Origin of the sequence: Streptomyces sp. NRRL S-37, assembly GCF_000721605.1 — a bacterium.
Lineage (GTDB): Bacteria > Actinomycetota > Actinomycetes > Streptomycetales > Streptomycetaceae > Streptomyces.
In genome coordinates this window covers 1-115,343 of the sequence record NZ_JOIZ01000017.1, presented here as the reverse complement: position 1 = coordinate 115,343, position 115,343 = coordinate 1, and the positions used below count along the sequence as shown (strand labels likewise).

The following is a 115,343-nucleotide window of genomic DNA, read 5'->3' as shown; positions in this document are numbered from 1 at the left end:
GACGCCGAGTTCGACGCCGAGGTGGTCATCGAGGCCGCCGAACTGTCGCCGTTCGTCACCTGGGGCACCAACCCCGGCCAGGGCGCCCCGCTTTCGGCCTCCGTCCCCGACCCGGCTTCGTACGAAGACGCCTCGGAGCGGCTCGCCGCTGAAAAGGCCCTGGAATACATGGGGTTGGAGGCCGGCCAGACGCTGCGCTCCATCAACGTGGACACCGTCTTCGTAGGTTCCTGCACCAACGGCCGCATCGAGGACCTGCGCGCCGCCGCGGACGTCATCAAGGGCCGCAAAGTCGCCGACGGCGTGCGGATGCTGGTCGTCCCGGGCTCCGCGCGGGTGGGCCTGCAGGCCGTCTCCGAGGGCCTGGACGTGGTCTTCAAGGAGGCCGGCGCCGAATGGCGGCACGCGGGCTGTTCCATGTGCCTGGGCATGAACCCCGACCAGCTCGCCCCCGGTGAGCGCTCCGCCTCCACCTCCAACCGCAACTTCGAGGGCCGGCAGGGCAAGGGCGGCCGCACCCACCTGGTGTCCCCGCAGGTCGCCGCCGCCACCGCGGTCCTCGGCCACCTGGCCTCCCCGGCCGACCTCGCCGCCGCCGACGCCCGTACGCCCGCTGGAGTCTGATCAGTCATGGAAGCATTCACCACCCACACCGGCCGGGCCGTCCCGCTGCGCCGCAGCAACGTCGACACCGACCAGATCATCCCCGCCCACTGGCTCAAGAAGGTGACCCGGGACGGGTTCGAGGACGGGCTGTTCGAGGCCTGGCGCAAGGACGCGTCCTTCATCCTCAACCAGCCCGAGCGCGAGGGCGCGACCGTGCTGGTCGCCGGCCCCGACTTCGGCACCGGCTCCTCCCGTGAGCACGCCGTCTGGGCGCTGCAGAACTACGGCTTCAAGGCCGTGATCTCCTCCCGCTTCGCCGACATCTTCCGCGGCAACTCGCTGAAGAACGGTCTGCTGACGGTGGTCCTCGACCAGAAGATCGTCGACGCGCTGTGGGAGCTCACCGAAGCCGACCCCACCGCCGAGATCACCGTCGACCTCCAGGCCCGCGAGGTGCGCGCCGGGGACATCACCGCCTCCTTCGAGCTCGACGAGAACTCCCGCTGGCGGCTGCTGAACGGGCTCGACGACATCTCCATCACGCTGCGGAACGAGGCGGACATCGCCGCGTACGAGGCGAAGCGCCCGTCGTTCAAGCCGAGGACGCTCACGGCCTGACCCGCGCCACGGCCGAAGTCCTCGCCAGAGGGCGACTTTCGGCCACCGGACCACCCCTCCCGTACCCCCGATCGCCCCGATCGGGGGTACGGGCATGTCTGCACCCGTTCGGCCCCGCGTGCCACCTCGACATCCCTCAACTTGCCACGTTAGGAAGCTGGTTGCCGGGGTACACGTGTCACGTGCCGGTGATCTTCGCGTGTGTCCGGACGGCCGTCCGAGGCGGCAGTTGCCCCCTGCGCAGGCGACAACTCGCCCCAGATGGCACAATCTGTGCATGGAACACGACGGCCAACTCCAGCTCCATGCGGCGGTCGCGGTCCGGCTCAAGGAAGCGCACGCGAAGGTGCGCGCACTGCAAGTCCCGGAGGGCGTACGGATGGCGCTGACCCGGAAGCTGCTGGTCATTACGGCCGCGGCCAAACATGATCTCGCCGGTGCGGCAAGGCGTCTGGAGCGGTTCACCGAGGACCTCGATGAGGGTCGATTCCCCGAAGAGGAACGCTGAACCAGTCGAGACAACCGAGTTCGTTGCGGCACAAGGGTGATTAGCCCGTTTCGTGTTTGATTTGCGGTATATATCTGCCTAACGTGCGAAAAAGCTTGAACACATTCGTTCTGGCGATGTCTCCGAAGGGGAAGACGTGAACAAGGCGCAGCTCGTAGAAGCGATTGCCGACAAGGTGGGCGGCCGCCAGCAGGCCGCCGAGGCTGTCGACCACGTACTGGACGCCATCGTCCGCGCGGTCGTCGCCGGGGAGCGGGTCTCGGTCACCGGCTTCGGTTCGTTCGAGAAGGTCGACCGTCCGGCCCGCTACGCCCGTAACCCCCAGACGGGCGAGCGGGTTCGGGTCAAGAAGACCTCCGTTCCGCGCTTCCGCGCGGGCCAGGGCTTCAAGGACCTGGTGAGCGGCTCGAAGAAGCTGCCGCGCGGGGGTGAGGTCTCGGTCAAGAAGGCACCCAAGGGCAGCCTGACCGGCGGCGCTTCGGCCACGGTCAAGAAGGCCGCCGCGAAGAAGACGACGGCGAAGAAGGCCGCCACCGCGAAGAAGACGGCGGCCAAGAAGGCTCCGGCGAAGAAGGCCGCCACCAAGACGGCGGCGGCCACGAAGACCACGGCCAAGAAGGCGCCCGCCAAGACCGCGGCGACGGCGAAGACCACCGCCGCGAAGAAGACGGCCGCGAAGAAGGCCCCGGCGAAGAAGGCGACGGCCACGAAGGCGCCCGCCAAGAAATCCACCGCGCGCAAGACCACCGCCAAGAAGACCACCGCCCGCAAGAAGTAGCGGGCAGGGTCCCGTCCCCTCGGACAAGCGGCACTCACGCGCCGGGCCGGACTCCCTCGGGAGCCCGGCCCGCGGTGTGTGCGGGAGCGACCCGGATGGTCAGAACGTCTGGAGCGTCACCAGCGTGATCCGCCGGTCCCCGCCCTCGCCCTCGGTCTCGATGCGCACCCGCTGCCCGGGACGCAGCAGCAGCAGACCCCCCGCGTCGAACGCCGGGGCGTCGAAGGGCACCGGCGTGCCGTCGTCCAGGAGCACCTGGCCGCTGCGGCTGTCGGGGTCGTAGGTGTACGCGGTGGCCTGCATGCCGGCAGCCTACTGCCCGGTGAGGAGCGACCGCGCGGCGACCGCGGCCGTGCGGGGGCCCACCCCCAGTGCCAGCGCCGCCCGCAGATCGTCGCCGGTGTCCACGTCCTGCCGTACCGAGTCCACACCGTCGAGACCCAGTTCCACGGCCCCGGATTCCCGGTGCCGGGCCCGGGAATCCGGGCCGAAGAACGGGCGCAGTTCCCGGCCCCGGCTCGCGGCCAGCAAGGTCGTGCCGACCCCGGCGGAATCGGCGAGGAACGCGCGCGGGAATGCGGCGGCCGTATCGAGGACACGGGCCAGTTCCGCCGGGCGGAGCGCCGGAAGATCGGCGTTGAGGGCCGCGACGCACGCCGCGCGGCGAACGGCACCCGCCACCGCCGCGCCATGGGCGAGGGCCGCGTTCAGACCGCCGCGCGGCTCGTCCGGGACGATTCCGGCACCCAGCGCGGCCAGCTCCCGGGAGGCGAGGGCGTCGTCCGTGACGACCACCACATCCCGTACCGCCGGGCACTCCAGCGCGGCGGCCACCGTGTCCTGGGCGAAGGCGAGCGCGAGACCCGGGCGCAAGGCGTCGTCCGCGGTGTCCGAGAGCCTGCTCTTGGCCCGGTCCAGCGGCTTCAGGGGTACCACCAAGGTCCACTGCACGAGTGTCGCGTCCCTCTCTTGTCGCGGTCATTGTCACCCGGCACACCGGGGAGCCGGGGGGCCGGGGCGTACGGTGTTCTCGACAGACCGGTGGCCCGGGGCGACACTTGTGCGGCCCGCCTGGCCTCCGGGGCCGGGCCCCGGGCCTGACATTCGGAACAGGAAGGTGTACTCGTGCCGCGCCGCAGAATCGGCTTCTGGTACCGCTTCGCCGCGGTTCTCTGCAAACCGCCGCTGGTGGTTCTGCTCAAGCGGGACTGGCGCGGAATGGAGAACATTCCGGCCGAGGGTGGATTTATCACCGCGGTGAACCACAATTCGCACATCGATCCCTTCGCCTACGCGCACTTTCAGTACAACACCGGGCGCGTTCCGCGATTCCTGGCGAAGAGCGGGCTTTTCAACAAGGGATTCATCGGCGCCGCGATGCGCGGCACCGGGCAGATCCCCGTCTACCGCGAGAGCACGGACGCGCTCAGCGCCTTCCGCGCGGCGATCGACGCCGTGGAGCGCGGTGAATGCGTCGCCTTCTACCCCGAGGGCACCCTCACCCGCGACCCCGACGGCTGGCCCATGACCGGCAAGACCGGCGCCGCGCGCGTCGCCCTGCAGACCAAGTGCCCCGTGATCCCGGTCGCCCAGTGGGGCGCCAACGAACTGCTGCCGCCGTACGCCAAGAAGCCCAGCCTGCTGCCGCGCAAGACGCACCGCGTGCTGGCCGGGCCGCCGGTGGACCTCGACCGCTTCTACGAGCGGGAGATGACCCCGGAACTGCTCAAGGAGGCGACGGAGGTCATCATGGCGGCCGTCACGCGCCAGCTGGAGCAGATCCGCGGTGAGAAGGCCCCCGGGACGCCGTACGACCCGCGCCGTGAGCGGATCGAGCAGCGCCGCAGGACGCACACGCAGAAGCGGGAGGAGCGGGCACGGAGCACCAGGCCCACCGCGCGGGAAGAGGGGCTGGGCACGTGAGCGAGCCGGTCAAGGCGGCCGTCTTCGGCACCGGATCGTGGGGGACGGCCTTCGGCATGGTCCTCGCCGACGCGGGCTGCGACGTCGTGCTGTGGGGACGGCGCCCCGAACTCGCCGAGGCGGTCAACTCCACCCGCACCAACCCCGACTACCTGCCCGGGATCGAACTCCCGAAGAACCTGCGGGCCACCGCGGACGCCGCCGAGGCCGCCCGCGACGCCGACTTCACCGTCCTCGCCGTCCCCTCCCAGACCCTGCGCGGCAACCTCGCCGAGTGGGCGCCGCTGCTCGCGCCCGGCACGGTCCTGGTGTCGCTGATGAAGGGCGTCGAACTCGGCTCCGCGATGCGGATGAGCGAGGTGATCGACGACGTCGCCAAGGTCGGCGCCGACCGCATCGCCGTGGTCACCGGCCCCAACCTGGCCCGGGAGATCGCCGCCCGGATGCCGGCCGCCGCCGTGGTCGCCTGCACCGACGAAGGCGTCGCCCGGCGGCTCCAGACCGCCTGCCACACCCCGTACTTCCGGCCGTACACCAACACCGACGTCATCGGCTGCGAACTGGGCGGCGCCGTGAAGAACGTCATCGGTCTCGCCGTCGGCATCGCGGACGGCATGGGGCTCGGCGACAACGCCAAGGGCTCGCTCATCACCCGCGGCCTCGCCGAGACCACCCGGCTCGGCGTCGCCCTCGGCGCCGACCCGCTGACCTTCTCCGGCCTCGCGGGCCTGGGCGACCTGGTGGCCACCTGCTCCTCGCCGCTGTCGCGCAACCACACCTTCGGCACCAACCTCGGCAAGGGCCTGACCCTCCAGGAGACCATCGCGGTCACCCAGCAGACCGCGGAGGGCGTCAAGTCCTGCGAGTCGGTGCTGGACCTGGCCCGCCGGCACGGCGTCGACATGCCGCTCACCGAGACGGTCGTCTCCATCGTGCACGAGGGCAAGCCCCCGGTGGTCGCCGTCAAGGAGCTGATGTCGCGCAGCGCGAAGCCCGAACGACGCTGAGCGACGGCCCCCTCCGTTCGGCCCACGCGCGGCGTTGCGGGCGCTGTGTCCCGGCCCTACGGGCGGGTACGCTCATCGCGATATGAGCACCGAGAACCTCTCCCAGAGCCCCGAGCAGCCGTCCCGCAAGCCGCGTGTGGCCGTCGTGTTCGGCGGGCGCAGCTCCGAACACGGGATCTCCGTGGTCACCGCCGGCGCCGTCCTCAAGGCCATCGACCGGACCACGTACGACGTCCTGCCGATCGGCATCACCACGGACGGCCGCTGGGCGCTCACCGCCGACGAGCCGGAACGCATGGCGATCAGCGACCGCCGTACGCCCACCGTCGACCAGCTCGCCGAGTCGACGGAGGGTGCCGTGGTGCTCCCCGTGGACCCCGCCAGCCGTGAAGTCGTCTACAGCGAGCCGGGTTCGGTGCCCAAGGCGCTCGGCGAGGTCGACGTGGTCTTCCCGGTGCTGCACGGCCCTTACGGCGAGGACGGCACCCTCCAGGGTCTCCTGGAGCTCTCCGGTGTCCCCTACGTCGGCTCCGGTGTGCTCGCCTCGGCCGTCGGCCAGGACAAGGAGTACATGAAGCGGGTGTTCACCTCCTTCGGGCTGAAGGTCGGCCCGTACGTGGTGATCCGGCCGCGCGAGTGGGAGCGGGACGAGTCCGCCGCCCGCAAGAAGATCGTCGACTTCGCCGGCGAACACGGCTGGCCGCTGTTCGTGAAGCCCGCCCGCGCGGGCTCGTCGATCGGCATCACCAAGGTCGACGACCTCTCCGGCCTGGACGAGGCGATCGCCGAGGCCCGGCGCCACGACCCGAAGATCCTCGTCGAGGCGGCGCTGCGCGGCCGTGAGATCGAGTGCGGTGTGCTGGAGTTCGAGGACGGCCCGCGCGCCTCGCTGCCGGCCGAGATCCCGCCGCCCGACGCGCACGCGTACTACGACTTCGAGGCCAAGTACATCGACTCCACGCCCGGCATCGTGCCCGCGCCGCTGACCGACGAGGAGACGGCCGAGGTGCGGCGGCTCGCGGTGGAGGCGTTCGACGCCGCCTCCTGCGAGGGGCTGGTGCGCGCGGACTTCTTCCTCACCGAGGACGGCGAGTTCGTGATCAACGAGATCAACACCATGCCCGGCTTCACGCCCATCTCGATGTACCCGCAGATGTGGCAGGCCACCGGGATCGGCTACCCGGAGCTGGTCGACCTGCTGGTGCGGGCGGCGCTGCGCCGGCCGACCGGGCTGCGCTGAGCCGCCCGACCGCACGCTTCACACACGCTCTCAGAAGGCGATCCCCTCGGGGATCGCCTTCTTCAGGGCCGGGGCCAGATCGATCAGGACGCCCGTGCTGTCCCGTCCGTCGGCCACCTCGACCTCGACGTACGCCTCGCGGTTGGCGGTGGTGAAGCGCTGCACGCCGTCGTCCCGCGTCTCCATGAGCCAGTCGACGCCGTTCACCCCGCCCGGCACCGCGTCGGCGTCGTTGCCGTTGGCCACCTTGGGATCGGCCATCTTCGGGGGTCGCTCGACACCGCACCGCAGTATGATCGCCACGCCGCCCCAGCCCGCGGTCAGTTCGGACGTGGGTTCGGGATCGTCGCGGCTCTCACCGTCCACCTTCGCCGGCAGGGCCTTGTCCAGGTTCTGGCACAGCTTGGTGACCTTCGCGTCCGGGCTGGGAACCGCCGCGGACGCGCTGTCGTCTGCCGAGGAGCAGCCCGCGGCGGCGGTGATCAGCACCGCGAACGCGGACAGGACGGTGCACCGGTGGCGGAAGGAGTTCACCGGCACAGGGTAGACGGGGGCTACAGATGGACGACCGGGCAGGTCAGGGTGCGGGTGATGCCGTCCACTTGCTGGATCTTGGCGACCACCATGCGGCCCAGGTCGTCGACGGTGTCGGCCTGGGCGCGCACGATCACGTCGTACGGTCCGGTCACGTCCTCGGCCTGGATGACTCCGGGGATCTTGCCGATCAGCTCGGCGACGGTCGACGCCTTGCCGACCTCGGTCTGGATCAGGATGTACGCCTGTACCACGGAACCTCCAGGGCGGCCACGAGGATCATGTGGGGAAAAGGAACGCCACGGTATCGCGTCGCCGCTCCTCGCGGGGAGACCCGCGGGAACCGGGCCTTGCGCGCCGGGGTACAGACACGAGAGAAGTTGACGGTCACTTCGACCGTAGCGAGGACTCGAACACCTCGCGACCGGGCACGGACAGGGATAGAAGGGTCGAAAGGGAAATGAAGGGCACTGTTGGTGAGCTCGGCGAGTTCGGGCTCATCAGGGAGCTCACCTCCCGCCTCACCACCACCCCGGCGGTCCGGGTCGGCCCCGGCGACGACGCCGCGGTGGTCTCCGCGCCCGACCGCAGGGTCGTGGCCAGCACCGACATCCTGCTGGAGGGCCGGCACTTCCGCCGCGACTGGTCCACGGCCTACGACGTCGGCCGCAAGGCCGCCGCGCAGAACCTCGCCGACATCGCCGCCATGGGTGCCGTGCCGACCGCGCTGCTGCTCGGCCTCGTCGTCCCCGCGGAACTGCCGGTGACCTGGCCCAGCGAGCTGATGGACGGACTGCGCGACGAGTGCCAGGTGGCCGGTGCCGCGGTCGTCGGCGGCGATGTCGTACGCGGCGACACGATCATGGTGTCGATCACCGCGCTCGGTGACCTGCGCAACCAGGAGCCCGTCACCCGGGGCGGCGCGCAGCCCGGCGACCTCGTCGCGGTGACCGGCTGGCTGGGCTGGTCCGCGGCCGGGCACGCGGTGCTCTCCCGCGGGTTCCGTTCGCCGCGCGCCTTCGTCGAGGCACACCGGCGCCCCGAGCCGCCGTACCACGCGGGGCCGGCCGCCGCCGGGCTCGGCGCCACCGCGATGTGCGACGTGAGCGACGGGCTGATCGCCGACCTCGGGCACATCGCCGAGGCCAGCAAGGTCCGTATCGACATCCGCTCCGGCGCGATCGACATCCCCTCGCAGATGAACGACATCGGCCAGGCCGTCGGCGTCGACCCCATGCAGTGGGTGCTGACCGGGGGAGAGGACCACGCGATCGTGGCGACCTTCCCGCCGGACGTGAAGCTGCCCGCCCGCTGGAAGGTGATCGGCGAGGTGCTCAACCCGTCGGCGCTGCCCCAGGTGACGGTCGACGGGGCGCCCTGGACGACCCAGGGCGGCTGGGACCACTTCGGGGACATCGAGTCATGAGCGCGCCGCCCGGGGTCCTCACCGTGGCCGGCTCCGACTCCGGCGGCGGCGCCGGCATCCAGGCCGATCTGAAGACGATGCTCGCGCTCGGCGTGCACGGCATGAGCGTGCTGACCGCGGTGACCGCGCAGAACTCCCTCGGTGTGCAGGGCGCCTGGGAACTGCCCGTGGAGGCGGTGCGGGCCCAGTACCGCAGCGTCGTCGACGACATCGGGGTGCGGGCGGTCAAGACCGGCATGCTGTCCTCCGCCGAACTCGTCGAGGCGGTGGCCGACTTGATCGCCGGCACGGACGCGCCGGCGGTCGTCGACCCGGTGGGGGTCTCCAAGCACGGGGACCCGCTGCTCGCGGCCTCCGCGCTGGACTCCGTACGGACGAGGCTGCTGCCGGTGGCGACGGTCGCCACCCCGAACCTGGACGAGGTGGCGCAGCTCACCGGTGTACGGGCCGAGACGGAGGGCGATCTGCGCCGGGCGGCCCGGGCGGTGCTGGAGTTCGGGCCGCGGTGGGTGGTGATCAAGGGCGGCCATCTGTCCGGCGACGCCGTGGACCTGCTCACCGACGGCTCCGAGGAGCACTGGCTGCGCGCCCCGAGACACGACAACCGCCACACCCACGGTACGGGCTGCACCCTCGCCTCGGCGATCGCGTCGGAACTGGCGAAGGGCCACCCGGTACCGGAGGCGGTGAGGACGGCCAAGTCCTACGTCACCGGAGCGATAGCGTCGGGCTTCGCCCTGGGCGCGGGCATAGGCCCGGTCAACCACGCCTGGAACCTGACCCCACCCCACTGACACGACCAGCCACCCGCCGTTCCCGCGGGCACCCGCGTCAGTCGCGGGCAGTCGTGCCGCAGGGCGGCACGGGTGGGCGCGACGGCACCCCGTAAGCGCCGGGCTGCGCAGCCCACCCCCGGCCCACACTCATGCCGAGGCACCTCACAAACGCGCCGCCCCACAGCAAGAAGCCGGCCCACCCCAAGGTGGACCGGCTCAGTGCGGCGAAACCGACGATGGCCGCGCGCTCAGCGAAAGCGTCAGCGCGAGACCTTGCCGGCCTTGATGCACGAGGTGCAGGCGTTCACGCGCTTCGGCGTCCCCCCGACCACGGTACGCACACGCTGGATGTTCGGGTTCCAGCGACGGGGCGTACGGCGGTGCGAGTGGGAGATGTTGTTGCCGAAGCCCGGCCCCTTGCCGCAGACGTCGCAGTTGGCAGCCACGGGTCACTCCAAAGACTTCAGATGCACTTACGGATGATCCCGGCATGCCGGGATCGAATTCCGGGCTCCAGGAGCCCTGTGGAATCTGAGTGGCGTTACCGGGGAGAGGCCCGATCGGATCGGGCAACCGGAGCAGCATACAACGGCTGCACCCGTAGAACGAAACTACCACGGGGGCTCAGAGGCCCGCCTCCGGCCCTCTTCCGGCGGGCGGCCTCCCACGGTCTACGCTGCCTGCCACGGCCGGCAGCTCAAGGAGGCGCAGGTGGCGCAGGTGCCGCAGACATTCTTCGATGCTCTCGCGGTGCGCTCCTGGTGCGGTCTCGCGCTCGAGGCGCTGGGACGGGCCCGTGAGGAGATCGACGCGATCAACGTCTACCCGGTGGCGGACGGGGACACCGGGACGAACCTCTATCTGACCGTCGAGTCGGCGGCCGCGGCGGTGGAGGCGGTGTTCGAGGGGCACGAGGCCGGCGGGGACCGGCGGCCGGCGCTCGCCGACGCCGTACGGGCGATGGCGCACGGTGCGCTGATCGGCGCCCGCGGCAACTCCGGGACGATCCTGGCGCAGCTGCTGCGCGGCATGGCCCAGGTGCTGGCCGGCGACGGGGCCCCGGCGCACGCCGACGGACAGGGACTGCGGACCGCGCTGCGGCACGCGGCCGACTCCGCGCGTCAGGCCGTCGCCCACCCCGTCGAGGGCACGGTCCTCACCGTCGCCTCGGCCGCCGCCGACGCGGCCGGCCGGGCGGAGGGCGACTGCGGGGCGGTGGCGCGGGCGGCCCACGAGGGAGCCCGCGCGGCACTCGCCGAGACCCCGGCCCGGCTGGCCGTCCTCCGGCGGGCCGGAGTGGTCGACGCGGGCGGCAGGGGCCTGGTGGCGGTGCTCGCGGCACTGGTGGAGACGTTCACGGGGGAGGCGCCGCGGGCGATGCCGGCGGTGGGGGGCCCGTGGAGCGGCTCCGTACGCGTCACCGGTCCCGGGCCGCACGCGCGCGTGCGGCATGTGGCCGGGCCGCCCGCCGGGGACGGGGCGGACCCGGGGGACGGGGCGCGGCGCCCGGCGCGCGCGGACGCGCGTGGAGATCTCCCCCAGGGAGCCGCCGAGCCCGCCGGACCCGGTGAGTGCACCGACGCCGGGGCCGTACCGGGGGCCGGCGGTCCGGCCTTCGAGGTGATCTACCTGCTGGAGGCCGGGGACGCGGCCGTCGCGCGGCTGCGCGACCGGCTCGACGCGCTGGGCGACTCGCTCGTGATGGTCGGCGGGGACGGACTGTGGAACGTCCACGTGCACGTCGACGACGCGGGCGCCGCCGTGGAGGCCGGGGTCGAGGCCGGACGGCCGTACCGCATCCGGATCACCCACTTCGGCGCGGGGGACGTCCACACCACCGGCGCGGAGCCGACGGTGCCCGGGGAACGCGCGCAGCGGGCCGTCGTGGCCGTGGTGCCCGGAGAGGGCCTGGCGGGGCTGTACGCCGAGGCGGGCGCGACGACCGTGCTCGCCCGTCCCGGGGAGCCGCCCGCCAGCGGCGAACTCGTCGAGGCCGTACGGCGCGCGCACGCGCGGGAGGTGGTGCTGCTGCCCAACGACGCCGACCTGCGCCACACCGCCGCCGCGGCGGCCGAGCAGGTCAGGGCGGAGGGGGTCAGGGTGGCCCTCATCCCGACCCGCTCCGCGGTCCAGGGCATCGCGGCGCTCGCGGTGCACGAACCGGAGCGCCGCTTCGACGAGGACGTGGTGTCGATGACGTCGGCGGCGGGCGCGACCCGCTACGCCGAGGTCACCGTCGCCGAGCGCCAGTCCTGGACCATGGCGGGCATCTGCCAGGCCGGGGACGTCCTCGGCCTGGTCGACGGGGACGTGGCCGTGATCGGGCAGGACCTCACGGCCACCGCGGAGGCCGTCCTGGACCGCATGCTCGCGGCCGGCGGCGAACTGGTCACCCTGGTCCTCGGCGACGACGCCCCCGCATCCGTCGCCGCCCGCCTGGAGACCCGCGTCCGCGAGGGCTACCTCGCCGTCGACACGGTGGTGTACCACGGCGGCAGACAGGGCGCCCTGCTGCTCATCGGGGTGGAGTGACCTCCGTTGTCAGTGGTGTGGTGTCCAATGGATGCCGTGCCCGCACTGGAAGAACCACTGAAGAAAGTGCTCGGCCCCGCCACCGCGAAGGTGATGGCCGAGCACCTCGGCCTGCACACCGTGGGCGACCTCCTGCACCACTACCCGCGCAGATACGAGGAACGCGGCCAGCTCACCCACCTCGCCGACCTCCCCATGGACGAGCACGTCACGGTGGTCGCCCAGGTCGCCGACGCCCGCCTGCACACCTTCGCCTCCGCCAAGGCCCCGCGCGGCAAGGGCCAGCGCCTGGAGGTGACCATCACGGACGGCAGCGGCCGGCTGCAACTGGTCTTCTTCGGCGCCGGAGTCCACAAACCGCACAAGGAACTCCTGCCGGGCACCCGCGCGATGTTCGCCGGCAAGGTCTCCGTCTTCAACCGCCGCCTCCAACTCGCCCATCCCGCGTACGAATTGCTGCACGGTGACGCCGAGGAGACGGTCGAGACCTGGGCCGGCGCCCTCATCCCGATCTACCCCGCCACCACCAAGCTGGAGTCCTGGAAGATCGGCAAGGCGCTCCAGACGGTCCTGCCCAGCGCCCAGGAGGCCGTCGACCCGCTCCCGGAGTCCCTCCGCGCGGGCCGCGGACTGGCCACCCTCCCCGAGGCCCTGCTGAAGATCCACCGCCCGCACACCAAGGCGGACATCGAGGACGCCCGCGCCCGCCTCAAATGGGACGAGGCCTTCGTCCTCCAGGTCGCCCTCGCCCGCCGCCGCCACGCCGACGCGCAACTCCCCGCCGTGGCCCGCCGCCCCAAGCCGGACGGCCTCCTCGCCGCCTTCGACGACCGCCTCCCCTTCACCCTCACCGAGGGACAGCAGAAGGTCTCCGCCGAGATCTTCACCGACCTCGCCACCGAACACCCCATGCACCGCCTGCTCCAGGGCGAGGTGGGATCGGGCAAGACGATGGTCGCCCTGCGCGCCATGCTCGCCGTCGTCGACGCGGGCGGGCAGGCGGCGATGCTCGCGCCCACCGAGGTGCTCGCCCAGCAGCACCACCGGTCGGTCACCGAGATGATGGGGGAGCTGGCCGAGGGAGGGATGCTCGGGGGAGCGGAGACCGCCACCAAGGTGGTGCTGCTCACCGGATCCATGGGGGCGGCGGCACGGCGCCACGCGCTGCTCGACCTGGCCACCGGAGAGGCCGGCATCGTCATCGGCACGCACGCGCTGATCGAGGACAAGGTGAAGTTCCACGACCTGGGCCTGGTCGTGGTCGACGAACAGCACCGCTTCGGCGTGGAGCAGCGCGACGCCCTGCGCGGCAAGGGCAAACAGCCCCCGCACCTGCTCGTCATGACCGCCACCCCCATCCCGCGCACGGTCGCGATGACGGTCTTCGGCGACCTGGAGACCTCCGTCCTCGACCAGCTCCCGGCCGGCCGCTCGCCCATCGCCAGCCATGTCGTACCGGCCGCCGACAAGCCGCACTTCCTCGCCCGCGCCTGGGAACGGGTCCGCGAGGAGGTCGCGAACGGCCACCAGGCGTACGTGGTCTGCCCGCGCATCGGTGACGAGGAGGACGACCCGAAGAAGGCCGGCAGGAAGAAGCCCCCCGAGGGCGAGGCGGAGAAGCGGCCCCCGCTCGCCGTCCTCGACATCGCGGAGCAGCTCGCGAGCGGGCCGCTGCGAGGGCTCCGGGTCGAGGTCCTGCACGGGCGTATGCAGCCCGACGACAAGGACGCCGTCATGCGCCGCTTCGCCGCCGGGGAGGCCGACGTCCTGGTCGCCACCACCGTCATCGAGGTCGGTGTCAACGTCCCCAACGCCACCGCGATGGTGATCATGGACGCCGACCGCTTCGGCGTCTCCCAGCTCCACCAGCTGCGCGGCCGGGTCGGCCGCGGCTCGGCCCCGGGCCTGTGTCTGCTGGTCACCGAGATGCCCGAGGCGAGCGCGGCCCGGCAGCGGCTGAACGCCGTCGCCGCCACCCTCGACGGTTTCGAACTCTCCCGCATCGACCTGGAGCAGCGCCGCGAGGGCGACGTCCTGGGCCAGGCCCAGTCCGGCACCCGTTCCAGCCTGCGCATGCTCGCCGTCATCGACGACGAGGAGATCATCGCCGAGGCGAGGGAGGAAGCGGCGGCGGTGGTCTCCGCCGACCCGGACCTGGCGCGTCTGCCCGCCCTGCGCACGGCCCTGGACGCACTGCTGGACGAGGAGCGGGAGCAGTACCTGGAAAAGGGCTGACAGACTGGGACGGTCACCGACCAGCACCCACCGACAAGGACCAGAGGACATGACTCGCGTGATCGCCGGCGCGGCCGGCGGACGCCGCCTGGCCGTTCCGCCGGGACAGGGCACCCGCCCCACCTCCGACCGCGCACGCGAAGGCCTCCTCTCCACCTGGCAGTCCCTGCTCGGCGGCCCGTTGGACGGCGAACGCGTCCTCGACCTGTACGCCGGCTCCGGCGCCGTCGGCCTGGAGGCCCTGTCCCGAGGCGCCGGACACGTCCTGCTCGTGGAGGCCGACGCCCGCGCCGTCCGCACGGTCCGGGAGAACGTGAAGTCGCTCGGACTCCCCGGTGCCGAGGTCGGATCCGGCAAAGCGGAACAGATCATCCGCACCGCGCCCCCGCACGGGCCGTACGACATCGTCTTCCTCGACCCGCCCTACGCCGTCCCGGACGACGATCTCCGCGAGATTCTGCTCACACTCCGCTCGGGGGGCTGGCTCGCCGAAGAAGCCCTCGTCACCGTGGAGCGCAGCACCCGAGGCGGGGAATTCACCTGGCCGCCCGGCTTCGAGGGGATCCGGGCCCGCCGCTACGGCGAGGGAACGTTTTGGTACGGTCGCGCCGCCTCTACGTGCGAAGACGCACGATGACCGGACCGGAGAGCGAGGGATCACAAGTGCGCCGCGCCGTATGCCCCGGGTCGTTCGACCCGATCACCAACGGACACCTCGACATCATCGCCCGGGCCTCCCGGCTGTACGACGAGGTCTACGTCGCGGTGATGATCAACCAGTCCAAGAAGGGCCTGTTCGAGATCGAGGAGCGGATCGACCTGATCCGCCGGGTCACCGCCGAGTACGGCAACGTCCGTGTGGAGGCCTTCCACGGCCTGCTCGTCGACTTCTGCAAGCAGCGCGAGATCCCCGCCATCGTCAAGGGCCTGCGCGCGGTCAGCGACTTCGACTACGAACTGCAGATGGCCCAGATGAACAACGGCCTCTCGGGCGTGGAGACCCTCTTCGTCCCCACCAACCCCACCTACAGCTTCCTGTCCTCCTCGCTCGTCAAGGAGGTCGCGGCCTGGGGCGGCGACGTCTCCCACCTGGTGCCGCCGGAGGTCCTGACGGCCCTCACCGAACGCCTGCGCCAGGACTGACCGGCCGCCCGGTGTCCACCGGACGCCCCAGCGCCGTACAGTCGTCCCGTCCGTCTCCAACACAGCTGTAGAGAGTGGCGAGCACACGGTGGACGTGCAGAAGAAGCTCGATGAGATCGTCGCCGCGGTCTCCAGCGCCCGGTCGATGCCCATGTCGGCCTCGTGCGTGATCAACCGCGCCGAACTGCTCTCGATGCTCGAAGAGGTGCGCGCGGCGCTGCCCGACTCCCTCGCGCAGGCCGAGGAACTGATCGGCGGCCGGGAGCAGATGGTCGAGCAGGCCCGCCAGGAGGCCGAGCGGATCATCGAGGGCGCGCACGCGCAGCGCGGCTCCCTGATCTCCGACACGGAGATCGCCCGCCGCTCCCAGGCCGAGGCCGACCGGATCCTCGAGGAGGCCCGCAAGGAGGCCGAGGAGGTCCGCGCGGAGGCCGACGACTACGTCGACTCCAAGCTGGCCAACTTCGAGGTCGTCCTCACCAAGACGCTCGGCTCGGTCGGCCGCGGCCGCGAGAAGCTGCTCGGCACCGGACCCGGCCTCGACGAGCAGGGCTACGAGGACGAGGACGCCCCCGAGCGCAGCCACGACCCGGAGACCCTGCGCCGCAGCGCCGACGAATACGTCGACGTCAAGCTCGGCGCCTTCGAGGCGGTCCTCGCCAAGACCCTGGAGGCGGTCGGGAAGGGCCGGCAGAAGCTGCACGGCCGGATCGCCAGCGACGACCTCGGCGCCCTCGCCGACGACACGACGACCGTCCAGCACTCCAGCGACGCCGACTACCTCGCCGACCTCGCGTCCCTCGCCGAGCAGGACGCCGCCCCGGCCAGGCAGGCCGAGCCGCAGCAGCAGGCCTACGCCCAGCCGGAGCCCGCCTACGGCTACCAGCAGCAGTACGACGGCGGGCAGGACGCCTACGGGTACCAGCAGGACGCCTACGGCTACCAGCAGGCCGACCCGTACGCCGCCGCGTACCAGGGCTACGACGCGCAGGGGCAGGCGTACGACCCGAACCAGGGGCAGCAGGCCGGGCACGACCAGCAGGCGCAGCAGGGCTACACCCTGGACGAGACCAGCCTCTTCGACACCAGCATGATCACGCCCGAGCAGTTGCGGGCCTACGAGCGCGAGCGGGGTCTGTAGGGGCGGATTGGGCCGAGAGCGAAAGGTCCAGTATCCTGGCTCTTCGGTCGCGCTTACGTCCGCGATCCACGCTGCCCGGGAACATCGCGGGGCAGTGATATCTCTGAGCTCGAAGACCGAAAGCAGGAATGGCCCTGAACGCCCGCCTCGACCACCGCAACCCCCTCGTGTTCGACACACACGAGCTGGGGCGGCGGCCCGGTGCGCTGCAGCGCCTGACCCGCACGGTCGACGCTCCCCAGGACTTCGGGATCAAGGACGTCATCGGAGTGCCGGAAGGCGCCCCGGTGGAGCTGGAGCTCCGGCTCGAGTCGGTCATGGAGGGTGTGCTCGTCACAGGCACCGCCCGTGCCAAGGCCGAGGGGGAGTGCGTAAGGTGTCTGGAGCCGCTGGAGCGGGAGCTCGAAGCGGACTTCCAGGAGATGTTCTCGTACCCTGACGCCGACGACCGGGGCCGCGTGATCGCGGAACCGGGCGACGACGCCGAGGACGACGAGGACAGGCTCTTTCTCGAGGACGGCCTGTTCGACCTCGAGCCTGTGCTGCGTGATGCGGTGGTGCTCGCACTGCCGATGCAGCCGGTGTGCCGGGAAGACTGCCCGGGTCTGTGCTCCGAGTGCGGAGCACGGCTCGCCGACGACCCGGACCACCACCACGATGCCGTCGACATCCGTTGGGCGGCTTTGCAGGGACTCGCCGGTTCACTCGGAGACGGCGAGAAGGACGAGATGAGCGGCGCCGAACCGGGCGTCGACGAGAAGCAGGAGAAGTAGCCGTGGCTGTTCCGAAGCGGAAGATGTCGCGCAGCAACACGCGCCACCGCCGGTCGCAGTGGAAGGCTGCGGTCCCCACCCTGGTTGCGTGCGAGCGCTGCCACGAGCCCAAGCTGCAGCACATCGCGTGCCCGTCTTGCGGCACTTACAACAAGCGCCAGGTCCTCGAGGTCTGAGCGGCTGGTGAGAGGCACTGTGTCGACGCCGAAGAAGAACTCAGCGGACCACCAGGCCTCGTCCCACACGCTTCTGGAAGGGCGGCTCGGCTACAAGCTCGAGTCCGCCCTTCTGGTGCGTGCGCTGACCCACCGTTCCTACGCGTACGAGAACGGCGGTCTGCCGACGAACGAGCGGCTGGAGTTCCTCGGGGACTCCGTGCTCGGCCTCGTCGTCACGGACACGCTGTACAACATCCACCCCGACCTGCCCGAAGGCCAGCTGGCCAAGCTGCGGGCCGCGGTGGTCAACTCGCGTGCGCTGGCGGAGGTGGGCCGCGGGCTCGACCTGGGCTCCTTCATCCGGCTCGGCCGCGGTGAAGAGGGCACGGGCGGCCGGGACAAGGCGTCCATCCTCGCCGACACCCTGGAAGCGGTGATCGGCGCCGTCTATCTCGACCAGGGCCTGGACGCGGCCTCCGAACTGGTGCACCGCCTGTTCGACCCGCTGATCGAGAAGTCCTCGAACCTCGGAGCCGGCCTGGACTGGAAGACCAGTCTCCAGGAGCTCACCGCGACCGAGGGACTCGGCGTGCCCGAGTACCTGGTCACGGAGACCGGCCCCGACCACGAGAAGACCTTCACTGCTGCCGCCCGCGTCGGAGGCGTCTCGTACGGCACCGGCACCGGCCGCAGCAAGAAGGAGGCGGAGCAGCAGGCCGCCGAGTCCGCGTGGCGGTCCATCCGGGCCGCGGCGGACGAGCGCGCCAAGGCGGCGGCGGAGGCCGAGGAGGTCGTCCGGACCGCCGAAGCCGATGCCTCCGGCAAGAGCGCCGACGCCCCGTCGGCCTCCGCCTGAAAGAACAGCGCGACCCGAGCGCCCGCCCCCCGGACCGGAGGCGGGCGCTCGTGGCGCCAGAGCCTGTCCGGCCGTCCGGGCCGGAGCCGTCCGGGGAGCACCTCGACGCGACGGGGCCCCGCGCACGGGGAGAGACCGGGCGCGGCAAGCGGCCGACCGCCGACGCCCTCCGGACGGCTCTCAGTACACCGGTCCTTGGAGGGGACACCATGCCCGAGCTGCCCGAGGTCGAGGTCGTACGGCGCGGACTCGAGCGGTGGGTCGCCCACCGGACCGTCGCCGACGCCGAGGTGCTGCACCCGCGCGCGGTACGCCGTCACACAGCCGGCGCCGACGACTTCGCGCACCGGCTCGAGGGGCACCGCATCGGCGTCCCCAGCCGCCGCGGCAAGTACCTGTGGCTGCCCCTGGAGGACACCGGCCAGTCGGTCCTGGCCCACCTCGGCATGAGCGGCCAGCTGCTGGTCCAGCCGCACACGGCACCGGACGAGAAGCACCTGCGCGTCCGCGTCCGCTTCACCGACGCCCTGGACACCGAACTCCGCTTCGTCGACCAGCGCACCTTCGGCGGCCTGTCGCTGCACGACACCACCCCTGACGGACTGCCCGACGTCATCGCGCACATCGCCCGGGACCCCCTCGACCCGCTCTTCGACGAGGAGGCGTTCCACCAGGCGCTGCGCCGCAGGCGGACCACCATCAAGCGGGCCCTGCTCGACCAGTCACTGATCAGCGGCGTCGGCAACATCTACGCCGACGAGGCGCTGTGGCGGGCCCGCATCCACTACGAGCGCCCCACGGCCGGCTTCACCCGCCCCCGCACCCTGCTCCTGCTGGGCCACGTCCGGGACGTCATGAACGCCGCGCTCGCGGTGGGCGGCACCAGCTTCGACAGTCTCTACGTCAACGTCAACGGGGAGTCCGGCTACTTCGACCGGTCCCTGGACGCGTACGGCCGTGAGGGTCTGCCCTGCCGCCGCTGCGGTACGCCGATACGCCGACGGGCGTGGATGAACCGCTCCAGCTACTTCTGCCCGAGGTGTCAGCGGGCGCCGCGCGTCTCGTCGTAGCGCTCGCGCGCCTCGAGTACGGCGTCCATGCTGCCCTCCACGCACTGGATGAGGGCCAGCAGACGCCGGGCGACCTCGTGGCCGAGCGGAGTCAGTTCGTAGTCCACGCGGGGTGGGTTGGTCGGCTGGGCCTCGCGATGCACCAGCCCGTCGCGCTCCAGCGCGTGCAGCGTCTGGGAGAGCATCTTCTCGCTCACCCCCTCGACCCGGCGGCGCAGCTCGTTGAACCGGAGCGAGCCCTCATGGAGCGCGCCGAGGGTCAGCGCGCCCCAGCGCCCGGTCACATGCTCCAGCGTGCCGCGGGACGGGCACGCCCTGGCGAACACGTTGAAGGGGAGCTCCTGCTCCTCCGGGCGCTGCGTGGTCGTCATGGGTCAAGCCTACTTCAGAGCAGCGCTAACCAACAGGTTGCACTAACCAGAAGTTAGTGCTTTCCTTTTCGCAGCGCTGGCGAGCCGCTGCTTCGCCTGTTCTCTCGCTTCCCCAAGAGTCCTTCCAAGGAGCGTCCACCGTGACCACCCCTGTCGTTTCCATCGCCCATCACTCCGGCTTCGGCCACACCGCCGTCCTCGCCGAAGCCGTGCGCACGGGTGCCGCCGACGCCGGTGCCGAGGTGCATCTGATCGACGTCGGGACGATCACCGAGGAGCAGTGGGCGATCCTGGACCGCTCGGACGCCATCGTGTTCGGCTCCCCGACCTACATGGGCACCGCCTCCGCCGCCTTCCACGCCTTCGCCGAGGCCACCTCGAAGCGCTGGGGGGACCAGGTGTGGCGGGACAAGCTCGCCGCGGGATTCACCAACTCGGGCTCGAAGAGCGGCGACAAGCTGCACACCCTGCAGTTCTTCCAGATCCTCGCCGCGCAGCTCGGCATGCACTGGATCAACCTCGGCCTGCTGCCGGGCTGGAACAACAGCACGGCTTCGGAGAACGACCTCAACCGCCTCGGCGTGTTCGCCGGCGCGGCAGCCCAGACCAATGTCGACGAGGGCCCGGACGCCGTCCACAAGGCCGACATCGCCACGGCGGAGCACCTGGGCCGAAGGGTGGCCCGGACCGCCGAGATCTTCCTGCGGGGCCGGGCGGCCGTCGCCGCGTGACACGAAGGCGCGTGACACGAAGGACGGCGGGCCGGGGAGATCCCGGCCCGCCGTCCTCCGTACTCGTCGCGTACCGCTAGTACCCGAAGTTCTGGGTCCACCACGGGCCGCCCGACCCCATGTGGACGCCCACGCCCAGCGTCTTGAAGTCGCAGTTCAGTATGTTCGCCTTGTGGCCGGGGCTGTCCATCCAGGCCTGCATCACGGCCGCGGCGTCGGCCTGGCCCCGGGCGATGTTCTCGCCGCCCAGGTTGCTTATGCCGGCCGTCTTGGCCCTGTCCCACGGGGTGTCGCCGTCGGGGTCGGTGTGGTCGAAGAAGCCGCGGTCGGCCATGTCGGCGCTGAACGCCGTGGCCAGATCGGTCAGCTCGCCGCTCGCGGTGACCGGGCTGCACCCCACCTTGGCCCGCTCCACGTTGACCAGCCGGAGCACCTCGGCGCCGGCGACGGCCTCCGCGGACGAGGGGGCCGGGTCGCTCGTCCTCTCCTCCGGCTCCGGCTCCGGCGTCGCCTCGCGGGGCGGCGTCTTCTCCGCGGTCTTCTCGGGGGCCGCCGCGGGCTCCTTCTTCTCCGGGGCCTTCTTCTCCGGAGTCTTCGTCGGCGCGGCCGGCGTCGAGGCCGACGCGGAAGGTTCGGGCGAGACGGAGCGCTCGGCGTCACGGCTCGCCGGGGTGCCGGCGTCGCGGCTCGGGCTCTCCAGGCTGCCGGACGTGCCGCCCTGCTCACTGGGCGAGTTGGTCGGCGCGCCCCCGGCCTGCACGCTGTCACCGGAGGTGCTGTCGCCGCCGAGCCGGTAGCTCTCCAGACCGGGCACCGCGCCCGTGGCCACCGCCACCGTGCCGAGGGCCACCGCGGCGGAGACACCGAGCAGGCCGGTACGGACCGGGGTCGCGGCCTTCTTCTTCCGGCGCCGGTGTCCGTCGGGGTGGGGCGCGTCGTCGCCGGGCGCGGGACCGTCACCGGGGAAGGCGTGGCCGATCCGGTCCGTGGCGGGGCCGATCAGGTCCGGGCCGGTCGAGAAGTCGGCGCCCGGGAAGCCGCCGCGGGTGAGGTCGCCGCCCCCGGCGGGGGTTCCGGCGCCGTCCATCGCGTAGAGGTAGGACTCGCTCCTGGCGTACGTCTCGGCGTACGCCTGCGGGTTCAGATACGGCGCGGTGCCCATCGTGGGCGGGCCGTCCCCCCGGTCGCCCCCCGGAAGCGGGCCGCCGTAGCGGGGATCGTCGTGGGTGACCCCGGTGGCGCGGCCCGTGGCGGCGCGGCCGGCGGCGGAGCGTCGGTGGCGTCCCATGTCCTGGCCTTCCTCGTCCTTGCGGTCGACTCGTGCTGGCGACCAACCCGAAACCCGATGATCACGAAACTCACACCAACGAGTGAGTTTCATATGAGATTCATGGCTGGGGACGCTACCGCATGGCGCATGGGCCAGGTGTGCCCCAAGTGACTTTGTCCGGTTAGGTTGCAGCCATGAGCGAGGATGTGCGCATGGTCGCCTGGGTGCGCGGGCGTGTCCAAGGTGTGGGTTTCCGCTGGTTCACCCGGGCCAAGGCGCTGGAGATCGGCGGCCTGAGTGGTTTTGCTCTCAATCTGGGCGACGGCAGGGTCCAAGTGGTCGCCGAGGGCGCCCGCGAACGCTGCGAGGGACTGCTCGACTGGCTCCAGACCGGCGACACGCCCGGACGCGTGGACGGAGTCACCGAGATCTGGGACACACCGCGCGGCGGCTACGAGGGCTTCGCCATCCGCTGATCCCGCGCGCTCCGGCGGCCCCGGGCGCCATGGGCGGTCCGCACGACGAGCCCTCCCCGACGAAAAAGTCCTGGTGATTGCCGAGAAGGGCTTGCCGTGGGCGGCGCCGGCCGTCAAGATGATCGCCACGTCCCGAGGACCCGTGAGACTCGCGCCGCCGCCGTCAGCCGGCCGTGCGCGCCCGGTTGTCCGCCAATACGGGGCGTGATCGTGTTGACCCTCAAACTTTTTGGTGAGACGCTGAAAGCCCCGCGCACCTTAGCTGTTTGGCATGGCTGAACGGCAGTACAACTCCAGGCAGGCCAAGCACCGCGGGTGCGAATCCCTCACGACCCACACCGCATCGGTCGGTCACTCATTGTGGAGGACCATCCATCATGGCAAAGGCGCTTCTCGGTTACGTCGGCGGCTCCGACCCGCGACTCCTCGCCGAGATGCGACGGCTCCAGCAGCGCGTCCAGGACCTGGAATCCGAGCTCGTACGGATCCAGGCGGAGAAGGACGCGCTGGCGGCTGCCGCTTCTCACGACAGGATCATGGAGAGCGTTGACGCACACCAGGCGGAGCCTGCGCTCACCTGATCACTGCACGGCTGATCACTTCACCGCCGCACGAAACCGCTGTACAAACAGCACAGCAGTGGTCGGGCCCGCCCGTCACCACCGCCGAGCAGTCAGAATTGCAAGGGACGCCCCGGCGTCCCTTCTTTCTTTCCCGCCTCCGTGATCCCGCTCCGGTGCCCGCACCCCCGCGCACGACGCTCGTTGTCCCGCGCATCCTTTCACCCTCTTCAACGTCTGGTCTGCCCTGCGCGTTCACCCGCGAAACCGCGCGTTCATGGAGTGGGGTCCGCCCGGCGGGTAAAGTCCGGCGGCGTGCACCTCAAGGCCCTGACCCTCCGCGGCTTCAAGTCGTTCGCTTCCGCGACCACGCTCCGGTTCGAGCCGGGGATCACGTGCGTCGTGGGTCCGAACGGCTCGGGCAAGTCCAATGTCGTGGACGCGCTCAGCTGGGTCATGGGCGAGCAGGGCGCCAAGTCGCTGCGCGGCGGCAAGATGGAGGACGTCATCTTCGCCGGCACCACCGGCCGCCCCCCGCTGGGCCGTGCCGAGGTGTCCCTGACCATCGACAACTCCGACGGCGCCCTCCCCATCGAATACGCCGAGGTCACCATCACGCGGATCATGTTCCGCAACGGCGGCAGCGAGTACCAGATCAACGGCGACACCTGCCGGCTCCTCGACATCCAGGAACTGCTCTCCGACTCCGGCATCGGCCGGGAGATGCACGTCATCGTCGGCCAGGGCCGGCTCGACTCCGTCCTGCACGCCGACCCCATGGGCCGCCGCGCCTTCATCGAGGAGGCCGCCGGCGTCCTCAAGCACCGCAAGCGCAAGGAGAAGGCGCTGCGGAAGCTGGACGCGATGGGCGCCAACCTCGCACGGGTGCAGGACCTCACCGACGAGCTGCGGCGCCGGCTCAAGCCGCTCGGCCGCCAGGCCGCCGTCGCGCGGCGGGCCGCCGTCATCCAGGCCGACCTGCGCGACGCGCGGCTGCGCCTCCTCGCCGACGATCTCGTACGGCTGCGCGAGGCACTGCGGGCCGAGATCGCCGACGAGGCCGCCCTCAAGGAGCGCAAGGAGGCGGCCGAGGCCGAGCTGGGGAAGGCCCTCCGGCACGAGGCCCACCTGGAGGACGAGGTACGCCGGCTCGCCCCGCGGCTGCACAGCGCCCAGCAGACCTGGTACGAGCTCTCCCAGCTCGCCGAACGGGTGCGCGGCACGATCTCGCTGGCCGACGCGCGCGTGCAGAGCGCGACCTCCGCGCCCCCCGAGGAGCGGCGCGGCCGGGACCCGGAGGACATGGAGCGCGAGGCCGCCCGCGTCCGAGAACAGGAGGCCGAACTGGAGGCCGCCCTGGAGGCGGCCGAACGCGCCCTGGAGGACACCGTCGCCCACCGCGCGGAGCTGGAACGCGAACTCGCCCAGGAGGAACGGCGGCTGAAGGACGCCGCGCGGGCCATCGCCGACCGGCGCGAGGGGCTCGCCCGGCTCACGGGACAAGTGGGCGCGGCCCGTTCGCGTGCCGCCGCCGCCCAGGCGGAGATCGAACGGCTGGCCGTCGCCCGGGACGAGGCCCGGGAGCGGGCCGTCGCCGCGCAGGAGGAGTACGAGGCCCTCCAGGCCGAGGTCGACGGCCTCGACGCGGACGACGCGGAACTCGCCGAGCTGCACGATGCCGCCAAACGGCGGCTCGCGGACGCGGAGGCCGCCCTCACCGCCGCCCGTGAGGCGGCCACCGCCGCCGAACGCGGCCGCGCGGCGACCCGGGCCCGCCACGAGGCCCTCGCCCTCGGCCTGCGCCGCAAGGACGGCACCGGTGCGCTGCTGAGCGCGAAGGACCGCCTCACGGGGTTGCTGGGTCCGGCCGCGGAACTGCTGACGGTGACGCCCGGCTACGAGGTACCGCTCGCGGCCGCGTTCGGCGCGGTGGCGGACGCCCTCGCGGTCACCTCACCGTCCGCCGCGGCCGAGGCGATCCGTCTCCTGCGCAAACAGGACGCGGGCCGGGTGACCCTCCTCCTGGCGGAAGCAGCCGAAGCAGCGCCCCCGAGGGGCGCGGGGAACCGCGCGACCGACCACAGCGAACCCGCGGCCGCCGACGAACCCGCGGCCGCCGGCACACCCGCGGCCGCCCTCCCCGCCGAACACCTAGTCAGCGGACCCCCCGAGCTCATGCCGGCCGTGCGACGGCTGCTGCACCGCGTCGTCGTCGTCGGCACCCTGGAGGACGCGGAGGAAGTCGTCGGCGCCCACCCCGGCCTCACCGCCGTCACCGCCGAGGGCGACCTGCTCGGCGCCCACTTCGCGCAGGGCGGTTCCGCGGGCGCCCCCAGCCTGCTGGAAATACAGGCGTCCGTGGACGAGGCCGCCGCCGAGCTGGCGGAGCTGGCCATACGCTGCGCGGAGCTGGCCGAGGCGCAGGAGGCGGCCACCGGCCGGCGCCGGGAGTGCGCGGCCCTCGTCGAGGAACTCGGGGAGCGGCGCCGGGCCGCGGACCGGGAGAAGTCCTCCGTCGCCCAGCGGCTCGGCCGGCTCGCCGGCCAGGCACGCGGTGCCGCCGGGGAGGCCGAGCGGGCCGAAGCCGCCGCGGCCCGGGCGCAGGAAGCCCTCGACAAGGCGCTCGTCGACGTCGAGGAACTCGCCGAGCGGCTCGCCGTCGCCGAGGAGGCGCCGTTCGAGGAGGAGCCCGACACCTCCGTACGCGACCGGCTCGCCGCCGACGGGGCCAACGCCCGCCAGACCGAGATGGAGGCCCGCCTCCAGGCCCGTACGCACGAGGAACGGGTCAAGGGGCTCGCCGGACGGGCCGACTCCCTCGAACGGGCCGCCCGCGCGGAACGCGAGGCACGCGCGCGTGCCGAACAGCGCCGGGCCCGGCTGCGCCACGAGGCGGAAGTCGCCGGGGCCGTCGCCGCCGGCGCCCGCACCCTCCTCGCGCACGTCGAGGTCTCCCTCGCCCGCGCCGACCAGGAGCGCACCGCCGCCGACACCGCCAAGGCCCGCCGCGAGCGGGAACTCGCCCGCGCCCGCGCCGAGGGGCGCGATCTCAAGGCGGAACTCGACAAGTTGACGGATTCAGTTCACCGGGGCGAGGTACTCGGCGCCGAGAAACGGCTGCGGATGGAGCAGCTGGAGACCAAGGCGCTGGAGGAACTGGGTGTGGAACCGGCCGGGCTGGTGTCGGAGTACGGACCGCACCAGCCGGTGCCGCCCTCGCCCCCCGCCGAGGGCGAGGAGCTGCCGGAGGACCCCGAGCACCCGCGCAACAGGCCCCGGCCCTTCGTACGGGCCGAGCAGGAGAAGCGCCTGAAGGCCGCCGAGCGCGCCTACCAGCAGCTCGGCAAGGTGAACCCGCTCGCCCTGGAGGAGTTCGCGGCACTGGAGGAACGCCACCGGTTCCTCAGCGAGCAGCTGGCGGACCTGAAGAAGACCCGCGCGGATCTGCTCCAGGTCGTCAAGGAGGTCGACGAGCGCGTCGAGCAGGTCTTCACCGAGGCCTACCGGGACACCGCGCGCGAGTTCGAGGGCGTCTTCTCCCGGCTGTTCCCGGGCGGTGAGGGACGGCTGGTGCTGACCGACCCCGACAACATGCTCACCACGGGCGTGGACGTCGAGGCGCGTCCGCCCGGCAAGAAGGTCAAGCGGCTCTCCCTGCTCTCGGGCGGCGAGCGGTCGCTGACCGCCGTGGCGATGCTCGTGGCGATCTTCAAGGCCCGGCCCAGTCCGTTCTACGTCATGGACGAGGTCGAGGCCGCCCTCGACGACACCAACCTCCAGCGGCTGATCCGGATCATGCAGGAGCTGCAGGAGGTCTCGCAGCTGATCGTGATCACGCACCAGAAGCGCACCATGGAGGTCGCCGACGCGCTCTACGGCGTCTCCATGCAGGGCGACGGTGTGTCCAAGGTCATCAGCCAGCGGCTCCGCTAGACCGGCACACAATCTTCAAGTCCTGAACGATCTTTACTTCCTCACGTCTTAAAACTCACAGCACACGGCCTATTGACTTCAAAAGTTGAAGGCATAGTCTCTGCAATGTTGTTTTTACCTTCAGGTACCTTCAGCTGGACCTCGAAGGGCTGACCCCCATCCGGCGATGTTGCCGGTGGCCCGAGGAGTACACGTGACCAGCACAGCGCAGGCACAGAAGTCAGGAGCCAGGACGGCTCACCCCGAACATCTCGGGCACGTCATCTTCATCGCGGCGGCGGCCGCCATGGGCGGTTTCCTCTTCGGCTACGACAGCTCCGTGATCAACGGCGCCGTCGAGGCCATCCGCGACCGCTACGACATCGGCTCCGCCGCGCTCGCCCAGGTCATCGCCGTCGCCCTGATCGGCTGCGCCATCGGCGCCGCGACCGCCGGCCGCATAGCCGACCGCATCGGCCGCATCCGGTGCATGCAGATCGCCGCGGTCCTGTTCACCATCAGCGCCGTCGGCTCCGCGCTGCCCTTCGCCCTGTGGGACCTCGCCTTCTGGCGGATCGTCGGCGGCTTCGCCATCGGCATGGCCTCCGTCATCGGCCCGGCCTACATCGCCGAGGTCGCCCCGCCCGCCTACCGCGGCCGGCTCGGCTCCTTCCAGCAGGCCGCGATCGTCGTCGGCATCGCCGTCTCGCAGCTGGTCAACTGGGGCATCCTCAACGCCGCCGACGGCGACCAGCGCGGTGAGCTGATGGGCCTGGAGGCCTGGCAGGTCATGCTCGGCGTCATGGTGATCCCGGCCGTCCTCTACGGCCTGCTCTCCTTCGCCATCCCCGAGTCCCCGCGCTACCTGATCTCGGTGGGCAAGCACGAGCGCGCCCGGCAGATCCTCGAAGAGGTCGAGGGCAAGGACATCGACCTGACCGCCCGCGTCACCGAGATCGAGTCGGCGATGCACCGCGAGGAGAAGTCCAGCTTCAAGGACCTGCTCGGCGGCAGCTTCTTCTTCAAGCCGATCGTCTGGATCGGCATCGGCCTGTCGGTGTTCCAGCAGTTCGTCGGCATCAACGTCGCGTTCTACTACTCCTCGACGCTGTGGCAGTCGGTCGGCGTCGACCCGACGGACTCCTTCCTCTACTCCTTCACCACGTCGATCATCAACATCGTCGGCACCGTCATCGCGATGATCTTCGTCGACCGCATCGGCCGCAAGCCGCTCGCGGTCATCGGCTCCGTCGGCATGGTGATCGGCCTGGCGCTGGAGGCCTGGGCCTTCTCCGCCGACCTCGTCGACGGCCAGTTGCCCGCCACCCAGGGCTGGGTCGCCCTGATCGCCGCGCACGTCTTCGTCCTCTTCTTCGCCCTGTCCTGGGGCGTGGTCGTCTGGGTCATGCTCGGCGAGATGTTCCCCAACCGGATCCGCGCCGCCGCCCTCGGTGTCGCCGCCGCCGCGCAGTGGGTCGCCAACTGGGCCATCACCGCGAGCTTCCCCTCGCTGGCCGACTGGAACCTGTCGGTCACCTACGTGATCTACACGGTCTTCGCCGCGCTCTCCATCCCGTTCGTCCTGAAGTTCGTGAAGGAGACGAAGGGAAAGAGGCTGGAGGAGATGGGCTGAGCCGACGGCCCTCCCGAGTCCGGGGAGAAGGACCCAAGTCCCCGCTGTCCCTCTCCTCGTCCCCTCACCGCCGCCCTCGCCCGGGTCACCCGGGCGAGGGCGGCGGCGTGTTCTCCCCGGGGACCGGGTGCCGGGCGTGCCTCCGCGGGTCCCGCGCGTAGAACGAACGGCCTCGTGGGAGGTCACGCCATACTGGGGCTGTTATGGACATCGTCATCCTTGCTGTAGTCATCGCCGTGGTCGTGCTCGGCGCGCTCGGCGGGCTCATCGTCGGCAGCCGGCGCAAGAAGCCGCTGCCCCCGCCGCCGCCCGCCGCGCCCGACATCACCGCCCCTCCGGCCGAACCGCACGTCGGCGAAGAGGCCGAGACGCCGCGGGAGGAACCGCGGCGCACCATAGAGGAGGTTGATCTTCCGGCGGGCGCGGGTCCCGTCGTCATCGAGGAACCGCCCGCCGCCGAGGCTCCCGAGATCGAGATCCCGGAGCCCACCGCCGGCCGTCTGGTCCGGCTGCGGGCCCGTCTCTCCCGTTCGCAGAACGCCCTGGGCAAGGGCCTGCTCGTCCTGCTGTCCCGCGAACACCTCGACGAGGACACCTGGGAGGAGATCGAGGACACCCTGCTCACCGCCGACGTCGGTGTGCAGCCCACCCAGGAGCTGGTCGAGCGGCTGCGCGAGCGCGTGAAGGTGCTCGGCACCCGCACCCCCGAGGAGCTGCGCGGACTGCTCCGCGAGGAGCTGATCACGCTGGTCGGTCCCCGGATGGACCGCACCGTGCACACCGAGAACGCGGCCGGCGGCCCCGGCATCGTGATGGTCGTCGGCGTCAACGGCACCGGCAAGACCACCACCACCGGCAAGCTCGCCCGCGTCCTGGTCGCCGACGGCAACACCGTCGTGCTCGGCGCCGCCGACACCTTCCGTGCCGCCGCCGCCGACCAGCTGCAGACCTGGGGCGAGCGGGTCGGCGCCCACACCGTGCGCGGCCCGGAGGGCGGTGACCCCGCCTCCGTCGCGTTCGACGCGGTCAAGGAGGGCAAGGAGATGGCCGCCGACGCCGTGCTCATCGACACCGCGGGGCGGCTGCACACCAAGACCGGCCTCATGGACGAGCTCGGCAAGGTCAAGCGGGTCGTGGAGAAGCAGGCCCCGCTGGACGAGGTGCTGCTCGTGCTCGACGCCACCACCGGGCAGAACGGTCTGGTCCAGGCGCGGGTGTTCGCCGAGGTCGTCGACATCACCGGCATCGTGCTCACCAAGCTGGACGGTACGGCCAAGGGCGGCATCGTGATCGCCGTGCAGCGTGAGCTGGGTGTGCCGGTCAAGCTGATCGGGCTCGGTGAGGGGGCGGACGATCTGGCGCCGTTCGAGCCGGAGGCGTTCGTGGATGCCCTGATCGGGGAGTGAGGCCCTGACTCCGGCTCCGTCGGACGGATTCGGCAGACGCGAAGAAGCGCCCGCCCTCTCGGGGGACGGGCGCTTCGCCCTGTCCGGGGGTGCCCCGGCGTAGGGGCGGGCCGGGGGTGGTTCGCGCTGCCCGGCGCTTGCGGGGTGCCTCCCCCACTCCCGGCTTCGCCCGGGCGGGGACCCCCATCGCCCTGGGGGTACCTCTCAGGTCCTTGAAGCACTGAGGGGACCGCCCGCGGGAAAGGGCGGGGGCGGCGGTTACGTCCCCGACCGGTGCGCCACGTACGCCAGCGTGCCCAGCAGCAGGCGGGCCTCCGGCGGGCGGGTCGCCGAGTCCAGGGCGGGGGAGCGGAGCCAGCGGACCGGGCCCAGGCCGCCTCGGTCGGACGGGGGTGCCGTGATGTGCGTGCCGGGTCCGAGGCCGCGCAGGTCCAGGGCGGCCGGGACGTCCCAGCCCATGCGGTAGAGCAGGTCGGGGAGCGCGGCGGCGGCGCCGGGGGCGACGAGGAAGTGGGCGCGGCCGTCCGGGGTGGCGGTGACCGGGCCGACCGGCAGGCCCATGCGCTCCAGCCGGGCCAGGGCGTGGCGTCCGGCGGCCTCCGCGACCTCGATCACGTCGAACGCCCGCCCGACCGGCAGCATCAGCGAGGCCCCCGGGAACTCCGACCAGACCGCGGTCACCTCGTCCAGCGGAGCCCCGGCGCGGATCACCGGCGCGTGGTCCAGCGGATGCGCGCCCGGTGCCCGGCAGTCGGCGCGGCCGCAGGAGCAGGTGCCCGCGGCGGCCCGGACGCCCGGCACCACGTCCCAGCCCCACAGCCCGGTGTACTCCGCCACGACGGTGCCGTCCGAGGAGCGGCTCCGGCGACGCGAACCGGACCGGATGTCGCGGATGCCCCGACTGATGCCGATCGTGAAGCCCATGCCCCCTCCAACGGGTCCGACGTACCGGTGGTCACGTAGCGAACGCGGAAAGTGACTCTCTGTTTCCAGCTTCCCGGCGTCGTTCCGCTCAACCGGCGCTTCGAAGCGCCCAGGGTGGTGCGTCCGGCGATGTGCGCCCCTCGGTGCATCGCTGCATCCACTCTTGGCTGTCCGGTGTCAAGTGAATCGCGGGACGGCAACGGTGAGTTCATTCGAAGGGGTGGCGAATGGTGGCGATTGCGGTTCCGCCATGGTGGGACGGGTGATCGTAGGGTTACTTTGTGTGCACGGCTTCTTGGGGCACATGCACTCGTGGGTATGCCGGAGGCAACTCGGCTTTCCGTTCGAAGGGTGACAATCGTCGGACGGGCGGCCCCGATGACCGGCATTCTGATAGGGCTTGGCGCAATCGGCGACAAGTGGTCTTCAGGGATGGGGGCGTTCCAGTGAGCGGCAACGGCGGTGGCGGGACGAACGCGACGAGTGCGGAGAAACGCCCGAACGAGCTGCTCGCCTCGTGGTTCGTCCGCAGCGGCTGGTCCAAGGGCGAGCTCGCCCGCCAGGTCAACCGCAGGGCCCGCCAGCTGGGCGCCAACCACATCTCCACCGACACCTCGCGCGTACGCCGCTGGCTGGACGGCGAGAACCCGCGCGAGCCGATCCCCAGAATCCTGTCCGAACTGTTCTCCGAACGCTTCGGCGTCGTCGTCTCCGTCGAGGACCTGGGCCTGCGCACCACCCGCCCGGCACCCTCCGCGACCGGCGTCGACCTCCCCTGGACGGGCCCGCAGACCGTGGCCCTGCTCAGCGAGTTCTCGCGCAGCGACCTGATGCTGGCGCGGCGCGGCTTCCTCGGGAGCTCGCTGGCCCTCTCCGCGGGCCCGTCCCTCATCGAGCCCATGCAGCGCTGGCTCGTCCCCTCCCCGTCCGCCACACCGGCCCGGCCCGAGGCCGACCCGGTGTCCTCCGCCGCGCGGGCCCGCGGCCGGCTGTCCAAGCCGGAGCTGGACCTGCTGGAGACCACCACCGTGATGTTCCGGCAGTGGGACGCCCAGTGCGGCGGCGGCCTGCGCCGCAAGGCGGTCGTCGGACAGCTGCACGAGGTGACCGACCTGCTCCAGGAGCCCCAGCCCGAGTCCACCACCCGGCGCCTGTTCAAGGTCGCCGCCGAACTCGCCGAACTGGCCGGCTGGATGTCGTACGACGTGGGGCTCCAGCCCACCGCGCAGAAGTACTTCGTGCTCGCCCTGCACGCCGCCAAGGAGGCCGGCGACCGGCCGCTCGGCTCGTACGTGCTGTCCAGCATGAGCCGGCAGATGATCCACCTCGGCCGGCCCGAGGACGCCCTGGAGCTGATCCACCTCGCGCAGTACGGCAGCCGGGACTGCGCCAGCCCGCGCACCCAGTCCATGCTGTATGCGATGGAGGCCCGCGCCTACGCCAACATGGGCCAGCCCGGCCGCTGCAAGCGGGCGGTGCGGATGGCCGAGGACACCTTCGCCGAGGCCGACGAGTGGGACGAGCCCGACGCCGACTGGATCGGCTTCTTCTCCGAGGCCGAGCTCTACGCGGAGAACGCCCACTCCTACCGCGACCTCGCCTACGTCGCCGGCCGCAGCCCCACCTACGCCTCGCTCGCCGAGCCGCTGATGCGGCGGGCCGTGGAGCTGTTCGGCAAGGAGGGCGGCGAACACCAGCGCTCCTACGCCCTCAACCTGATCGGCATGGCCACCGTCCACCTGCTGCAGAGCGAGCCCGAGCAGAGCGCGGCCCTCGCCACCGACGCCATCAAGGCGGCCAAGAAGGTCCGTTCCGAGCGCGTCAACACCCGTATCCGAAAGACGGTCGACACCGCCGTACGCGACTTCGGGGACCTCGCCGAAGTCGTCGAACTCGGCGAGCGGCTCGCGGTCGAGCTGCCCGAGTCCGCGGAGGCGGTCTGACACCCCCGAGGTACCGCTAGGCCCCGGCCGCGGCCGGCCCTCCCGAACCGCCCGACTCGGCTCCCCCATGCCAGGTCATTCGGAGGCCGCCGCGGCCGGTCGTGTGTCTCCCCGGCCACGGCTCACCGCCGTACACCGAAGGTTGCGCCACGATAACGATCGGCGCGCCCCGGATCCGGCAGTTCATCGACCCGTAACACGCCGGGTGCCTTCGTCACGGCGGCGAAACAACGAGGGGCTTCCACCGAAACGGCGCTGCGCCAATCTCATGGCGCATAACCGGCCCACCCCTCAATCCGCTCAAGGCTTCGCCCGCACGGGGCCGTACCAACGACGAGGAGACGCCGATGGCACCAGCCATCACCCTGGCCGCAGACGCGCCCACGCTGTCCGCCGCCAACACAGGGTTCATGCTCATCTGTTCCGCCCTGGTGATGCTCATGACCCCGGGTCTCGCCTTCTTCTACGGAGGCATGGTCCGCGTCAAGAGCACGCTGAACATGCTGATGATGAGCTTCATCAGCCTCGGCATCGTCACCGTCCTGTGGGTGCTGTACGGCTTCTCCATGGCGTTCGGCACCGACGCCGGGAGCGTCATCGGCTGGAACTCCGACTGGGTCGGACTGAGCGACATCGGCCTGACGGAACTGTGGGACGGCTACACCATCCCCGTCTTCGTCTTCCTGGTCTTCCAGCTGATGTTCGCCGTCCTCACCCCCGCGCTGATCAGCGGTGCCCTCGCGGACCGCGTGAAGTTCACCGCGTGGGCGCTGTTCATCGCCCTGTGGGCCACGATCGTCTACTTCCCGGTCGCGCACTGGGTCTGGGGCGCCGGCGGCTGGGCCTTCGAGCTGGGCGTCATCGACTTCGCCGGCGGTACGGCCGTCCACATCAACGCCGGTGCCGCCGCGCTCGGTGTGATCCTGGTGATCGGCAAGCGCGTCGGCTTCAAGAAGGACCCGATGCGCCCGCACAGCCTCCCGCTGGTCATGCTCGGCGCCGGTCTGCTGTGGTTCGGCTGGTTCGGCTTCAACGCCGGCTCCTGGCTCGGCAACGACGACGGCGTCGGCGCGCTGATGTTCGTCAACACCCAGGTCGCCACCGGTGCCGCCGTCCTCGGCTGGCTCGCCTACGAGAAGATCCGCCACGGCGCCTTCACCACGCTGGGCGCCGCCTCCGGCGCGGTCGCCGGTCTGGTCGCCATCACCCCGGCCGGCGGCGCGGTCTCCCCGCTCGGCGCGATCGCCGTCGGTGTCATCGCCGGTGTGCTGTGCGCCATGGCCGTCGGCCTGAAGTACAAGTTCGGCTACGACGACTCCCTCGACGTCGTCGGCGTCCACCTCGTCGGCGGCATCCTCGGCTCCCTGCTCATCGGCTTCTTCGCCACCGGCAAGGGACAGTCCGACGTCGCGGGCCTCTTCTACGGCGGCGGCCTGGACCAGTTCTGGAAGCAGTGCGCCGGTGTCTTCGGCGTCCTCGCCTACTCCCTGGTCGTCTCCGCGGTCCTGGCCTTCCTCCTCGACAAGACCATCGGTATGCGAGTCTCCGAGGACGACGAGGTGGCCGGCATCGACCAGGCCGAGCACGCCGAGACCGCATACGACTTCAGCGGCGCCGGCGGCGGCGCGGCCCGCACCGCCGCCACCGCCCCCGTCGCCCCGGCCGAGAGCAAGAAGGTGGACGCATGAAGCTCATCACCGCCGTCGTGAAGCCGCACCGGCTCGACGAGATCAAGGAGGCCCTGCAGGCCTTCGGAGTACACGGACTGACCGTCACCGAGGCCAGCGGCTACGGGCGCCAGCGCGGCCACACCGAGGTCTACCGCGGTGCCGAGTACACCGTCGACCTGGTGCCCAAGATCCGCATCGAGGTGCTGGTCGAGGACGACGACGCCGAGCAGCTCATCGACGTCGTGGTCAAGGCGGCCCGCACCGGAAAGATCGGTGACGGCAAGGTCTGGTCGATCCCGGTCGAGACGGCCGTACGGGTGCGGACCGGCGAGCGCGGTCCGGACGCCCTCTGACACACGAGAACGGGAGCCGCCGGGTGACGAGTACGGACGTGACGAAAGAAGCAGAGGACTCGGGACCCGGCGGCTACGCGGCGGCCCGGCTGCGCCTCCTCACCGAGGAGGCGCGGTCCGGGCCGCCGCGCCGCAGTGCCCTCGCGGACCTCACCGACGACTGGCTCGGCGGACTGTTCGCGGCGGGCGCGCAGGAGGCGCGCGGAGTCTCCCTGGTCGCCGTGGGCGGCTACGGACGCGCGGAACTCTCCCCGCGCAGCGACCTCGACCTGCTCCTGCTGCACGACGGCACCGCCCCCGACGCGGTCGCCGCCCTCGCGGACCGCCTCTGGTACCCCGTCTGGGACCTGGGCCTCGCCCTCGACCACTCCGTCCGCACCCCGGCCGAGGCCCGCAGGACCGCGGGCGAGGACCTCAAGGTGCAGCTCGGACTCCTCGACGCCCGGCACATCGCCGGCGACCTCGGTCTCACCACCGCCCTGCGCACGGCGGTCCTCGCCGACTGGCGCAACCAGGCGCCGAAACGCCTCCCCGCCCTGCGGGAGCTGTGCGAGGAACGTGCCGAACGCCAGGGCGAACTGCAGTACCTCCTGGAACCCGACCTCAAGGAGGCCCGCGGCGGACTGCGCGACGCCACCGCCCTGCGTGCCGTGGCCGCCTCCTGGCTCGCCGACGCCCCGCGCGAGGGCCTCGCCGACGCCCGCCGCCGGCTCCTCGACGTACGGGACGCCCTGCACCTGACGACCGGGCGGGCCACCGACCGGCTCGCGCTCCAGGAACAGGACCAGGTCGCGGCCGAACTGGGCGTGCTCGACGCGGACGTGCTGCTGCGGCAGGTCTACGAGGCCGCGCGGGTCATCGCCTACGCCGGTGACGTCACCTGGCGCGAAGTCGGCCGCGTCCTGCGCTCCCGCGCGGTGCGGCCCCGGCTGCGCGCCATGTGGGGCGGCGGGAAGCCGGCGCCCGAGCGCTCCCCGCTGGCCGAAGGGGTCGTGGAACAGGACGGCGAGGTGGTGCTCGCCCGCGCGGCGCGCCCCGAACGCGACCCCGTGCTCCCCCTGCGCGCCGCGGCCGCCGCCGCCCAGGCCGGACTCCCGCTCTCCCTGCACGCCGCACGGCGCATGGCCACCGGCGCACGCCCCCTGCCCACGCCCTGGCCCGCCGAGGCACGGGAACAGCTCGTGACCCTGCTGGGCTCCGGCCGCCCCACCGTCGAGGTCTGGGAGGCGCTGGAGGCGGAGGGCCTGGTCAGCCTGCTGCTGCCGGACTGGGACCGGGTGCGCTGCCGTCCGCAGCGCAACGCCGTGCATCTGTGGACCGTCGACCGGCACCTCATCGAGACCGCCGTACGCGCCTCCGCGTTCACCCGCCGCGTCAGCCGCCCCGACCTGCTGCTGGTCGCCGCGCTGCTGCACGACATCGGCAAGGGCTGGCCCGGCGACCACTCGGTGGCCGGCGAGGTCATCGCCAAGGACGTGGCCGCCCGCATCGGCTTCGACCAGCACGACGTCACCGTGATCGCCACCCTCGTACGCCACCACCTCCTGCTGGTCGAGACCGCCACCCGGCGCGACCTGGAGGACCCCGCCACGGTGCGCGCGGTCGCCGACGCCGTCGGCGCCCAGGGCACCCTCGAACTGCTGCACGCCCTCACCGAGGCGGACGCCCTCGCCACCGGGCCCGCCGCCTGGTCGTCCTGGCGCGCCTCGCTCGTCACCGACCTGGTCGAACGGGTCTCCGCCGTGCTCTCCGGAGACGCCCCGGACGGGTCCGAGGAGGCCGCGCCCACCGCGGAACAGGAGCGCCTCGCGATCGAGGCCGTCGCCACGGGTGCGCCCGTGCTGTCCCTGCGGGCCCAGACCGAGCCGCCCGCCGAGCCCTCCGGCGGCCCCGAACCCCTGGGCGTGGAACTGCGCATCGCCGTACCCGACCAGGCGGGTGTGCTGCCCGCCGTGGCCGGGGTGCTCGCCCTGCACCGGCTGACCGTGCGGACCGCGGAGCTGCGGGCGGTGGACCTCCCGGACGGCGTGGACGGCTCCGTGCTGCTGCTGGACTGGCGGGTCGCCGCCGAGTACGGCTCGCTGCCCCAGGCGGCCCGGCTCCGCGCGGACCTCGTACGCGCCCTCGACGGCAGCCTGGACATCGCCGCCCGCCTCGCCGAACGGGACGCCGCCTACCCGCGCCGCCGGGGCATGATCGCCCCGCCGCCGCGCGTGACGGTCGCCCCCGCCGCCTCCCGGCACGCCACGGTGCTGGAGGTCCGCGCGCAGGACGCGCCGGGCCTGCTGTTCCGGATCGGGCGGGCGCTGGAGGACGCGGCGGTACGGGTGCGGAGCGCGCATGTGAGCACGTTGGGGGCGAACGCGGTGGACGCTTTTTATGTGACCTTGCCGGACGGCTCGCCTCTTCTCGCCGAGGAGGCGGTGTCGATGGCCCGGAAACTGGAGGAGATGCTGCGGGCGTGACCTCATGGACGTGTTACGCGTTGAGAGGGAGTATCCCCGCGTATGCGGGGGTGGTTCCCCCGCTCAGCACGTTCTGAAGACGGTCAAGGACCTTGTCCCCGCCTGCGCGGGGTTTCCCCGTCCCTGCCCGCTCTCCGCAGCGGGCAGGGACGGTTTACTTGCCGGGCCGGATACCCTGGAGGGCGACCCACACCACCGCCGACGCGAGGACCTAAGCCGCCGTGTTCGATACTCTCTCCGATCGCTTGTCAGCCACCTTCAAATCCCTCCGGGGCAAGGGCAGGCTGTCCGAAGCGGACATCGACGCCACGGCACGCGAGATCCGCATCGCGCTCCTCGAGGCCGACGTCGCGCTGCCTGTCGTCCGCACGTTCATCAAGAACGTCAAGGAACGCGCGCTCGGGGCCGAGGTCTCGAAGGCGCTCAATCCCGCGCAACAGATCATCAAAATCGTCAACGACGAGCTGATCACCATCCTCGGCGGCGAGACCCGCCGCCTGCGCTTCGCCAAGCAGCCGCCGACCGTGATCATGCTGGCCGGTCTGCAGGGTGCCGGTAAGACCACCCTCGCGGGCAAGCTCGGCCGCTGGCTGAAGGAGCAGGGCCACTCGCCGGTGCTGGTCGCCGCCGACCTCCAGCGCCCCAACGCCGTCAACCAGCTCAGCGTCGTCGCCGAGCGCGCGGGCGTCGCCGTCTACGCGCCCGAGCCGGGCAACGGTGTGGGCGACCCGGTGAAGGTCGCCAAGGACTCGATCGAGTTCGCGAAGACCAAGGTCCACGACATCGTGATCGTGGACACCGCCGGCCGCCTGGGCATCGACCAGGAGATGATGCAGCAGGCCGCGGACATCCGTGACGCCGTCTCCCCGGACGAGATCCTGTTCGTCGTCGACGCCATGATCGGTCAGGACGCCGTCAACACCGCCGAGGCCTTCCGCGACGGCGTCGGCTTCGACGGCGTGGTGCTCTCCAAGCTCGACGGTGACGCGCGCGGTGGTGCGGCGCTGTCGATCCGGCAGGTCACCGGCAAGCCGATCATGTTCGCCTCCAACGGCGAGAAGCTCGACGACTTCGACGCCTTCCACCCGGACCGGATGGCCTCCCGCATCCTCGACATGGGTGACCTGCTCACCCTGATCGAGCAGGCGGAGAAGACGTTCAGCCAGGAAGAGGCCGAGAAGATGGCCTCCAAGCTGGCGTCGAAGAAGGGCCAGGACTTCACCCTGGACGACTTCCTGGCCCAGATGGAGCAGGTCAGGAAGATGGGCTCCATCTCGAAGCTGCTCGGCATGCTCCCCGGCATGGGCCAGATCAAGGACCAGATCAACAACCTGGACGAGCGGGACGTCGACCGCACCGCCGCGATCATCAAGTCGATGACCCCGGCCGAGCGCCAGGAGCCGACGATCATCAACGGCTCGCGCCGCGCCCGTATCGCCAAGGGCTCCGGTGTCGAGGTCAGTGCCGTGAAGGGCCTGGTCGAGCGGTTCTTCGAGGCCCGCAAGATGATGTCCCGCATGGCCCAGGGCGGCGGCATGCCCGGGATGCCCGGGATGCCGGGCATGGGCGGCGGTCCGGGCCGGCAGAAGAAGAAGCAGAAGCAGGCCAAGGGCAAGCAGCGCTCCGGCAACCCGATGAAGCGCAAGCAGCAGGAGCAGGAGGAGGCCGCGCGCCGCGCCGCCGCCGCGGAGGGCGCGGGCGCCTTCGGGCTGCCGCAGCAGGGCGGCAAGGACTTCGAGCTGCCCGACGAGTTCAAGAAGTTCATGGGCTGAGACCCACGCCGGTACGTCACCGGGGGCGCCCCTCGCGCGAGGGGCGCCCCCGGTGACGTGTCTCAGGGCGTGCGCGCGACGAGGTACCGGAACACGTTCGGCATCCACACGGTCCCGTCCTGCCGCTGGTACGGATGCAGGGCCTCCGCCAGTTCCTTGTCGACCTGCGCCTGGTCCGTGGCCGTGACCGCCGGGTCGAACAGCCCGGTCGACTTCAGCCCCCGTACCGCGCTGTCCGCGTCGGCGTAGCCGAACGGGCAGGCCACCCGCCCGGAGCCGTCCGGCCGCAGCCCCGCCCGCGCGGCGACCCGCTCCAGGTCGTCGCGGTCCGTGGGGCGCCAGGTGCCCGCGCCGCGCAGCGGCTCCGCCAGCTTGGTGGCGACCCGGAGCACGGACGCCGTGGCACACCGCTCCGGCGGGCCCCAGCCGGCCAGCACCACGGCCGCTCCGCGCCCGGCGAGCGGCACCGCCTCGGCGAGCAGACCGGCCAGCCCCTCCGCGTCGCCCGCGAGGCAGCCGATCGGCTCGAAGGCGGTCACCACGGTGTACGCGTCCGTACGAGCGGCCTGGGCGGGTGAGCCGTGCACGATCCGGTGGCCGGCCCGCGCGTGTGGCTCCCGCTGCTCGTCGGGCAGCAACCGCTCCCGCGCGAGGGCCAGCCGGTCGGCACAGGTGTCGACACCGGTGACCGCGGCACCGCGCGAGGCCGCCATCAGCAGGGCCAGCCCGGAGCCGCAGCCGAGGCCGAGCAGCCGGGTCGCGGATCCCACGTCCAGTCGCTCGTAGACGGCCTCGTAGAGCGGTACGAGCATCCGCTCCTGGATCTCGGACCAGTCACGCGCGCGTGCACGCAGGTCCACACGGGGGAGGGCCTCCGTGCGAGGCGGGTGCTGCCGCACGAGCGTAGGTGTCATAGGTAAGCGCCCCAATCAGCCGAGAGTTGCCGCGGTTCCCCGTTCCCTGGCCCCCGTGCAGTGCGCCCGCACACCCCCCGTATGCCAGGAAACTCCGCCCTCGTCGTGTCGTCCAGTGGAATGCGGCCGCGGCCGGCAGTCGGCTTGTGCCAGTGGCAAGAATTCACATTCCGGTAATCCCGGACCGTCCGGTCCGCCACGGCGAAGCCACCCGTACGCCGGTTCCGGCCAAGGTCCACGGAACCGGGAACGGCTTGTGGCGGGGCGGTGCGCGGTCGCGGGGGCGGACCCGGTAACGTCGCGCCCGTGGCGTGCCCGCCGAGCCGGGCGCCGGGTCCCCGCGAGAGCGACCGAAACGCCTCTTGCGTACCCCGAGGGCCTCACGCGCGCCGCCGCGCGGAGACCGCTTACACGTGGGGGCGTACGTCAGCCTACGTACCACCTTGAGGCGAGCTGCGAGGCTTCTCCGCAGATCAGCGCACCCGTACTCGTCAGGACGCATCAGCGGCAACTGACGGGTACGTGCAAATTATTTGGGATGCCCCGGAATCGGAACACAGAGGCACCCAGGCTCGTTGTCATTACGTGAGCACGACACAGACACCACCTGTTCTCGCCGCAGAACTGGCGCAGGCGTGGGCCGACATTCAGCGGTACCACCCCGAGCTGCCCGATCTTGCCGCGCCCGAGTCCCTGATCGGGGAGTCGTCGTCCGCGTGCGGTCACGAACTCTCCTTCGAACGACTGCTGCACGAGGCAGTCCACGGCGTCGCCGCCGCGCGCGGTGTACGCGACACATCCCGCGCCGGCCGCTACCACAACCGCAGATTCCTCGCGATCGCCGAGGAGCTGGGCCTGGACCACCCCGAGGAACCGCATCCCAGCAGCGGCTTCTCCCTGGTCACGCTCACCCCCGAGGCGAAGCGCCGCTACCGCCCGACGACGGAGCGCCTCCAGCGCGCCCTGAAGGCCCACTCCGCGGCGACCGCGGGCGACACGGCCCGCAGCTTCCGCGGACCGGCCGCGCGGCACGGCTCCTCCGGGGGCGGCGTCCGCGTCAAGGCCGTCTGCGACTGCGGCCGCAACGTCCGCGTCGTCCCCTCGGTCCTCGCCCAGGCCCCCATCGTCTGCGGAGGCTGCGGCAAACCCTTCCGGATCCCGGAAGTGGTGGCAGCGGCGAGCTGACCGTCTCAGGCATCTCGTGGGTGCCGGAGACGCGGAGTGGCCATCGCTCGTGCCGCCCTCGCGCCCACCCGTGCCTCCCCCAGTGCCTTAAGGGCCTGGGGGAGGGTGGGCTGGGGGTACCACCCCTGGGGGAGGCACCCCGTAAGCGCCGGGCCGCGCGGACATCCCCCGGCCCACATCGGCGCGGGGTATCCCGTACCGCGCCGCGCGACCCGCACCGGCGCCGGGCGCCCGTCGACCGCGCCCACCCCTCGGTCACCCCCGCCCCACAGGGTGTGGCAGAATGGCTAGCTGTACTCGACAGCCGAACAGGACCCCTCTCTCCTCCGGCTGACGCGTCCATCGGGCACTCGGGTACCGCAACCCCACGCGGCACATCCCGTCGTGCCCAACCACGTCAAAATCAGGAGAGTCCACTCCCGTGGCAGTCAAGATCAAGCTGAAGCGTCTGGGCAAGATCCGTTCGCCTCACTACCGCATCGTCGTCGCCGACTCCCGTACCCGCCGTGACGGCCGGGCCATCGAGGAGATCGGCAAGTACCACCCGACGTACAACCCGTCGGTGATGGAGGTCGACGCCGAGCGCGTGGCGTACTGGCTCGGTGTCGGCGCCCAGCCGACCGAGCCCGTGCTCGCCATCCTGAAGAAGACCGGCGACTGGCAGAAGTTCAAGGGCGAGCCCGCCCCGGCCCCGCTGCTTCAGGCGGCCGAGAAGCCCGCCCGCCCGTCCTTCGAGGCGCTCGGTGGCGAGGACGAGGGCAAGGGTGAGGCCATCACCCAGAAGAAGAAGGCTGAGAAGAAGGACGAGGCCGCCGCCGAGTCCGCGTCGACCGAGGCCTGAGCATGCTCGAGGAGGCTCTCGAGCACCTCGTGAAGGGCATCGTCGACAACCCTGACGATGTGCAGGTCGCCTCGCGCAACCTGCGTCGCGGGCGCGTGCTCGAGGTCCGGGTCCACCCGGACGACCTCGGCAAGGTGATCGGCCGCAACGGCCGCACCGCACGCGCTCTGCGCACCGTCGTGGGCGCCATCGGCGGCCGCGGTGTCCGTGTCGACCTCGTCGACGTGGACCACGTCCGCTGACGCCGAACGCAGCACCGGCTCGGGCCGGGGAGGGCCACTGGGCCGTCCCCGGCCCGCAGTCGTATGAGCCGTGAACGGCTCGTCGCAGTCCGACAGGAGAACAAGCACAGTGCAGCTGGTAGTCGCTCGCATCGGCCGCGCCCACGGCATCAAGGGCGAGGTCACCGTGGAGGTCCGTACCGACGAACCGGAGCTGAGGCTCGGGCCCGGTGCCGTCCTGACCACCGACCCCCCCTCCGTCGGGCCACTCACCATCGAGACCGGCCGCGTCCACAGCGGCCGCCTCCTGCTGCGCTTCGAGGGCGTCCGCGACCGCAACGCCGCCGAGGCCCTGCGCAACACCCTCCTCATCGCCGACGTCGACCCGGACGAGCGGCCCGAGGACGAGGACGAGTACTACGACCACCAGCTGATCGACCTCGACGTCGTCACGAAGGACGGCGAGCAGGTCGGCCGGATCACCGAGATCTCGCACCTGCCCACCCAGGACCTCTTCGTGGTCGAGCGCCCCGACGGCACCGAGGTGTACGTGCCGTTCGTCGAGGAGATCGTCACCGAGATCGACCTGGAGGAGCAGCGGGCCGTCATCGACCCACCGCCGGGACTGATCGACGACCGCGTAGAGGTCGCCTCGTCCCGGGACTCCGGAGACGAGGCGTGATGCGGCTCGACGTCGTCACGATCTTCCCCGAGTACCTCGAACCGCTGAACGTCTCCCTCGTGGGCAAGGCACGCGCACGCGGTCAGCTCGACGTCCACGTGCACGATCTGCGCGACTGGACGTACGACCGGCACAACACCGTCGACGACACCCCGTACGGCGGTGGCCCCGGCATGGTCATGAAGACCGAGCCGTGGGGAGACGCGCTGGACTCGGTCCTGGCGGACGGCTACGAGGCGGGCTCCCGCGAGCCGGCCCTGATCGTCCCCACCCCCAGCGGCCGTCCCTTCACCCAGGAACTCGCCGTCCGGCTCTCCGAGCGCCCCTGGCTGGTCTTCACCCCGGCCCGCTACGAGGGCATCGACCGCCGTGTCATCGACGAGTACGCCACCCGGATGCCCGTGTACGAGGTGTCCATCGGTGACTATGTGCTGGCCGGCGGGGAGGCCGCGGTCCTCGTCGTCACGGAGGCCGTCGCACGGCTGCTCCCCGGCGTCCTCGGCAACGCCGAGTCGCACCGCGACGACTCCTTCGCGCCCGGGGCCATGGCGAGCCTCCTGGAGGGCCCCGTCCACACCAAGCCGCCGCGGTGGCGCGGGCGCGGCATCCCGGACGTGCTGCTCAGCGGCCACCACGGGAAGATCGCCCGCTGGCGGCGCGACGAGGCGCTGCGCCGGACCACCGCCAACCGGCCCGACCTTATCGAGCGCTGCGAGCCCGGGGCGTTCGACAAGAAGGACCGCGAGATGCTGTCCATCCTGGGCTGGGAACCGGATCCCGCCGGAGAGCCGTACGGCCGATTTTGGCGCAGGACCGGCGGCGTGGAAGAATAGGCCGCTGCTGTGCGTCGTCCGGCGTGCGCCCCTGCCGCAGGGGGACACGACGCCCGTCCCGAACCGCACGGCATCGACCCCAGCCTCTAGTTGCCGTTGATGACCTGCGGCATCAGCGAAGAAAGCAGACGAAATGTCTCACCTGCTCGACTCCGTCGACTCCGCGTCGCTGCGCAGCGACGTCCCCGCCTTCCGTCCCGGCGACACCGTGAACGTCCACGTGCGCGTCATCGAGGGCAACCGCTCCCGTGTGCAGCAGTTCAAGGGCGTGGTCATCCGCCGTCAGGGCGCCGGCGTGCGCGAGACCTTCACGGTCCGCAAGGTCTCCTTCTCCGTCGGCGTCGAGCGCACCTTCCCGGTGCACACCCCGATCGTGGAGAAGATCGAGCTCGTCACCCGCGGTGACGTCCGCCGCGCCAAGCTGTACTACCTGCGCGAGCTGCGCGGCAAGGCGGCGAAGATCAAGGAGAAGCGCGACAGCTGAGCGCTTTACCGGCGTCATATCGCGGCCGGATAGCATCTGGCCCCGATGGACACCGAAGCACAGCCGACGGAGCGCGACCGCTCCCTCCCCCCGGCCGGACCCGAGAACACCTCGGGGACGGCGGGGCCGGAGGGGCGGTCGCGTTCCGCGTTGGTGTCGCGCTTCACGCCATGGCTGCCCGGTGGGCGGATTACCCTGACCCTGCTGCTCTGCCTGCTGTTCCTGCTGGCGGTGAACACGTTCGTGGCGCGGCCGTTCCAGATCCCCAGCGGATCGATGGAACACGGATTGAGGGTCGGGGACCGCGTGCTCGTAAACAAGTTGGCATACCGCTTCGGCGCCGGGCCGCGGCGCGGTGACGTGATCGTGTTCGACGGCACCGGGTATTTCGGTGACGCCGACTACGTCAAACGGGTCGTCGGGGTGGGCGGGGACCATGTGGTCTGCTGCGACGCAGAGGGGAGGATCCGGGTGAACGGCCGGTCGGTCGACGAGTCGGGCTTCCTGTTCCCCGGCGACAGCCCCTCCACGGTGTCCTTCGACGTCGTCGTGCCCGACGGGCGCCTGTTCGTCCTGGGCGACCACCGCAGCGACTCCAGCGACTCCCGCGACCACCTCGGCTCGCCCGGCGGCGGCATGATCCCGGTCGACGGCGTGATCGGCCGCGCCGACGGGATCGTATGGCCCTTCGACCACGCCACCCGGCTGCACCGGCCCGACGCCTACGCGCGCGTGCCCGCCCCGGAGACGGACGCGGCGGAGGACGCCCATGGGTAACCGCGGCAAACCCCGCGGCGTCCCGGACAGCGCCGCGGAGAACCTGCTGCCCACCGGCTCCCGCCGCGCGGCCGGTCCGAGCCCCGGACGCAGCCGGGCCGAGCGGCGCAAGCTCCAGCGCAAGGTCAAGCGGCGCCGCAGGCGCAGCGCCGTCAAGGAGATCCCCCTCCTCGTGGGCGTCGCCGTGGTGATAGCGCTGGTGCTGAAGACGTTCCTCGTCCAGGCCTTCGTCATCCCGTCCGGCTCCATGGAGCAGACGATCCGGATCGGCGACCGGGTGCTGGTCGACAAGCTCACCCCGTGGTTCGGATCCAAGCCGCAGCGCGGGGACGTCGTCGTGTTCAAGGACCCCGGCGGCTGGCTCCAGGACGAGCAGACCACGCCGAAGAAGGACGACCCCGTCGGGATCAAGCAGATCAAGGACGGTCTCACCTTCATCGGACTGCTGCCGTCCGAGAACGAGAAGGACCTCATCAAGCGGGTCGTCGGCGTCGGCGGCGACCGCGTCCAGTGCTGCGACAAGCAGGGCCGGGTCACCGTCAACGGCGTCCCCCTGGACGAGGACTACCTGTACCCCGGCAACGCCCCGTCCACGACCCCGTTCGACGTCACCGTCCCCGAGGGGCGGCTGTGGGTGATGGGCGACCACCGGGCGAACTCCGCCGACTCCCGTTCCCACCAGGACACCGATTACGGCGGCACCGTCTCCGAGGAGGAGGTGGTGGGCCGGGCCATGGTCATCGCCTGGCCGCTCGGCCACTGGAGCACCCTGGAGGAGCCTGCGGCCTACGCGTCCGTGTCGGACTCGGCGCCGGGGTCGACCGCGGCCGCCCCGCTGTCGCATAGGGTTGCCCCGGACGGTCCCGATGGAATGGTCCAGCTCCCGAGCCCTGCGGAACTCCCGCTCGTTATGGGAGTGGTGGGCCTGCGCCGGGCATGGCGCGGGCGGCGGCAGAGAGTGAGGAGTTGGCGTGGGGGATGCGGCGGTTGGCGCACGGTCCGGGCGCGGGGGCGAGGAACACCGCGGACGTCCCGTGGGAGCGGCGGGTCCGGGGGCTGACGACTTCGTGACCTCCGGGAACGGCTCCCCGGCGGGTGACGGTGACGGTGACGGACCCGGGGACGGACACCCCTCCACGGCGCAGGGCGGTTCGGGTGACGGCAGCCCTCAGGTGCAGCGGCCCCGCTCCTTCTGGAAGGAGCTGCCGATCCTGATCGGTATCGCGCTGGTGCTGGCGCTGCTGATCAAGACGTTCCTGGTGCAGGCGTTCTCCATCCCCTCCGACTCGATGCAGAACACCCTCCAGCAGGGCGACCGGGTGCTCGTCGACAAGCTCACCCCCTGGTTCGGCTCCGAGCCCGAGCGCGGTGAGGTCGTGGTCTTCCACGACCCCGACAACTGGCTGGCCGGCGAGCCGACGCCCGATCCGAACCTCCTGCAGAAGGCCCTCAGCTGGATCGGTCTGATGCCGTCCGCGGAGGAGAAGGACCTGATCAAGCGGGTCGTCGGGGTCGGCGGTGACACGATCGAGTGCAAGGGCACCGGCCCGCTGAAGGTCAACGGCACGGCGCTGGACGAGCCGTACGTGTACCCCGGCAACACCCCGTGCAGCCAGGACGACCAGGGCGGCCAGTTCAAGGTGAAGGTCCCCGAGGGCCACATCTGGGTCATGGGCGACCACCGGCAGAACTCCCGGGACTCGCGCTACAACCAGGGCGACAAGAACAACGGCATGGTCCCCGTGGACAAGGTCGTCGGCCGCGCCGTCGTCATCGCCTGGCCGGTCAACCGCTGGACCAACCTGCCCGTCCCGGACACCTTCGACCAGCCCGGCCTGGCCGCCGGACCGTCGCCCGCCGCGGTCCTGACGGCCGCGCCCCAGGGACTCGCGCTCGCGGGCGCGGTGCCGCTGGTGCTCTGGCGGCGCCGGCGGCACGGCGTCGCAGAGGGCCGCCGGGAGGGCTGACCCTGTCCGGTACCGCCGGGTAGGGTGCCGCCCATGAGTGGTCAGAGCACGACGCGTACGGTCCCTGGCACCAGGCGCCCGGGCAGCGGGACCGGGCAGCGTCTGTCCGGGCTGGCCGTGGCCCTGGGCCTGGTGATGTTCCTCGGCGGATTCGTCTGGGGAGCGGTGCTGTACCGGCCGTACACCGTGCCCACCCCGTCGATGGAGCCGACGATCGGTGCCGGTGACCGGGTGCTGGCCGAGCGCATCGACGGCGCCGACGTCCGCCGTGGTGACGTGGTCGTCTTCACGGACACGACGTGGTCGGACCTGCCCCTGGTGAAGCGGGTGGTCGCCGTCGGCGGTGACACGGTCTCCTGCTGCCGGGACGGCAAGCTGGAGGTCAACGGCGAGGAGATCGACGAGCCGTATCTCTCCGAGGGCACGGCGGCCGAGTCCGGCGCCATCCCCGAGGTGACCGTGCCGAAGGGGCGCCTGTTCCTGCTCGGTGACGAGCGCTCCGGGTCGCTGGACTCCACGGCCCATCTGACCGACGCCGCCGACGGCACCGTCTCCCGCGACGCGGTCCAGGCCAGGGTCGACGCCGTGGTCTGGCCGGTGAACGGCATGCTCGAGGCGCCCACCGGCTTCGAACGGCTCGGCGCGCTCTCCTCGCCGGGCCCGCTCAGGACCGTCGTCGCGCTGGTGATCGCCGGTGCGGTGCTCATTCTCGGCGGGGCCGCGTACGGTCCCTTCGCCAAGCGGGCGGACGCGTCCCGGACCCGGGCCGAGGCGGGGACCGCCGGTGCCCGCTGAGCCCGTCCCGGCGGCCGGGGAGTCGTACACGGGCGGACTGCGCAGGGTCGCCCGGGTCGTCCTGCTCGACCCGCGGGACCGCATCCTGCTGCTGCACGGCCATGAACCGGACGACCCGGCCGACGACTGGTGGTTCACGCCCGGCGGTGGTGTGGAGGGCGACGAGACCCGTGAACAGGCCGCCCTGCGGGAACTCGCCGAGGAGACCGGCATCACCGAGGTCGAACTCGGACCCGTGCTGTGGCGGCGGAGGTGCTCCTTCCCGTTCGCCGGCCGCCGCTGGGACCAGGACGAGTGGTACTACCTCGCCCGCACCACCCGGACCGAGACCGCGGCCACGGCGCTGACCGAGCTGGAGCGGCGCAGTGTCACCGGATCCCGCTGGTGGACGTACCCGGAACTCGCCCGGGCGCATGAGACGGTGTATCCGACCAGACTCGCCGGGCTGCTGCGCACGCTGCTCGACGAAGGCCCCCCGGCCGGACCCGTGACCCTGGACACCGAAATCGTCCAGTGACGCCCGGGACTGGCGCACAATGGTGGGATCGCACGGCTGAAGGGGAACATGCCATGAGCGCCGAGGACCTCGAGAAGTACGAGACCGAGATGGAGCTCAAGCTCTACCGGGAGTACCGCGATGTCGTCGGTCTGTTCAAATACGTGATCGAGACCGAACGGCGTTTCTACCTCACCAACGACTACGAGATGCAGGTGCACTCGGTCCAGGGCGAGGTGTTCTTCGAGGTGTCGATGGCGGACGCCTGGGTCTGGGACATGTACCGGCCGGCCCGGTTCGTGAAGCAGGTGCGCGTACTGACGTTCAAGGACGTGAACATCGAGGAGCTCAACAAGAGCGACCTGGAGCTGCCGGGCGGGTGACCGCCGTACTCGTGCGGGTGACGGAGTTGTCCACAGTCGCCGAGTTCCGCACCAAGATCCACTCCGTCGGGCGGGATGCGTGACCGTTGGCGCCGGAGGTGGTGCCGACATGAACGCACAGAACCCGCGGAACACGAACGCACAGAACACGCGGAGCACACAGAACACGCGGAGCACACGGAGTGCGCGGGACTCGCACCGGGCACGCAGCGCACTCGGCAGGTACGGCGAGACACTGGCCGCACGGCGGCTGACCCAGGCCGGGATGACGGTCCTGCAGCGCAACTGGCGGTGCGGCAGGACCGGCGAGATCGACATCGTGGCCCGCGACGGGGACGCCCTGGTCGTCTGCGAGGTGAAGACCCGCAGGGCAGGACCCTTCCAGCACCCCATGGAGGCGGTCACGGCGGCCAAGGCCGACCGTCTGCGGGGCCTCGCCGAACGCTGGCTCCAGGAACACGGGGGAGCACCGCCCGGCGGTGTCCGCATCGACCTGGTCGGCGTGCTGCTGCCGGCCCGCGGCGCACCCGTGGTCGAGCACGTCCGGGGGGTGGCCTGACATGGGGTTCGCGCGTACGTGCTCGGTGACGCTGGTGGGCGTCGAGGGCGTGGTCGTGGAGGTCCAGGCCGACCTGGAGCCCGGGGTCGCGGCCTTCACCCTGGTGGGGCTGCCGGACAAGAGCCTGACGGAGAGCAGGGACCGGGTCAGGGCGGCCGTGGTCAATTCCGGCGGCGAGTGGCCGCAGAAGAAACTCACCGTGGGACTCAGCCCCGCGTCGGTCCCGAAGGCCGGCAGCGGCTTCGACCTGGCGGTCGCCTGCGCCGTGCTCGGCGCCGCCGAACGGATCGATCCGCGGGTGCTCGGCGACATCGTCATGATCGGCGAGCTGGGTCTCGACGGCCGGGTGCGGCCGGTGCGCGGCATCCTGCCCGCCGTACTGGCCGCGGCCGACGCCGGATACGAGCAGGTGGTGGTGCCCGAGTGCGCCGCCGCAGAGGCCTCACTGGTGCCGGGCGTGTCCGTCCTGGGCGTCCGCAGCCTGCGCCAGCTGATCGCGGTGCTCACCGACGAGCCCGTGCCGGAGGAGGACGCCGGGGACCGGACGCGCCCCGACCCGCTGCTGGCGGGGCTGCGCGCCCCGGGCACCGGGACGGACACCGGGATGCACGGCGTCGGCCCGGCATCGCACGACCAGGGCCCTGACTTCGCGGACGTCGTGGGCCAGCTCGCGGCACGGACGGCCGCGGAGGTGGCCGCGGCGGGCGGACACCATCTTTTTCTCGAGGGACCGCCGGGCGCCGGCAAGACGATGCTCGCGGAGCGGCTGCCGTCGATCCTGCCGCCGCTGGACCGGCAGGCCTCGCTCGAGGTGACGGCCGTGCACTCGGTGGCGGGACTGCTCCCCGTGGACAAACCCCTGATCGACACGGCCCCCTACTGCGCCCCGCACCACTCGGCCACCATGCAGGCACTCGTCGGCGGCGGCGGCGCCACGGTCCGGCCGGGAGCGGTGTCCCTCTCGCACCGGGGCGTCCTCTTCCTGGACGAGACCCCGGAGTTCAGCGGCAAGGCCCTGGACGCCCTGCGGCAGCCGCTGGAGTCCGGACACGTGGTCATCGCGCGCAGCGCCGGTGTCGTGCGCTTCCCGGCGCGCTTCCTGATGGTGCTCGCTGCCAACCCGTGCCCCTGCGGGCGCTTCTCGCGGACGAACGAGCAGTGCGAGTGCCCGCCCTCGGCGATCCGCCGCTACCAGGCCAGGCTGTCCGGGCCGCTGCTCGACCGGGTCGACCTGCGGGTCGAGGTCGACCGCGTCACCCGTGACGAACTGACGGCGGGCGGCACCCGGGGCGACACCACCGCCACGGTCGCCGACCGGGTGCGCGCGGCCCGGGACCGTGCCGCGGCACGGCTCGCCGGCACCCCGTGGCGCACCAACAGCGAGGTCCCCGGACGGGAGCTGCGCAGCCGCTGGCACGCCGCCCCCGGCGCCATGGACGACGCCGAGCGGAGCCTGGAACGGGGCATGCTCACCGCCCGGGGACTCGACCGGGTCCTGCGGGTCGCCTGGACCGTCGCCGACCTGGCCGGCCACGAGCGGCCCGGCGCCGTGGACGTCGCCCTCGCCCTGCAACTGCGCACCGGCGTCCCGCGCGGGGTGCCCATGGCCATCGGGGCGGGGGTGTGAGCGCCGTGGAGGGACCCGGCGAAGAACCGCTCGGCCGGGTCTTCCTCACCCGGGTCGTCGAACCCGGTGACGAGACCGGCGGCCGCTGGGTGCGGGAGCTCGGCGTGGACGCCGTGGTGCGACGGCTGCGGGAACGGGGAGACCCGCTGCCGGGGGTGAGCGGCAAACGGTGGGCCGGGCTGCTGGCCCGGGCCGAGCGGGCCGACCCGCACAGGGACCTCGCCGTCGCACGGGACGCCGGAGTGCGCTTCGTGGGCCCCGGCACCCCGCAATGGCCCGGACAGCTCGACGACCTGGGCGACGCCCGGCCGCTCGGGCTGTGGGTGCGCGGGGGAGCGGACCTGCGGATGTGGGCGCTGCGCTCGGTCGCCGTCGTCGGCGCCCGCGCCTGTACCGAGTACGGCGCGCACATGGCCGCCACCCTCTCCGCCGGCCTCGTCGAACGCGGCTGGATCGTGGTTTCCGGCGGCGCCTACGGGATCGACGGCGCCGCTCACCGCGGTGCCCTCGGCTCGGGCGGCGCCACCATCGCCGTACTCGCCTGCGGAGTCGACCGGTCCTACCCGCGCGGCCACACCGGGCTGATCGGCAGAATCGCCGAACAGGGACTGGTCGTCGGCGAGTTGCCGCCAGGTGAGCACCCGACACCGAGCAGGTTCATCCTCCGCAACAGGGTGATCGCCGCGCTCACCCGGGGCACCGTCGTCGTCGAGGCCGCCCACCGCAGCGGCTCCCTGGTGACCGCCCGGGCGGCCCGCCGGCTGGGACGCCACACGATGGGAGTGCCGGGGCCGGCCACCAGCGGGCTCTCCGCCGGGGTGCACGAACTGCTGCGGCAGGACGCGGTGCTGGTCACCGATGCCGCCGAGGTCGTGGAACTGGTCGGTGACATGGGTGAACTCGCGCCGGAACGCCGGGGGCCGGTGCTGCCCCGGGACCTGCTCGACCCGGCCGGCCGGCAGGTCCTCGCCGCGCTGCCGGGGCGCGGAACGGCCCGGCCGGAGGAGATCGCGCTCGCCGCGCAGACCACCCCGGACGACGCGATCGCCAGACTGTACGAACTGCGAGCACTTGGTTACGTCGAACGACACGGCGACGGCTGGAAGTTGACGCGCCAGGCGATGATCCCGGTCCGGGACGGTCCCGGGCCTCGCTGACACAGCGTGTTCGGCCGTCCGGGGGAACCCCGACACCCCTTGGAATTTACGTCAGTTGGGCTACCCCGTCGATCACTCAGAGCGATGGGTGTGACCCGGTGGAACGGCACCCGGAACGAATCTGCGCACGGTCCCACCTCGCTTCTTCGCACACCGCGACGCCGTAGTCACGCTACGCTCACGAGGATCCGACACGGACAGGCAAGGACAGGCACCCAGACATCGGACAGACAGCGCATCCAGGCAGCACCAGTCCACGGCAGAACGGCACAAGGCGACGAATGCCCCAGCACACCTCCGGGTCCGACCGGGCGGCGATCCCCCCAGCCGCCCGCGACGGTGGCAGCGTGCGGCCGCCCGCTCCCTCGACGCTCGACGAGCTGTGGCGGTCGTACAAGGCGACGGGGGACGAAAGACTGCGTGAGCAGCTGATCCTGCACTACTCGCCGCTGGTGAAGTACGTCGCCGGCCGGGTCAGTGTGGGGCTGCCGCCCAATGTCGAGCAGGCGGATTTCGTCTCCTCCGGGGTCTTCGGGCTGATCGACGCGATCGAGAAGTTCGACGTCGACCGGGAGATCAAGTTCGAGACCTATGCGATCACCCGCATCCGGGGCGCGATGATCGACGAGCTGCGGGCGCTGGACTGGATCCCGCGCTCGGTGCGGCAGAAGGCGCGCAACGTGGAGCGCGCCTACGCCACGCTGGAGGCGCGGCTGCGCCGCACGCCCTCGGAAAGCGAGGTCGCCGGTGAGATGGGCATCACGGTGGCCGATCTGCACACGGTTTTCAGCCAGCTGTCGCTGGCGAACGTCGTCGCCCTGGAGGAGCTGCTGCACGCCGGGGGCGACGGCGGCGATCAGCTCAGCTTCATGGACACCCTGGAGGACACCGCCGCCGACAACCCGGTGGAGGTGGCCGAGGACCGGGAGCTGAGGAGGTTCCTCGCGCGGGCCATCAACACGCTGCCGGAGCGGGAGAAGACCGTGGTCACGCTGTACTACTACGAGGGACTCACCCTCGCCGAGATCGGCAATGTGCTGGGTGTGACCGAGAGCCGGGTCAGCCAGATCCACACCAAGTCCGTGCTGCAGCTGCGCGCGAAACTGGCGGGTTTCGGCCGCTGAGCCCCTCCGGCCCGGAGCGGACCGGTCCTCTGGCCGTCACGGGCGGGGCGTCCGTACAGTGGACGACGTGCCAAGGATTCGAGCGGCCTCCGTGGCCGAGCACCGGTCGATGCAGCGAGCCGCCCTGCTGGACGCGGCACGCTCCCTGCTGTCCGAGGGCGGTACGGAGGCGCTGACCTTCCCGGCCCTCGCCGAGCGCACCGGCCTCGCGCGTTCGTCCGTGTACGAGTACTTCCGCTCGCGGGCCGCCGTGGTCGAGGAGCTGTGTGAGGTCGACTTCCCGGTCTGGGCGGCGGAGGTCGAGGCGGCGATGGCGGCCGTCGGCGGCGCCGAGGCCAAGATCGAGGCGTACGTCCGCAAGCAACTGGAACTGGTCGGGGACCGGCGGCACCGCGCCGTGGTCGCGATCTCCGCGAGCGAACTCGACGCCGGCGCCCGGGAGAAGATCCGCGCGGCCCACGGCGGCCTCATCGCGATGATCGTCGAGGCCCTGGCCGACCTGGACCACGCCGAGCCCCGCCTCGCGGCGATGCTCCTCCAGGGTGTGGTCGACGCGGCCGTACGCCGTATCGAGCTGGGCGCGGCGGAACATCCCGAAGCGATCACGGAGGCGGCCGTCTCGATGGTCCTCGGAGGCGTACGCGGCTGACGCCCCGCCACGGCGGCGTCTCCCCTGGCCCCTCCTCCGGCTCTGCCGCCGGGCCCCTTCCTCCGGCTGCCGCCGAGCACTCTTCCCCGGCTTCCGCCACCCCGGACCGCCATGGACCACGCCTGATCCGGCCCCACGGCCCCGGCGTGACCGCGCCCGTCGGTGGTCGCTCCTCCGGGGCCGTCCGGGGGCGTGATCCGGTTCCTGTGGTCCTGTACCGGCGTGGGTGTCTTCGGTCCGGCCGTGCGGGGGCCGGCCGGTGCCGGCCGGGTCCGGCCCCACGGCTCCGGTGCGGCCGCGCCCGTCGGCAGCCGTTTCTTCGGGGCCGTCCGGCTCCCGCGGCCCCGTACCGGTGCGGGACGCGCCCGGTCCGGTCCTGGCCCGGGTGTGCGCTTCTCAGGCAGGCATCGGCACCCCGAGCACCGGCAGCAGTCTCGACGGACCCCTGCGCAGGAGCCATGGAGGGAGCAGGGTGAGCGGATCCAGGTAGGTGTCGTTCCTCAGCAGGCCCCAGTGGACGCAGGGGGCCGTGCAGTGGGAGCCCGTGGGTTCCACCGCGCCGATCACCTCGCCCGCCGTCACCTCGTCGTCCTCGGCCACCGACGCGCGGACCGGTTCGTAGGTGGTGCGCAACGGGGGATCGCCCGTGCCGGACAGCTCCACCGAGACGACGCCCTTTCCGGCCACCCGGCCCGCGAAGGAGACCCGGCCCGCCGCCACCGCCCGTACCGGTGTCCCCGGTGGAGCCGCCAGGTCCACGCCCCGGTGCCCGCGCCCGTACACCGTCGCCGGCGGCTCCCAGCCGCGCAGCACCCGTGGCCGTACCCCCACCGGCCACGCCCGTCCGACGGCCGGCGTCCCGGCGTCCCCGCCCGCCGGCGCCACCCCTCCCGCCCCCGTCGCCGACAGTCCCGGCGGAGGCGGGGCCAGCAGCGCCGCCAGGGTCAGGACCACCAGAAGGACCAGTCGCGCACACGCCCTCGTGAATGCACTCTTTCGCATGCGGAGGAGCCTTCCGGACATCCGTGATCACCGCCCGGACCCGTGGACCACCGGCCGTTTGTGGACAACGGCGTCACCCGGCACCTCGCGGGTCCCGTACACTTCTGGTGGCGACCCGGGCCACCGGGTCGACTTCGCACGCCCCGACATCAGGACCGGTCACGGCCGGACCCCGGATGTCAGCGCCCCTCGGTCCTTCGTGGCAACGGCGCGTCGCGGGCGTCAGGCGCGGAAGCCGTCCGGCATCCGCGGCACAACCGAGAAATTCAAGGAGATACGGCCATGGCCGTCGTCACGATGCGGGAGCTGCTGGAGAGCGGCGTCCACTTCGGTCACCAGACCCGTCGTTGGAACCCGAAGATGAAGCGCTTCATCTTCACGGAGCGCAACGGCATCTACATCATCGACCTGCTCCAGTCGCTGTCGTACATCGACCGCGCCTACGAGTTCGTCAAGGAGACCGTCGCCCACGGCGGCACGGTCATGTTCGTCGGCACGAAGAAGCAGGCGCAGGAGGCCATCGCCGAGCAGGCCTCCCGCGTCGGCATGCCCTACGTCAACCAGCGCTGGCTGGGCGGCATGCTCACCAACTTCTCGACCGTCTACAAGCGTCTGCAGCGCCTCAAGGAGCTCGAGCAGATCGACTTCGAGGACGTGGCCGCCTCCGGCCTCACCAAGAAGGAGCTGCTGGTCCTCTCCCGCGAGAAGGCCAAGCTGGAGAAGACCCTCGGCGGTATCCGCGAGATGCAGAAGGTGCCCAGCGCCGTCTGGATCGTGGACACCAAGAAGGAGCACATCGCGGTCGGCGAGGCCCGGAAGCTCAACATCCCGGTCGTCGCCATCCTCGACACCAACTGCGACCCCGACGAGGTCGACTACAAGATCCCGGGCAACGACGACGCGATCCGCTCCGTCACCCTGCTCACCCGCGTGATCGCCGACGCCGTCGCCGAGGGCCTGATGTCCCGCTCCGGTGTCGCCGAGGCCGGCAAGGGCGAGAAGGCCGCCGGTGAGCCGCTGGCCGAGTGGGAGCGCGACCTGCTCGCGGGCGAGAAGAAGGCCGAGGAGGCCGCTCCGGCCGCCGCCGAGGCCGAGCAGCCGGCTGAGGCCCCCGCCGCCGAGGCCGCCCCGGCCGCCGAGGCCGAGCAGGCCTGACCGCCCCGTCAGAGCCGATGACGGCGGGAGCGGTGACAAGTGATCCGCTCCCGCCGTTCACCCGTGGATCGGCGGCGCGTCACGTACCTGCCCTCAAGTAGGTCCTGATCCCGCGGATCTCCGAACCTCCAGACTTCGAGAAAGACTCACAGACTCATGGCGAACTACACCGCCGCCGACGTCAAGAAGCTCCGGGAGCTCACCGGCGCCGGCATGATGGACTGCAAGAAGGCGCTGGACGAGGCCGAGGGCAACGTCGAGAAGGCCGTCGAGGCGCTCCGCATCAAGGGCCAGAAGGGCGTCGCCAAGCGCGAGGGCCGCTCCGCCGAGAACGGCGCCGTGGTCTCGATCATCGCCGACGACAACTCCTCCGGTGTCCTCGTCGAGCTGAAGTGCGAGACGGACTTCGTCGCCAAGGGCGAGAAGTTCCAGGCCGTGGCCAACGCCATCGCCGAGCACGTCGCCAAGACCTCCCCGGCCGACATCGACGCCCTGCTCGCCTCCGAGATCGAGGCCGGCAAGACCGTCCAGGCGTTCGTGGACGAGGCCAACGCCAACCTCGGCGAGAAGATCGTCCTGGACCGCTTCGCGCAGTTCGGCGACGGCTACGTGACGGCGTACATGCACCGCACGATGCCCGACCTGCCCCCGCAGATCGGTGTCCTCGTCGAGCTCGACAAGCCGAACGCCGAGATCGCCAAGGGCGTCGCCCAGCACATCGCCGCCTTCGCGCCGAAGTACCTCTCCAAGGAGGACGTGCCGGCCGAGGTCGTCGAGTCCGAGCGCCGCGTCGCCGAGGAGACCACCCGCGCCGAGGGCAAGCCCGAGGCCGCCCTGCCGAAGATCGTCGAGGGTCGCCTCAACGGCTTCTTCAAGGACGCCACGCTGCTCGGCCAGCCCTACGCGCTGGACAACAAGAAGTCCGTCCAGAAGGTCCTGGACGAGGCCGGTGTCACCCTGAAGCGCTTCACGCGCATCAAGGTCGGCATCTGAGTCCGCACCGCGACGGGCGCGCGACCCCGATAGGGTCGACAGCAGTCGTTCGGACACGCGTCCACGCGACGGCGCGTGCCGGACGACAGCAGATCTGACGAGGAGGCCATTGCCGCATGGGATGAGAACCACACCCCACCGGCAATGGCCTTCTTCGTATGTGCAACACGTGAAAGAGGCGGGAACCGACGATGACCACCAAGGCTGAGAAGAGCGACGACGGCAAAGTGAGCGGCCGGTTTCTGCTGAAGCTGTCCGGAGAGGCCTTCTCCGGTGGCGGGGGGCTGGGCGTCGACCCCGACGTGGTGCACGCCATCGCGCGTGAGATCGCGGCCGTCGTGCGGGACGGCGCACAGATCGCGATCGTCATCGGCGGCGGCAACTTCTTCCGCGGCGCCGAACTCCAGGTGCGCGGCATGGACCGCGCCCGCTCCGACTACATGGGCATGCTCGGCACCGTGATGAACTGCCTCGCCCTCCAGGACTTCCTGGAGAAGGAGGGCGTCGACTGCCGCGTGCAGACCGCCATCACCATGGGGCAGGTCGCCGAGCCCTACATTCCGCTGCGCGCCGTACGGCACCTGGAGAAGGGCCGTGTGGTCATCTTCGGCGCCGGAATGGGCATGCCGTACTTCTCCACCGACACCACCGCCGCCCAGCGCGCCCTGGAGATCGACGCCGAGGCGCTGCTCATGGGCAAGAACGGTGTGGACGGCGTCTACGACTCCGACCCGAAGACCAACCCGGACGCCGTGAAGTTCGACGCGCTCGGCTACGGCGAGGTCATCACCCGGGACCTGAAGGTCGCCGACGCCACGGCCGTCACGCTCTGCCGTGACAACAGCCTCCCGATCGTCGTCTTCGAACTCCTGAAGGAGGGCAATATCGCCCGCGCCGTCAAGGGTGAGAAGATCGGCACGCTGGTGGGCGACCAAGCCGGCCGCAACTGACCGGGGGATGGACAATGTCCTGCCGGTCGGGAACCGTGCAGGAAGAAGACGCGACGCAGCCGGCCGCAACCCCTGACCAGGAACCGCGGCCGGGCCTACTCAAGACACGCAGGAGCAAGTGGTGATCGAAGAGACCCTCCTCGAGGCCGAGGAGAAGATGGAGAAGGCCGTCGTGGTCGCCAAGGAGGACTTCGCCGCGATCCGCACCGGCCGTGCGCACCCGGCGATGTTCAACAAGATCGTGGCCGACTACTACGGCGCGCTGACGCCGATCAACCAGCTGGCCTCGTTCTCCGTGCCCGAGCCGCGCATGGCCGTGGTGACCCCGTTCGACAAGAGCGCCCTGCGCAACATCGAGCAGGCGATCCGCGACTCCGACCTGGGCGTCAACCCGAGCAACGACGGCAACATCATCCGGGTGACGTTCCCCGAGCTCACCGAGGAACGCCGCCGTGACTACATCAAGGTCGCCAAGACCAAGGGCGAGGACGCGAAGGTCTCCATCCGTTCCGTCCGCCGCAAGGCCAAGGACGCCATCGACAAGATGGTCAAGGACGGCGAGGTCGGCGAGGACGAGGGCCGCCGTGCGGAGAAGGAGCTCGACGACACCACCGCGAAGTACGTCGCCCAGGTGGACGAGCTCCTGAAGCACAAGGAAGCGGAGCTGCTCGAGGTCTGATGAACGACTCTTCCTGGGGGACGCCGCAGACCGGGTACTGGGGACCGTCCGACCACGGGCCCGGCCAGGGGGCTGCCCCGGCGGGTCCCGCGTACGATGCGCACTACGCGCAGCACACTCGCCCCATGCCCGTCGTGCCCGACGTACCCGAACACGGCGGAGACCAGGATGTGGAACGGGGGGCCGCTCGGCTGGGCGGCCCCCCGTTCCGAGACGAACCGACGCGGGCCCGACCCCTTCCCGGGGAGGTGCCGCAGAATCCGGAGCCCATGCCCGACGCCCCGCAGCCGGCACCCGCACCGCAGAAGAAGAGCGCGGGGCGCGATCTCGGTGCCGCGATAGGCGTCGGCGTCGGACTCGGCGTGGTGATCGTCGCGTCGCTGTTCGTCGTCAAGGCCGTCTTCGTCGGCGTGGTCGCTGTCGCCGTGGTGGTGGGCCTGTGGGAGCTGACGTCGCGGCTGCGGGAGCGCAAGGGCATCAAGGCGCCCTTGGTGCCGCTCGCACTGGGCGGTGCGGCCATGGTCGTCGCCGGGTACGCCCGGGGGGCCGAGGGCGCGTGGGTCGCCATGGCGCTCACCGCGCTGGCGGTGCTGGTCTGGCGTATGACGGCGCCGCCCGAGGGCTACCTCAAGGACGTCACGGCGGGTGTCTTCGCGACGTTCTACGTGCCGTTCCTGGCGACCTTCGTCACGATGATGCTCACCGCCGACGACGGCCCGTGGCGCGTCCTGACCTTCCTGCTGCTGACGGTCGTCAGCGACACCGGCGCGTACGCGGTCGGCTGGCGCTTCGGGAAGACGAAGCTCGCCCCGCGCATCAGTCCCGGCAAGACCCGCGAGGGCCTGCTGGGCGCGGTGGCCTTCGCGATGGCCGTCGGCGCGCTGTGCATGCAGTACCTGATCGACGACGGCGTGTGGTGGCAGGGCCTGCTGCTCGGCCTCGCGGTCGCGGCCAGCGCCACCCTGGGCGACCTGGGCGAGTCCATGATCAAGCGCGACCTGGGCATCAAGGACATGGGCACCCTGCTCCCCGGTCACGGCGGCATCATGGACCGCCTCGACTCCCTGCTGCCCACGGCACCGGTGGTGTGGCTGCTGCTGGTGATCTTCGTCGGATCGGGTTGACGGCGAACAGGTACTCTGGAAGGGCTCGCGGTGTACTGCGGGCCCTTTCGTACGTCCCCGCCCCGCGCGGGTCGTCTCCCGGCCCAGGCACAGAGGTGCCGCCGTCCCCGCCTGTGCGGAGTCGCCAGGCCCCCATCGTCCTGAGGAGTTGCCCGACCGTGGCCCGTCCCGTTCCCGGTGAGCTCACCTTCGTCGCCCCCCGCGGAGCCAAGAAGCCGCCGCGGCATCTCGCCGATCTCACGCCCGCCGAGCGGAAGGAGGCGGTCGTCGCGGCCGGTGAGAAGGCGTTCCGCGCCAAGCAGCTCTCGCAGCACTACTTCGCGCGGTACGCGCACGACCCGGAGCAGTGGACCGACATCCCCGCCGGTTCGCGCGGCAAGCTGCGGGAAGCGCTGCTTCCGGAGCTGATGACGGTCGTACGGCACCTGTCGACCGACCAGGGCACCACCCGCAAGACGCTGTGGAAGCTGTTCGACGGGACGCTCGTCGAGTCCGTGCTGATGCGCTACCCGGACCGGGTGACCATGTGCATCAGCTCCCAGGCGGGCTGCGGCATGAACTGCCCGTTCTGCGCGACCGGGCAGGCCGGCCTCGACCGGAACCTGTCCACCGCCGAGATCGTGCACCAGATCGTGGACGGGATGCGGGCGCTCAGGGACGGCGAGGTGCCCGGCGGCCCGGCGCGGCTGAGCAACATCGTGTTCATGGGCATGGGCGAGCCGCTCGCCAACTACAACCGGGTCGTCGGGGCCATCCGCCGCCTCACCGACCCCGAGCCGGACGGCCTCGGGCTGTCACAGCGCGGGATCACCGTGTCCACCGTCGGTCTCGTCCCGGCGATCCACCGGTTCACCGGCGAGGGCTTCAAGTGCCGGCTCGCCATCTCGCTGCACGCCCCCGACGACGAACTGCGCGACACCCTCGTCCCCGTGAACACGCGGTGGAAGGTGCGCGAGGTCCTCGACGCCGGGTTCGAGTACGCGGCCACGTCGGGCCGGCGGCTGTCCATCGAGTACGCCCTCATCCGGGACATCAACGACCAGGCCTGGCGCGGTGACCGGCTCGGCCGGATGCTCAAGGGCCGCCCCGTGCACGTCAACCTCATCCCGCTCAACCCCACCCCCGGCTCCAAGTGGACCGCCTCCCGTCCCGAGGACGAGAAGGCGTTCGTGGAGGCGATCGCCGCGCACGGTGTACCGGTGACGATCCGGGACACCCGTGGGCAGGAGATCGACGGGGCGTGTGGTCAGCTCGCCGCGAGCGAACGGTAATGTGACCCGAGTAAGAACATCTGCATATTCCGACAGGGGAGCGCCACAGCGCTGAGAGTGCGGCACCGGCCGCAGACCCTCCGAACCTGGCCCAGGTCATTCTGGGTAGGGAGATCGGTCATCACTCGAGCTGTTGCGCCCTGCCCGGGACCCCTGCCCAGGGGTCCCGGGCAGGGCCGCGTCTCTTCCTGGTCACTCCAGGAGGAATCAAGTGGGCATCACCAAGAAGGTCACGGTCCTGGCCGTCGGGCTGGGGCTGGTCACGCTGTCCGCGTGCGGGTCGTCCGACGGCGACGACGCGAGCGGCGGGGGCGGGTCCAGGACCGTGACCCTCGTCAGCCACAACTCGTGGGCCGTGTCGAAGGACGTCGTCGCCGCCTTCGAGAAGCAGTCCGGATACAAGCTCGAGGTCCTCGAGGACGGCGACGCCGGGCAGGCCGTGAACAAGGCGATCCTGACCAAGGACAACCCCCAGGGCGACGTCCTCTTCGGCGTCGACAACACCCTGCTCTCCCGAGCCCTCGACAACGGGCTGTTCCAGCCGTACGAGGCGAAGGGATCCGACCTGGTCCTCGACGCGTACCGCGTGGACCAGGACAAGCACCGGGTCACCCCCGTCGACACCGGCGACGTCTGCGTCAACTACGACAAGGCGTGGTTCGCCGAGCACGACCTGACCCCGCCCAAGAGCCTCGACGACCTGGCCAAGCCTGCCTACGAGGACCTCCTCGTCGTCGAGAACGCCGCCACCTCCTCGCCCGGCCTCGGCTTCCTGCTCGGAACGGCCGCCGAGTACGGGGACGAGGGCTGGCCGGACTACTGGAAGAAGCTCAAGGCCAACGGTGTGAAGGTGGTCGACGGCTGGGAGCAGGCCTACAACGAGGAATTCTCCGGCTCGGCCGGCGGCAAGAAGGCCAAGGCCGACCGGCCGCTGGTGGTGTCCTACGCCTCCTCGCCGCCCGCCGAGGTCGTCTACGCCGACCCGAAGCCGAAGACCGCGCCCACCGGCGTCGCCGAGGGCACCTGCTTCCGCCAGGTCGAGTACGCGGGGCTGCTGAGCAACGCGAGGAACCCCGAGGGCGGAAAGGCCCTGCTCGACTTCCTGGTCGGCAAGCAGTTCCAGGAGGACATGCCGCTCAACATGTTCGTGTACCCGGTGCTGGAGGGTGCCGAGGTGCCCGAGGAGTTCACGGAGTTCGGGCCGCAGGCCGAGGATCCGGAGACCATGGACCCGGCGAAGATCGCCGAGAACCGTGACCAGTGGGTCAAGTCGTGGACCTCGCTCGTACTGAAGTGACGCGGAGCGCGGCGCGCCGGCGCGGGAGCGCGGCGCGGCTCGGCCTGATGGCCGCGCCCGTCGCGTTCTTCGCCGTCTTCTTCGCCTATCCCGTCACCGCGATCGTCGCGCGCGGACTGAAGACCGACGGGACCTGGCACCTCGGGCGGATCGGGGACGTACTGGCGCAGTCCGACGTCCGTCAGGTCCTGTGGTTCACCACCTGGCAGGCCCTCGTCTCCACCGCCCTCACCCTGCTGATCGCCCTGCCCGGCGCGTACGTCCTCGCCCGCTTCGACTTCCCCGGCAGGCAGGTGCTGCGGGCCGTGGTCACCGTGCCGTTCGTGCTGCCGACGGTCGTCGTCGGTACGGCGTTCATGGCGCTCGTCGGACGCGGCGGACTCCTCGACGAGCTGTGGGGCGTGCGGCTGGACACCACCGTGTGGGCGATCCTGCTCGCGCACGTCTTCTTCAACTACGCCGTCGTCGTACGCATCGTGGGCGGGCTCTGGTCCCAGCTCGACCCGCGGCAGGAGGAGGCCGCGCGGATGCTCGGCGCCTCCCGGTTCGCGGCCTGGCGGACCGTCACCCTGCCCGCGCTCGCGCCCGCCGTGGCCGCGGCGGCGCTGATGGTCTTCCTGTTCACCTTCACCTCCTTCGGCGTGGTGCAGATCCTCGGCGGACCCACCTTCTCCACCCTCGAAGTGGAGATCTACCGGCAGACCTCGGAGATCTTCGACCTGTCCACGGCCGCCGTCCTGACGATGATCCAGTTCGTCGCCGTGGGGGCGATCCTCGCCCTGCACGCCTGGACCGTACGGCGCCGGGAGACCGCGCTGCGGCTGGTGGACGCCTCGGTGACCGCGCGCCGGCCGCGCGGCGCCGGACAGTGGGCGCTGCTCGGCACGGTCGTCGCCACCGTCGCCGTCCTGCTCCTGCTGCCGCTCGCGGTGCTGGTGGAACGGTCCTTCGGTGCCGCCGGTCTCGGCTACTACCGGGAGCTGACCCGGGACGACGGAGGAGTGTTCCTGGCCGCGCCGATCGAGGCGGTCGGCAACTCGCTCCAGTACGCCGTCGCCGCCACCGCCATCGCCGTGGTGATCGGCGGTCTCGCCGCCGCGGCACTGACCCGGCGGGACGCGGGACGGCTGGTGCGCGGCTTCGACGCGCTGCTGATGCTGCCGCTCGGGGTGTCCGCGGTGACCGTCGGCTTCGGTTTCCTCATCGCCCTCGACGAGCCGCCCCTGGACCTGCGCGCCTCCTGGATCCTGGTCCCGCTCGCCCAGGCGCTGGTCGGCGTCCCCTTCGTCGTACGGACCATGCTGCCGGTGCTGCGGGCCGTGGACGTACGGCTGCGGGAGGCGGCGGCGGTGCTCGGGGCGTCGCCGTGGCGGGCGTGGCGGGAGGTGGACCTGCCGCTGGTGCGGCGGGCGCTGCTGATCGCGGCCGGGTTCGCGTTCGCGGTGTCGCTGGGCGAGTTCGGGGCGACGGTGTTCATCGCGCGGCCGGAGAATCCGACGCTGCCGGTCGCCGTGGCACGGCTGCTGGGGCGGCCCGGGGACCTCAACTACGGCCAGGCGATGGCCCTGTCGACGATTCTGATGACCGTGTGCGCGGTGGCGCTGCTCGTCCTTGAGCGGCTGCGGACCGACCGGACCGGGGAGTTCTAGATGCTGCTGAGTCTTCAGGCCGCGACCGTCCGCTTCGGGGGACGGCCGGTGCTGGACGCCGTCGACCTGGGGGTCGCGGAACACGAGATCGTGTGCGTGCTCGGCCCCAGCGGCAGCGGCAAGTCCACGCTGCTGCGGACGGTGGCCGGACTGCAGCCCCTCGACTCCGGGCGGGTGTCGCTCGACGGACGCGACCAGTCGGGCGTGCCCGCGCACAGGCGCGGCGTCGGGCTGATGTTCCAGGACCACCAGCTCTTCCCGCAGCGGGACGTGGGCGGCAACGTCGCCTTCGGCCTGCGTATGCACGGCGCGTCGCGGAGCGAACAGGCGCACCGCGTAAGGGAGTTGCTGGACCTTGTAGGGCTGCCGGACGCGGCCGGACGCGCCGTCGCCGCGCTGTCCGGCGGCGAGCAGCAGCGCGTCGCGCTCGCCCGCGCCCTCGCGCCCCGCCCCCGGCTGCTGATGCTCGACGAGCCGCTCGGGCAGCTCGACCGGTCGCTCAGGGAGCGTCTCGTCGTCGAGCTGCGCGAACTGTTCGGCCGGCTGGGCACCACGGTGCTCGCCGTGACGCACGACCAGGGTGAGGCGTTCGCGCTGGCCGACCGGGTGGTGGTGATGCGGGACGGACGGATCGCCCAGTCCGGTACGCCCCTCGAGGTGTGGCGGCGTCCGGCCGACGCGTTCGTGGCCCGCTTCCTCGGCTTCGAGAACGTCGTCGAGGCGACGGTGGGCGACGCTGTCGCGGTGACCCCCTGGGGCAAGCTCCCCGTCCCCGAAGGTGCCCCGCAGGGCGCGCGGACGCTGCTCGTCCGCCCCGCCGGTGTCCGCCTGGTCCCGGCCGGTGAGGGCCTGCGCTGCACGGTGGTCGCACGCACCTTCCGCGGCACGCACGTCGCCGTCCACCTCCAGCCCGAGGACGCGCCCCGCCTGGAGGCGGCCTGCGCGCTCAGGACCGCGCCGGAGGTCGGGGACGAGGTCGGGGTGGAGTTCGACGCGGCGGAGACCGCCGTGCTGGGGTGAGCGCGGCCGCCTGGGGCGTGCGGCATGACACCACGCACGCATGACCGTTCCCGCGAGAAGATCGCGCACCGGGTGGGGCGGTCCCGCCGCGCCGGACGCCGGGCCGGAGCGGGCGGCGTCCGGCGCGGCGGCCGGTGACGGAAGCGGCCCGCCCCCGGGAGGGGACGGGCCGCCACTGTGTGCGTGAGGCGTCAGCGCTGGCTGCTCGCCCCGCGGCGGCGCATGCCGAAGAAGACCGCGCCACCGCCGGCCACGACCAGGGCGGCCGCGACGCCGGCGATCAGGCCGGTGTTGGAGTTGGCACCGGTCTCGGCGAGGTTCGACTCACCGGCGGGGGAGGGCGCGTTGCTCGAGGTGTCCGCCGGAGCGGCGCTCTCGCTCTCCGACTCCGAAGGAGTCGGCTTCGGCGCCTCCTCGGCCGGGGTGGAGGAGGACTCCGACGGGGTCGGCTTCGGCGCCTCCTCGGCCGGGGGCTCCTCCTCCGTCTTGCAGGCCGTCGCCGGGGTGACCAGGTTCGGCTTGATGTCCTCGTCGACGTAGGGCTTCGCGTCGACGTGGATGCGGTACTCGGCGTTCGGCTTCCAGTCCTCCTCGAAGGTGATGGTGGTGCCCTCACGGGTGCCCTTGACCACCTGCTCGCCGACCTGCTTGTCCTGCAGGAACACGGTGATGGTGGCGGGAACGCCGGCCGGGTCCTTGTCGGTGACGGTGATGACGCCCTTGTCACCGACGCACTTGGCCTCGGCCGAGAACTCGCTGATGTTGCAGGCCGCCGCGCTGCCGGCGACACCGATCGCGAGGGCGGCGGACGCGGAGACGACACCGAGGGCGCGCACGGAGCGCGCGACGGTACGGCGGGATACGGACAGAACTGCCACGTTTGTCCTTACGAGAGAGCGTAAATGAGGGGGGTGAAGGGAGCGTTGACGGAGCATCAGCACTCCCATGTGGCTCTCAGGTCTATAAGCGCCGCATAAGTAGTGTCAACGCATATGCCTACAGCGGGACCGGGCTTTGCCTTTTTATTAACCGCCCAGACGTTTCAGGGCCTCCGGGGCCTCCTCGATCCGGTCGACCAGGGCGATCCGGGTCTCCATCGAGCGCTCCCGGGCGAGCGACCGCAGCAGCGGCCAGGCAGGCAGTCTCTCCGTCCAGTGCGCCCGGTTCACCAGCACCATGGGCGTGGGCTCACCGCGCGACCCGTAGTAGTTCGGCGTCGCGTTGTCGAAGATCTCCTGTACGGTGCCGGCGGCGCCCGGCAGGAACACCACGCCCGCGTCGCAGCGGGCCAGCAGTCCGTCCTCACGGGTGGCGTTGGCGAAGTACTTCGCGATGTGCGAGGCGAAGGCGTTCGGCGGCTCGTGGCCGTAGAACCAGGTGGGGATGCCGATCGAGTGGTTGCCCTTCGGCCAGCGGGTGCGCACCTCGAAGGCGGCACGCGCCCAGTCGGTGATCGACGGCGTGAACGAGGGCGCACGGGCGAGGAGTTCGCAGGCCTCGTCCAGCATGACGTCGTCGTACGGGGCCGCGTAGGCACCGAGGTTCGCCGCCTCCATCGCGCCCGGACCGCCGCCCGTCGCCACCGTGAAACCGGCGTGGGTCAGCGCCCGTCCGAGCCGGGCGGCACCCCGGAACTCCTCGGTGCCGCGGGCCATCGCGTGACCGCCCATCACGCCCACGACCCGCGCCCCGCGCAGGAGTTCGTCCAGGGCGTCGGACATGGAGTCGTCGTGGACCGCGCGCAGCATGGAGGCGAAGATGTCGCCGTCCGCCTTGGTCCGCTGGAACCAGGCGTAGGCCAGCGCGTCCGGGGTCGCCTCGTAGCCCTTGTCGAGCGAGGCGAACAGGTCACCGGGCGTGTAGAGATGCCCCCGGTACGGGTCGAAGGGCAGGCCCGGGACGGGCGGGAGCACCAGGGCGCCGTCGGCGCGGAGCTTCTCCGCCGCGTCGGGGCGCATCGGACAGCCGAGGAAGACGGCCCCGGCGGTGTCGTGGGTGAGCAACTCCCGTGTCCGGTCGGTCAGATCGACGGACTGGACACGGAATCCGGAGAGCGTGCCGCGGGACGAGACGATCGCGTCGAACTCCTCGAGCGTCTCTATCTCGCGGTCCCCGTGATGGACGGCATGGGCGGGACTCGTCTGCACCCGCCCATGCTAGGGGGTGTCGTCCAGGGCCCGGGTCGGCCGCCGACGACAGCGCCGCCCGGGGCCCTTCGGGAGGGTGCTGCCGGGGCCCGCGCCCCCGGCGGGACCCGAACGGCGCCTCCTGGAGCCCGCGGGGGCGTCAGCCCTGCACCGCGGCCGGGTCCATCCAGATGACCTCCCAGGTGTGGCCGTCGAGGTCGTCGAAGGCGCGGCCGTACATGAAGCCGTGGTCCTGGGTCTCGCCGGTGACCGAACCGCCCGCCGCGACGGCCTTCTCCACCAGCTCGTCGACCTTCTCCCGGCTCTCCGCGCTCAGCCCCAGCAGCACCTCGCTGCTCTTCGTGGCGTCCACGATCTCCTTCTTGGTGAACCCCGCGTACTTCTGCTTGGTCAGCAGCATCGCGATGATCGTGTCGCTGATCACGACCGACGCGGCGGTCTCGTCGCTGAACTGCGGGTTGATCGAGTAGCCGAGCTCCGTGAAGAACTTCTTCGAGGCGTCGAGGTCGTCGACGGCCAGGTTCACGAAGATCATCTGCTGGTACATGGCGGGGCCTTTCCCGTTCGGTTCCGTAGCGTTCGTGGGGGTAGACCGGGGGCCCGCGCGGAACTCATCGGCCCGCGAAGATTTTTTCGAACCGTTTTTCCGACGGGGCGTCAGCGGGCCAGCGGCCACGCCGACAGCTCGGCCACGACCAGGGTCAACGGCCCGAACAGGGCCAGCAGCACACCCGCGCGGAGCGCGGCGGCCCGGCGCAGCGTCCCCGTGGCCGCCCCGAGGCGCCGCAGCGCGGCGGTGGTGCCGGCGCGGGCCTGCCTGGCCTCGACGGCGGCCGTCAGCAGTGTCGCCGTCGTACAGCCGGCCACCACCAGCACCCCGAGCATGACGAGCGGGCCGGCGGGGGCGTCCTCGCGGTCGTGCAGCGAGGCCATGGCGTACGCGGCCGACAGCACCGCGCAGACCACGCCCAGGGGGCGTCCGACGCGGGTGGCCTCGGTCATGAGGACCCGTCCGGCCAGCAGCCGCAGCGCGCCGGGCCGCGCCGTCTGCAGCAGCCTGCCGCACAGATGGGTGAGGCCGGGACCGGCCAGGGCGAGACCGACGGCGGTCAGGGCCAGACCGAGCAGCGCGGAGGGCCGGTCACCCGGCGCGCCCCCGCCGCCCGTACGGCTCGCGAGGGCCTCCACGGCCAGGCCCACCGCCAGCACCGCGATGCCCCACGGCAGTCCGGACGGCGGGGTGAACGGCACGGTGGTCCCGGCGTCGGCGGGCTCGGTGCCGCCAGTCGTCCCGGCAGCCGTCCCGGGGGCCTCCTCCGCCGTGTCCTCCCGCTCCGGTGCCGCCGCGGCCGTACGCCGGCCGCGGGCCGCCGCCCCCAGGTGCTTGCCGAACCGTCCGTACGCCCCGAACGACTCGCGTACCGCCGTGCGCCGGTACGCGCCGAACCTGCCGTACGTCCGCCCCGCGCGGGCCGCGCCCGCCGCCGGCTCGCGCGGCCGCAGTGCCACCGCCACGGCCGCCGACGCGCTCAGCGGCACGAGTGCCAGCAGGGTCAGGGCGGCCGGCAGCGGAAGCGGCCGGCCGGTGGCGAGGTAGTCCGCCGTGGCGCCGTCGGAGGGCAGGGCGGTGAGGTCGCCGCGCAGGTGGAGGAAGACCAGCAGGGCCAGCAGTGAGCCCAGCGCGCAGGACAGCGCCGTGGTGGCCGCAGAGACCGCCATCAGCCGGACGGGTCCGAGACCGATCGCCGACAGGCCGGGCCGGGGCCGGGTGCCCGGATCGGTGCGGGCGACCGCGATCGCGAAGTACACCGTGGCCGCCAGCGGGACCGCGCACCAGGCGAGCCGGAGCGCCGAGGAGGCCGGGTCGGAGTGGCCCAGCGCGTGGCCGAGGGTGCTGAGCAGCAGGAAGCCCGTGCCCGCGGACGCGGCCGTGACCAGGAGCCGCCGCACCTGGACGGCGGTGTGGGCGCTTCGGGTCAGACGGAGAGCGAGCACGCCGCCCGGCCTTCCGTCTCGGCCGCTCCGGCGACCGGAGGCAGATGTACGGTGCGCACCCGCCGCCCGTCGAGCAGCGACACGGTGCGGTCGGCGAGGGCCGCGGTCTGCGGGTCCTGGGTCGCGAGGACCACGGTGATGCCGTGCGAGCGGGCGGCGGTGGTGAGCGTGCGCAGTACATGGCCGCGGTCGACGCGGTACAGCGGGGCGGTCGGCTCGTCGGCGAACAGCACCGCGGGCGCCGGGGCGAGGGCGCGGGCGATGCACACCCGCTGCCGCTCCGCCTGCGTCAGCTCCCCGGGGTGCCTGCGGGCCTTGTCGCCGATGTCGAGGCGCTCCAGCCACTCCAGGGCCGCCGTCCTGGCGCGGCGCCGGTCGGTGCCGCGCAGCATCAGCGGCAGGGCGGTGTTCTCCCGGACGTTCAGCTCGGGCACCAGCACCGGTTCCGGGTCGATCCAGCCGAAGTGGTCCCGGCGCAGCCGCTCGCGGGCGACGGGGCTCATGGTGTGCACGGGCACGCTGTTGAACCAGACCTCGCCGCTCTTCGCGGGCAGCAGGCCGGACAGACAGCGCAGCAGGGTCGTCTTCCCGCTGCCGCGCGGGCCGCCGACGGCGAGGATCTCGCCCTCCCGGACGCCGAGCGAGACCCCGCTCAGTCCGGGTGAGCCGTCGTCGTACCGGTGGTGCAGGGCTCGCGCCCAGAGCACGTCGTTGTCCGGTGGGGCCACCATGGGCGTACACCTCGGTTCAGATCAGAAAGTGCCGTGCTGTGTCCCCCGTATGGGGGAACGAGAGCGCAGGCCGCCGGTCACGGTCTCGGTTCCACGTATCGTTGTGCGTTGTGGACAGCGCGTCGCGAGAACCAAGCACGTGCTGCCTCCTTGGCGTTGCTGCCGTCCGGGCTGGGCTCAACCCGGCTGGTGTCGATCGCGTGAGACTCCGTTGTTCGCTGAACAACGGAGCAGCGTGAGCCAGGAAGTCCCGTCGTCCAGCGAGGGGGCGGAGTCAATGGGCACGCTAGGCAGGCCATGGCACGAGGCCGGACAACAACACGGCCCCGTGCCGTCCATTCTCACTCGAACGGGCGGCACGGGGCTGGTGTTGATCATCCAGAAGGAAGATCGGAACCTCCAACGGCCTACAGCTTGGTCCAGGCCTCCGAGAGGGTCGCGCGCAGGATCTGCTCGATCTCGTCGAAGGTCTCCTGGTTCGAGATCAGCGGCGGGGCGAGCTGGACGACCGGGTCGCCGCGGTCGTCGGCCCGGCAGTACAGGCCGTTCTCGAAGAGCTTCTTCGACAGGAAGCCGTAGAGCACGCGCTCGGTCTCGTCGGCGTCGAAGGACTCCTTGGTGTTCTTGTCCTTGACCAGTTCGATGCCGTAGAAGAAGCCGTTGCCGCGGACGTCGCCGACGATCGGCAGGTCGTGCAGCTTCTCCAGGGTGGCGCGGAAGGCGCCCTCGTTGTCGAGCACGTGCTGGTTGAGGCCCTCGCGCTCGAACAGGTCGAGGTTGGCGACGCCGACCGCCGCGGAGACGGGGTGGCCGCCGAAGGTGTAGCCGTGCAGGAAGGTGTTGTCGCCCCGGTAGAACGGCTCGGCGAGCCGGTCGGAGACGATGCACGCGCCGATGGGGGAGTAGCCCGAGGTCATGCCCTTGGCGCAGGTGATCATGTCCGGCACGTAGCCGAACTTGTCGCAGGCGAAGGTCGTGCCGAGCCGGCCGAAGGCGCAGATGACCTCGTCGGAGACGAGCAGCACGTCGTACCGGTCGCAGATCTCGCGCACCCGCTGGAAGTAGCCGGGCGGGGGCGGGAAGCAGCCGCCCGCGTTCTGCACCGGCTCCAGGAAGACGGCGGCCACCGTGTCCGGGCCCTCGAAGAGGATCTGCTGCTCGATCTGGTCGGCGGCCCAGCGGCCGAACGCCTCCGGGTCGTCGCCGTGGACCGGCGCCCGGTAGATGTTGGTGTTGGGCACCTTGTGCGCGCCCGGGACGAGCGGCTCGAACGGCGCCTTCAGGGCCGGCAGTCCGGTGATGGACAGGGCGCCCTGCGGGGTGCCGTGGTAGGCCACCGCGCGGGATATGACCTTGTACTTGGTCGGCTTGCCGGTGAGCTTGAAGTACTGCTTGGCGAGCTTCCAGGCGGTCTCCACCGCCTCGCCGCCGCCGGTGGTGAAGAAGACCTTGTTGAGGTCGCCCGGCGCCTCGTGCGCGAGCCGCTCCGCCAGCTCCACGGCCTTGGGGTGGGCGTAGGACCACACCGGGAAGAAGGCCAGCTCCTGGGCCTGCTTGGAGGCGGTCTCCGCGAGCTCCTGACGGCCGTGGCCCGCCTGCACCACGAACAGGCCCGCGAGGCCGTCGAGGTAGCGCTTGCCCTTGTCGTCGTAGATGTGGGTGCCCTCGCCCCGGACGATGGTGGGGACGGGGGAGTTCTCGTACGAGGACATGCGGGTGAAGTGCATCCACAGGTGGTCGTACGCGGACTTGCTGAGGTCGTCGGTGCTCACGGTTATCGGGTTCCCCACATGTAGGTCTGCTTCTTGAGCTTGAGGTAGACGAAACTCTCGGTGGAGCGCACTCCGGGGACGGCCCGGATGCGCCGGTTGATGACCTCCAGGAGGTGGTCGTCGTCCTCGCAGACGATCTCGACCATGAGGTCGAAGGAGCCCGCGGTCATCACCACGTACTCGCACTCGTCCATGGCGGTCAGCGCGTCGGCCACGGACTCCACGTCACCCTCGACGTTGACCCCGACCATCGCCTGGCGGCGGAAGCCCACGGTGAGCGGGTCCGTGACGGCGACGATCTGCATCACGCCCTGGTCCAGCAGCTTCTGCACCCGCTGGCGCACGGCCGCCTCCGACAGGCCCACGGCCTTGCCGATGGCGGCGTACGGCCGGCGGCCGTCCTCCTGGAGCTGCTCGATGATGGCGAGGGAGACGGCGTCCAACTGGGGACCGCCGCCGTTCTTGGACTCGCGGGAGTCCCTCGGGTCTGCGCTTCGACTGGCCACGGTGCCACTGTGCACGACGTATCGACAGTTCTGCAAGGCTCGATCGATGAATTTCGTTGTCTGAGGCGTCTCGGCTTGCGGATTTCGCAGGAGTGGAGCGGGTGGGGGTGTTGAAAACGACAGCCGTCGGTCTAGGGTGGGTGTCTCAGAGGCTGGACACTCGACATTCTCGACACCCCAGACACCTCGGACACCCACAAGGAACACCAGGAGGGCCTGCAGTGAGCACCGAGCTGCGTCGTCTGCGCAACTACATCGGCGGTGAGTTCCGGGACGCCGCCGACGGACGGACCACCGAGGTGGTCAACCCCGCGACGGGCGAGGCGTACGCGACCGCTCCGCTGTCCGGGCAGGCGGATGTGGACGCCGCGATGGCGGCCGCCGCCGAGGCGTTCCCCGGCTGGCGCGACACCACCCCGGCCGAGCGCCAGAAGGCCCTGCTGAAGATCGCGGACGCCGTCGAGGAGCGCGCCGAGGAACTCATCGCCGCCGAGGTGGAGAACACGGGCAAGCCCACGGGGCTGACCCGCACCGAGGAGATCCCGCCGATGGTGGACCAGATCCGCTTCTTCGCGGGCGCGGCGCGGATGCTGGAGGGCAAGGGCGCCGGCGAGTACATGGAGGGACTGACCTCCTTCGTGCGCCGTGAGCCGATCGGCGTCTGCGCGCAGGTCGCCCCCTGGAACTACCCGATGATGATGGCCGTGTGGAAGTTCGCCCCGGCGATCGCCGCGGGCAACACCGTCGTCCTGAAGCCCTCGGACACCACCCCGGCCTCCACGGTCCTGCTCGCCGAGATCCTCGGCTCGATCCTTCCCAAGGGCGTCTTCAACGTCGTCTGCGGCGACCGCGACACCGGCCGCCTCATGGTCGAGCACCCCACCCCGGCGATGGCGTCCATCACCGGTTCGGTGCGTGCCGGCATGTCGGTCGCCGAGTCCGCCTCCAAGGACCTCAAGCGGGTCCATCTGGAGCTGGGCGGCAAGGCCCCGGTCGTCGTCTTCGAGGACACCGACATCGCCAAGGCCGTCGAGGACATCTCCGTCGCGGGCTTCTTCAACGCCGGCCAGGACTGCACGGCCGCCACGCGCGTGCTCGTCCACGAGTCCATCCACGACGAGTTCGTCACCGCGCTCGCCAAGGCCGCCGCCGACACGAAGACCGGCATGCCGGACGACGAGGACGTGCTCTTCGGCCCGCTCAACAACCCCCACCAGCTGGGGCAGGTCGAGGGCTTCATCGAGCGGCTGCCGGCGCACGCGCGCGTGGTCGCCGGCGGCAAGCGCGTCGGCGACAAGGGCTTCTTCTACGCCCCGACCGTCGTCTCCGGCCTGAACCAGGACGACGAGATCGTCCAGAAGGAGGTCTTCGGGCCGGTCATCACCGTCCAGTCGTTCACCGACGAGGACCAGGCCGTCGCGTACGCCAACGGCGTCGAGTACGCGCTGGCCTCCTCGGTGTGGACCAAGGACCACTCCCGCGCGATGCGGATGTCCAAGAAGCTCGACTTCGGCTGCGTGTGGATCAACACCCACATCCCGCTGGTCGCGGAGATGCCGCACGGCGGCTTCAAGAAGTCCGGCTACGGCAAGGACCTCTCGGCGTACGGCTTCGACGACTACACGCGCGTCAAGCACGTGATGACGTCGCTCGACGGCTAGGCGCCGAAGCCTCGGCCCCGGACGGTGCGCCACCGTCCGGGGCCGAGGTGTTCCCAGGGGCGGACCCCATTTTTGAACATGTTCAACTCTCGGCGTACGCTGCTGCCATGAGCGACAGAGCCGCCCTGCTCAAGGGCATCCGCGCCTGGCTGGCCTTCTTCGTCGTCTGCCTGGTGCTCAGCGGCGCCACGGCCTTCCCGCTGGTGCACGAACTGCGCTGGACCGAGGACGTGCTGCGTTCACTGGGCGCTCCGGAGCACCTTCCCGGCCTCATGGAGTGGATCGAGCGCGTACGGGACGGCCTCGACGCCGCCGACGCCGAGTACCCCTTCCTCCTCTACGGCACCGACTGGCTCGCCTTCGCCCACCTCGTGATCGCCGTCGCCTTCTACGGCCCCTACCGCGACCCGCTCCGCAACATCTGGGTGATCGAGTTCGGCATGATCGCCTGCGCCGGCATCATCCCGCTCGCGCTGATCTGCGGACCGGTCCGCGGCATCCCCTTCTGGTGGAGCGTCATCGACATGGCCTTCGGGGTGTTCGGCGTGATCCCGCTGTACGCCGTACGCCGTAGGGTCAAGCAACTGGAGGCGCTCACGCCGGACCCGGCACCCGCCCTCGCTACCTGAGGGCGGCCGCCTTGATGCGCTCGGCGACCGGGTTCGCCGTCGTGTCCTTCGCATCGGTGTCGGAGAGCGAGTACACGAGGGTGAAGCTCAGGTCCTCGGTCGCGGCGAGCATCGTGCTGTAGCCGGGGCGGGCCCCGCTCTTGCCCCAGTAGACCGTGCCCCCCAGCTCCAGGCGGGTCAGGCCCGCGCTGTAGGCGGCGCCCTCGATGTCCGCCGGGACCGTGAACATCTCCCGCAACTGCGGTTCGGGCACGATCTGTCCGCGGAAGAGGGCCGTGACCAGCCGCTCCAGGTCGGCGGTGGTCGAGATCATGTCCCCGGCCGCCCAGCGGTCGGCCACGTTCCACTCGGTGACGTCGACCAGCCGGCTCGTCCCGTCCGGCCGTTCGACTCGCTGGTAACCATGGTTGTGGGGTCCCCGGATACGCGGGTCGGTGCCGGGGAAGTACGTGTGCTGCATCCCGGCGGGACGCAGTACGAGCCGGGTCACCTCGGAGGCGTACGAGTGCCTGGTCACCTTCTCGATCAGCAGGCCGAGGATCGTGTAGTTGATGTTGAGGTACTGCTGCTCGTCACCGGCGGTGAACGCCGGGCCCTGCGCGACCGCCGACTTCACGACCCGCCACGGGGTGAGCGTGTCGTAGCGGTGTGCGTACTGCTCCTCGAAGGTGTCCCCCCAACTGACGCCCGGCTTGATGCCGCTGGTGTGGTTCAGCAGATTCCGCACGGTGACGGGCTTCTCGAACTCGGGGCCGAGCAGGCCGGGGAGATAGCGCTCGATCGACGCGTCGAGGTCGACCTCGCCCTCGGCCGCGAGCCGGAGGACGGCGGCGGCCGTCACCACCTTGGTCGTCGAGCCGGCCCTGAACCGCGCGTCCGGGTCGGCCGCCCGGCCGCTCGCCAGGTCCCGCACCCCCGAACTGCCCTGCCAGGAACCCTCGGTACCGCCCAGCCGGACGAGCGCGGCGGTCGCGTCTTGGTCGGGCAGCCCTTCGATCGCCTCGCACAGCGCCTGGTGGGACGGTGCGGTGGTGCACACGGGCGCCCGCGGGGCGGGGGAGGCGAACGCGGGCGCGGCGAGCGGGCCCGCGCCCAGGGCGAGGACGAGGGAGGCGGCGAGCAGGGTGGTACGGCGGCGGACGTGCATCGGCTGCTCCTCGGGGGAGTTCGGCGGAAGGACGTGATCATCCTCCGGCCGTGCGGGCCGCCTCGGGATCGTCGTCAGGGAGGGCGCCCGCCCTGGTGCACCCCCGACCAACTCCCCTGTGTGTACAAGGGAGTTGTCAGGGGTTGCCCCTAAGGTGCCTGCCGCCCCGGCCGGTTCCCGGCCGCACGCAGCGCGCACAGGACGTCGACGCGGTTGGTGGTGATCGAGTCGACGCCCAGGTCCAGCAGACGGCGCATGGAGCGGCGGGTGTCCGGGGTCCAGACGGAGAGCAGGTAGCCGGCCCGGTGGACACGGTCCGCGAGAGCGCGGTCGACCAGGCTGAAGCGGTAGTTCAGCCAGCGCGGCCGGATCGCCTCCAGCAGACCGGCGCGGGCCGGCGCCAGCGTCGTACGCGTGAGCGCGATCTCGGCGGACGGGTCCGCCGCCCGCACGGCGAGCATGGCGGGGGCGCCCGCGCAGTAATAAACGCGGTCCTGCGCGTCCCGCTCCCGTACGGCGTCCACGACCCGGCGCACCGCGCGGACGCCGGGTTCGCCGGGCAGGTCGATCATCACCCGGCCGCCGTCCGTCGCCGCCAGCGCGTCGGAGAGCGTGGGCACCCCGCCGTCCGTGACCCCGCGCACCTCCTCCCATGACAGCGACGACAGCGGACGGTCGTGTCCCCAGAGCCGCTTCAGCGTGCCGTCGTGGAGCAGCACCGGGACACCGTCCCGGGTGAGGCGTACGTCGACCTCCACCGCGTCCGCGCCCCGGTGGAGCGCGGACCGCAGCGAGGCGAGGGTGTTCTCGCGGACGCGGTAGGGGTCGCCGCGGTGGGCCACGGCGGTCACGTTCTGCATGGCGGGACCTTCGCGGGTGGTCAGGAGGCGAGCCAGGACGAGGTGTAGGCGTCGATCTCGGCGGCCAGCCGCGCCTTGCCGGCCGGGTCCATGAACGACGCCTCGACCGCGTTCTTCGCCAGGCCGGCCAGTCCCCGCTCGTCGAGCTCCAGCAGCCGCGCGGCGACCGCGTACTCGTTGTTCAGGTCGGTGCCGAACATCGGCGGGTCGTCGGAGTTGACCGTGACCAGGACACCGGCCCGCGTGAACTCCTTGATGGGGTGCTCGTCGAGGTCGGCCACCGCGCGGGTGGCGATGTTGGAGGTGGGGCACACCTCCAGCGGGATGCGCCGCTCCGCCAGGTGCTGGAGCAGCTTCGGGTCGCGGGCGGAGCTGGTCCCGTGCCCGATGCGCTCCGCACCCAGCTCGCCCAGCGCGTCCCACACGGTCTCCGGGCCCGTGGTCTCGCCCGCGTGCGGCACGGAGTGCAGTCCGGCGGCGATCGCGCGGTCGAAGTACGGCTTGAACTGCGGCCGGGGCACGCCGATCTCCGGCCCGCCGAGACCGAAGGAGACCAGGCCCTCCGGGCGCAGCCGGTCATCGGTGGCGAGCCGCGTGGTCTCCTCGGCGGACTCGAGACCGGCCTCGCCGGGGATGTCGAAGCACCAGCGCAGCACGGTCCCGAGCTCGGCCTCGGCCGCCTTGCGGGCGTCCTCGATCGCGTCCATGAAGGCACGCTCGTCGATGCCGCGCCGGGTGGAGGAGAACGGGGTGATGGTCAGCTCGGCGTACCGCACCTGCTGCCGGGCCAGTTCACGGGCCACCTCGTAGGTCAGCAGCCGTACGTCCTCGGGGGTGCGGATCAGGTCGACGACGGACAGGTACACCTCGATGAAGTGGGCGAAGTCCGTGAAGGTGAAGTAGTCGGCCAGGGCCTCGGGGTCGGTGGGGACCTTGGAGTCGGGGTGGCGGGCGGCCAGCTCCGAGACGATGCGGGGGGAGGCGGATCCGACGTGGTGCACGTGCAGTTCGGCCTTGGGCAGCCCGGCGATGAAGGCGCGCAGATCGCGCGGGACGCGCGGCTCGACGAGACGGTCGGTCAAGGTTCCTCCCCGGAACGGCGCCCCCGGGCCGCACGGGCGGCGGGACGCGGATGATCGGCTGATCGGTGACTCGGGGTCATCGTAGGCGGTCGCCGAAGGGGGTGCGGGGCGGCACGGGGCGGCGGAGCCGTAGCATGGCCGGACGATCGAGGCCGAGGGGGAACTCCAGATGACGGACGCGACGCAGCCGGGCGGGGACACGGGCGCCGACGACCCCTGGGCGCCCCCGGAGGGCAGGCCCTCACTGGACAAGGACCGCACGTCCGGCGCCGGCCGGCCGCCGCAGCCACCGGCCACGCCGACCGTCGCCGACGGGCTGTCCGCGCCGCAGCCGCCGTCCGTGCACAACCAGCCCACCATCGCCGGGATGCCGGGTGCCGGCTACGTCCCGCCCGCCGGCGCCACGCCCCCGGGCGGCGCCACGCCCTTCGACACCCAGGGCTCCGCGCTGCCCCCGCCGCCCGTCGCGCCCACCGGCCCCGGCGCACCCGGCGGCTACGGATACCCCGGCTACCCGCCGGGCTACGGCTGGCCCGGCATGCCGGGCCAGCGGCAGAACGGCATGGGCGTCGCGGCCATGGTGCTCGGCATCCTGGCCTGCTGCCTGTTCTGCTTCTACGGCGTGGTCTCCGTCGTCCTCGGCGTCCTCGCCATCGTCTTCGGCATCAAGGGCCGCAAGAAGGCCGAACAGGGCCTCGCCGACAACCACGGGCAGGCCCAGGCCGGCCTGATCACGGGCATCATCGGCCTCGTCCTCGGCATCGCCGTGATCGTCCTGATAGCCATCGGCGTCGTGGCCGCCATCAACAGCGAGGAGGACAGCTGGGAGGACGAGGACTACTACGGCGCCCACCGCCCGGCCGTCACCGCTCCCGCCTTCCGCTGACCGCACCGGTCGCCGAGGACCGACGGCCCGAGCCCCCGCACAGCGGGCTCGGGCCGTCGGCCTTTCGCGGGTGGGTCAGAGCGCGAGGCCCGTCAGGACCATCACCCGCTCGTAGGTGTAGTCGTCCATCGCGAACCGCACGCCCTCACGGCCCACACCGGACTGCTTGGCACCGCCGTACGGCATCTGGTCGGCGCGGTAGGAGGGCACGTCACCGATGACCACACCGCCGACCTCCAGGGCCCGGTGGGCCCGGAAGGCGGTCTGCAGGTCGTGTGTGAACACGCCCGCCTGGAGGCCGTACTTGGAGTCGTTGACGGCCGCGAAGGCCGCCGCCTCGCCGTCCGCCTTCTGCACGGTCAGCACCGGCCCGAAGACCTCCTCACGGGAGATCGTCGCGTCGGCCGGTACGTCGGCGAGCACGGTCGGCGCGTAGGAGGCGCCGTCGCGCTTGCCGCCGGTGAGGAGGGTGGCGCCCGCGGCGACGGCCTCGTCGACCCAGGCCTCCACGCGCTGCGCGGCGGCCTCGCTGACCAGCGGGCCGACGTCGGTGGCGTCGTCGTTCGGGTCGCCGGTGACCTGCGCCTCGACGGCGGCGACGATGCGCGGCAGCAGCCGGTCGTACACGGAGGCGTCGGCGATCACGCGCTGCACCGAGATGCAGGACTGGCCGCCCTGGTAGTTGGAGAAGGTCGCGATGCGCTGCGCGGCCCGGTCCAGGTCCTCGTCGCGTCCGAAGTCGGCGAGGACGACGGCCGCGCCGTTGCCGCCCAGCTCCAGGGTGCAGTGCTTGCGCGGCACCGAGTCCATGATCGCGTAACCGACCGTCTCGGAGCCGGTGAAGGAGATCACCGGGAGGCGCTCGTCCTGGACCAGGGCGGGCATGCGGTCGTTGGGGACCGGGAGGATGCTCCAGGAACCGGCGGGCAGCTCGGTCTCGGCGAGCAGCTCACCGAGGATCAGGCCGGAGAGGGGCGTGGCGGGGGCCGGCTTGAGGATGATCGGCGCGCCCGCGGCGATCGCGGGGGCGATCTTGTGGGCGCACAGGTTCAGCGGGAAGTTGAACGGCGCGATGCCGAGGACGACGCCCTTGGGGAAGCGGCGGGTGAAGGCGAGCCGGCCCTGGCCGCCGGCGTCGGTGTCCAGGCGCTGGGCCTCGCCGCCGTTGAAGCGGCGGGCCTCCTCGGCGGCGAAACGGAACACGGAGACCGCGCGGCCGACCTCTCCGCGGGCCCACTTGACCGGCTTGCCGTTCTCGGCGGAGATCAGATGGGCGATCTCCTCGGTGCGCTCGGCGAGGCGGCGGCTGACGTGGTCGAGGGCGGCGGCGCGGACGTGGGCGGGGGTGGCGGCGAAGTCCTCGCGGACGGCGTGGGCGGCGGAGACGGCCTCTTCGACCTGGGCGTCGGTGGGGACGCTCACCGTGCCGACGGTGCGGCCGTCCCAGGGGGAGGTGACGTCGAAGGCGGTCTCGCCGGTGGCCTGGCGGCCGGCGAGCCAGAAGGCGGTGGTGGAAGTCATGTGCGGGTTCCGGCCCTTCCGTGGTGGGGGTGTGCGGGTGGGTTGCCGGTTCCACGGTAGGGCGGGGGGAAGGGGGCGGAGTTTGGCCGAGTCGTAGTGGTGGGGGTGTGGGGGTTCTACGGTTTGGCGGGGTGGGGGCGCTACTCCGTCGTCGTCGCCTTCAGGGACAGCCACAGCTCCATGCGGGTGTCCGGGTCGTCCAGGGAGCGGCCCAGGATCTCCTCGACCCGGCGCATGCGGTAGCGGAGGGTGTGGCGGTGGACGCCCAGGTCGGCCGCCGCCGCGTCCCACTGGCCGTGGCGGGAGAGCCAGGCGCGCAGCGAGGCGACGAGGTCGCCGCGGCCCGTCGCGTCGTGTTCGCGCAGGGCGCGCAGCAGCCCGTCGGCGAACGCCCTGACCGCGTCGTCGGCGAGCAGCGGCAGCACCGAGCCGGCGGCCATGTGCTCGTGCTCCACCAGCACCCTCCCCCGCCGCCGCGCCACCGAAAGAGCCTGCTCGGCCTGCTTGTAGGCGGTGGACGCGGCGATCGGGCCGGCCGGTGCGGACAGTCCGACGACCAGTTCGTCGTCGGCCTTGCGGGCCGCCTCCCGCGCGGCGGCGTGGTCGCAGCAGGCGGCCACGGCGGCGCCGCCGTCGCAGGCCAGTATCACCAGCCGGTTTCCCTCCGGTACGGCCAGGACCACCTCCCCGGAGCGGGCGGCGGCGGCCTCCGCGGCCTCGGCGAGGGCTCCGAGGGCGTCCCCGTTCGTCTCGCCCCCGGCGGCCACGATGATCCGGAAGGGCGCGTCGAGAAGGCCGCCGTACAGGTCGCCGGCGACCGCGCGGGCGTGGTCCGGCTCCCCGGCGAGCAGCATGCGCAGGACGGCGGCGCCGATGCGCTGCTCGGCGGCGTGCAGGGAGCGGGAGCGTTCCGTGATCAGGGTGAGCAGGGCGATGGCGGAGTGGACGGCGTACCGCTCGGCGGTGCCGAGGGCGGCGGCCGTACCGACGGCGAGCGCCGCGCGGGGGCGCCGGCCGGTGCCGAGGGAGTGCAGTTCGACCCGGTCCTCGTTCTCCGGGCCGGCCACGACCGAGGAGGCGGGCGCGGGCCGCTCCCGCAGCCGGGTCACGTCCGGGGTGAGCCGCGCGGCGCGCCGGCCCGCCCACTCCGGTGCCGCGGCCACGACGGCGCCCGAGGCGTCGTACAGCGCGGCCCACCCGTCGACCTGCGCGGCGAGCGCGGCCAGCAGCCCCTCCGGGCCCTCCGTCAGAGCCTGTCTCGTCAGTTCCCGCTGGGCCGCGAAGCCCGCGGTCACCGCGCGGTACTGGTCGGCGGCGATGGCGGCGGACACGGCCTTGCTGATCGCGAGGAAGGGGGTGCGGCGCGGCACCTCGAGGAGCGGCAGGCCCTCCTCCCGCGCGGCGTCGACGAGGGCGTCGGGGATGTCCTCGTAGTGGACGCCGACGGCGAATCCGAGGCCCACGACTCCCGCCCCGACCAGCCGCCGCACATAGCGGCGCATCGCCTCCCGGTCCTCCGCGTCGAGTTTCAGCGCGGTGATCAGCAGGAGTTCCCCGCCCTCCATGTAGGGCACGGGGTCGGCGAGCTCACTGGCGTGCGCCCAGCGGACCGGCGCGTCGAGGCGGTCCCCGCCCGCGCGCACGGTCAGCTTGAGCGCGGAGTGGTGGACGAGCGAGGCGAGCGTCGGGGGCATGGGTGCCGTGAGCCTTCGGGTCTGCGTCGGGTGGGTGAGAACTCGGTGATCTTTTGGCCGCCGCGTATGAACGGCCTGTGTCGATTCTGCCTCACTGTACGGTCCCCGGCCGCCCCGATCGGCCGGCTCACTCCCGCAGGTCCACCAGCAGCGGCGGCGCGTGCTCGCCCTTGACGTCGGTCAGCGACAGCACCGCGTGGCCCGCCGGTACGGCATGCGCCAGCTCCGACGCCGACCACCGCTCCCGCTCGACCTGCCGCACGGTGACCGCCCGCGCGGTCGGCGCCTTGCCCGTGATCGCCCGCCGCAGGGCGTGAGCCGCCTTGCCCGCAGGGCTCTCCGCGATGATCTGCCGGTCGGTGACGTCCCGGGCCTCGGTCCACTCCTTGCCCCACACCTCGGCGAAGTCCTGCCCGTCCCACGGGGTGACACCGGACAGTGCCATCCTGCACCCGGTGGCCCCGAGCAGCGGCCCGCGCAGCGGCCTCGGTACGTCGTCCAGGGTGCGCAGCGTCAGCACCGCGCCCGCGTTGGCGGACCGCAGCCGCTGGATGCCCCGCACGGCCTCGGGGGTGACCACGCCGGCCGCGTCGTCCAGCACCAGACAGGCGAACAGGGAGCGGTCCTCGCGCACCGTCACGCTCGCCGTGAACTGGGCGAGGACCAGCCGCGCCAGCATCCGCGAGGCGTCCGCGTGCCCGCGCTGGGGCAGGTCGACGCGTACCCGCACCGGGTGGTCCAGCGCCTTGAGCGAGAACGGCCGGGACTGACCGGAGGTGTCGAAGAACCCCGCGAAGGCCGGCCGGTCCAGCAACGCCACCCGGTCGGCGAGGGTGCCGCCGACATCGCCCGGATGGGCCATCTGCCGCTCCCGCGCGTCGAGTTCACGCAGCAGCGACTCCTGGCCGGCGGCCTGGAGCCCGCTGCGCAGGGCGGCCAGCGGGCCGGGGGCGCCGTCGAGGAGCTGCCGCAGCTCGGGGACGGACGGGAAGCGGCCGTGCACCGCGCGGAACGGGCCCAGGAGCTGGGCGAGGACGGTGGTGGAGCGGCGGCTGTCGCTGCCCGGGTGCGGATCCGCCAGGTCTCCCACCAGCGCCTCGGCGAGTACGGCCGCGGCCTCGTCGGGGTCCGTGGTGCCGCCGTACAGGTCGAGGTCGTAGACCGACTCGGGATTGCCGATCCGCACGACGACGTCGTACGCGTCGCTGTCGCCGAGCCCCGCGCCCGCCGCGCCGACCACGACCACGGCGGCCTTCCCGGCCAGCGCGTGCAGGCACAGCGACTCGGCGAGCGGCCGGACGACACCGCCGGTCTTGCCGGAACCGGCCGGTCCGACGGCGAGGAGCGAGGTGCCGAGGAGTTCCGGACCGAGGGCCAGGCCGGTGCCGCGGTAGGCGTAGGGGTTGCGGGGGTCGTCGGCGGTGGTGCCGATCCGTACCTGCCCGGTGAGCAGGTCGTGGCGGGCCTGCCGGGCGGGCAGGTCGCGCGCGCCGGAGGGATGCGGGCAGGCGGCCGCTCCGTCCGCGAGCACGGCTCCGGTGAAGGCGGCGAGGCTGTGCCGGCCGTTGCGCACGCCCTGCCAGGCGCGGGCGATACGGGCCTGGTCGACGTCCCGCATCAGCCCGGCGCGGGCGTCGGCGGCCAGCCGCTCGGCGGCGTCCGTGGCGCCGGCGGCGCGGAGGGCGGGCCAGGCGGCGGGGTCGGCCTCGGGGGTGGGCGGGCGCTGGTCCCGCACGGGGTCACGGCGCCAGGCGGGCGGGCCGTAGCGGCGCCAGATCTCGCTCCAGCGGCCGAGACGGCCCACGCCGACCATGATGATCCCGGCGATCAGCACGTAGTAGGCGTAGACGACCACGACGGCGCCGAAGCTGTGGGGCTCCGCCCAGGAGTCGGGGATCATCGCGTAGAGCGGCAGCAGCCACCAGCCGCCGAGGTAGCCGTTCCACAGCAGCGACCAGATGAGCCAGCCGACGAGGAACGCGATCAGGGCTCCGCTGAGCAGCTGGCGTCCGGGGACACGCTCCGGTTCCTCCTCCGGGCGCGGCCGGTGGCCGAACCGCCATACGCCGGGGAGGGCCTCGGGGCGGGGGGCGCGGAGCCAGGCGAGGAACGCGGAACCGTCGGGCGGCGGGGGCACGCCCGGGGCCCTCGTGGGGCGCGGGGGCGCCGTCGGTACGTCCGGTGGGCCCGCCGGGCGCGGGACGGGGTGCGCATGCGTGCCCCGCGCGTCCTGGGTACCGTCGCTGTTCATCGCCCTTGCCCCCTGAGCTGCCGCTCCATCCGCCATCAGCGAGTCAATCTAACGCCCTGACAGGGCGAGTTCACTGTTTACGTGGCCGGGCACCGGGAGGGGGTGGTTCCACCGGGCCGCGCCCCGGGGCCCCACTCAGGCCCGTGAGGACCGAAGGAGGCACGACTGCCCTCGGCCGGCGTATGTCCATCGCGGACAACCGGGAACCCCCGACAACGCCCACATGGAGCATGCCCAGCCCCCTCCAGCGGCCCTAGCCTGCGAGAAAAGAAGGAAAAGCGTCCGAAACACCCCCCAGGAGCCCCGCATGACCGCACTTCCGCAGGAGCGCCGCGTCGTCACCGCCATCCCCGGCCCGAAGTCGCAGGAGCTGCAGGCCCGCCGCACCGCCGCGGTCGCGCAGGGCGTGGGCTCCGTACTGCCCGTGTTCACCACCCGCGCGGGCGGCGGCATCATCGAGGACGTCGACGGCAACCGGCTGATCGACTTCGGTTCCGGCATCGCCGTGACCTCCGTCGGCGCCTCCGCCGAGGCCGTCGTCCGCCGCGCCTCCGCCCAGCTCGCCGACTTCACCCACACCTGCTTCATGGTCACGCCGTACGAGGGCTACGTGGCCGTCGCCGAGGCGCTCGCCGAGCTGACGCCGGGCGACCACGCCAAGAAGTCCGCGCTGTTCAACAGCGGGGCCGAGGCCGTCGAGAACGCCGTCAAGATCGCGCGTGCGTACACCAAGCGGCAGGCGGTCGTCGTCTTCGACCACGGCTACCACGGCCGTACGAACCTCACCATGGCGCTGACCGCGAAGAACATGCCGTACAAGCACGGCTTCGGCCCGTTCGCGCCCGAGGTGTACCGCGTCCCGGTCGCCTACGGCTACCGCTGGCCGACCGGCCCGGAGAACGCGGGCCCGGAGGCCGCCGCGCAGGCCATCGACCAGATCACCAAGCAGGTCGGCGCCGAGAACGTGGCCGCGGTCATCATCGAGCCGGTGCTCGGCGAGGGCGGCTTCATCGAGCCGGCCAAGGGCTTCCTGCCCGCGATCAGCGAGTTCGCCCGGGACAACGGCATCGTCTTCGTCGCCGACGAGATCCAGTCCGGCTTCTGCCGCACCGGCCAGTGGTTCGCCTGCGAGGACGAGGGCATCGTCCCGGACCTGATCACCACCGCGAAGGGCATCGCCGGCGGTCTGCCGCTCGCCGCCGTCACCGGCCGCGCCGAGATCATGGACGCCGCGCACTCCGGCGGCCTGGGCGGCACCTACGGCGGCAACCCGGTCGCCTGCGCGGGCGCGCTCGGCGCCATCGAGACGATGAAGGAGCTCGACCTCAACGCCAGGGCGAAGAACATCGAGGCGATCATGAAGTCCCGCCTCACCGCCATGGCCGAGAAGTTCGACGTCATCGGCGACGTCCGCGGCCGGGGCGCGATGATCGCCATCGAGCTGGTCAAGGACCGCGCCACCAAGGAGCCGAACCCCGAGGCGACGGCCGCGCTGGCCAAGGCCTGCCACCAGGAGGGCCTGCTGGTCCTGACCTGTGGCACCTACGGCAACGTGCTGCGCTTCCTGCCCCCGCTGGTCATCGGCGAGGACCTGCTGAACGAGGGCCTCGACATCATCGAGCAGGCGTTCGCGCGCATCTGAGCCGGCATCGGGGCAGGTGAGACGCCTGCCCCGGGCCGCCGGGACCCACGAGCGGCAGAGCGTGTGAAGAACGTGTGCGAGGTGGATGACAGGAGCCCGTCGGCCCTGTCGCGGGGCCACCCCCTGCCGTAGGTTTCTCCACGGATGAGAGATACACCCCGCCCGCAGGGGACTGTGGGCGGTTTCAGGCCGAGGCCTCCCCAGCTTCGACCTGGTCGTGCCCTCGCGCACACAACCGGGGCCCGAGGGCCTCGGGTCTCCTCATGATCGGACGGTCGCCCGCCCCACACCCCCCGGGGCGCGCGACGTTCCGGTCCGGACGGCCGTCCGGGCACCTCATACGGCAAGCCGTTCCAGAAGGGCCAGTGCATACCCCCCCTTTGCACTGGCCCTTCGGCACGCACCGGGCCCCACCTGCGAAGCTGTGCACCATGCTGCTGCTGGGACCGCCCGTTCTCCTCTTCGCGCTGATCACCTGGCAGGTCGTCGCCGACGGCCCACTGGTGGGCCTCGACGAGCGGCTGAGCCGGGAGCTGGTCCACCCGGACCGGGCCTCCGAACTGCTCGCCGACCTCGGCAACGCCCAGGTCGCCCTCCCCGTCCTGGTGATCGCACTGGCGTACGCCGCCTGGCGCGGGCGTGCCACAGGTATGGACCGCTGGTGGCTGCCGCCCGCCGCCGGGGCCCTGGCGATGGTGCTGGTGCCGGCGCTGGTCGCCCCCCTCAAGGAATGGACCGACCGCCCCGGCACCCCGGCCGTGCCCCCGGCGGCCGGCTACTACCCCTCCGGACACACGGCCACCGCCGTCGTGGCGTACGGCGTGGCGACGCTGCTGCTCCTGCCGCTGCTGCGGTCGCCGGCGGTCCGGCGCGTGCTGGTCGCGGCCTGCGCCGTCCTGGTCGCCGGCGTCTCGTTCGGGCTGGTGCGCCGGGGCTACCACTGGCCGCTGGACGTGGCGGCCAGCTGGTGCCTCGGCGCGGTACTGCTGATCTCCCTCCGGCTGTCGCTCAGCCGAAGTAGCCGTCGAACGTCCGCTGGAACTCCCAGCCGCCGAACCGGTCCCAGTTGATCGACCAGGTCATCAGCCCGCGCAGTCCGGGCCACGTTCCGTGGGTCGCGTAACCGCCGCAGTTCGTGCGCTTCGTCAGGCAGTCGAGGGTCTTGGTGACCTCGGCCGGGGACACGTGCCCGTTGCCGGCGTTGGTGGTGGCCGGCATGCCGATGGCGACCTGGTCGGCGCGCAGCGGCGGGAAGACGTTGTTCGCGTCACCCGCCACCGGGAAGCCGGTGAGCAGCATGTCCGTCATCGCGATGTGGAAGTCGGCGCCGCCCATCGAGTGGTACTGGTTGTCCAGTCCCATGATCGGCCCGGAGTTGTAGTCCTGGACGTGCAGCAGCGTCAGGTCGTCGCGCAGGGCGTGGATGACCGGGAGGTACGCGCCCGCCCGCGGGTCCTGGCCGCCCCACTTGCCGGTGCCGTAGTACTGGTAGCCGAGCTGGACGAAGAAGGTCTCCGGGGCCATGGTCAGCACGAAGTCGTCGCCGTACTTGGCCTTCAGGGTCTTCAGCGCCGAGATCAGGTTGACGATCACCGGGGTCTTCGGGTTCCTGAAGTCCGTGTCGTCGGCGTTCAGGGAGAGGGAGTGGCCCTCGAAGTCGATGTCCAGGCCGTCGAGTCCGTACTCGTCGATGATCTTCGAGACGGAGGAGACGAACATGTCGCGGGCGGCGGTGCTGGTGAGCTGCACCTGGCCGTTCTGCCCGCCGATGGAGATCAGCACCTTCTTCCCGGCCGCCTGCTTGGCCTTGACGGCCGCCTTGAACTCGGCGTCGCTCTCCACACCGGGGCACTCCGCAGCCGGGCAGCGCTCGAAGCGGATGTCGCCCGAGGTGACCGAGGTCGGCTCGCCGAAGGCCAGGTCGATGACGTCCCAGCTGTCGGGGACGTCGGCGAGGCGGGTGTAGCCGGAACCGTTGGCGAAGCTCGCGTGGAGGTAGCCGACCAGGGCGTGGGCCGGGAGGCCGGAGTCGCCGCCGCCGGAGTCGGGGGTGCTCGTGGTCGCGGTGACGGTGGCCGAACGGGCCGACTCACCCGCGTCGTTCACGGCCGCGACCTGGAAGGCGTACGCCGTCGAGGGCGACAGCCCGGTGACGGTGGCCGACGTCCCGCTCACCGTCCGCACCTTGGTGCCGTCGCGGTAGACCGCGTAGCCGGTGGCGCCGGACACGGGTGACCAGGACAGGGCCACGCTGGTGGAGGTGACGGTGCCGGCCCGCAGACCGGTGGGCGGGGCGGGCGGCTGCCCGGTCTCGCCGCCGGGACCGATCAGGGTGATGTCGTCGGCGTGATAGGCGCCGGTGCCGTACCAGCCGTGGGTGTAGATGGTGACGCGGGTGGTGGAGGGGCCGGTGCGGAAGGTGGTGGTGAGCCGCTGCCAGCCGGGGGCGGACTGGGTCCAGGTGGAGACGTCGGTGGTGCCGGTGCCGCTCGCGCCCAGATAGACGTAGCTGCCCTGGACGTGACCGGAGAGCGTGTACGAGGAGTCCGGTTTCACGGTGACGGTCTGCGCGCAGCGGGCGTTGTCGGCGCCCGACGGGGTCGCCTTCAGTGCCGAAACGCCACTGTGCACAGGCGAGTTCACCGTCGTGCCGGCCGTACAGCTCCAGCCGTCGAGGCCGGACTCGAAGCCGCCGTTCCTGGCGAGGTCCGCGTCGGCCGCGCGGGCGGCCGACGACAGCGCGGTCATACCGGTGGCGGCGAGGGCGGTGGCGGTGAGCAGCGCCACGAGGGGCCGGCGCGCGAGAGGTCTGGAGCGGTCCACAAGGGCCTCCGGGCAGGGGGGAATGGGAGGGCGGAGCGCGCTCAATTTGGTCCAGACCAATTCGGTTGTCAAGCCCCCGCGCGGCTCGGCTGTCGAAGCCGAGGCCCAGCCGGTCCGTCGTCCGCAGCCGCGGATCGCGCCGCCCGGCCCGCGCGTCCGCCGGCGGGTCCGGCATCACCTCGGCCCCGAAGCGGGTGGCGTCGACGCCGAGCCCGGTACGGCCCGCCGCGTACGCCACCTTCGACGGCTCATGGCGCCAGGGGCCATGATGTCGACTCCCCGCGGTGCTTCATGCCTTCTGCCGGTTGCGGCGTTTTCCGATGACCATCGAGGCCAGTACCAGCAGGACGGCGAGGGCGAACATGGCCGTACCGATCACATTGATCTGCACGGGAGTTCCGCGTTGCGCGGAGCCCCATACGAACATCGGGAAGGTGACGGTCGAGCCGGCGTTGAAATTGGTGATGATGAAATCGTCGAAGGAGAGCGCGAAGGCGAGCAGCGCGCCCGCCGCGATGCCGGGGGCGGCGATCGGCAGGGTGACCCGGACGAACGTCTGGAACGGGCCGGCGTACAGGTCCTGTGCGGCCTGCTCCAGCCTCGGGTCCATCGACATCACGCGCGCCTTCACGGCGACCACGACGAAGCTGAGGCAGAACATGATGTGGGCGATCAGGATCGTCCAGAAGCCGAGCCGGGCACCCATGTTGAGGAACAGGGTGAGCAGCGAGGCAGCCATGACCACCTCGGGCATCGCCATCGGCAGGAAGATCAGCGAGTTCACCGCGGGGCGGGCGCGGAAGCGGTAGCGGACCAGCGCGAAGGCGATCATCGTGCCGAGCAGGGTGGCGCCGAGCGTCGCCCACAGGGCGAGCTGGAGGCTGAGCGACAGGGAGGCGCACAGTCCGGAGACGCCGCAGGGGTCCTTCCACGCCTCGGTGGAGAATTCCTGCCATGTGTAATTGAAGCGCCCCTTCGGACGATTGAAGGAGAACACGGTGACGACGACGTTCGGCAGGAGGAGATAGGCGAGGGTCAGCAGTCCCGCGATGACGACGAAATGGCGCTTGAGCCAGTTGACGAAGGTCATTTAAACCAGATCCTCCGTGCCGGACTTGCGGATGTAGAGCGTGACGACGACGAGGATCGCGGCCATCAGGAGGAACGAGAGTGCCGCGGCCGTCGGATAGTCGAGGATCCGCAGGAACTGCGACTGGATGACATTGCCGGCCATGCGGGTGTCGGTCGAGCCGAGCAGATCCGCGTTGATGTAGTCGCCGGACGCCGGGATGAAGGTCAGCAGCGTGCCGGAGACCACGCCCGGCATCGACAGCGGGAAGGTGACCCTGCGGAAGGTGGTCGACGGCCTGGCGTACAGGTCGTTCGCCGCCTCGTGCAGCCGGGGGTCGATGCGTTCCAGCGAGGTGTAGAGCGGCAGGATCATGAACGGCAGGAAGTTGTACGTCAGACCGCACACCACCGCGAGCGGGGTGGCGAGCACCCGGTCGCCGGCGGTCCAGCCGAGCCACGCCGTGACGTCCAGGACGTGCAGGGTGTTCAGGGCGTCGACCACCGGGCCGCCGTCGGCGAGGATCGTCTTCCAGGCGAGTGTGCGGATCAGGAAGCTGGTGAAGAACGGCGCGATCACCAGGATCATGATCAGGTTCCGCCAGCGTCCCGCGCGGAAGGCGATCAGATAGGCCAGCGGGTAGCCGAGCAGCAGGCACAGCACGGTCGCGGAGGCCGCGTAGAGCACCGAGCGCACGAACTGCGGCCAGTACTCGGACAGCGCGTCCCCGTAGGTGGCGAAGTGCCAGGTGACCCGGTAGCCCTCCTCCAGGGAGCCCGTCTGCACGGACGTGGAGGCCTGGTAGATCACCGGCAGCGCGAAGAACACGAACAGCCAGAGCAGACCGGGCAGCAGGAGCAGGTACGGCGTCCAGCGGCCCCGCCCGCGCGGTGGCTTCCGCTCCGGCGGGGCGGGCGCCAGGGGTGGCGCCTCGGTGACCGTCGTCATCGGGCGACCTCTTCCCCGGCCGTCCCGACGCCCGCGTCGATGTCCTGTGCCGCGTCCAGTCCGAAGGTGTGCGCCGGGTTCCAGTGCAGGACCACCTCGGCGCCGGGCACCAGCCGGGGATCGCGGTCGATGTTCTGGACGTAGACCTCGACGTCGGAGCAGACCGGGCTGTCGACGACGAACTGCGTGGACACGCCGATGAAACTGGAGGCGGCGATCCGCCCGGTGATCCGGTTGCGGCCCTCGGGTATCGCGCCGGCGTCGTCGGCGTGGGTGAGGGAGATCTTCTCCGGGCGCACCCCGACCAGCACCTTGCCGCCGGCCGTCGTGGGCGCGCTGGTGCGGGCACTGGGCAGGACGAGCTTGCCGCCGCCCGCCCTGAGGACGATCCCGTCGCCGGACGTCGCGTCGACCTCGGCCTCGATGAGGTTGGAGGTGCCGAGGAAGTTGGCGACGAACGTGGTGCGCGGGTTCTCGTACAGGTCGGTGGGCGAGCCGAGCTGCTCGACGCGGCCGGCGTTCATCACGGCGACCGTGTCGGCCATGGTCATGGCCTCCTCCTGGTCGTGCGTGACGTGCACGAAGGTGATGCCGACCTCGGTCTGGATGCGCTTGAGTTCGAGCTGCATCTGGCGGCGCAGCTTCAGGTCGAGGGCGCCCAGCGGCTCGTCGAGCAGCAGCACCTTGGGGTGGTTGATCAGCGCGCGGGCCACCGCGACGCGCTGCTGCTGGCCGCCGGAGAGCTGGTGCGGCTTCTTGCGGGCCTGCTCGCCGAGCTGCACCAGCTCCAGCATCTCCTCGACCTGCTTCCTCACGCTCTTGATGCCGCGCCGGCGCAGACCGAAGGCGACGTTCTCGAAGATGTCGAGGTGCGGGAAGAGGGCGTAGGACTGGAAGACCGTGTTCACCGGCCGCTTGTACGGCGGCAGCGCGGTGACGTCCTGGTCGCCGAGATGGACGGTGCCGCTCGTGGGCTCCTCCAGGCCGGCGATCATCCGCAGGGTGGTGGTCTTGCCGCAGCCGGACGCGCCGAGCAGGGCGAAGAAGGAGCCCTGCGGCACGGTCAGGTCGAGCGGGTGCACGGCGGTGAAGGAGCCGTACGTCTTGCCGATGCCGGTGAGGCGGACGTCCCCGCCGCCCTGGCCGGCCGTGGTGGTGTCTTCGGTCGTCTTCATCTCGTCACGCCCCGGTGAGCTTCGCGAACTTCTCTTCGAATTCCGTCTCTTCCTCGGCGCTCAGGGAGCGGAAGGCACGGGACTTGGACTGCATGGCCCGGTCGGGGAGGATCAGCGGGTTGTCCGCCGCGTCCTCGTCGATCTTCGCGAGCTCGTCCTTCACTCCCTCGACCGGGCAGACGAAGTTGATGTAGGCGGCGAGTTCCGCGGCCGGCTCCGGCTCGAAGTAGTAGTCGATCAGCCGCTCGGCGTTGGCCTTGTGACGGGCCTTGTTGGGGACGAGCAGGTTGTCGCTGGACATCATGTAGCCGCTGTCGGGGACGAGGAAGTCGATGTCCGGGTTGTCCGCCTTGAGCTGGACGACGTCCCCGGCCCAGGCCACACAGGCGGCGAAGTCGCCCTTGCTGATGTCCGCGGTGTAGTCGTTGCCGGTGAACCGGCGGATCTGGCCCTTGTCGACGGCCCTCTGCAGACGGGCGATCGCCCCGTCGTAGTCGTCCGCGGTGAACCTCTCCGGCTCCTTGCCCATGTCGAGCAGGGTCAGGCCCATGGTGTCGCGCATCTCGGTGAGCAGTCCGACCCGGCCCTTGAGCTTCGGGTTGTCCAGCAGGTCGGAGAGGGTCCGCACCTCGACGCCGTCGAGCGCCTTCTTGTTGTAGGCGATGACGGTCGCGATGCCCTGCCAGGGGTAGGAATAGGCGCGGCCCGGGTCCCAGTCGGGGCTGCGGAACTGGGGCGACAGGTTGGCGAAGGCGTGCGGGAGGTTGGCCGGGTCCAGCTTCTGCACCCAGCCGAGACGGATCAGGCGGGCGGCCAGCCAGTCGGTGAGGACGATGAGGTCGCGGCCGGTGTCCTGGCCCGCGGCGAGCTGCGGCTTGATCTTGCCGAAGAACTCGGTGTTGTCGTTGATGTCCTCGGTGTACGTGACCTTGATGCCGGTACGTTCCGTGAACGCGTCCAGCGTGGGGTGCGCGTGCCCGCTGTCGTCGACGTCCATGTACTCGGTCCAGTTGGAGAAGGTGACGGACTTCTCCTCCTTCGAGTGGTCCTCCGCCGGGACACCGCCCTGGGTGTTTCCGGCCGGGGGGATGCCGCAGCCGCTCAGCGCGCCGAGACCGCCGGCCGCGAGCGCGCCGCCCGCGGAGGCGCGCAGCACGGACCGGCGGGACAGGGCCGCCCTGCCGGTGCGGAGGCTGCGCCGCACGGCGGCCGCCTGGGCCGGTGAGAGGCGGTCGGGCTCGTACTGCTCCATGCGCGTGGTGCCCTTTCGGGAGGGTGGCCGCGGGTCGGGCGGCCTGGCTGCTATCGGTCCCCGAAGATGGTGCGGTGCCAGTCCTTGCGGACCACCGCGGTGTTGTCGAACATGACGTGCTTGACCTGCGTGTACTCCTCGAACGAATAGGCGGACATGTCCTTGCCGAAGCCGGACGCCCCGAAGCCGCCGTGCGGCATCTCGCTGATGATCGGGATGTGGTCGTTGATCCACACGCACCCGGCCTTGATCTCACGGGTGGCGCGGCCCGTGCGGTACACGTCCCGGCTCCAGGCGGAGGCGGCGAGTCCGTACGGGGTGTCGTTGGCCAGCGCGATGCCCTCGTCGTCGGTGTCGAAGGGCAGGACGACCAGCACCGGACCGAAGATCTCGGACTGCACGACCTCGCTGTCCCGCGGTGCGCCGACGATGAGGGTGGGGCGATAGTACGCGCCGTCTCCCAGCTCGCCCAGGGGTGCCTCGCCGCCGGTCACCACGCGCGCGTAGGCGCGCGCCCGGTCGACGAAGCCGGCCACCCGGTCGCGCTGGGCGTGCGAGACCATCGGGCCGAGGTCGGTGCCGGGGGCGAACGGGTCGCCGAGCCGGACGGTCTCCATCAGGGCTGCGGTGCGCTCGACGAACGCCTCGTGGAGCGGACGCTGCACGTACGCGCGCGTGGCGGCCGTGCAGTCCTGGCCGGTGTTGATCAGCGCGCCCGCGACCGCGCCGTGGACGGCGGCGTCGAGGTCGGCGTCGTCGAAGACGACGAAGGGGGCCTTGCCGCCCAGCTCCAGGTGGAGGCGCTTGACGGTGGCGGTGGCGATCTCGGCGACCCGCCTGCCGACGGCGGTGGAACCGGTGAAGGAGACCATGGCCACGTCGGGGTGGCCGACCAGGTGCTCGCCCGCCTCCTTGCCGGTGCCGGTGACGATGTTGATCACACCGTCCGGGATGCCCGCGTCGGTGGCGGCCTGCGCGAAGAGCAGCGAGGTCAGCGGGGTGAGCTCGGAGGGCTTGAGGACGACGGTGTTGCCCGCGGCGATCGCCGGGAGGATCTTCCAGGCGGCCATCTGGAGCGGATAGTTCCAGGGGGCGACGGAGCCCACGACGCCGATCGGCTCGCGGCGGACGTAGGAGGTGTGGTCGCCGGAGTACTCGCCGGCCGACTGGCCCGTCAGGTGGCGGGCGGCGCCGGCGAAGAAGGCGATGTTGTCGATCGTGCCCGGTACGTCGAACTCGCGGCTCAGCTTCAGGGGCTTGCCGCACTGAAGTGACTCCGCGCGGGCGAAGTCCTCCGCGCGGTCGGCGACGACGGCGGCGAACCGGTGCAGGGCGTCCGAGCGCTCGCCGGGGGTGGCGCCGGCCCAGCCCGGGAACGCCTCCCGCGCGGCGGCGACGGCCGCGTCGACGTCGTCGGGGCCGGCGAGTCCGTAGGTGTACACCTCCGCGCCGGTGGCCGGGTCGACGACCGTGTGGGTGCGGCCCGAGGTGCCCTTCGCCGGGCGGCCCGCGATGAACTGCGCGCCGTCCGCGAACCGTTCCTGGGCGGGAAACCGTTCCGGGGTGGTGCTGCCCGGGTTGTGCATGTCGCTCTCCTCCGTGTCCCCGAGGGGGCGGCGTGGCTCCAGCTCGATTTGAGTGCCGATCCTGACAGAACGAGTGGGCTCCAACAAGTGATTCCGTTGTTGCCTTTTGGTTACGCGACGAAATCTGTCGACCGGGTGCCTAGTGGTCACGGAAAAGGCAGGACGGAGTGTCGGTGGTTGCTGCCAGACTCACGCCGACGGACGCGGAAGCCGCCCCCGCCGCCCTTACCCGTCCCATCCCGGGGGCGCTGCCCCCGGACCCCCGCTCCTCAGACGCCGGAGGGGCTGTCCTTTTCAGCCCGTCCGGCAGAAATTCAGCCCCTCCGGCGTCTGAGGAGCGGGGTCTGGGGCGGAGCCCCGGTTTCGGGACGGGAAGGGGCGGCGGGGGCGCATCACACCGCGAGGAGAGGAGCACGGGACCGATGGACTCACGGGAGAAGCTGATCGAGGCGGCCCGCACCGGAGCGAAGGTCAAGTACCTGCACTTCTGGGGGCACCGGCCGTCACCGGACGGCCGGACCGGGCCGAGCTGCCTCAGCCAGTGGTGGCCGTCGCCGTTCACGGTGGACGGAGTGGAGTACGCGACCGCCGAGCACTGGATGATGGCGGCCAAGGCCCGGCTGTTCGGTGACCCCGAGGGGGAGCGGCGGGTGCTGGCCGCGGGGCACCCCTCGCAGGCGAAGAAGGCCGGACGGCTGGTGCGGGGCTTCGACGAGGAGACGTGGCACCGGGAGCGGTTCGGCATCGTCGTGGAGGGCAGCGTGCACAAGTTCGCGGCCCACGACGGCCTGCGGACGTTCCTGCTGGGCACGGGCGAGCGCGTCCTGGTCGAGGCGAGCCCGGTGGACCGGGTGTGGGGCATCGGCCTCGCGGCCGGCGACGAGGGGGCGAGCGACCCGGAGCGCTGGCGGGGCCCGAACCTGCTGGGGTTCGCGCTGATGGAGGCCCGGCGACGGTTGCGTACGGGCTGAGCGGGGCCTTCGTGCACGGTGGATCGGTCTCGCGATCGGCGACGGATCCTGCGCGTTGGGGACCGGACCTGCTGGGGTGCGCGTTGTATGGGGCCCGGCGACGGTCGCGTACGGGCTGAGCGGGGCCTTCGCGCACGGTGGATCGTTTTCGCGGTCGGGTCGGCGACGGATCCTGCGCGTTGGAGGGCCGGCGACGCCTGCGCACCGGCTGAGCGGAGCTCTCGCGCAGGTCGGAGGGCCGGTCCGACGTGGACCGGCCCTCCGCCGGGACGGGCGTTCAGGACGCGGCGCCAAGGCCTCCCATGACACTGGCGAACAGCAGGATGCCGAGCAGCGGCAGGATCACCGTGGCCACGATGCCGCAGATGAGCCCGGCGGTCGCCGCGCCCTTGTTGGTGGCCTCGCCGCGTTTGGCCTTCCCCCGGCCGACGGCGCCGAAGATGATCGCCAGGATGCCCAGGATCACGCCGAAGAACCACAGGAAGAAGGTGAGGCTGCAGACCAGGCCGATGATGCCCAGCACCAGCCCGGTGGTCCCCATGCCGTTGCTCGGCTGCACGGGCATCATGTAGCCGGGCGCCTGCGGGTAGGGCGCGGGGGGCATGCCCTGCGGAGCGGGACCCGAGGGGTAGCCGTAGGACGGGCCGGACTGCGGATAGCCGTAGCCGGGGCCCGGTTGCTGCGGGGGCTGTGACGGCGGCCCGAACCCACCGGGTGCGGGGTTGCTGCCGGACATGAAAAAGGTCTCCCCTCCGTTAAAACTGACCCCGGCATCATATTGACTTCACTCCTCTCCCGGAGCGGTCCTCCGGAAGCGGCCTTCCGGGGACGAAGCACCGGGGCCCGGCACCGATGCCTTCGGTGCCGGGCCCCTTCCTGGTGCCGGCCGCGTCCGGACCCTCAACCGGAGAAGCCGACCCGCGCGACCCGCAGCGGGCCGCGCAGCCGGAGCCGCACGTCGTGCACGCCGTCGACGACGGCGAAGGACGCGCGGAGCGTGGTGTAGTCGTACGGGCCGGACGTGGCCGCCCGCGGCGACAGTTCGGCGAGCACCGGCCCGCCGTCGAGCGCGACCTCGGCCGTGCCCTCGCCGGACACCTCCACGGTCACCTCCGTCACCCCGCCGCCGAAGTCGCACCGGCGGAAGAGGAGTTCGCCGTCCTTCCCGGCCGCGGCGGTGACCGAGTCGCCCGCCGCCTTCGTGCGGTCGACGATCTCGACCCCGCTCTGCTCGTCGAAGTCGACGGCGTCCAGGCCGCGTTCGAGGACGGGGCGCGGGACGGCCGGCTCGCCGTCCAGGGTGACCGTGGTCCGTGCCCGCACGTCCTCGCTGGATGCCCCGGCCAGCAGCTCGTACGCCCCCGGCTCCACCCGCCACCGGCCCACCGCCACGTCCCAGAACGCGAAGGCGGACAGCGGCAGCACGAAGGACAGCCCGGCCGTCTCCCCGGGCGCCAGCGTCACCCTCCGGTGCGCCAGCAGCTCACGGCGCGGACGCGGCACCGACGGGTCCACGGCCCGCGCGTAGAGCTGGGGCACCTCGTCGGCGGTGACGTCACCGGTGTTGGTGACGGTGAAGGAGACCCGCACCGCCGACCCGTCGGCGTCGGCCGTCAGCTCCCCGTAGGAGAAGTCCGCGTACGACAGGCCGTGCCCGAAGGGGAACAGCGGCGTGCCCTCGAAGTACAGATAGGTCTGCCGGCCGCCGATCACGTCGTAGTCCAGGAGGTCCGGCAGATCGGCGTCGTCGGCGTACCAGGTCTGCGGCAGCCGGCCGGCGGGGGAGACGTCACCGGCGAGCACCCGGGCCAGCGCGGTGCCCGCGGCCTGACCGCCGTGCGCGGTCCACAGCAGCGCCGGGAGGTCCGCCGCGTCCACCGCGTACGGGTAGGCGGAGGTCAGCACCAGCACCGTGTCCGGGTTGGCGGCGCGCGCCGCGCGCAGCAGCCGCTCCTGCTGGGCGGGCAGCCGCAGCGTCGTACGGTCCTCGGTCTCGCGCCCGTTGATGTGCGGGTCGTTTCCGGCGACCACCACGACCACGTCGGCGCCGGCCACGACGCGCGTGACCGCGTCCTGCCCACGCTCGACGACGGTCAGCTCGAAGACCTCGGGATCCTCCTCGGCAACCTTCACGCCGTCGGCGGCGACCCGCACATGGCGTCCCGTCCCCAGATGCCTCAGGAGGTGACCGTCCCCGTGCGGTTCCAGCCGGAACGTCTCCTGCACGACCCAGCCGCCCGGCTGGTCGGCGGAGGCGCGCACGTACCCGTCCTCGGCGACCGAGAGGTAGCGGCCGTCGGGCGCCCGCAGGGTGAGCACGCCCTCGCCCCAGTCGACCAGGGCGAGCTCGGTGCCCTCCGCGTGAGCGGTGAGCGGCGGCAGGTCGGTGCGGCCCGCGAGCAGCGCCGGGTCGAGGGCGCCCTCGGCGCCGCGCGCCGTCTCGGACGCCTCGGGGGCCGGCGGGACGTGCAGAAACGTACCGGCGGAGGTCTTCAGCAGCACCCGGTCCACCCCCTCGGCGAACTCCACGCGCTCGGCGCCGAAGCGCTCGTAGAGGCCCTCCAGCGGGGTGGAGCGGTGGATGAGGCCGCCGCTGTACCAGTCGAGCTTGCACTCGTCGGCGAGCAGCCCGACGACCGCGATACGGGTGTCCGGGGCGATCGGCAGCGGGCCGTCGTTCTTCAGCAGGACGATCGCCTGCTCGGCGGCCTCCCGGGCGAGCGCCCGGTGCTCCGGGGTGTCGAAGGGCTGCTCCCCGGCGTACGGGTCCGCACCCGGGTCGAACTCGCCGAGCCGGAACCGCACCGAGAGCTGGCGGCGTACGGCCGTGTCGATGTCGGCCTCCGTCAGCAGGCCTTGCTCCAGCGCGCCCCGGACACGTCCGATGATCGTCGAGCTGTCGGTGCCGTGGTCGGTGAAGCTGTCGACCCCGGCCCGCAGGGCCGCCGCGGTGGCCTCCTCGTGGGTGTCGAAGTAGTGCTCGGAGTCGACCAGGTTGGACGGCGCGCCCGCGTCCGAGCAGACCAGCAGGTCCTGGTCGGTCCAGGTGCGCAACTGTTCGCGCAGATACGGGGAGACGTGGTTCGGGCGGCCGTTGACCAGGTTGTACGCCGGCATCACGCCGGCCACCGCGCCCGCCTCGACGGCGTCGCGGAAGGCGCGCAGGTCGTACTCGTGCAGCACGCGCGGGCGGACGGAGCTGGACGTGGTGTCGCGCTCCGTCTCGTTGTTGTGCGCCAGCCAGTGCTTGAGGACGGGGGCCGTGCGCCAGTGGACCGGGTGGTCGCCGCGCAGGCCGTGGGTGTAGGCGGTGGCGATCGCCGAGGTGAGCCTCGGGTCCTCCGAGTAGCCCTCCTCGTTGCGCCCCCACAGCGGGTGGCGCAGCAGATTGACGGTCGGGGCCCAGACGTTGAGGCCGACGCGCTCGTCGCGGGCGCGCATCGCGCGGGTCTCGCGGGACACGGCCTCGCCCACCCGGCGCACCAGTTCCTGGTTCCAGGTGGCGCCGAGGCCGACGGCCTGGGGGAACACGGTCGCCGGGCCCATCCAGGCGACACCGTGCAGGGCCTCCTGGCCGGTGCGGAAGGCGGCGATGCCCAGGCGCTCGACGGCCGGCGCGAACTGGTGCAGAAATCCGATCTTCTCGTCGAGGGTGAGCCGCGACAGAAGGTCGTCGATGCGCTTCGCGAACGGCAGATCCGTATCGCGGAAAGGCGGCCTAGGCGGCGTTTGTGCGGTCACGTGGATTCCCCTCGGGATGGAGCGACGAGGCGCTTTCGAAGCGCTTCGATGCTCATTCGGGGCGGGGGTGGGTGTCAAGTGATCCGAGGGTACGGATCGCACGCCCCGTACATGATCCATGAGCAGTGTGCCTGCATCGCCATCGTGCATACATCCGAGGAATCTTCGATACGACCCTTGTGTGCCCCTGACTGTTCACTTAACCTCGCAGCAACATCGAAGCGCTTCGACTGCGAGGCCGCCTTTCCGGCGCACCTTCCGCCGAACGACCGCTTCGGCTCAGCCAGTTCCACTGAAGACACCGCAGCCGACGGCCACCGCCGGGTGTCCTGGTGCGCCATGAAGGGTTGACGCAATGACGCCGAACGCCGCCCCCCGCTCCTCCGGACCCAGCCGGAGAGGCTTCCTCGCCTCCACAGCGGTCGCCACCGCGGCGGTGGCGGGAGGAATGCCGCTGCTCGCCGCGTGCGGCGGGTCCGACGGAGGTTCCCGGGACGGCACCACGTCGAGCAAGGACGCCAAGAAGATCCTCCCGGCGTACGTGGCGAGCAATGTGGTCACGCCCGACATCCCCAGCAAGAACGGTTCCGCGGTCGGCTTCACCGGCAAGCTCGACCTGGCGGGCCTGAAGACGTCGGTGCCCAAGAAGCTCGGCAAGGGCGGCAAGGTCACCGTCATGTCGCCGTTCTGGGGCTCCCCGCCCAAGGACGACAACGCCTACTACACGTCGATGAACGACCTCATCGGCGTCGACGTGGTCTGGCAGAACCAGGACGGCAACACCTACGACCAGAAGCTCGGCGCGGTCCTCGCCTCCAGCGAGGTGCCCGACGTGGTGGTCGTGCCCGGCTGGAACATGACGGGCAAGATCCCCAGCGCCATCATCGGCAAGTTCGCCGACCTCGGCCCGTACCTGTCCGGCGACGCCGTCAAGGACTACCCGAACCTCGCGGCGATCCCCACCGACGCCTGGCAGCGGTCCATCTTCGGCGGCAAGCTGCGCGGCCTGCCCATGCCGTCCTCGTACGTCACCGGCATCGTGCCGCTCTACCGCCAGGACATCTTCGAGAAGGAGGGCTACGAAGTCCCCCGCTCCTGCGACGACTTCATGGCACTGGCCAAGGAGGCCACCAACGCCAAGGCCAAGCGCTGGGCCTGCCTGGACATGAAGTGGACCGCCTTCAACGCCTTCGGTGTGCTCTCCGGCAACGAGAAGTCGCTCGGCTGGCACGAGATCGGCGGCAAGCTGGTCAACCGCATCGAGACCGAGGAGTACCTCGAGGCCCTGGAGTGGACGCGCAAGCTGTTCGCCGCCGGCGTCGTGCACCCCGACGCCGAGCTGGGCAAGAGCAACGCCACCGACCCCGGCCCCAAGTTCGCCGCCGGCGAGTTCCTCATCTACAACCAGGACATGTCGCAGTGGTGGAGCCGCACCGCCGAACAGGCCACCCAGAACCCCGAGTTCAAGATCTGGGGCATGGACATCTTCGGCCACGACGGCGGCGACCCCACACTGTGGGCGCAGAACCCGGCCGGCATCTTCGCCTTCGTCAACAAGAAGGCCTCCGAGTCCGTGATCCGCGACGTGCTGGCCGTCGCCAACGTCACCGCCGCGCCGTACGGCACCAAGGAGTACATGGCCACCAACTACGGCGTGGAGGGCACCCACTACACCGTCAAGGACGGCGTGCCCACCAAGACCGACCAGGGCAACATCGACGTGATGAACGCCTTCGTGATGATCGCGAGCCCCGCCGCGACCATCGCCCACCCCGACTTCCCCGAGGTCGCCAAGGGCCAGGTGGAGTGGCAGCAGCGGATGGGCGCCTTCACCAGGAAGCCCTCCTTCTACGGCATGCAGATCACCGAGCCCGCCCGCTGGACCAACCTCGCCAACGACTTCGAGCAGCTGGAGGACGACGTCGTCCGCGGCCGCAAGAAGATCAGCGACGTGCAGCAGGCCGTCTCCGACTGGAAGAGCAAGGGCGGCGACGAACTCCGCGACTGGTACAAGAAGATCCTCGACGAGAACGGCTCGGCGGCCGGCTGACCAGGTAGCGAGGCAAGGAGAACCGCCGTGTCCCACAGCACGGTGCCTCGGACCGACACCGAGGCCGCAGAGAAGGAGAACCCCCCGGCGGCGCACGGCGGCGCCACCGGGGCAGCGAAGAAACCGCCCGCCGGGAAGCTCAGCCTCCGGCTGAGGCTCAGACGCGACCGCGTCCTGCTGCTGATGACGCTGCCCGCCGTGCTGCTGGTGCTGCTCTTCAACTACGTGCCGATCCTCGGCAACGTCGTCGCGTTCCAGGAGTACGACCCCTACATCAGCGACAACGGGGTCGTCTCCATCCTGCACAGCCCCTGGGTCGGCCTGGAGAACTTCCAGCGGATCTTCGAGGACTCCGCCTTCTGGAACTCGGTCCGGAACACGCTGGTGCTGTTCTTCCTCCAGCTCGTGCTGTACTTCCCGATCCCCATCCTGCTCGCGCTGCTCATCAACAGCGTGGTCAGGCCGCGGGTGCGGGCGGTCTCACAGGCCATCCTCTACCTGCCGCACTTCTTCTCCTGGGTGCTGGTCGTCGCCGTCTTCCAGCAGCTGTTCGGCGGCGCCGGACTGCTCTCCCAGATCCTGCGCGACCACGGGTACGACGGGCTCAGCCTGATGACCGACCCGGAGACCTTCAAGTTCCTGATCACCGCGCAGAGCGTGTGGAAGGACGCCGGCTGGGGGATCATCGTCTTCCTCGCCGCGCTGGCCTCGGTCAGCCCCGACCTGTACGAGGCCGCCGCGATGGACGGCGCCAACCGCTGGCGCCGCATGTGGCACGTCACGCTGCCCGCGCTGCGCCCGGTGATCGCCCTGCTGCTGGTGCTGCGCGTCGGCGACGCCCTGACGGTCGGCTTCGAACAGATCCTGCTGCAACGCGACGCCGTCGGACCGGGAGCCGCGGAGGTCCTCGACACCTTCGTGTGGTGGAACGGCGTGCGCAACCAGGACTTCGGCTACGCGGCCGCCGCGGGACTCGTCAAGGGCGTCATCAGTCTCGGCCTGGTCCTGATAGCGAACAAGGTGGCCCACCTCATGGGCGAGCAGGGGGTGTACAAGAAGTGACCGCCGTCATCGACAAGCCCGCGCGGACTCCCGGCCGGTGGGCGGCTCCGCCCCGGCCGGTGTGGGAGGAGGCGCCCAGCCGGGCCGGACTCGCCGGCAAGGGACTGGTCCTGCTCCTCGCCTGCCTGGCCATCCTCTTCCCGCTGTGGATCGTCGTCGTCACCAGCCTGTCCTCACGGAAGACCATCGACGAGGCCGGCGGGCTGGTGATGATCCCGAAGGACATCACCTTCGTCGCCTACCAGGAACTGCTCAGCGGCGGCCAGGTCACCCGCGCCACGCTCGTCAGCATCGGTGTCACCCTCGTCGGCACCCTCTTCTCGATGGCGGTGTCCGTGCTGTGCGCCTACGGACTGTCCCGCAGCGGATCCGTCGGCCACCGCTGGATCCTCATGGTGCTGCTGGCCACGATGTTCTTCAGCGCCGGCCTCATCCCCACCTATCTGCTCGTGCAGTCCCTGGGCCTGACGGACAGCTACCTCGCGCTGATCCTGCCCAGCGCGATCAGCGTCTTCAACATCCTGGTGCTGCGCGGCTTCTTCATGGGCATCTCGCAGGAGCTGATCGACAGCGCCCGCATCGACGGCGCCGGCGACCTGCGCATCCTGTGGCAGATCGTGCTGCCGCTGTCCCGCGCGGTCGTCGCGGTGATCACGCTGTTCTACGCCGTCGGCTACTGGAGCGCCTGGTTCAACGCCTCCCTGTACCTCAACGACCAGGACATGCTGCCCCTGCAGAACGTCATGATCCAGCTCGTGCAGAAGCAGGAGGCGCCGGTCGGCCTCGGCCAGGCGATCAAGACCGGTGAGCTGTCCGGTCTGGCCGTGCAGATGGCCGTCATGGTGATGGCGCTGCTGCCGGTGGCCGTGCTGTCGCCGTTCGTCCAGAAGCACTTCAAGAAGGGGATGCTCACGGGGGCGGTCAAGGGCTGACCGCCCTGCCCCGCCGGGGCCGCGTCGTGCTTCATCGGCCACGGGTCCGTCGTGGCGGGCCGCGCGGTTCCCCGCGCCCCCGAGGTACTCCGCTCAGCCCCCGACCACGAGGTCCCCCATGCCCAGTCTGAACGACGCCACCCGCGGCCGCCTCCTCTACGGCGGCGACTACAACCCCGAGCAGTGGCCCGAGGAGGTCTGGCACGAGGACGTCCGCCTGATGAAGGAGGCCGGCGTCAACTCCGTCACCCTCGGCGTCTTCTCCTGGTCGAAGCTCGAACCCCGCGCCGGGGAGCGGGCCTTCGGCTGGCTGGACCGGCTGATGGACCTGATGCGCGACCACGGCATCGGCGTCGTCCTCGCCACCCCCACCGCCTCCCCGCCGCCCTGGATGGGGCACCTCCACCCGGACACCCTGCCCCGTGACGCGGAGGGCCGGACCGAGTGGTGGGGCGGACGCCAGCACTTCTCGCACTCCAGCGCCACCTACCGCCGCTACGCCGCCGAGATCACCGAGGACCTGGCCGCCCGCTACGCCGGCCACCCGGCCCTCACGATGTGGCACATCAACAACGAGTACTGCACCTACGACTGGGGCGACGAGGCCGCCGCCCGCTTCCGCACCTGGCTGCGCCACCGCTACGGCACCCTCGACGCCCTCAACACCGCCTGGGGCACCGCCTTCTGGAGCCAGGGCTACGGCGACTGGGCAGAGGTGCTGCCGCCCCGCCACGCGCACTACCTGAAGAACCCCACCCAGGTGCTGGACTTCAAGCGCTTCACCTCCGACATGCTCCTGGAGTGTTACACCGCCGAACGCGACATCGTCCGCCGGCACACCCCGCACCTCCCGGTCACCACCAACTTCATGCCGCTGTGGGCCGGCCAGGACGCCTGGCGCTGGGCCGAGGAGGAGGACGTCGTCTCCGTCGACCTCTACCCCGACCCGCGCGACCCCCTCGGCGCGCAGAGCGGCGCCCTGGTCCAGGACATGACCCGCTCCCAGGCCCGCGGACCCTGGATGCTCATGGAGCAGGCGGCCGGAGCGGTCAACTGGCGCCGGGTGAACCACCCCAAACCGCGCGGCCTCAACCGGCTGTGGTCCCTCCAGGCCGTGGCGCGCGGCGCCGACGCCGTCTGCCACTTCCAGTGGCGCCAGTCCCGGCAGGGCGCCGAGAAGTTCCACTCCGGGATGGTCGGCCACGCCGGCGAGCGGGGACGTACGTACCAGGAGGTCAAGCGGATCGGCGCGGACCTCGCCCGGATCGCCCCGCACACCGCCGGCACCGGGATCACCGCCGACGTCGCCGTGCTGCACGACTGGCACTCCTGGTGGGCCGGCGACCAGGAGGCCCGCCCCTCCCACGAGGTCGACCACCCGAAGGTCCTGAGCGCCTGGCACCGCGCCCTCTGGCAGGCCCACCTGACCACCGACTTCGCCCACCCCGCACACGACCTGACCGGCTACCGGCTCGTCGTCGTCCCGCAGCTCTACCTCCTCACCGACGAGGCCGTCGACAACCTCCTCGCCTACGTACGCGGCGGCGGCACCCTCGTCTGCGGCTTCCTGACCGGCGTCGCCGACCAGGACGACCGGGTCCGGCCCGGCGGCATGGACGCCCGGCTGCGCGAACTGTTCGGCATCCGCACCCTGCACGAGTGGTGGCCGCTGGACGCGGGGGAGACCGCCGACTGCGAGGGTGGCCTGCGCGGCACCCTGTGGTCCGAGGAGCTGGAGCCCGACGGCACCGCCGACGAGACCGTCCGCTACCGGGGCGGGGAACTCGACGGACTGCCCGCCGTGCTGCGCAAGGGCCGCGCCTGGTACGTCTCGACGCTCCCCGAACCGGAGGCGCTGCGCGCCCTGCTGACCCGTATCGCCACCGGCGCGGGCGTCCGGCCGGTGCTCGACGGGCTCCCGGACAAAGTCGAGGCGGTCCGCCGCGGTGAGCTGCTGTTCCTGCTCAACCACGACCGCGAGCCGGTCACCGTGGACGTCCCGGGAACCCACCACGACCTGCTGACGGAGGACACCGTGACCGACCGCATCACCCTCGGCCGCTACGGCGTGGCGGTGCTGAGGCCATGAGCGCCGCGCCCGTCCACGGAACCTGGGAGCCGCGGCCGGCCGCCCGCTGGGAGGACGCCTTCCTGAGCGGCAACGGCCACCACGGCGCCCTCGTGTTCGGCGATCCGGACGACGACCGGACCGTCGTCACCCATCACACCCTCGTCCGCCCGGGCGAGGGCGAGGGCCACGACCGGCTGCCGCCCCGGCTCGCCGACGGACTGTCCGGCCTCCAGGACCGGCTGCTCGCCGGCGACACGACCGCCGCCGAGGACTTCACCGACGGCCGCCCGCTGCAGTGGGTGCGGCCCTTCCACCCGGCCTTCCAGGTCCGCGTGCGCCGCCCGGACGGCGACCCGGACCCGGGCGGATACCGCCGTACGCTCGACTTCGCCACCGGCGTCGCGGAGGCGACCCGCACCGGCTGGACCAGCCGGGTCTTCGTCTCCCGCGCCGACGACGTGATCGTCCAGCACATCACCGGCCCCGGACTCACCCTCGACGTCCTGCTGGACCACCGGCTCCCGGGCGTCCCCACCGGCCTGGGCGTCGGCCACGGCGCCGTCCTCACCCCCGAGGGCGCCCTGCTCAGCCTGCGCGCCCGCTACCCGGGCACCGACCTCGCCTGCACCGGCGTCACCGTGGTCGCCGTCACCGGCGGCCGGACGGCGCTCGCCCCGCCGGGCCTGCGCGTCGAGGGCGCCCGGTCGGTGCTGCTGCTCACCCGGGTGCGGCGGCACACCGGGGAACTCGACGTGGTCGCCGAGGGCCGCGCCCTGCGCGATCTGCTCGCCTCCGGCACCCCGTACGACGACCTCCTCGCCCGCCACCTCCCCCTGCACCGCACCGCCTACGAACGCGTCACCCTGGACCTCGCCGCCGACCCGGACGAACGCGCCCTGCCGGGCTCGGAGCTGCTCACCCGGCCGCGCGGCGCCGCCCTGCTCGAACGGCTCTTCGCGGCCGGCCGCTACCACCTGCTGTCCTCCAGCGGCCTGTTCCCGCCCCGGCTCACCGGACTGTGGACCGGCGACTGGGACACCGCCTGGTCCGGCGCCTTCACCCACGACGCCAACCTCAACCTCCAGACCGCCTCCGCCGCCGCGGCGGCCCTCCCCGAGGTCACCGGGGCACTGGCCGCCCTGGTCCGGCGGCAGCTGCCCGACTGGCGGGACAACGCCCGCGCGGTCTTCGGCACCCGGGGCGTGGTCGCGCCCGCCCACAGCGACGGCGAGTCGGGGCACTCCTACCACTTCAGCCGCGAGTACCCGCTGCACCTGTGGACCGCAGGCGCCGACTGGCTGCTCAAGCCCCTCGTCGACCACGACGAGACCCGCGGCGCACGCGACCCGCACACCGCCGCCGCGCTCGCCGAGGTCGCCCTGTTCTACGAGGACTTCCTCACCCGCACCGACGGCGAGGGCCGGCCGGTCGTCGTCCCCTCCTACTCGCCCGAGAACCGGCCCGCCAACGCGAGCTGGGGCACCGTCAACGCGGCCATGGACCTCTCCGCCGCCCGCCACGCCCTCCTGACCGCCGCCGCGTACCACCCGGAGCACGCCGACCGCTGGCGCGCCCTCGCCGACCGGCTGCCCCCGCACCGGATCAACGCCGACGGGGCGCTCGCCGAGTGGGCGTGGCCCGGGCTGGAGGACTCCTACGACCACCGCCACCTCAGTCACCTCTACGGCGTCTGGCCCCTGGACGAGATCACCCCCTACGACACCCCCGAGCTGGCCGCCGCCGCCCACCGCGCCCTGGAACTGCGCGGCGCCGAGAACGACTCCGCCCACGGCCATCTGCACCACGCGCTGATCGCGGCCCGCCTCCGGGACGGCGAGAGGGTCGCCCACGCGCTCGGCCAGGTCCTCGACGGCGACTTCTTCCACGCCTCTCTGATGAGCGCGCACTACCCGCACCGCCACGTCTACAACGCCGACGCCGCCCACACCCTGCCCGCCGTGCTGATCGAGGCGCTCGTCCAGTCCACCCCCGACCGGCTGGTCCTGCTGCCGGCGCCGCTCCCGGCGTACCCGAGCGGCGAACTGCGCGGCATCCGCACCCGCTTCGGCGCCTCACTCGACCTCACCTGGTCCCCGGACGGCGCCACCGCCGTCCTGCGGCCCACCCGCACCCACCGCATCGACCTGTGGACTTCCGCCGGCGCCGAACCGCTCGACCTGGTCGCCGGAGAAGACCGCGTCCTCACCACGAAGGCGCGGTGACCCCCGCAATTCCCCCCACCCATGGAAGGAACGCCATGGCACCAAGCACCCTGAGCAGGATCACCAAGACCCTGCTGGCGCCCGCCCTCGCGCTCGGCGCGACGGTCGGACTCGCCTCCGCCCCCGCACACGCCGCCGTCTGGAACTCCTGCGACCAGTGGGGCAACACCAGCCTCAACGGCTACACCCTCTACAACAACATCTGGGGCTCCGGCGCCGGCGCCCAGTGCGTCTGGGCCAACTCCGGCACCAACTGGGGCGTGTGGGCGAACCACCCCAACACCGGCGGCATCAAGTCCTACCCGAACGCCAAGAAGGTGATCAACAAGTCGATCACCTCCCTGTCCTCGCTCACCAGCAGCTACAAGGTCACCGTCCCGTCCTCGGGCGCGTACAACACCTCGTACGACATCTGGGACACGGACTACGACTACGAGATCATGCTCTGGGTCAACTACAACGGCGCCGTGGGCCCGCTCGGCTCCTCGCAGGGCACCGTGAGCCTCGGCGGCCACACCTGGAACGTCTACAAGGGGAACAACGGCGCCAACGAGGTCTTCTCGTTCCTGCGCACCTCGGACTCGAACTCCGGCACGGTCAACATCCTCCCGATCCTCAGGTGGATCAAGGACACCAAGGGCTGGATGGGCAACGAGACCATCGGTGACGTGCAGTTCGGCTACGAGATCACCTCGTCGTCCGGCGGCCTCGACTTCCGCACCGACAACCTGACGGTGTCGGGCGGTTAGGCACCGCGTCTCCGCGCCGCCCGCACCGGTCGTCCGGTGCGGGCGGCGTGTGGCGCCATGGCGCCGCGAGTGACGGCGGGCTGGTGGGCTACTGGGCGGGTGCCGGGCCCGAGCTGGCGCGGACGGTCAGTTCGGGCGCGATCAGCACGACCTCGTCGCCGCCCCGCCCGTCGAGCTTGGCGACCAGCTGTTCCACGGCGAGCCGGCCCATCTCCTGCGCGGGGACGGCGACCGACGTCAGCCGCACCGAGGCCTGCACGGCGACCTGCTCCGGGCAGATCGCGACCACCGAGACGTCCTCGGGCACGGCACGGCCCTGCTGGCGCAGCAGGGCGAGCAGCGGTTCCACCGCCGCCTCGTTCTGCACGACGAAGCCCGTGGTGCCGGGGCGTTCGTCGAGGATCCGGGCGAGCGTCACGGACATCGCGTCGTACCCGCCCTCGCAGGGCCGGTGCAGCAGCCGCAGTCCCAGCTCCCGCGCCCGGCCGCGCAGCCCGTCCAGGGTGCGCTCGGCGAAGCCGGTGTGCCGTTCGTAGACCGCCGGTGCCTCGCCGATGACGGCGATGTCGTGGTGCCCCCGCTGGGCGAGATGCTCCACGCACAGCGCACCGGTGGCCTTGAAGTCGAGGTCGACGCAGGTCAGGCCGGTGGTGTCGGCGGGGAGACCGATCAGCACCGCCGGCCGGTCGGTCTCCCGCAGCAGCGGGAGGCGCTCGTCGTCGAGTTCGACGTCCATCAGGATCATGCCGTCGGCGAGTCCGCTGCCCGCGACCCGGCGCACCGCGTCCGGGCCCTCCTCACCGGTGAGCAGCAGCACGTCGTACCCGTGGGTGCGGGCCGTGGTGGCCACCGCGATGGCGATCTCCATCATCACCGGCACGTACATGTCCGTACGCAGCGGGATCATCAGCGCGATGATGTTGGACCTGCTGCTGGCCAGGGCGCGGGCCCCGGCGTTCGGGTGGTACCCGAGTTCGCGGATGCTCCGCTCGACCCGCTGCCGGGTGTTCACGGAGATGGACCGCTTGCCGCTGAGGACATAGCTCACCGTGCTCGCGGAGACTCCGGCGTGCTGGGCGACCTCGGCGAGGGTGACCATCCAGTCTCCAAGCGTGTGAAGCGCTTCGACAATGCGCGCGATATACAGGGGGTGGGTGAGGGTGATCCGACAGTAGCTTCACAGGATGACGGGTGTCCATAGGCTGTCGAAGCGCTTCGACAGCTTTCTCCGAAGCCGGGTCGGACCGCAGAGGGTGTTGAAGGAATTGTCCCTCACTCCCACCCGCCCCCCGAGGGCGGGAGAGTCGGCCGTACGGCCGCACGAAGGGTGGCGGAGCGGCTACGGATCGGGTACATACGATCGGGTAGCACCAGTCGGTAATGTAATGACACCGTCCCCTTCGCGGCGAGGTGAGCCTCATGTCCGCAACACCCGAGTCACCCCCGTCCCCGTCCCGGCCCACCGTCACCGAACGTGAGGCCCGCCAGGTGGCCGAGGCCGCCCGGGAACAGGACTGGCGCAAGCCCAGCTTCGCCAAGGAACTGTTCCTCGGCCGCTTCCGGCTCGACCTGATCCACCCCCACCCCCTCCCCGCCGACGAGCACGTCCAGCGCGGCGAGGAGTTCCTCGCCAAGCTCCGCGACTTCTGCGAGACGAAGATCGACGGCGCCCGGATCGAACGCGACGCCCTGATCCCCGACGACGTGATCACCGGGCTCAAGGAGCTCGGCGCCTTCGGCATGAAGATCGACACCAAGTACGGCGGCCTCGGCCTCACCCAGGTGTACTACAACAAGGCCCTCGCCCTGGTCGGCTCCGCCAGCCCGGCGATCGGCGCGCTGCTCTCCGCGCACCAGTCGATCGGCGTACCGCAGCCGCTGAAGATCTTCGGCACGCGGGAGCAGAAGGAGACGTTCCTGCCGCGCTGTGCCCGCACCGACATCTCGGCCTTCCTGCTCACCGAGCCGGACGTCGGCTCGGACCCGGCACGCCTGGCCACCACCGCCGTACCCGACGGCGACGAGTACGTCCTCGACGGGGTGAAGCTGTGGACCACCAACGGGGTGGTCGCCGACCTCCTGGTGGTCATGGCGCGCGTACCGAAGTCCGAAGGCCACCGGGGCGGCATCACCGCGTTCGTGGTCGAGGCGGCCTCCGAGGGCGTCACCGTGGAGAACCGCAACGCCTTCATGGGCCTGCGCGGACTGGAGAACGGCGTCACCCGCTTCCACCGGGTCCGCGTCCCCGCCGCCCACCGCATCGGCGAGGAGGGCCAGGGCCTGAAGATCGCCCTGACCACGCTCAACACCGGCCGGCTGTCCCTGCCCGCGATGTGCGTCGGCTCCGGGAAGTGGTGCCTGAAGATCGCCCGCGAGTGGTCGGCGGCCCGGGAGCAGTGGGGCAAGCCGGTGGCGCTGCACGAGGCCGTCGGCTCCAAGATCGCGTTCATCGCGGCGACCACCTTCGCCCTGGAGGCCGTGGTCGACCTCTCCTCGCAGATGGCCGACGAGGACCGCAACGACATCCGCATCGAGGCCGCCCTCGCCAAGCTGTACGGCTCGGAGATGGCCTGGCTGATGGCCGACGAACTGGTCCAGATCCGCGGCGGACGCGGCTTCGAGACCGCCGCGTCCCTGCAGGCGCGCGGCGAGCGGGCGGTCCCGGCCGAGCAGATGCTGCGCGACCTGCGCATCAACCGCATCTTCGAGGGCTCCACGGAGATCATGCACCTGCTGATCGCGCGCGAGGCCGTCGACGCCCACCTCTCGGTCGCCGGCGATCTGATCGACCCCGAGAAGTCCCTCGGCGACAAGGCGCGGGCGGGTGCGGGCGCGGGCCTCTTCTACGCCAAGTGGCTGCCGAAACTCGTCGCGGGCCCCGGACAGCTCCCCGGCTCCTACGGCGGGTTCAAGCACGGCGTCGACCTCTCCGGGCACCTGCGCTACGTCGAGCGGACCTCCCGCAAGCTGGCCCGCTCCACCTTCTACGCCATGTCCCGCTGGCAGGGGAGGATGGAGACCAAGCAGGGCTTCCTGGGCCGGATCGTCGACATCGGCGCCGAACTGTTCGCCATGAGCGCCGCCTGTGTCCGCGCGGAGCTGCTGCGCGGCCGGGGCGAGAACGGCCGCGAGGCCTACCAGCTCGCCGACGTCTTCTGCCGCCAGGCCCGCATCCGCGTCGAGGAACTCTTCGGCCGCCTGTGGACCAACACCGACGACGTCGACCGCAAGGTCGTCAAGGGCGTGCTCTCCGGCACGTACGCGTGGCTGGAGCAGGGTGTCATCGACCCCTCGGACGACGGCCCCTGGATCGCGGACACCACACCCGGCCCGAGCACCCGGGAGAACGTGCACCGTCCGGTCCGCTGACGGCGCACGACACCACGGCACCGAAGGGAGGGCGGCCCGGGATCCGCACCCGGTCGCCCTCCCGCCTCCCGTCGCGATCCGTCAACTCCGTTGCCGCCGGGGCTTTTTCCTGTTTCGCGGGCCATGTCCCGGGGCCTTGGGTGTTTGCTTACCCTTCCTTGCCGTTCCCTGTTCGAACCTTGCCTCGTTCGTTGCGGTCGATGGCGAAAGGTGGATGACCTCCCACACCTGATGAGGGGTCATCCGCATGTCTTCCCGTCGCATACGCGCGGCTGTCGTCTCCGCGATCGCCGCCCTCACGGCCGTCACGGCGACCGCCTGCACCGCCACCGCCTCCGCCTCCCCGGACGACAAGGCCCAGGAGGCACCGCACTGGAGCTACGAGGGAGCCACCGGCCCGGAGCACTGGGCCTCGCTGAGCGAGGACTTCGCGGCCTGCGGGAAGGGCCACGCACAGTCACCCGTCGACCTCGACGAGGACGTCGCCGTCGAGACGGACACACCCGTCACCGTCCACTACAAACCCGTCACCGCGGACATCGTGAACAACGGCCACACCGTCCAGGCCGATGTCTCCGCCGGCAGCGGCATCGTCGTCGACGGCACCACGTACCGGCTGCGGCAGTTCCACTTCCACCTCCCCAGCGAGCACGCCGAGGACGGCGAGCACGCGGCCATGGAGATGCACTTCGTGCACGAGGACGACCAGGGCGGGATCGCCGTTCTCGCCGTGCTGATGAGGGCGGCGAAGGGCCACTCCGCCTTCACGGACCTGTGGAAGCACCTTCCGGCCGAGGAGGGCGGGCGAAGTCACCTCACCCGGCCCGTCGACCTCACACGGTTCCTCCCCGGCGACCGCGACCAGTACCGCTACGAGGGCTCGCTGACCACCCCGCCCTGCACGGAGGGCGTCAAGTGGACCGTGCTGGAGAACCAGGTGCGTGTCACCCCGGGGCAGGTCGCGGCGTACCGGGAGCTGTTCCCGAAGAGCAACCGTCCGGTCCAGCCGCGCAACGACCGCGAGGTCGACCACGTCGACCGCTGACCGGCGAGGCGGGAAGGACGATGGATCATCGGACCGGGGCACGGAGCCGGGCTGCCGGGGCGGGACCCCGGCAGCGGTCGCGACCCGACACAATGGGGTCCATGACCGACGCTCCAGCCCCCCTCGCCGACCCGCACCTCGTCTACGACCCCGTGGCGGGAGACGGACCGAAGGACGTGGTGATCCTCGGCTCCACCGGGTCGATCGGCACCCAGGCCATCGACCTCGTACTGCGCAACCCCGACCGCTTCCGGGTCACCGCCCTGTCCGCCCACGGCGGCCGGGTCGCCCTCCTCGCCGAGCAGGCCCGCCGGCTGCGGGTGCGTACGGTCGCCGTCGCCCGCGAGGACGTCGTACCGGCGCTGCGCGAGGCGCTCTGTGCGCAGTACGGGGCGGGGGAGCCGCTGCCCGAGATCCTCGCCGGACCGGACGCGGCCGCGCGGCTCGCCGCCTCCGACTGCCACACCGTCCTCAACGGCATCACCGGATCCATCGGTCTCGCCCCGACCCTCGCCGCCCTGGAGGCGGGCCGCACCCTCGCGCTCGCCAACAAGGAGTCGCTCATCGTCGGCGGACCGCTGGTGAAGGCGCTCGCCGAGCCCGGTCAGATCATCCCGGTCGACTCCGAGCACGCCGCCCTCTTCCAGGCGCTGGCCGCCGGCACCCGCGCGGACGTCCGCAAACTCGTCGTGACCGCCTCCGGCGGCCCCTTCCGCGGCCGCACCAGGGAGCAGCTGGCCGACGTCACCGTCGAGGACGCCCTCGCGCACCCCACCTGGGCCATGGGACCGGTCATCACGATCAACTCCGCGACCCTCGTCAACAAGGGCCTGGAGGTCATCGAGGCGCACCTGCTGTACGACATTCCCTTCGACCGCATTGAGGTCGTCGTGCACCCGCAGTCGTATGTCCACTCGATGGTTGAGTTCACGGACGGATCGACACTGGCCCAGGCGACGCCCCCCGACATGCGCGGGCCGATCGCCATCGGCCTCGGCTGGCCCGAACGGGTCCCCGACGCCGCCCCGGTCTTCGACTGGAGCAAGGCGTCCACCTGGGAGTTCTTCCCCCTCGACAACGAGGCCTTCCCCTCGGTGAACCTCGCCCGGCACGTCGGCGAGCTCGCGGGAACCGCCCCGGCGGTGTTCAATGCCGCGAACGAGGAGTGCGTGGAGGCGTTCCGCGCCGGCACGCTGCCCTTCAACGGGATCATGGAGACCGTCACCCGGGTCGTCGAGGAACACGGCACCCCCGCGACGGGAACCTCACTGACCGTGTCGGACGTCCTCGAAGCGGAGACCTGGGCACGGACGAGGGCCCGGGAACTGACCCACCGGACGGCGAGCGCGGAGGCGCGTGCATGACGACCCTGATGTTCATCCTCGGCATAGTCGTCTTCGCGGCCGGCCTGCTGTTCTCGATCGCGTGGCACGAGCTGGGCCATCTGTCCACGGCCAAGATGTTCGGCATCCGCGTGCCCCAGTACATGGTCGGCTTCGGCCCCACCATCTGGTCGCGGAACAAGGGCGAGACCGAGTACGGCGTCAAGGCGATCCCGTTCGGCGGCTACATCCGCATGATCGGCATGTTCCCGCCCGGCCCCGACGGCAGACTGGAGGCCCGCTCCACCTCCCCGTGGCGCGGCATGATCGAGGACGCCCGCTCCGCCGCCTTCGAGGAGCTCAGGCCCGGCGACGAGAAGCGCCTGTTCTACACGCGCAAGCCGTGGAAACGGGTCGTCGTGATGTTCGCGGGCCCCTTCATGAACCTGATCCTCGCGGTGGCGCTGTTCCTCACCGTGCTGATGGGCTTCGGCATCCAGCAGCAGACCACCACCGTCAGCTCGGTCTCGCAGTGCGTGATCGCGCAGACCGAGAACCGCGACGACTGCAAGAAGTCCGACCCCCAGTCCCCGGCCGCCGCCGCCGGGATGAAGGCCGAGGACAGGATCGTCGCCTTCGGCGGCGTCCGGACCGACGACTGGGACACGCTCTCGGACCTCATCCGTGACAGCGCCGGCCAGCAGGTGCCGATCGTCGTCGAACGCGACGGCCGGGAGGTGACCCTCCAGGCGAAGATCGCGACCAACATGGTCGCCAAGAAGGACGGCAACGGCGCCTATGTCGAGGGCGAGTACGTCAAGGCCGGCTTCCTCGGCTTCAGCGCGGCCACCGGTGTCGTCCGACAGGACTTCGGGGACTCCGTGGTCTGGATGACCGACCGGGTCGGCGACGCCGTCGACTCCCTCACCGCCCTGCCGTCGAAGATTCCCGCCCTGTGGGACGCGGCCTTCGGCGACGGCCCCCGCGAACCCGACTCCCCGATGGGCGTCGTCGGCGCGGCCCGGGTCGGCGGCGAGATCGCCACCCTCGACATCCCCGCCTCGCAGCAGCTCGCCATGTTCGTGATGCTGCTCGCCGGCTTCAACCTCTCCCTGTTCCTGTTCAACATGCTCCCGCTGCTCCCGCTCGACGGCGGACACATCGCGGGAGCCCTGTGGGAGTCGCTGCGCCGCAACCTCGCCAAGGTGCTGCGCCGCCCCGACCCCGGACCGTTCGACGTGGCGAAGCTGATGCCGGTGGCCTACGTGGTCGCGGGGATCTTCGTCTGCTTCACGCTCCTCGTCCTGATCGCGGACGTGGTGAACCCGGTGCGGATCTCCTAGGACCGGCTCACGTCACCCGCCGTTCACGACGGCCCGGAACCCTTGGGGTTCCGGGCCGTCGCCCTTTGGGCGGGTTTACGGGCGCGATGTGCTGGAGCGTTGGCCATTGCCGTAATCTCGGAGCCCGGAGCCCGCTGCTCACGGGGAGCCGGACCTAGATCCACGACTTGGGGTTGCACAGCAGATGACTGCGATTTCTCTCGGCATGCCGTCCGTTCCGACCAAGCTCGCCGAGCGCCGGAAGAGCCGGCAGATCCAGGTCGGATCCGTGGCGGTGGGCGGGGACGCCCCCGTGTCCGTGCAGTCGATGACGACGACGCGCACGTCCGACATCGGCGCCACCCTCCAGCAGATCGCCGAGCTCACCGCCTCCGGGTGCCAGATCGTCCGGGTCGCCTGCCCCACCCAGGACGACGCCGACGCCCTCCCGGTGATCGCGAAGAAG

Annotated in this window: 104 protein-coding genes, 1 pseudogene and 1 riboswitch (1 of these 106 running past the window's edge); of the genes and pseudogenes, 72 read left to right on the top strand and 33 right to left on the bottom strand. The window is 71.6% G+C overall.

Annotated features, from left to right (window positions below; genetic code table 11):
* From leuC to IH50_RS0124440, 4 genes are all read left to right on the top strand, one after another.
* Positions 1-624, top strand: partial view of a 3-isopropylmalate dehydratase large subunit gene (gene leuC, locus IH50_RS0124455; protein ID WP_030866217.1) — the final stretch only. 807 nt of this gene lie to the left of the window's left edge; the window shows 624 of its 1,431 coding nt (coding positions 808-1,431); its start codon lies beyond the left edge, outside the window; its stop codon occupies positions 622-624.
* A 6-nt stretch (positions 625-630) separates the two neighbouring features.
* Positions 631-1,224: a 3-isopropylmalate dehydratase small subunit gene (gene leuD / locus IH50_RS0124450; RefSeq protein ID WP_030866214.1), complete on the top strand. Its 594-nt coding sequence runs from the start codon at positions 631-633 to the stop codon at positions 1,222-1,224.
* A gap of 277 nt (positions 1,225-1,501) precedes the next feature.
* A complete protein-coding gene (locus IH50_RS0124445) occupies positions 1,502-1,732 on the top strand; it encodes a hypothetical protein (RefSeq protein WP_030866211.1) in 231 nt (76 codons plus the stop codon).
* Between the two features lie 136 nt (positions 1,733-1,868).
* Positions 1,869-2,510 (top strand): HU family DNA-binding protein, encoded by a 642-nt coding sequence (locus IH50_RS0124440; protein WP_030866209.1) that lies wholly within the window; start codon positions 1,869-1,871, stop codon positions 2,508-2,510.
* Positions 2,511-2,609: 99 nt separating this feature from the next.
* Here the strand turns inward: IH50_RS0124440 and IH50_RS0124435 are convergent, their stop codons facing one another.
* Complete coding sequence (locus IH50_RS0124435) at positions 2,610-2,813, bottom strand: hypothetical protein (protein WP_030866206.1); 204 nt, start codon at positions 2,811-2,813, stop codon at positions 2,610-2,612.
* Positions 2,814-2,822: 9 nt separating this feature from the next.
* Entirely contained in the window at positions 2,823-3,461 is a 639-nt protein-coding gene (cofC, locus tag IH50_RS0124430) for a 2-phospho-L-lactate guanylyltransferase (protein ID WP_030866205.1), read from the bottom strand.
* A gap of 174 nt (positions 3,462-3,635) precedes the next feature.
* Here cofC and IH50_RS0124425 point away from each other — a divergent pair, with 174 nt between their 5' ends.
* The 3 genes from IH50_RS0124425 (at position 3,636) to IH50_RS0124415 (ending at position 6,680) form a co-directional block, all read left to right on the top strand.
* The gene (locus tag IH50_RS0124425; RefSeq protein WP_030866203.1) at positions 3,636-4,433 is read left to right on the top strand and encodes a lysophospholipid acyltransferase family protein; all 798 of its coding nucleotides are present in this window, start codon (positions 3,636-3,638) and stop codon (positions 4,431-4,433) included.
* A complete protein-coding gene (locus IH50_RS0124420; RefSeq protein ID WP_030866201.1) occupies positions 4,430-5,440 on the top strand; it encodes an NAD(P)H-dependent glycerol-3-phosphate dehydrogenase in 1,011 nt (336 codons plus the stop codon). The genes IH50_RS0124425 and IH50_RS0124420 overlap by 4 nt, the downstream gene beginning before the upstream one ends.
* An 82-nt stretch (positions 5,441-5,522) precedes the next feature.
* Positions 5,523-6,680, top strand: a complete 1,158-nt coding sequence (locus tag IH50_RS0124415; protein WP_030866197.1) for a D-alanine--D-alanine ligase family protein — start codon at positions 5,523-5,525, stop codon at positions 6,678-6,680.
* Positions 6,681-6,710: 30 nt separating this feature from the next.
* Here IH50_RS0124415 and IH50_RS0124410 read toward each other — a convergent pair whose 3' ends face one another.
* Positions 6,711-7,214, bottom strand: coding sequence for a DUF3515 domain-containing protein (locus IH50_RS0124410; protein ID WP_030866195.1), 504 nt, complete (start codon positions 7,212-7,214; stop codon positions 6,711-6,713).
* A gap of 20 nt (positions 7,215-7,234) precedes the next feature.
* Positions 7,235-7,468: an Lrp/AsnC family transcriptional regulator gene (locus IH50_RS0124405; protein WP_030866193.1), complete on the bottom strand. Its 234-nt coding sequence runs from the start codon at positions 7,466-7,468 to the stop codon at positions 7,235-7,237.
* A gap of 206 nt (positions 7,469-7,674) precedes the next feature.
* Between IH50_RS0124405 and IH50_RS0124400 the strand changes: the two genes are divergently transcribed.
* Both IH50_RS0124400 and thiD read left to right on the top strand, forming a co-directional pair.
* A complete protein-coding gene (locus IH50_RS0124400) occupies positions 7,675-8,640 on the top strand; it encodes a thiamine-phosphate kinase (protein WP_030866190.1) in 966 nt (321 codons plus the stop codon).
* Entirely contained in the window at positions 8,637-9,434 is a 798-nt protein-coding gene (gene thiD / locus IH50_RS0124395) for a bifunctional hydroxymethylpyrimidine kinase/phosphomethylpyrimidine kinase (RefSeq protein WP_030866189.1), read from the top strand. Before IH50_RS0124400 ends, thiD begins: the two co-directional genes overlap by 4 nt.
* Positions 9,435-9,676: 242 nt before the next feature.
* Here the strand turns inward: thiD and rpmB are convergent, their stop codons facing one another.
* Positions 9,677-9,862 carry a 50S ribosomal protein L28 gene (gene rpmB, locus IH50_RS0124390; protein ID WP_004924906.1) on the bottom strand — a complete coding sequence of 62 codons (186 nt, stop codon included), beginning with the start codon at positions 9,860-9,862 and terminating at the stop codon, positions 9,677-9,679.
* Between the two features lie 265 nt (positions 9,863-10,127).
* On the opposite strand from rpmB, the gene IH50_RS0124385 reads away from it, so the two are divergent.
* From IH50_RS0124385 to mutM, 9 genes are all read left to right on the top strand, one after another.
* Positions 10,128-11,948 (top strand): DAK2 domain-containing protein, encoded by a 1,821-nt coding sequence (locus tag IH50_RS0124385; RefSeq protein WP_030866185.1) that lies wholly within the window; start codon positions 10,128-10,130, stop codon positions 11,946-11,948.
* Between the two features lie 27 nt (positions 11,949-11,975).
* Positions 11,976-14,183 (top strand): ATP-dependent DNA helicase RecG, encoded by a 2,208-nt coding sequence (recG, locus tag IH50_RS0124380; protein WP_030866183.1) that lies wholly within the window; start codon positions 11,976-11,978, stop codon positions 14,181-14,183.
* 49 nt (positions 14,184-14,232) lie between these two features.
* On the top strand, positions 14,233-14,820 hold the full coding sequence (rsmD, locus tag IH50_RS0124375) for a 16S rRNA (guanine(966)-N(2))-methyltransferase RsmD (protein WP_030866181.1): 588 nt from the start codon (positions 14,233-14,235) through the stop codon (positions 14,818-14,820).
* Positions 14,821-14,846: 26 nt separating this feature from the next.
* Positions 14,847-15,326 (top strand): pantetheine-phosphate adenylyltransferase, encoded by a 480-nt coding sequence (gene coaD / locus IH50_RS0124370; RefSeq protein ID WP_030866178.1) that lies wholly within the window; start codon positions 14,847-14,849, stop codon positions 15,324-15,326.
* A gap of 88 nt (positions 15,327-15,414) precedes the next feature.
* Positions 15,415-16,467, top strand: coding sequence for an ATP synthase F0 subunit B (locus IH50_RS0124365; protein ID WP_030866175.1), 1,053 nt, complete (start codon positions 15,415-15,417; stop codon positions 16,465-16,467).
* A gap of 128 nt (positions 16,468-16,595) precedes the next feature.
* Positions 16,596-17,240, top strand: coding sequence for a YceD family protein (locus tag IH50_RS0124360; RefSeq protein ID WP_030866171.1), 645 nt, complete (start codon positions 16,596-16,598; stop codon positions 17,238-17,240).
* 2 nt (positions 17,241-17,242) lie between these two features.
* Positions 17,243-17,416 carry a 50S ribosomal protein L32 gene (rpmF, locus tag IH50_RS0124355; RefSeq protein ID WP_007493396.1) on the top strand — a complete coding sequence of 58 codons (174 nt, stop codon included), beginning with the start codon at positions 17,243-17,245 and terminating at the stop codon, positions 17,414-17,416.
* 19 nt (positions 17,417-17,435) lie between these two features.
* Positions 17,436-18,254: a ribonuclease III gene (gene rnc / locus IH50_RS0124350; protein ID WP_030866168.1), complete on the top strand. Its 819-nt coding sequence runs from the start codon at positions 17,436-17,438 to the stop codon at positions 18,252-18,254.
* A 209-nt stretch (positions 18,255-18,463) separates the two neighbouring features.
* Positions 18,464-19,324 carry a bifunctional DNA-formamidopyrimidine glycosylase/DNA-(apurinic or apyrimidinic site) lyase gene (gene mutM / locus IH50_RS0124345; protein ID WP_030866166.1) on the top strand — a complete coding sequence of 287 codons (861 nt, stop codon included), beginning with the start codon at positions 18,464-18,466 and terminating at the stop codon, positions 19,322-19,324.
* Here mutM and IH50_RS0124340 read toward each other — a convergent pair.
* The gene (locus tag IH50_RS0124340; protein WP_030866163.1) at positions 19,297-19,695 is read right to left on the bottom strand and encodes a winged helix-turn-helix transcriptional regulator; all 399 of its coding nucleotides are present in this window, start codon (positions 19,693-19,695) and stop codon (positions 19,297-19,299) included. The two genes, mutM and IH50_RS0124340, sit on opposite strands and share 28 nt — an antisense overlap.
* Positions 19,696-19,835: 140 nt before the next feature.
* On the opposite strand from IH50_RS0124340, the gene IH50_RS0124335 reads away from it, so the two are divergent.
* On the top strand, positions 19,836-20,426 hold the full coding sequence (locus IH50_RS0124335) for a flavodoxin family protein (protein WP_030866162.1): 591 nt from the start codon (positions 19,836-19,838) through the stop codon (positions 20,424-20,426).
* Positions 20,427-20,502: 76 nt separating this feature from the next.
* Here IH50_RS0124335 and IH50_RS0124330 read toward each other — a convergent pair whose 3' ends face one another.
* Positions 20,503-21,714, bottom strand: coding sequence for a CAP domain-containing protein (locus tag IH50_RS0124330; protein WP_030866160.1), 1,212 nt, complete (start codon positions 21,712-21,714; stop codon positions 20,503-20,505).
* A 176-nt stretch (positions 21,715-21,890) separates the two neighbouring features.
* On the opposite strand from IH50_RS0124330, the gene IH50_RS0124325 reads away from it, so the two are divergent.
* From IH50_RS0124325 to ftsY, 5 genes are all read left to right on the top strand, one after another.
* Entirely contained in the window at positions 21,891-22,172 is a 282-nt protein-coding gene (locus tag IH50_RS0124325) for an acylphosphatase (protein ID WP_030866158.1), read from the top strand.
* A 377-nt stretch (positions 22,173-22,549) separates the two neighbouring features.
* Positions 22,550-22,753 carry a hypothetical protein gene (locus tag IH50_RS0124320; protein ID WP_030824772.1) on the top strand — a complete coding sequence of 68 codons (204 nt, stop codon included), beginning with the start codon at positions 22,550-22,552 and terminating at the stop codon, positions 22,751-22,753.
* 294 nt (positions 22,754-23,047) lie between these two features.
* Entirely contained in the window at positions 23,048-26,665 is a 3,618-nt protein-coding gene (gene smc, locus IH50_RS0124315; protein ID WP_030866156.1) for a chromosome segregation protein SMC, read from the top strand.
* Positions 26,666-26,858: 193 nt separating this feature from the next.
* Positions 26,859-28,277 (top strand): sugar porter family MFS transporter, encoded by a 1,419-nt coding sequence (locus IH50_RS0124310; RefSeq protein ID WP_030866154.1) that lies wholly within the window; start codon positions 26,859-26,861, stop codon positions 28,275-28,277.
* Between the two features lie 203 nt (positions 28,278-28,480).
* Positions 28,481-29,683, top strand: a complete 1,203-nt coding sequence (gene ftsY, locus IH50_RS0124305) for a signal recognition particle-docking protein FtsY (protein WP_030866153.1) — start codon at positions 28,481-28,483, stop codon at positions 29,681-29,683.
* Positions 29,684-29,941: 258 nt separating this feature from the next.
* Here the strand turns inward: ftsY and IH50_RS0124300 are convergent, their stop codons facing one another.
* Complete coding sequence (locus IH50_RS0124300; protein ID WP_030866150.1) at positions 29,942-30,607, bottom strand: bifunctional DNA primase/polymerase; 666 nt, start codon at positions 30,605-30,607, stop codon at positions 29,942-29,944.
* Positions 30,608-31,053: 446 nt separating this feature from the next.
* On the opposite strand from IH50_RS0124300, the gene IH50_RS0124295 reads away from it, so the two are divergent.
* From IH50_RS0124295 to ffh, 5 genes are all read left to right on the top strand, one after another.
* On the top strand, positions 31,054-32,550 hold the full coding sequence (locus tag IH50_RS0124295) for a hypothetical protein (protein WP_030866147.1): 1,497 nt from the start codon (positions 31,054-31,056) through the stop codon (positions 32,548-32,550).
* Between the two features lie 347 nt (positions 32,551-32,897).
* Positions 32,898-34,238, top strand: coding sequence for an ammonium transporter (locus IH50_RS0124290; protein WP_030866145.1), 1,341 nt, complete (start codon positions 32,898-32,900; stop codon positions 34,236-34,238).
* Positions 34,235-34,573, top strand: coding sequence for a P-II family nitrogen regulator (locus tag IH50_RS0124285; RefSeq protein WP_030231663.1), 339 nt, complete (start codon positions 34,235-34,237; stop codon positions 34,571-34,573). The genes IH50_RS0124290 and IH50_RS0124285 overlap by 4 nt, the downstream gene beginning before the upstream one ends.
* A gap of 23 nt (positions 34,574-34,596) precedes the next feature.
* Complete coding sequence (locus tag IH50_RS0124280; protein WP_030866142.1) at positions 34,597-37,038, top strand: [protein-PII] uridylyltransferase; 2,442 nt, start codon at positions 34,597-34,599, stop codon at positions 37,036-37,038.
* A 221-nt stretch (positions 37,039-37,259) separates the two neighbouring features.
* Positions 37,260-38,810 carry a signal recognition particle protein gene (gene ffh / locus IH50_RS0124275; protein ID WP_030866140.1) on the top strand — a complete coding sequence of 517 codons (1,551 nt, stop codon included), beginning with the start codon at positions 37,260-37,262 and terminating at the stop codon, positions 38,808-38,810.
* Between the two features lie 62 nt (positions 38,811-38,872).
* Here the strand turns inward: ffh and IH50_RS0124270 are convergent, their stop codons facing one another.
* Positions 38,873-39,724 (bottom strand): methyltransferase domain-containing protein, encoded by an 852-nt coding sequence (locus IH50_RS0124270; protein ID WP_051767428.1) that lies wholly within the window; start codon positions 39,722-39,724, stop codon positions 38,873-38,875.
* A 585-nt stretch (positions 39,725-40,309) separates the two neighbouring features.
* Here IH50_RS0124270 and IH50_RS0124265 point away from each other — a divergent pair.
* The 17 genes from IH50_RS0124265 to IH50_RS0124180 all read left to right on the top strand — a co-directional run bounded on the left by IH50_RS0124265 (position 40,310) and on the right by IH50_RS0124180 (position 53,504).
* Positions 40,310-40,909, top strand: coding sequence for a hypothetical protein (locus IH50_RS0124265; RefSeq protein ID WP_030866134.1), 600 nt, complete (start codon positions 40,310-40,312; stop codon positions 40,907-40,909).
* A gap of 421 nt (positions 40,910-41,330) precedes the next feature.
* Positions 41,331-41,750 carry a 30S ribosomal protein S16 gene (gene rpsP, locus IH50_RS0124260; protein ID WP_030866131.1) on the top strand — a complete coding sequence of 140 codons (420 nt, stop codon included), beginning with the start codon at positions 41,331-41,333 and terminating at the stop codon, positions 41,748-41,750.
* 2 nt (positions 41,751-41,752) lie between these two features.
* Positions 41,753-41,992 carry an RNA-binding protein gene (locus IH50_RS0124255; RefSeq protein WP_003973401.1) on the top strand — a complete coding sequence of 80 codons (240 nt, stop codon included), beginning with the start codon at positions 41,753-41,755 and terminating at the stop codon, positions 41,990-41,992.
* Positions 41,993-42,101: 109 nt separating this feature from the next.
* Complete coding sequence (gene rimM, locus IH50_RS0124250; RefSeq protein ID WP_030866127.1) at positions 42,102-42,653, top strand: ribosome maturation factor RimM; 552 nt, start codon at positions 42,102-42,104, stop codon at positions 42,651-42,653.
* Positions 42,653-43,486, top strand: coding sequence for a tRNA (guanosine(37)-N1)-methyltransferase TrmD (gene trmD, locus IH50_RS0124245; protein ID WP_030866124.1), 834 nt, complete (start codon positions 42,653-42,655; stop codon positions 43,484-43,486). Before rimM ends, trmD begins: the two co-directional genes overlap by 1 nt.
* A 133-nt stretch (positions 43,487-43,619) precedes the next feature.
* Positions 43,620-43,970 (top strand): 50S ribosomal protein L19, encoded by a 351-nt coding sequence (gene rplS, locus IH50_RS0124240; protein ID WP_030866123.1) that lies wholly within the window; start codon positions 43,620-43,622, stop codon positions 43,968-43,970.
* A gap of 45 nt (positions 43,971-44,015) precedes the next feature.
* Positions 44,016-44,747: a signal peptidase I gene (lepB, locus tag IH50_RS0124235; RefSeq protein WP_030866120.1), complete on the top strand. Its 732-nt coding sequence runs from the start codon at positions 44,016-44,018 to the stop codon at positions 44,745-44,747.
* Positions 44,740-45,807 carry a signal peptidase I gene (gene lepB / locus IH50_RS0124230; RefSeq protein WP_030866116.1) on the top strand — a complete coding sequence of 356 codons (1,068 nt, stop codon included), beginning with the start codon at positions 44,740-44,742 and terminating at the stop codon, positions 45,805-45,807. The genes lepB (IH50_RS0124235) and lepB (IH50_RS0124230) overlap by 8 nt, the downstream gene beginning before the upstream one ends.
* The gene (lepB, locus tag IH50_RS0124225) at positions 45,719-46,714 is read left to right on the top strand and encodes a signal peptidase I (protein WP_037872814.1); all 996 of its coding nucleotides are present in this window, start codon (positions 45,719-45,721) and stop codon (positions 46,712-46,714) included. Before lepB (IH50_RS0124230) ends, lepB (IH50_RS0124225) begins: the two co-directional genes overlap by 89 nt.
* A gap of 33 nt (positions 46,715-46,747) precedes the next feature.
* On the top strand, positions 46,748-47,509 hold the full coding sequence (lepB, locus tag IH50_RS0124220; RefSeq protein ID WP_030866107.1) for a signal peptidase I: 762 nt from the start codon (positions 46,748-46,750) through the stop codon (positions 47,507-47,509).
* Positions 47,499-48,026 (top strand): NUDIX hydrolase, encoded by a 528-nt coding sequence (locus IH50_RS0124215; protein ID WP_030866102.1) that lies wholly within the window; start codon positions 47,499-47,501, stop codon positions 48,024-48,026. The genes lepB (IH50_RS0124220) and IH50_RS0124215 overlap by 11 nt, the downstream gene beginning before the upstream one ends.
* A 53-nt stretch (positions 48,027-48,079) precedes the next feature.
* Complete coding sequence (locus tag IH50_RS0124210) at positions 48,080-48,388, top strand: DUF2469 domain-containing protein (protein WP_003965949.1); 309 nt, start codon at positions 48,080-48,082, stop codon at positions 48,386-48,388.
* 79 nt (positions 48,389-48,467) lie between these two features.
* Entirely contained in the window at positions 48,468-48,947 is a 480-nt protein-coding gene (locus tag IH50_RS0124200; RefSeq protein WP_107062130.1) for a YraN family protein, read from the top strand.
* Position 48,948: 1 nt separating this feature from the next.
* Complete coding sequence (locus tag IH50_RS0124195) at positions 48,949-50,574, top strand: YifB family Mg chelatase-like AAA ATPase (protein WP_030866097.1); 1,626 nt, start codon at positions 48,949-48,951, stop codon at positions 50,572-50,574.
* A complete protein-coding gene (gene dprA, locus IH50_RS0124190) occupies positions 50,571-51,731 on the top strand; it encodes a DNA-processing protein DprA (RefSeq protein WP_030866095.1) in 1,161 nt (386 codons plus the stop codon). Before IH50_RS0124195 ends, dprA begins: the two co-directional genes overlap by 4 nt.
* 281 nt (positions 51,732-52,012) lie before the next feature.
* The gene (gene whiG / locus IH50_RS0124185) at positions 52,013-52,855 is read left to right on the top strand and encodes an RNA polymerase sigma factor WhiG (RefSeq protein ID WP_030866092.1); all 843 of its coding nucleotides are present in this window, start codon (positions 52,013-52,015) and stop codon (positions 52,853-52,855) included.
* 91 nt (positions 52,856-52,946) lie between these two features.
* The gene (locus IH50_RS0124180) at positions 52,947-53,504 is read left to right on the top strand and encodes a TetR/AcrR family transcriptional regulator (protein WP_030866089.1); all 558 of its coding nucleotides are present in this window, start codon (positions 52,947-52,949) and stop codon (positions 53,502-53,504) included.
* Between the two features lie 396 nt (positions 53,505-53,900).
* On the opposite strand, the gene IH50_RS0124175 is transcribed toward IH50_RS0124180, so the two are convergent.
* A complete protein-coding gene (locus IH50_RS0124175; protein ID WP_030866087.1) occupies positions 53,901-54,506 on the bottom strand; it encodes a M23 family metallopeptidase in 606 nt (201 codons plus the stop codon).
* A gap of 282 nt (positions 54,507-54,788) precedes the next feature.
* On the opposite strand from IH50_RS0124175, the gene rpsB reads away from it, so the two are divergent.
* The 9 genes from rpsB (at position 54,789) to IH50_RS0124130 (ending at position 64,644) form a co-directional block, all read left to right on the top strand.
* Positions 54,789-55,661, top strand: a complete 873-nt coding sequence (gene rpsB, locus IH50_RS0124170; RefSeq protein WP_030866085.1) for a 30S ribosomal protein S2 — start codon at positions 54,789-54,791, stop codon at positions 55,659-55,661.
* A 156-nt stretch (positions 55,662-55,817) separates the two neighbouring features.
* Positions 55,818-56,654, top strand: a complete 837-nt coding sequence (tsf, locus tag IH50_RS0124165; RefSeq protein WP_030866082.1) for a translation elongation factor Ts — start codon at positions 55,818-55,820, stop codon at positions 56,652-56,654.
* Positions 56,655-56,845: 191 nt separating this feature from the next.
* A complete protein-coding gene (gene pyrH / locus IH50_RS0124160; RefSeq protein WP_030866081.1) occupies positions 56,846-57,604 on the top strand; it encodes a UMP kinase in 759 nt (252 codons plus the stop codon).
* Positions 57,605-57,725: 121 nt separating this feature from the next.
* On the top strand, positions 57,726-58,283 hold the full coding sequence (gene frr / locus IH50_RS0124155; protein ID WP_030866079.1) for a ribosome recycling factor: 558 nt from the start codon (positions 57,726-57,728) through the stop codon (positions 58,281-58,283).
* Positions 58,283-59,407: a phosphatidate cytidylyltransferase gene (locus IH50_RS0124150; protein ID WP_078914084.1), complete on the top strand. Its 1,125-nt coding sequence runs from the start codon at positions 58,283-58,285 to the stop codon at positions 59,405-59,407. Before frr ends, IH50_RS0124150 begins: the two co-directional genes overlap by 1 nt.
* 158 nt (positions 59,408-59,565) lie before the next feature.
* Positions 59,566-60,678, top strand: coding sequence for a 23S rRNA (adenine(2503)-C(2))-methyltransferase RlmN (gene rlmN / locus IH50_RS0124145; protein ID WP_030866076.1), 1,113 nt, complete (start codon positions 59,566-59,568; stop codon positions 60,676-60,678).
* 24 nt (positions 60,679-60,702) lie between these two features.
* A riboswitch (TPP riboswitch) is annotated at positions 60,703-60,808 on the top strand.
* A gap of 81 nt (positions 60,809-60,889) precedes the next feature.
* Positions 60,890-61,975 (top strand): thiamine ABC transporter substrate-binding protein, encoded by a 1,086-nt coding sequence (locus tag IH50_RS0124140; protein ID WP_030866072.1) that lies wholly within the window; start codon positions 60,890-60,892, stop codon positions 61,973-61,975.
* Between the two features lie 47 nt (positions 61,976-62,022).
* A complete protein-coding gene (locus IH50_RS0124135) occupies positions 62,023-63,624 on the top strand; it encodes an ABC transporter permease (RefSeq protein WP_107062139.1) in 1,602 nt (533 codons plus the stop codon).
* Positions 63,625-64,644, top strand: a complete 1,020-nt coding sequence (locus IH50_RS0124130) for an ABC transporter ATP-binding protein (protein WP_030866065.1) — start codon at positions 63,625-63,627, stop codon at positions 64,642-64,644.
* A 191-nt stretch (positions 64,645-64,835) separates the two neighbouring features.
* Here the strand turns inward: IH50_RS0124130 and IH50_RS0124125 are convergent, their stop codons facing one another.
* From IH50_RS0124125 to IH50_RS0124095, 7 genes are all read right to left on the bottom strand, one after another.
* Positions 64,836-65,522 (bottom strand): LAETG motif-containing sortase-dependent surface protein, encoded by a 687-nt coding sequence (locus IH50_RS0124125; RefSeq protein WP_030866062.1) that lies wholly within the window; start codon positions 65,520-65,522, stop codon positions 64,836-64,838.
* 147 nt (positions 65,523-65,669) lie between these two features.
* Positions 65,670-66,791 (bottom strand): LOG family protein, encoded by a 1,122-nt coding sequence (locus tag IH50_RS0124120; protein WP_030866059.1) that lies wholly within the window; start codon positions 66,789-66,791, stop codon positions 65,670-65,672.
* Positions 66,792-66,930: 139 nt separating this feature from the next.
* The gene (locus tag IH50_RS0124115) at positions 66,931-67,338 is read right to left on the bottom strand and encodes a VOC family protein (protein WP_030866056.1); all 408 of its coding nucleotides are present in this window, start codon (positions 67,336-67,338) and stop codon (positions 66,931-66,933) included.
* Between the two features lie 110 nt (positions 67,339-67,448).
* Positions 67,449-68,786 carry a hypothetical protein gene (locus IH50_RS0124110; RefSeq protein ID WP_030866053.1) on the bottom strand — a complete coding sequence of 446 codons (1,338 nt, stop codon included), beginning with the start codon at positions 68,784-68,786 and terminating at the stop codon, positions 67,449-67,451.
* Positions 68,768-69,517: an ABC transporter ATP-binding protein gene (locus IH50_RS0124105; protein WP_030866051.1), complete on the bottom strand. Its 750-nt coding sequence runs from the start codon at positions 69,515-69,517 to the stop codon at positions 68,768-68,770. The genes IH50_RS0124110 and IH50_RS0124105 overlap by 19 nt, the downstream gene beginning before the upstream one ends.
* A gap of 407 nt (positions 69,518-69,924) precedes the next feature.
* Positions 69,925-71,289, bottom strand: a complete 1,365-nt coding sequence (locus tag IH50_RS0124100) for an aspartate aminotransferase family protein (RefSeq protein WP_030866048.1) — start codon at positions 71,287-71,289, stop codon at positions 69,925-69,927.
* A gap of 2 nt (positions 71,290-71,291) precedes the next feature.
* On the bottom strand, positions 71,292-71,810 hold the full coding sequence (locus IH50_RS0124095; RefSeq protein WP_030866046.1) for an Lrp/AsnC family transcriptional regulator: 519 nt from the start codon (positions 71,808-71,810) through the stop codon (positions 71,292-71,294).
* Positions 71,811-72,016: 206 nt separating this feature from the next.
* On the opposite strand from IH50_RS0124095, the gene IH50_RS0124090 reads away from it, so the two are divergent.
* Together IH50_RS0124090 and IH50_RS0124085 are read left to right on the top strand one after the other, a co-directional pair.
* Positions 72,017-73,456 carry a gamma-aminobutyraldehyde dehydrogenase gene (locus IH50_RS0124090; RefSeq protein WP_030866041.1) on the top strand — a complete coding sequence of 480 codons (1,440 nt, stop codon included), beginning with the start codon at positions 72,017-72,019 and terminating at the stop codon, positions 73,454-73,456.
* A gap of 107 nt (positions 73,457-73,563) precedes the next feature.
* Positions 73,564-74,085, top strand: coding sequence for a membrane protein (locus tag IH50_RS0124085; RefSeq protein ID WP_030866037.1), 522 nt, complete (start codon positions 73,564-73,566; stop codon positions 74,083-74,085).
* Here the strand turns inward: IH50_RS0124085 and IH50_RS0124080 are convergent.
* The 3 genes from IH50_RS0124080 to IH50_RS0124065 all read right to left on the bottom strand — a co-directional run bounded on the left by IH50_RS0124080 (position 74,078) and on the right by IH50_RS0124065 (position 77,174).
* Positions 74,078-75,232 carry a serine hydrolase domain-containing protein gene (locus tag IH50_RS0124080; RefSeq protein WP_030866033.1) on the bottom strand — a complete coding sequence of 385 codons (1,155 nt, stop codon included), beginning with the start codon at positions 75,230-75,232 and terminating at the stop codon, positions 74,078-74,080. The genes IH50_RS0124085 and IH50_RS0124080 overlap by 8 nt on opposite strands.
* A 149-nt stretch (positions 75,233-75,381) precedes the next feature.
* A complete protein-coding gene (locus tag IH50_RS0124070; protein WP_037872812.1) occupies positions 75,382-76,092 on the bottom strand; it encodes a glycerophosphodiester phosphodiesterase in 711 nt (236 codons plus the stop codon).
* 20 nt (positions 76,093-76,112) lie between these two features.
* Entirely contained in the window at positions 76,113-77,174 is a 1,062-nt protein-coding gene (locus IH50_RS0124065; RefSeq protein ID WP_030866026.1) for an adenosine deaminase, read from the bottom strand.
* Between the two features lie 169 nt (positions 77,175-77,343).
* Here IH50_RS0124065 and IH50_RS0124060 point away from each other — a divergent pair, with 169 nt between their 5' ends.
* The gene (locus IH50_RS0124060; RefSeq protein WP_030866023.1) at positions 77,344-78,060 is read left to right on the top strand and encodes a DUF4190 domain-containing protein; all 717 of its coding nucleotides are present in this window, start codon (positions 77,344-77,346) and stop codon (positions 78,058-78,060) included.
* A 75-nt stretch (positions 78,061-78,135) separates the two neighbouring features.
* Here the strand turns inward: IH50_RS0124060 and IH50_RS0124055 are convergent, their stop codons facing one another.
* The 3 genes from IH50_RS0124055 to IH50_RS0124045 all read right to left on the bottom strand — a co-directional run bounded on the left by IH50_RS0124055 (position 78,136) and on the right by IH50_RS0124045 (position 83,526).
* Entirely contained in the window at positions 78,136-79,581 is a 1,446-nt protein-coding gene (locus IH50_RS0124055; protein ID WP_030866021.1) for an aldehyde dehydrogenase family protein, read from the bottom strand.
* A gap of 140 nt (positions 79,582-79,721) precedes the next feature.
* Positions 79,722-81,275, bottom strand: a complete 1,554-nt coding sequence (locus tag IH50_RS0124050; protein WP_030866018.1) for a PucR family transcriptional regulator — start codon at positions 81,273-81,275, stop codon at positions 79,722-79,724.
* 127 nt (positions 81,276-81,402) lie between these two features.
* Complete coding sequence (locus IH50_RS0124045) at positions 81,403-83,526, bottom strand: hypothetical protein (protein ID WP_030866015.1); 2,124 nt, start codon at positions 83,524-83,526, stop codon at positions 81,403-81,405.
* Positions 83,527-83,833: 307 nt separating this feature from the next.
* On the opposite strand from IH50_RS0124045, the gene gabT reads away from it, so the two are divergent.
* Both gabT and IH50_RS0124035 read left to right on the top strand, forming a co-directional pair.
* A complete protein-coding gene (gabT, locus tag IH50_RS0124040; RefSeq protein WP_030866013.1) occupies positions 83,834-85,168 on the top strand; it encodes a 4-aminobutyrate--2-oxoglutarate transaminase in 1,335 nt (444 codons plus the stop codon).
* Positions 85,169-85,599: 431 nt separating this feature from the next.
* Positions 85,600-86,238 carry a phosphatase PAP2 family protein gene (locus IH50_RS0124035; RefSeq protein WP_030866010.1) on the top strand — a complete coding sequence of 213 codons (639 nt, stop codon included), beginning with the start codon at positions 85,600-85,602 and terminating at the stop codon, positions 86,236-86,238.
* On the opposite strand, the gene IH50_RS0124030 is transcribed toward IH50_RS0124035, so the two are convergent.
* From IH50_RS0124030 to IH50_RS0124005, 7 genes and pseudogenes are all read right to left on the bottom strand, one after another.
* Complete coding sequence (locus tag IH50_RS0124030) at positions 86,177-87,991, bottom strand: chitinase (protein WP_030866007.1); 1,815 nt, start codon at positions 87,989-87,991, stop codon at positions 86,177-86,179. The two genes, IH50_RS0124035 and IH50_RS0124030, sit on opposite strands and share 62 nt — an antisense overlap.
* Positions 87,992-88,079: 88 nt before the next feature.
* A pseudogene (locus IH50_RS42730) lies at positions 88,080-88,271 on the bottom strand (hypothetical protein); the annotation flags it as partial.
* A gap of 9 nt (positions 88,272-88,280) precedes the next feature.
* Positions 88,281-89,081 (bottom strand): ABC transporter permease, encoded by an 801-nt coding sequence (locus IH50_RS0124025; protein ID WP_030866005.1) that lies wholly within the window; start codon positions 89,079-89,081, stop codon positions 88,281-88,283.
* The gene (locus tag IH50_RS0124020; protein WP_030866003.1) at positions 89,082-90,008 is read right to left on the bottom strand and encodes an ABC transporter permease; all 927 of its coding nucleotides are present in this window, start codon (positions 90,006-90,008) and stop codon (positions 89,082-89,084) included. It lies immediately after the preceding gene.
* Positions 90,005-91,183, bottom strand: a complete 1,179-nt coding sequence (locus IH50_RS0124015) for an ABC transporter ATP-binding protein (RefSeq protein ID WP_030866000.1) — start codon at positions 91,181-91,183, stop codon at positions 90,005-90,007. The genes IH50_RS0124020 and IH50_RS0124015 overlap by 4 nt, the downstream gene beginning before the upstream one ends.
* A gap of 4 nt (positions 91,184-91,187) precedes the next feature.
* Positions 91,188-92,435: a polyamine ABC transporter substrate-binding protein gene (locus IH50_RS0124010; RefSeq protein WP_030865998.1), complete on the bottom strand. Its 1,248-nt coding sequence runs from the start codon at positions 92,433-92,435 to the stop codon at positions 91,188-91,190.
* A 50-nt stretch (positions 92,436-92,485) separates the two neighbouring features.
* Positions 92,486-94,021: a gamma-aminobutyraldehyde dehydrogenase gene (locus tag IH50_RS0124005; protein WP_030865994.1), complete on the bottom strand. Its 1,536-nt coding sequence runs from the start codon at positions 94,019-94,021 to the stop codon at positions 92,486-92,488.
* Between the two features lie 422 nt (positions 94,022-94,443).
* Between IH50_RS0124005 and IH50_RS0124000 the strand changes: the two genes are divergently transcribed.
* Entirely contained in the window at positions 94,444-94,992 is a 549-nt protein-coding gene (locus IH50_RS0124000) for an NADAR family protein (protein ID WP_030865989.1), read from the top strand.
* A 277-nt stretch (positions 94,993-95,269) separates the two neighbouring features.
* Here IH50_RS0124000 and IH50_RS0123995 read toward each other — a convergent pair whose 3' ends face one another.
* Positions 95,270-95,728: a DUF4190 domain-containing protein gene (locus tag IH50_RS0123995; protein ID WP_030865984.1), complete on the bottom strand. Its 459-nt coding sequence runs from the start codon at positions 95,726-95,728 to the stop codon at positions 95,270-95,272.
* Positions 95,729-95,892: 164 nt separating this feature from the next.
* Positions 95,893-98,733, bottom strand: coding sequence for a glycoside hydrolase family 3 protein (locus tag IH50_RS0123990; protein ID WP_030865981.1), 2,841 nt, complete (start codon positions 98,731-98,733; stop codon positions 95,893-95,895).
* 355 nt (positions 98,734-99,088) lie between these two features.
* On the opposite strand from IH50_RS0123990, the gene IH50_RS0123985 reads away from it, so the two are divergent.
* From IH50_RS0123985 to IH50_RS0123960, 6 genes are all read left to right on the top strand, one after another.
* A complete protein-coding gene (locus IH50_RS0123985; protein ID WP_030865978.1) occupies positions 99,089-100,783 on the top strand; it encodes an extracellular solute-binding protein in 1,695 nt (564 codons plus the stop codon).
* 27 nt (positions 100,784-100,810) lie between these two features.
* Entirely contained in the window at positions 100,811-101,845 is a 1,035-nt protein-coding gene (locus IH50_RS0123980) for an ABC transporter permease (RefSeq protein WP_030865975.1), read from the top strand.
* Positions 101,842-102,777: a carbohydrate ABC transporter permease gene (locus IH50_RS0123975; protein WP_030865974.1), complete on the top strand. Its 936-nt coding sequence runs from the start codon at positions 101,842-101,844 to the stop codon at positions 102,775-102,777. The genes IH50_RS0123980 and IH50_RS0123975 overlap by 4 nt, the downstream gene beginning before the upstream one ends.
* Before the next feature lie 118 nt (positions 102,778-102,895).
* The gene (locus tag IH50_RS0123970) at positions 102,896-104,866 is read left to right on the top strand and encodes a beta-galactosidase (protein ID WP_030865970.1); all 1,971 of its coding nucleotides are present in this window, start codon (positions 102,896-102,898) and stop codon (positions 104,864-104,866) included.
* Positions 104,863-107,070: a glycosyl hydrolase family 95 catalytic domain-containing protein gene (locus IH50_RS0123965; RefSeq protein ID WP_030865967.1), complete on the top strand. Its 2,208-nt coding sequence runs from the start codon at positions 104,863-104,865 to the stop codon at positions 107,068-107,070. The genes IH50_RS0123970 and IH50_RS0123965 overlap by 4 nt, the downstream gene beginning before the upstream one ends.
* A 35-nt stretch (positions 107,071-107,105) precedes the next feature.
* Complete coding sequence (locus tag IH50_RS0123960) at positions 107,106-107,819, top strand: glycoside hydrolase family 12 protein (protein WP_030865962.1); 714 nt, start codon at positions 107,106-107,108, stop codon at positions 107,817-107,819.
* Positions 107,820-107,907: 88 nt separating this feature from the next.
* Here IH50_RS0123960 and IH50_RS0123955 read toward each other — a convergent pair whose 3' ends face one another.
* Positions 107,908-108,918 carry a LacI family DNA-binding transcriptional regulator gene (locus tag IH50_RS0123955; RefSeq protein ID WP_030865960.1) on the bottom strand — a complete coding sequence of 337 codons (1,011 nt, stop codon included), beginning with the start codon at positions 108,916-108,918 and terminating at the stop codon, positions 107,908-107,910.
* A 320-nt stretch (positions 108,919-109,238) separates the two neighbouring features.
* Here IH50_RS0123955 and IH50_RS0123950 point away from each other — a divergent pair, with 320 nt between their 5' ends.
* The 5 genes from IH50_RS0123950 to IH50_RS0123930 form a co-directional block, all read left to right on the top strand.
* Complete coding sequence (locus tag IH50_RS0123950; RefSeq protein WP_030865958.1) at positions 109,239-111,188, top strand: acyl-CoA dehydrogenase family protein; 1,950 nt, start codon at positions 109,239-109,241, stop codon at positions 111,186-111,188.
* Positions 111,189-111,435: 247 nt separating this feature from the next.
* Positions 111,436-112,233 (top strand): carbonic anhydrase, encoded by a 798-nt coding sequence (locus IH50_RS0123945; RefSeq protein WP_030865936.1) that lies wholly within the window; start codon positions 111,436-111,438, stop codon positions 112,231-112,233.
* A gap of 101 nt (positions 112,234-112,334) precedes the next feature.
* Positions 112,335-113,597: a 1-deoxy-D-xylulose-5-phosphate reductoisomerase gene (gene dxr, locus IH50_RS0123940; protein WP_030865934.1), complete on the top strand. Its 1,263-nt coding sequence runs from the start codon at positions 112,335-112,337 to the stop codon at positions 113,595-113,597.
* An 8-nt stretch (positions 113,598-113,605) separates the two neighbouring features.
* On the top strand, positions 113,606-114,898 hold the full coding sequence (locus tag IH50_RS0123935; protein WP_199822129.1) for a M50 family metallopeptidase: 1,293 nt from the start codon (positions 113,606-113,608) through the stop codon (positions 114,896-114,898).
* Between the two features lie 184 nt (positions 114,899-115,082).
* On the top strand, positions 115,083-115,343 hold a 261-nt coding region (locus IH50_RS0123930; RefSeq protein ID WP_158801295.1), incomplete at its 3' end, for a flavodoxin-dependent (E)-4-hydroxy-3-methylbut-2-enyl-diphosphate synthase.

Bases quoted from the DNA above. Each gene is read 5' to 3' on its own strand.
- IH50_RS0124085 (WP_030866037.1), top strand. From the start codon at position 73,564: ATGAGCGACAGAGCCGCCCTGCTCAAGGGCATCCGCGCCTGGCTGGCC.
- tsf (WP_030866082.1), top strand. From the start codon at position 55,818: ATGGCGAACTACACCGCCGCCGACGTCAAGAAGCTCCGGGAGCTCACC.
- lepB (WP_030866107.1), top strand. From the start codon at position 46,748: ATGAGTGGTCAGAGCACGACGCGTACGGTCCCTGGCACCAGGCGCCCG.
- lepB (WP_030866120.1), top strand. From the start codon at position 44,016: ATGGACACCGAAGCACAGCCGACGGAGCGCGACCGCTCCCTCCCCCCG.
- mutM (WP_030866166.1), top strand. From the start codon at position 18,464: ATGCCCGAGCTGCCCGAGGTCGAGGTCGTACGGCGCGGACTCGAGCGG.
- IH50_RS0124130 (WP_030866065.1), top strand. From the start codon at position 63,625: ATGCTGCTGAGTCTTCAGGCCGCGACCGTCCGCTTCGGGGGACGGCCG.
- whiG (WP_030866092.1), top strand. From the start codon at position 52,013: ATGCCCCAGCACACCTCCGGGTCCGACCGGGCGGCGATCCCCCCAGCC.
- IH50_RS0124135 (WP_107062139.1), top strand. From the start codon at position 62,023: ATGGCCGCGCCCGTCGCGTTCTTCGCCGTCTTCTTCGCCTATCCCGTC.
- IH50_RS0124115 (WP_030866056.1), bottom strand. From the start codon at position 67,338: ATGTACCAGCAGATGATCTTCGTGAACCTGGCCGTCGACGACCTCGAC.
- IH50_RS0124325 (WP_030866158.1), top strand. From the start codon at position 21,891: ATGAGCGAGGATGTGCGCATGGTCGCCTGGGTGCGCGGGCGTGTCCAA.
- IH50_RS0124035 (WP_030866010.1), top strand. From the start codon at position 85,600: ATGCTGCTGCTGGGACCGCCCGTTCTCCTCTTCGCGCTGATCACCTGG.
- trmD (WP_030866124.1), top strand. From the start codon at position 42,653: ATGCGGCTCGACGTCGTCACGATCTTCCCCGAGTACCTCGAACCGCTG.
- IH50_RS0123950 (WP_030865958.1), top strand. From the start codon at position 109,239: ATGTCCGCAACACCCGAGTCACCCCCGTCCCCGTCCCGGCCCACCGTC.
- IH50_RS0124300 (WP_030866150.1), bottom strand. From the start codon at position 30,607: ATGGGCTTCACGATCGGCATCAGTCGGGGCATCCGCGACATCCGGTCC.
- IH50_RS0123935 (WP_199822129.1), top strand. From the start codon at position 113,606: ATGTTCATCCTCGGCATAGTCGTCTTCGCGGCCGGCCTGCTGTTCTCG.
- rplS (WP_030866123.1), top strand. From the start codon at position 43,620: ATGTCTCACCTGCTCGACTCCGTCGACTCCGCGTCGCTGCGCAGCGAC.
- IH50_RS0124175 (WP_030866087.1), bottom strand. From the start codon at position 54,506: ATGCGAAAGAGTGCATTCACGAGGGCGTGTGCGCGACTGGTCCTTCTG.
- IH50_RS0123955 (WP_030865960.1), bottom strand. From the start codon at position 108,918: ATGGTCACCCTCGCCGAGGTCGCCCAGCACGCCGGAGTCTCCGCGAGC.
- IH50_RS0124290 (WP_030866145.1), top strand. From the start codon at position 32,898: ATGGCACCAGCCATCACCCTGGCCGCAGACGCGCCCACGCTGTCCGCC.
- thiD (WP_030866189.1), top strand. From the start codon at position 8,637: ATGAGCGCGCCGCCCGGGGTCCTCACCGTGGCCGGCTCCGACTCCGGC.
- IH50_RS0123970 (WP_030865970.1), top strand. From the start codon at position 102,896: ATGCCCAGTCTGAACGACGCCACCCGCGGCCGCCTCCTCTACGGCGGC.
- IH50_RS0124330 (WP_030866160.1), bottom strand. From the start codon at position 21,714: ATGGGACGCCACCGACGCTCCGCCGCCGGCCGCGCCGCCACGGGCCGC.
- IH50_RS0124080 (WP_030866033.1), bottom strand. From the start codon at position 75,232: ATGCACGTCCGCCGCCGTACCACCCTGCTCGCCGCCTCCCTCGTCCTC.
- gabT (WP_030866013.1), top strand. From the start codon at position 83,834: ATGACCGCACTTCCGCAGGAGCGCCGCGTCGTCACCGCCATCCCCGGC.
- lepB (WP_030866116.1), top strand. From the start codon at position 44,740: ATGGGTAACCGCGGCAAACCCCGCGGCGTCCCGGACAGCGCCGCGGAG.
- IH50_RS0124210 (WP_003965949.1), top strand. From the start codon at position 48,080: ATGAGCGCCGAGGACCTCGAGAAGTACGAGACCGAGATGGAGCTCAAG.
- rsmD (WP_030866181.1), top strand. From the start codon at position 14,233: ATGACTCGCGTGATCGCCGGCGCGGCCGGCGGACGCCGCCTGGCCGTT.
- IH50_RS0123985 (WP_030865978.1), top strand. From the start codon at position 99,089: ATGACGCCGAACGCCGCCCCCCGCTCCTCCGGACCCAGCCGGAGAGGC.
- IH50_RS0124150 (WP_078914084.1), top strand. From the start codon at position 58,283: ATGAACGACTCTTCCTGGGGGACGCCGCAGACCGGGTACTGGGGACCG.
- rpsB (WP_030866085.1), top strand. From the start codon at position 54,789: ATGGCCGTCGTCACGATGCGGGAGCTGCTGGAGAGCGGCGTCCACTTC.
- IH50_RS0124055 (WP_030866021.1), bottom strand. From the start codon at position 79,581: ATGACTTCCACCACCGCCTTCTGGCTCGCCGGCCGCCAGGCCACCGGC.
- pyrH (WP_030866081.1), top strand. From the start codon at position 56,846: ATGACCACCAAGGCTGAGAAGAGCGACGACGGCAAAGTGAGCGGCCGG.
- IH50_RS0124360 (WP_030866171.1), top strand. From the start codon at position 16,596: ATGGCCCTGAACGCCCGCCTCGACCACCGCAACCCCCTCGTGTTCGAC.
- IH50_RS0124285 (WP_030231663.1), top strand. From the start codon at position 34,235: ATGAAGCTCATCACCGCCGTCGTGAAGCCGCACCGGCTCGACGAGATC.
- IH50_RS0124045 (WP_030866015.1), bottom strand. From the start codon at position 83,526: ATGAACAGCGACGGTACCCAGGACGCGCGGGGCACGCATGCGCACCCC.
- IH50_RS0124400 (WP_030866190.1), top strand. From the start codon at position 7,675: ATGAAGGGCACTGTTGGTGAGCTCGGCGAGTTCGGGCTCATCAGGGAG.
- IH50_RS0123960 (WP_030865962.1), top strand. From the start codon at position 107,106: ATGGCACCAAGCACCCTGAGCAGGATCACCAAGACCCTGCTGGCGCCC.
- IH50_RS0124340 (WP_030866163.1), bottom strand. From the start codon at position 19,695: ATGACGACCACGCAGCGCCCGGAGGAGCAGGAGCTCCCCTTCAACGTG.
- IH50_RS0124105 (WP_030866051.1), bottom strand. From the start codon at position 69,517: ATGGTGGCCCCACCGGACAACGACGTGCTCTGGGCGCGAGCCCTGCAC.
- IH50_RS0124050 (WP_030866018.1), bottom strand. From the start codon at position 81,275: ATGCCCCCGACGCTCGCCTCGCTCGTCCACCACTCCGCGCTCAAGCTG.
- recG (WP_030866183.1), top strand. From the start codon at position 11,976: ATGGATGCCGTGCCCGCACTGGAAGAACCACTGAAGAAAGTGCTCGGC.
- IH50_RS0124005 (WP_030865994.1), bottom strand. From the start codon at position 94,021: ATGCACAACCCGGGCAGCACCACCCCGGAACGGTTTCCCGCCCAGGAA.
- IH50_RS0124015 (WP_030866000.1), bottom strand. From the start codon at position 91,183: ATGAAGACGACCGAAGACACCACCACGGCCGGCCAGGGCGGCGGGGAC.
- IH50_RS0124435 (WP_030866206.1), bottom strand. From the start codon at position 2,813: ATGCAGGCCACCGCGTACACCTACGACCCCGACAGCCGCAGCGGCCAG.
- IH50_RS0124070 (WP_037872812.1), bottom strand. From the start codon at position 76,092: ATGCAGAACGTGACCGCCGTGGCCCACCGCGGCGACCCCTACCGCGTC.
- ftsY (WP_030866153.1), top strand. From the start codon at position 28,481: ATGGACATCGTCATCCTTGCTGTAGTCATCGCCGTGGTCGTGCTCGGC.
- IH50_RS0123965 (WP_030865967.1), top strand. From the start codon at position 104,863: ATGAGCGCCGCGCCCGTCCACGGAACCTGGGAGCCGCGGCCGGCCGCC.
- IH50_RS0123945 (WP_030865936.1), top strand. From the start codon at position 111,436: ATGTCTTCCCGTCGCATACGCGCGGCTGTCGTCTCCGCGATCGCCGCC.
- IH50_RS0124415 (WP_030866197.1), top strand. From the start codon at position 5,523: ATGAGCACCGAGAACCTCTCCCAGAGCCCCGAGCAGCCGTCCCGCAAG.
- IH50_RS0124020 (WP_030866003.1), bottom strand. From the start codon at position 90,008: ATGACGACGGTCACCGAGGCGCCACCCCTGGCGCCCGCCCCGCCGGAG.
- dxr (WP_030865934.1), top strand. From the start codon at position 112,335: ATGACCGACGCTCCAGCCCCCCTCGCCGACCCGCACCTCGTCTACGAC.
- leuD (WP_030866214.1), top strand. From the start codon at position 631: ATGGAAGCATTCACCACCCACACCGGCCGGGCCGTCCCGCTGCGCCGC.
- IH50_RS0124270 (WP_051767428.1), bottom strand. From the start codon at position 39,724: ATGACACCTACGCTCGTGCGGCAGCACCCGCCTCGCACGGAGGCCCTC.
- IH50_RS0124025 (WP_030866005.1), bottom strand. From the start codon at position 89,081: ATGACCTTCGTCAACTGGCTCAAGCGCCATTTCGTCGTCATCGCGGGA.
- IH50_RS0124445 (WP_030866211.1), top strand. From the start codon at position 1,502: ATGGAACACGACGGCCAACTCCAGCTCCATGCGGCGGTCGCGGTCCGG.
- IH50_RS0123995 (WP_030865984.1), bottom strand. From the start codon at position 95,728: ATGTCCGGCAGCAACCCCGCACCCGGTGGGTTCGGGCCGCCGTCACAG.
- IH50_RS0124195 (WP_030866097.1), top strand. From the start codon at position 48,949: ATGGGGTTCGCGCGTACGTGCTCGGTGACGCTGGTGGGCGTCGAGGGC.
- IH50_RS0124320 (WP_030824772.1), top strand. From the start codon at position 22,550: ATGGCAAAGGCGCTTCTCGGTTACGTCGGCGGCTCCGACCCGCGACTC.
- IH50_RS0124060 (WP_030866023.1), top strand. From the start codon at position 77,344: ATGACGGACGCGACGCAGCCGGGCGGGGACACGGGCGCCGACGACCCC.
- IH50_RS0124010 (WP_030865998.1), bottom strand. From the start codon at position 92,435: ATGGAGCAGTACGAGCCCGACCGCCTCTCACCGGCCCAGGCGGCCGCC.
- IH50_RS0124000 (WP_030865989.1), top strand. From the start codon at position 94,444: ATGGACTCACGGGAGAAGCTGATCGAGGCGGCCCGCACCGGAGCGAAG.
- IH50_RS0124255 (WP_003973401.1), top strand. From the start codon at position 41,753: ATGCTCGAGGAGGCTCTCGAGCACCTCGTGAAGGGCATCGTCGACAAC.